Annotated in this window: 100 protein-coding genes, 2 tRNA genes and 1 riboswitch (2 of these 103 only partly in view); of the genes, 27 read left to right on the top strand and 75 right to left on the bottom strand. The window is 73.2% G+C overall.

The genetic code is table 11. From position 1 onward, the window contains the following. Positions 1–96 carry the 3' end of a helix-turn-helix domain-containing protein gene (locus HDG68_RS03990; RefSeq protein ID WP_172149531.1) on the top strand. Its footprint begins 1377 nt before the window's first position, so 96 of the gene's 1473 nt are visible here — the last part of the coding sequence; the start codon falls outside the window, past its left edge; its stop codon occupies positions 94–96. A gap of 61 nt (positions 97–157) precedes the next feature. After that, positions 158–925 carry a PucR family transcriptional regulator gene (locus HDG68_RS17310; RefSeq protein WP_172149529.1) on the top strand — a complete coding sequence of 256 codons (768 nt, stop codon included), beginning with the start codon at positions 158–160 and terminating at the stop codon, positions 923–925. A gap of 21 nt (positions 926–946) precedes the next feature. Here HDG68_RS17310 and HDG68_RS03980 read toward each other — a convergent pair whose 3' ends face one another. The 5 genes from HDG68_RS03980 to HDG68_RS03960 form a co-directional block, all read right to left on the bottom strand. Then, the gene (locus HDG68_RS03980; RefSeq protein ID WP_343037415.1) at positions 947–3379 is read right to left on the bottom strand and encodes a glycoside hydrolase family 3 protein; all 2433 of its coding nucleotides are present in this window, start codon (positions 3377–3379) and stop codon (positions 947–949) included. 78 nt (positions 3380–3457) lie between these two features. Then, the gene (locus HDG68_RS03975) at positions 3458–3886 is read right to left on the bottom strand and encodes an organic hydroperoxide resistance protein (protein WP_172149527.1); all 429 of its coding nucleotides are present in this window, start codon (positions 3884–3886) and stop codon (positions 3458–3460) included. 52 nt (positions 3887–3938) lie between these two features. Beyond that, positions 3939–4385: a MarR family winged helix-turn-helix transcriptional regulator gene (locus HDG68_RS03970; protein WP_172149525.1), complete on the bottom strand. Its 447-nt coding sequence runs from the start codon at positions 4383–4385 to the stop codon at positions 3939–3941. A gap of 79 nt (positions 4386–4464) precedes the next feature. Beyond that, complete coding sequence (locus HDG68_RS03965; protein WP_172149523.1) at positions 4465–5478, bottom strand: CNNM domain-containing protein; 1014 nt, start codon at positions 5476–5478, stop codon at positions 4465–4467. Continuing rightward, the gene (locus HDG68_RS03960) at positions 5475–6863 is read right to left on the bottom strand and encodes a CNNM domain-containing protein (RefSeq protein ID WP_172149521.1); all 1389 of its coding nucleotides are present in this window, start codon (positions 6861–6863) and stop codon (positions 5475–5477) included. Before HDG68_RS03960 ends, HDG68_RS03965 begins: the two co-directional genes overlap by 4 nt. 170 nt (positions 6864–7033) lie before the next feature. On the opposite strand from HDG68_RS03960, the gene HDG68_RS03955 reads away from it, so the two are divergent. Next, positions 7034–7303, top strand: a complete 270-nt coding sequence (locus tag HDG68_RS03955; RefSeq protein WP_172149519.1) for an acylphosphatase — start codon at positions 7034–7036, stop codon at positions 7301–7303. A 2-nt stretch (positions 7304–7305) separates the two neighbouring features. Here the strand turns inward: HDG68_RS03955 and HDG68_RS03950 are convergent, their stop codons facing one another. Then, positions 7306–9096 carry an ATP-binding cassette domain-containing protein gene (locus HDG68_RS03950; protein WP_172149517.1) on the bottom strand — a complete coding sequence of 597 codons (1791 nt, stop codon included), beginning with the start codon at positions 9094–9096 and terminating at the stop codon, positions 7306–7308. 113 nt (positions 9097–9209) lie between these two features. Here HDG68_RS03950 and HDG68_RS03945 point away from each other — a divergent pair, with 113 nt between their 5' ends. Next, positions 9210–9671 carry an SIP domain-containing protein gene (locus tag HDG68_RS03945; protein ID WP_172149515.1) on the top strand — a complete coding sequence of 154 codons (462 nt, stop codon included), beginning with the start codon at positions 9210–9212 and terminating at the stop codon, positions 9669–9671. Here HDG68_RS03945 and HDG68_RS03940 read toward each other — a convergent pair. Beyond that, on the bottom strand, positions 9653–10516 hold the full coding sequence (locus tag HDG68_RS03940) for an MmyB family transcriptional regulator (protein ID WP_172149513.1): 864 nt from the start codon (positions 10514–10516) through the stop codon (positions 9653–9655). The genes HDG68_RS03945 and HDG68_RS03940 overlap by 19 nt on opposite strands. A 101-nt stretch (positions 10517–10617) precedes the next feature. Between HDG68_RS03940 and HDG68_RS03935 the strand changes: the two genes are divergently transcribed. After that, positions 10618–11382 carry an SDR family oxidoreductase gene (locus HDG68_RS03935; protein ID WP_172149512.1) on the top strand — a complete coding sequence of 255 codons (765 nt, stop codon included), beginning with the start codon at positions 10618–10620 and terminating at the stop codon, positions 11380–11382. Between the two features lie 7 nt (positions 11383–11389). On the opposite strand, the gene HDG68_RS03930 is transcribed toward HDG68_RS03935, so the two are convergent. From HDG68_RS03930 to HDG68_RS03920, 3 genes are all read right to left on the bottom strand, one after another. Next, positions 11390–12892 (bottom strand): copper resistance CopC/CopD family protein, encoded by a 1503-nt coding sequence (locus HDG68_RS03930; protein ID WP_172149511.1) that lies wholly within the window; start codon positions 12890–12892, stop codon positions 11390–11392. 85 nt (positions 12893–12977) lie between these two features. Further along, the gene (locus tag HDG68_RS03925; protein WP_172149510.1) at positions 12978–13427 is read right to left on the bottom strand and encodes a hypothetical protein; all 450 of its coding nucleotides are present in this window, start codon (positions 13425–13427) and stop codon (positions 12978–12980) included. Between the two features lie 241 nt (positions 13428–13668). Further along, the gene (locus HDG68_RS03920) at positions 13669–14616 is read right to left on the bottom strand and encodes an aldo/keto reductase (protein WP_172149509.1); all 948 of its coding nucleotides are present in this window, start codon (positions 14614–14616) and stop codon (positions 13669–13671) included. A gap of 67 nt (positions 14617–14683) precedes the next feature. Between HDG68_RS03920 and HDG68_RS03915 the strand changes: the two genes are divergently transcribed. Further along, positions 14684–16033: a carboxylesterase family protein gene (locus tag HDG68_RS03915; protein WP_172149508.1), complete on the top strand. Its 1350-nt coding sequence runs from the start codon at positions 14684–14686 to the stop codon at positions 16031–16033. A gap of 3 nt (positions 16034–16036) precedes the next feature. Here HDG68_RS03915 and HDG68_RS03910 read toward each other — a convergent pair whose 3' ends face one another. The 3 genes from HDG68_RS03910 to HDG68_RS03900 are packed head-to-tail and all read right to left on the bottom strand — an operon-like array spanning position 16037 to position 19084. Next, positions 16037–16855: a carbohydrate ABC transporter permease gene (locus HDG68_RS03910; protein WP_172149507.1), complete on the bottom strand. Its 819-nt coding sequence runs from the start codon at positions 16853–16855 to the stop codon at positions 16037–16039. 8 nt (positions 16856–16863) lie between these two features. Beyond that, positions 16864–17823 carry a carbohydrate ABC transporter permease gene (locus HDG68_RS03905; protein WP_172149506.1) on the bottom strand — a complete coding sequence of 320 codons (960 nt, stop codon included), beginning with the start codon at positions 17821–17823 and terminating at the stop codon, positions 16864–16866. A gap of 52 nt (positions 17824–17875) precedes the next feature. Then, complete coding sequence (locus HDG68_RS03900; protein ID WP_172149504.1) at positions 17876–19084, bottom strand: extracellular solute-binding protein; 1209 nt, start codon at positions 19082–19084, stop codon at positions 17876–17878. Positions 19085–19275: 191 nt separating this feature from the next. Here HDG68_RS03900 and HDG68_RS03895 point away from each other — a divergent pair, with 191 nt between their 5' ends. From HDG68_RS03895 to HDG68_RS03885, 3 genes are read left to right on the top strand one after another with little or no spacing between them, the layout of a single operon-like run. After that, a complete protein-coding gene (locus tag HDG68_RS03895; RefSeq protein WP_246253622.1) occupies positions 19276–20277 on the top strand; it encodes a LacI family DNA-binding transcriptional regulator in 1002 nt (333 codons plus the stop codon). Between the two features lie 43 nt (positions 20278–20320). Then, entirely contained in the window at positions 20321–22639 is a 2319-nt protein-coding gene (gene yicI / locus HDG68_RS03890) for an alpha-xylosidase (RefSeq protein ID WP_172149500.1), read from the top strand. Continuing rightward, positions 22636–23559, top strand: a complete 924-nt coding sequence (locus tag HDG68_RS03885; RefSeq protein WP_172149498.1) for an NAD(P)-dependent oxidoreductase — start codon at positions 22636–22638, stop codon at positions 23557–23559. The genes yicI and HDG68_RS03885 overlap by 4 nt, the downstream gene beginning before the upstream one ends. Positions 23560–23603: 44 nt before the next feature. Here HDG68_RS03885 and HDG68_RS03880 read toward each other — a convergent pair whose 3' ends face one another. Then, on the bottom strand, positions 23604–24209 hold the full coding sequence (locus tag HDG68_RS03880) for a DUF998 domain-containing protein (protein WP_172149496.1): 606 nt from the start codon (positions 24207–24209) through the stop codon (positions 23604–23606). Between the two features lie 105 nt (positions 24210–24314). Here HDG68_RS03880 and HDG68_RS03875 point away from each other — a divergent pair, with 105 nt between their 5' ends. Together HDG68_RS03875 and HDG68_RS03870 are read left to right on the top strand one after the other, a co-directional pair. After that, positions 24315–24731 carry a ScoMcrA-related endonuclease gene (locus HDG68_RS03875; RefSeq protein ID WP_172149494.1) on the top strand — a complete coding sequence of 139 codons (417 nt, stop codon included), beginning with the start codon at positions 24315–24317 and terminating at the stop codon, positions 24729–24731. Between the two features lie 131 nt (positions 24732–24862). After that, on the top strand, positions 24863–26062 hold the full coding sequence (locus tag HDG68_RS03870) for a zinc-dependent alcohol dehydrogenase (RefSeq protein ID WP_172149492.1): 1200 nt from the start codon (positions 24863–24865) through the stop codon (positions 26060–26062). A 16-nt stretch (positions 26063–26078) separates the two neighbouring features. Here the strand turns inward: HDG68_RS03870 and HDG68_RS03865 are convergent, their stop codons facing one another. Further along, complete coding sequence (locus HDG68_RS03865; protein WP_172149490.1) at positions 26079–26444, bottom strand: DUF2200 domain-containing protein; 366 nt, start codon at positions 26442–26444, stop codon at positions 26079–26081. Positions 26445–26562: 118 nt separating this feature from the next. Here HDG68_RS03865 and HDG68_RS03860 point away from each other — a divergent pair, with 118 nt between their 5' ends. After that, the gene (locus HDG68_RS03860; RefSeq protein WP_172149488.1) at positions 26563–27126 is read left to right on the top strand and encodes a dienelactone hydrolase family protein; all 564 of its coding nucleotides are present in this window, start codon (positions 26563–26565) and stop codon (positions 27124–27126) included. Positions 27127–27146: 20 nt separating this feature from the next. Here HDG68_RS03860 and HDG68_RS03855 read toward each other — a convergent pair whose 3' ends face one another. The 16 genes from HDG68_RS03855 to HDG68_RS03780 form a co-directional block, all read right to left on the bottom strand. Continuing rightward, positions 27147–28883 (bottom strand): SpoIVB peptidase S55 domain-containing protein, encoded by a 1737-nt coding sequence (locus HDG68_RS03855; RefSeq protein ID WP_172149486.1) that lies wholly within the window; start codon positions 28881–28883, stop codon positions 27147–27149. A gap of 86 nt (positions 28884–28969) precedes the next feature. Continuing rightward, positions 28970–29644 carry an SDR family NAD(P)-dependent oxidoreductase gene (locus tag HDG68_RS03850; protein WP_172149484.1) on the bottom strand — a complete coding sequence of 225 codons (675 nt, stop codon included), beginning with the start codon at positions 29642–29644 and terminating at the stop codon, positions 28970–28972. A gap of 102 nt (positions 29645–29746) precedes the next feature. Then, positions 29747–30487: a group I intron-associated PD-(D/E)XK endonuclease gene (locus HDG68_RS03845; protein WP_172149482.1), complete on the bottom strand. Its 741-nt coding sequence runs from the start codon at positions 30485–30487 to the stop codon at positions 29747–29749. A 75-nt stretch (positions 30488–30562) separates the two neighbouring features. Further along, positions 30563–30636 (bottom strand) — tRNA-Pro (locus HDG68_RS03840). Positions 30637–30769: 133 nt separating this feature from the next. Further along, the gene (gene ribH / locus HDG68_RS03835) at positions 30770–31267 is read right to left on the bottom strand and encodes a 6,7-dimethyl-8-ribityllumazine synthase (protein ID WP_172149480.1); all 498 of its coding nucleotides are present in this window, start codon (positions 31265–31267) and stop codon (positions 30770–30772) included. Continuing rightward, the gene (locus tag HDG68_RS03830; RefSeq protein WP_172149478.1) at positions 31264–32595 is read right to left on the bottom strand and encodes a bifunctional 3,4-dihydroxy-2-butanone-4-phosphate synthase/GTP cyclohydrolase II; all 1332 of its coding nucleotides are present in this window, start codon (positions 32593–32595) and stop codon (positions 31264–31266) included. The genes ribH and HDG68_RS03830 overlap by 4 nt, the downstream gene beginning before the upstream one ends. Beyond that, complete coding sequence (locus HDG68_RS03825; protein WP_172149476.1) at positions 32592–33230, bottom strand: riboflavin synthase; 639 nt, start codon at positions 33228–33230, stop codon at positions 32592–32594. The genes HDG68_RS03830 and HDG68_RS03825 overlap by 4 nt, the downstream gene beginning before the upstream one ends. Beyond that, positions 33230–34351 carry a bifunctional diaminohydroxyphosphoribosylaminopyrimidine deaminase/5-amino-6-(5-phosphoribosylamino)uracil reductase RibD gene (gene ribD, locus HDG68_RS03820; RefSeq protein ID WP_246253558.1) on the bottom strand — a complete coding sequence of 374 codons (1122 nt, stop codon included), beginning with the start codon at positions 34349–34351 and terminating at the stop codon, positions 33230–33232. The genes HDG68_RS03825 and ribD overlap by 1 nt, the downstream gene beginning before the upstream one ends. A 128-nt stretch (positions 34352–34479) precedes the next feature. Beyond that, positions 34480–34610: riboswitch (FMN riboswitch) on the bottom strand. A 70-nt stretch (positions 34611–34680) separates the two neighbouring features. Beyond that, positions 34681–36195 carry a ribosome biogenesis GTPase Der gene (gene der, locus HDG68_RS03815; RefSeq protein WP_172149474.1) on the bottom strand — a complete coding sequence of 505 codons (1515 nt, stop codon included), beginning with the start codon at positions 36193–36195 and terminating at the stop codon, positions 34681–34683. A gap of 67 nt (positions 36196–36262) precedes the next feature. Then, positions 36263–36973 (bottom strand): (d)CMP kinase, encoded by a 711-nt coding sequence (cmk, locus tag HDG68_RS03810; RefSeq protein WP_172149472.1) that lies wholly within the window; start codon positions 36971–36973, stop codon positions 36263–36265. 44 nt (positions 36974–37017) lie between these two features. Then, positions 37018–37821 (bottom strand): pseudouridine synthase, encoded by an 804-nt coding sequence (locus HDG68_RS03805; RefSeq protein ID WP_172149470.1) that lies wholly within the window; start codon positions 37819–37821, stop codon positions 37018–37020. A 35-nt stretch (positions 37822–37856) separates the two neighbouring features. After that, the gene (scpB, locus tag HDG68_RS03800; protein WP_172149468.1) at positions 37857–38495 is read right to left on the bottom strand and encodes an SMC-Scp complex subunit ScpB; all 639 of its coding nucleotides are present in this window, start codon (positions 38493–38495) and stop codon (positions 37857–37859) included. Next, positions 38492–39373 carry a segregation/condensation protein A gene (locus HDG68_RS03795; protein WP_172149466.1) on the bottom strand — a complete coding sequence of 294 codons (882 nt, stop codon included), beginning with the start codon at positions 39371–39373 and terminating at the stop codon, positions 38492–38494. The genes scpB and HDG68_RS03795 overlap by 4 nt, the downstream gene beginning before the upstream one ends. After that, positions 39357–40268, bottom strand: a complete 912-nt coding sequence (locus HDG68_RS03790; RefSeq protein WP_172149464.1) for a ParA family protein — start codon at positions 40266–40268, stop codon at positions 39357–39359. Before HDG68_RS03790 ends, HDG68_RS03795 begins: the two co-directional genes overlap by 17 nt. Positions 40269–40382: 114 nt before the next feature. Next, the gene (gene xerD, locus HDG68_RS03785) at positions 40383–41348 is read right to left on the bottom strand and encodes a site-specific tyrosine recombinase XerD (RefSeq protein WP_172149462.1); all 966 of its coding nucleotides are present in this window, start codon (positions 41346–41348) and stop codon (positions 40383–40385) included. Between the two features lie 90 nt (positions 41349–41438). Beyond that, positions 41439–42404 (bottom strand): heme o synthase, encoded by a 966-nt coding sequence (locus HDG68_RS03780; protein ID WP_343037414.1) that lies wholly within the window; start codon positions 42402–42404, stop codon positions 41439–41441. A 371-nt stretch (positions 42405–42775) separates the two neighbouring features. Between HDG68_RS03780 and tkt the strand changes: the two genes are divergently transcribed. The 5 genes from tkt to pgl all read left to right on the top strand — a co-directional run bounded on the left by tkt (position 42776) and on the right by pgl (position 49425). Beyond that, the gene (gene tkt, locus HDG68_RS03775; RefSeq protein WP_172149458.1) at positions 42776–44887 is read left to right on the top strand and encodes a transketolase; all 2112 of its coding nucleotides are present in this window, start codon (positions 42776–42778) and stop codon (positions 44885–44887) included. A 98-nt stretch (positions 44888–44985) separates the two neighbouring features. Next, positions 44986–46098 carry a transaldolase gene (tal, locus tag HDG68_RS03770; protein WP_343037413.1) on the top strand — a complete coding sequence of 371 codons (1113 nt, stop codon included), beginning with the start codon at positions 44986–44988 and terminating at the stop codon, positions 46096–46098. Positions 46099–46149: 51 nt separating this feature from the next. Continuing rightward, positions 46150–47691, top strand: a complete 1542-nt coding sequence (gene zwf, locus HDG68_RS03765; protein ID WP_172149454.1) for a glucose-6-phosphate dehydrogenase — start codon at positions 46150–46152, stop codon at positions 47689–47691. Between the two features lie 28 nt (positions 47692–47719). After that, the gene (locus tag HDG68_RS03760; RefSeq protein WP_172149452.1) at positions 47720–48673 is read left to right on the top strand and encodes a glucose-6-phosphate dehydrogenase assembly protein OpcA; all 954 of its coding nucleotides are present in this window, start codon (positions 47720–47722) and stop codon (positions 48671–48673) included. After that, entirely contained in the window at positions 48670–49425 is a 756-nt protein-coding gene (gene pgl, locus HDG68_RS03755) for a 6-phosphogluconolactonase (protein ID WP_172149450.1), read from the top strand. The genes HDG68_RS03760 and pgl overlap by 4 nt, the downstream gene beginning before the upstream one ends. A gap of 51 nt (positions 49426–49476) precedes the next feature. Here the strand turns inward: pgl and HDG68_RS03750 are convergent, their stop codons facing one another. The 11 genes from HDG68_RS03750 to uvrA form a co-directional block, all read right to left on the bottom strand. Continuing rightward, positions 49477–49776, bottom strand: a complete 300-nt coding sequence (locus tag HDG68_RS03750; protein WP_216648036.1) for an RNA polymerase-binding protein RbpA — start codon at positions 49774–49776, stop codon at positions 49477–49479. A gap of 148 nt (positions 49777–49924) precedes the next feature. Next, positions 49925–50170, bottom strand: a complete 246-nt coding sequence (gene secG / locus HDG68_RS03745; RefSeq protein WP_172149446.1) for a preprotein translocase subunit SecG — start codon at positions 50168–50170, stop codon at positions 49925–49927. A 174-nt stretch (positions 50171–50344) separates the two neighbouring features. Further along, positions 50345–51112 (bottom strand): triose-phosphate isomerase, encoded by a 768-nt coding sequence (gene tpiA, locus HDG68_RS03740; protein WP_216648035.1) that lies wholly within the window; start codon positions 51110–51112, stop codon positions 50345–50347. Between the two features lie 78 nt (positions 51113–51190). After that, the gene (locus tag HDG68_RS03735; protein ID WP_172149442.1) at positions 51191–52390 is read right to left on the bottom strand and encodes a phosphoglycerate kinase; all 1200 of its coding nucleotides are present in this window, start codon (positions 52388–52390) and stop codon (positions 51191–51193) included. A 143-nt stretch (positions 52391–52533) separates the two neighbouring features. After that, complete coding sequence (gap, locus tag HDG68_RS03730; RefSeq protein ID WP_172149440.1) at positions 52534–53538, bottom strand: type I glyceraldehyde-3-phosphate dehydrogenase; 1005 nt, start codon at positions 53536–53538, stop codon at positions 52534–52536. 249 nt (positions 53539–53787) lie between these two features. Beyond that, complete coding sequence (gene whiA, locus HDG68_RS03725; protein WP_172149438.1) at positions 53788–54768, bottom strand: DNA-binding protein WhiA; 981 nt, start codon at positions 54766–54768, stop codon at positions 53788–53790. A gap of 4 nt (positions 54769–54772) precedes the next feature. After that, positions 54773–55717 (bottom strand): gluconeogenesis factor YvcK family protein, encoded by a 945-nt coding sequence (locus HDG68_RS03720; RefSeq protein ID WP_343037412.1) that lies wholly within the window; start codon positions 55715–55717, stop codon positions 54773–54775. Between the two features lie 72 nt (positions 55718–55789). Then, entirely contained in the window at positions 55790–56725 is a 936-nt protein-coding gene (gene rapZ / locus HDG68_RS03715; protein WP_172149436.1) for an RNase adapter RapZ, read from the bottom strand. Continuing rightward, the gene (gene uvrC / locus HDG68_RS03710; protein ID WP_172149434.1) at positions 56722–58698 is read right to left on the bottom strand and encodes an excinuclease ABC subunit UvrC; all 1977 of its coding nucleotides are present in this window, start codon (positions 58696–58698) and stop codon (positions 56722–56724) included. The genes rapZ and uvrC overlap by 4 nt, the downstream gene beginning before the upstream one ends. A gap of 64 nt (positions 58699–58762) precedes the next feature. Beyond that, the gene (locus tag HDG68_RS03705) at positions 58763–59263 is read right to left on the bottom strand and encodes an OsmC family protein (protein ID WP_172149432.1); all 501 of its coding nucleotides are present in this window, start codon (positions 59261–59263) and stop codon (positions 58763–58765) included. Positions 59264–59281: 18 nt separating this feature from the next. After that, positions 59282–62224 (bottom strand): excinuclease ABC subunit UvrA, encoded by a 2943-nt coding sequence (gene uvrA, locus HDG68_RS03700; RefSeq protein WP_172149430.1) that lies wholly within the window; start codon positions 62222–62224, stop codon positions 59282–59284. A 78-nt stretch (positions 62225–62302) separates the two neighbouring features. Here uvrA and HDG68_RS03695 point away from each other — a divergent pair, with 78 nt between their 5' ends. Together HDG68_RS03695 and HDG68_RS03690 are read left to right on the top strand one after the other, a co-directional pair. Continuing rightward, complete coding sequence (locus HDG68_RS03695; protein WP_246253555.1) at positions 62303–62971, top strand: MBL fold metallo-hydrolase; 669 nt, start codon at positions 62303–62305, stop codon at positions 62969–62971. A gap of 31 nt (positions 62972–63002) precedes the next feature. Next, a complete protein-coding gene (locus HDG68_RS03690; protein ID WP_246253554.1) occupies positions 63003–63305 on the top strand; it encodes a YciI family protein in 303 nt (100 codons plus the stop codon). A gap of 10 nt (positions 63306–63315) precedes the next feature. Here the strand turns inward: HDG68_RS03690 and HDG68_RS03685 are convergent, their stop codons facing one another. From HDG68_RS03685 to pcp, 5 genes are all read right to left on the bottom strand, one after another. Further along, a complete protein-coding gene (locus tag HDG68_RS03685; RefSeq protein ID WP_172149426.1) occupies positions 63316–64311 on the bottom strand; it encodes a TerC/Alx family metal homeostasis membrane protein in 996 nt (331 codons plus the stop codon). Then, positions 64308–65306, bottom strand: a complete 999-nt coding sequence (locus tag HDG68_RS03680) for a TerC family protein (RefSeq protein ID WP_172149424.1) — start codon at positions 65304–65306, stop codon at positions 64308–64310. The genes HDG68_RS03685 and HDG68_RS03680 overlap by 4 nt, the downstream gene beginning before the upstream one ends. A gap of 203 nt (positions 65307–65509) precedes the next feature. After that, complete coding sequence (locus tag HDG68_RS03675; RefSeq protein ID WP_172149422.1) at positions 65510–65938, bottom strand: VOC family protein; 429 nt, start codon at positions 65936–65938, stop codon at positions 65510–65512. A 21-nt stretch (positions 65939–65959) separates the two neighbouring features. After that, positions 65960–68071, bottom strand: coding sequence for an excinuclease ABC subunit UvrB (gene uvrB / locus HDG68_RS03670; RefSeq protein WP_172149420.1), 2112 nt, complete (start codon positions 68069–68071; stop codon positions 65960–65962). A 44-nt stretch (positions 68072–68115) separates the two neighbouring features. Next, positions 68116–68733: a pyroglutamyl-peptidase I gene (pcp, locus tag HDG68_RS03665; RefSeq protein ID WP_172149418.1), complete on the bottom strand. Its 618-nt coding sequence runs from the start codon at positions 68731–68733 to the stop codon at positions 68116–68118. Positions 68734–68840: 107 nt separating this feature from the next. Here pcp and HDG68_RS03660 point away from each other — a divergent pair, with 107 nt between their 5' ends. The 3 genes from HDG68_RS03660 (at position 68841) to HDG68_RS03650 (ending at position 73439) form a co-directional block, all read left to right on the top strand. Further along, on the top strand, positions 68841–70247 hold the full coding sequence (locus tag HDG68_RS03660; RefSeq protein WP_172149416.1) for a choice-of-anchor A family protein: 1407 nt from the start codon (positions 68841–68843) through the stop codon (positions 70245–70247). Between the two features lie 87 nt (positions 70248–70334). Further along, positions 70335–70709: a hypothetical protein gene (locus HDG68_RS03655; protein WP_172149414.1), complete on the top strand. Its 375-nt coding sequence runs from the start codon at positions 70335–70337 to the stop codon at positions 70707–70709. Between the two features lie 9 nt (positions 70710–70718). Next, positions 70719–73439 carry a DUF5979 domain-containing protein gene (locus tag HDG68_RS03650; protein WP_343037452.1) on the top strand — a complete coding sequence of 907 codons (2721 nt, stop codon included), beginning with the start codon at positions 70719–70721 and terminating at the stop codon, positions 73437–73439. 12 nt (positions 73440–73451) lie between these two features. On the opposite strand, the gene coaE is transcribed toward HDG68_RS03650, so the two are convergent. Then, positions 73452–74087 carry a dephospho-CoA kinase gene (gene coaE, locus HDG68_RS03645; protein WP_172149410.1) on the bottom strand — a complete coding sequence of 212 codons (636 nt, stop codon included), beginning with the start codon at positions 74085–74087 and terminating at the stop codon, positions 73452–73454. A 35-nt stretch (positions 74088–74122) separates the two neighbouring features. On the opposite strand from coaE, the gene HDG68_RS03640 reads away from it, so the two are divergent. After that, positions 74123–76042 (top strand): ABC transporter ATP-binding protein, encoded by a 1920-nt coding sequence (locus tag HDG68_RS03640; protein WP_425483722.1) that lies wholly within the window; start codon positions 74123–74125, stop codon positions 76040–76042. A gap of 133 nt (positions 76043–76175) precedes the next feature. On the opposite strand, the gene rpsA is transcribed toward HDG68_RS03640, so the two are convergent. Together rpsA and HDG68_RS03630 are read right to left on the bottom strand one after the other, a co-directional pair. Continuing rightward, positions 76176–77660, bottom strand: coding sequence for a 30S ribosomal protein S1 (gene rpsA / locus HDG68_RS03635; protein WP_172149408.1), 1485 nt, complete (start codon positions 77658–77660; stop codon positions 76176–76178). A 242-nt stretch (positions 77661–77902) separates the two neighbouring features. Beyond that, positions 77903–78928 (bottom strand): ATP-dependent 6-phosphofructokinase, encoded by a 1026-nt coding sequence (locus tag HDG68_RS03630; protein ID WP_172149406.1) that lies wholly within the window; start codon positions 78926–78928, stop codon positions 77903–77905. 88 nt (positions 78929–79016) lie between these two features. On the opposite strand from HDG68_RS03630, the gene HDG68_RS03625 reads away from it, so the two are divergent. Further along, positions 79017–79808, top strand: a complete 792-nt coding sequence (locus HDG68_RS03625; protein ID WP_246253552.1) for a class I SAM-dependent methyltransferase — start codon at positions 79017–79019, stop codon at positions 79806–79808. Positions 79809–79814: 6 nt separating this feature from the next. Here HDG68_RS03625 and polA read toward each other — a convergent pair whose 3' ends face one another. After that, entirely contained in the window at positions 79815–82541 is a 2727-nt protein-coding gene (gene polA, locus HDG68_RS03620; protein WP_172149402.1) for a DNA polymerase I, read from the bottom strand. On the opposite strand from polA, the gene HDG68_RS03615 reads away from it, so the two are divergent. Next, positions 82540–82965 (top strand): hotdog fold thioesterase, encoded by a 426-nt coding sequence (locus HDG68_RS03615; protein ID WP_172149400.1) that lies wholly within the window; start codon positions 82540–82542, stop codon positions 82963–82965. The two genes, polA and HDG68_RS03615, sit on opposite strands and share 2 nt — an antisense overlap. Positions 82966–82970: 5 nt before the next feature. Here the strand turns inward: HDG68_RS03615 and HDG68_RS03610 are convergent, their stop codons facing one another. Both HDG68_RS03610 and HDG68_RS03605 read right to left on the bottom strand, forming a co-directional pair. Then, positions 82971–83720, bottom strand: coding sequence for a GNAT family N-acetyltransferase (locus HDG68_RS03610; protein ID WP_172149398.1), 750 nt, complete (start codon positions 83718–83720; stop codon positions 82971–82973). Between the two features lie 107 nt (positions 83721–83827). Beyond that, on the bottom strand, positions 83828–84493 hold the full coding sequence (locus tag HDG68_RS03605; RefSeq protein ID WP_172149396.1) for an ANTAR domain-containing response regulator: 666 nt from the start codon (positions 84491–84493) through the stop codon (positions 83828–83830). 128 nt (positions 84494–84621) lie between these two features. Here HDG68_RS03605 and HDG68_RS03600 point away from each other — a divergent pair. Next, positions 84622–84695 (top strand) — tRNA-Leu (locus tag HDG68_RS03600). A 68-nt stretch (positions 84696–84763) separates the two neighbouring features. Here HDG68_RS03600 and pyk read toward each other — a convergent pair. The 20 genes from pyk to dop all read right to left on the bottom strand — a co-directional run bounded on the left by pyk (position 84764) and on the right by dop (position 110069). Then, on the bottom strand, positions 84764–86203 hold the full coding sequence (gene pyk / locus HDG68_RS03595; RefSeq protein ID WP_172149394.1) for a pyruvate kinase: 1440 nt from the start codon (positions 86201–86203) through the stop codon (positions 84764–84766). A gap of 78 nt (positions 86204–86281) precedes the next feature. Continuing rightward, positions 86282–87748, bottom strand: a complete 1467-nt coding sequence (locus tag HDG68_RS03590; protein ID WP_172149392.1) for a glutamate synthase small subunit — start codon at positions 87746–87748, stop codon at positions 86282–86284. Beyond that, positions 87741–92309 carry a glutamate synthase large subunit gene (gltB, locus tag HDG68_RS03585; RefSeq protein WP_172149390.1) on the bottom strand — a complete coding sequence of 1523 codons (4569 nt, stop codon included), beginning with the start codon at positions 92307–92309 and terminating at the stop codon, positions 87741–87743. Before gltB ends, HDG68_RS03590 begins: the two co-directional genes overlap by 8 nt. 118 nt (positions 92310–92427) lie before the next feature. Further along, positions 92428–93435, bottom strand: coding sequence for a prolipoprotein diacylglyceryl transferase (lgt, locus tag HDG68_RS03580; protein ID WP_425483750.1), 1008 nt, complete (start codon positions 93433–93435; stop codon positions 92428–92430). A gap of 5 nt (positions 93436–93440) precedes the next feature. Next, entirely contained in the window at positions 93441–94286 is an 846-nt protein-coding gene (gene trpA / locus HDG68_RS03575; protein WP_172149386.1) for a tryptophan synthase subunit alpha, read from the bottom strand. Beyond that, positions 94283–95578, bottom strand: a complete 1296-nt coding sequence (gene trpB / locus HDG68_RS03570) for a tryptophan synthase subunit beta (RefSeq protein ID WP_172149384.1) — start codon at positions 95576–95578, stop codon at positions 94283–94285. The genes trpA and trpB overlap by 4 nt, the downstream gene beginning before the upstream one ends. 53 nt (positions 95579–95631) lie before the next feature. After that, on the bottom strand, positions 95632–96456 hold the full coding sequence (trpC, locus tag HDG68_RS03565) for an indole-3-glycerol phosphate synthase TrpC (RefSeq protein WP_172149382.1): 825 nt from the start codon (positions 96454–96456) through the stop codon (positions 95632–95634). Between the two features lie 217 nt (positions 96457–96673). Next, a complete protein-coding gene (locus HDG68_RS03560; protein WP_172149380.1) occupies positions 96674–96952 on the bottom strand; it encodes an HGxxPAAW family protein in 279 nt (92 codons plus the stop codon). A gap of 40 nt (positions 96953–96992) precedes the next feature. After that, positions 96993–97571, bottom strand: a complete 579-nt coding sequence (locus HDG68_RS03555; protein WP_172149378.1) for a Trp biosynthesis-associated membrane protein — start codon at positions 97569–97571, stop codon at positions 96993–96995. 2 nt (positions 97572–97573) lie between these two features. Next, the gene (locus tag HDG68_RS03550) at positions 97574–99166 is read right to left on the bottom strand and encodes an anthranilate synthase component I (RefSeq protein ID WP_172149376.1); all 1593 of its coding nucleotides are present in this window, start codon (positions 99164–99166) and stop codon (positions 97574–97576) included. Continuing rightward, entirely contained in the window at positions 99163–99567 is a 405-nt protein-coding gene (gene hisI, locus HDG68_RS03545; RefSeq protein ID WP_172149374.1) for a phosphoribosyl-AMP cyclohydrolase, read from the bottom strand. Before hisI ends, HDG68_RS03550 begins: the two co-directional genes overlap by 4 nt. Before the next feature lie 66 nt (positions 99568–99633). After that, on the bottom strand, positions 99634–101442 hold the full coding sequence (locus tag HDG68_RS03540) for an ABC transporter ATP-binding protein (RefSeq protein ID WP_172149372.1): 1809 nt from the start codon (positions 101440–101442) through the stop codon (positions 99634–99636). Next, positions 101439–103265, bottom strand: coding sequence for an ABC transporter ATP-binding protein (locus tag HDG68_RS03535; protein WP_172150297.1), 1827 nt, complete (start codon positions 103263–103265; stop codon positions 101439–101441). Before HDG68_RS03535 ends, HDG68_RS03540 begins: the two co-directional genes overlap by 4 nt. A 166-nt stretch (positions 103266–103431) precedes the next feature. Continuing rightward, the gene (hisF, locus tag HDG68_RS03530) at positions 103432–104202 is read right to left on the bottom strand and encodes an imidazole glycerol phosphate synthase subunit HisF (RefSeq protein WP_172149370.1); all 771 of its coding nucleotides are present in this window, start codon (positions 104200–104202) and stop codon (positions 103432–103434) included. A gap of 7 nt (positions 104203–104209) precedes the next feature. Beyond that, on the bottom strand, positions 104210–105154 hold the full coding sequence (locus tag HDG68_RS03525; RefSeq protein ID WP_343037411.1) for an FKBP-type peptidyl-prolyl cis-trans isomerase: 945 nt from the start codon (positions 105152–105154) through the stop codon (positions 104210–104212). Positions 105155–105217: 63 nt separating this feature from the next. Beyond that, the gene (gene pafA / locus HDG68_RS03520) at positions 105218–106579 is read right to left on the bottom strand and encodes a Pup--protein ligase (RefSeq protein WP_172149368.1); all 1362 of its coding nucleotides are present in this window, start codon (positions 106577–106579) and stop codon (positions 105218–105220) included. A 9-nt stretch (positions 106580–106588) separates the two neighbouring features. After that, positions 106589–107311: a proteasome subunit alpha gene (gene prcA, locus HDG68_RS03515; protein WP_172149366.1), complete on the bottom strand. Its 723-nt coding sequence runs from the start codon at positions 107309–107311 to the stop codon at positions 106589–106591. Further along, the gene (prcB, locus tag HDG68_RS03510) at positions 107308–108165 is read right to left on the bottom strand and encodes a proteasome subunit beta (RefSeq protein ID WP_172149364.1); all 858 of its coding nucleotides are present in this window, start codon (positions 108163–108165) and stop codon (positions 107308–107310) included. The genes prcA and prcB overlap by 4 nt, the downstream gene beginning before the upstream one ends. Next, positions 108162–108359: a ubiquitin-like protein Pup gene (locus tag HDG68_RS03505; RefSeq protein WP_172149362.1), complete on the bottom strand. Its 198-nt coding sequence runs from the start codon at positions 108357–108359 to the stop codon at positions 108162–108164. The genes prcB and HDG68_RS03505 overlap by 4 nt, the downstream gene beginning before the upstream one ends. A gap of 75 nt (positions 108360–108434) precedes the next feature. Next, positions 108435–110069, bottom strand: a complete 1635-nt coding sequence (gene dop, locus HDG68_RS03500; RefSeq protein ID WP_172149360.1) for a depupylase/deamidase Dop — start codon at positions 110067–110069, stop codon at positions 108435–108437. A gap of 93 nt (positions 110070–110162) precedes the next feature. Between dop and HDG68_RS17525 the strand changes: the two genes are divergently transcribed. Next, positions 110163–111752 (top strand): SpoIIE family protein phosphatase, encoded by a 1590-nt coding sequence (locus tag HDG68_RS17525; protein WP_172149358.1) that lies wholly within the window; start codon positions 110163–110165, stop codon positions 111750–111752. 22 nt (positions 111753–111774) lie between these two features. On the opposite strand, the gene arc is transcribed toward HDG68_RS17525, so the two are convergent. Then, positions 111775–113424, bottom strand: coding sequence for a proteasome ATPase (gene arc / locus HDG68_RS03490; protein ID WP_172149355.1), 1650 nt, complete (start codon positions 113422–113424; stop codon positions 111775–111777). A gap of 197 nt (positions 113425–113621) precedes the next feature. After that, positions 113622–114581, bottom strand: the 3' portion of a protein-coding gene (locus HDG68_RS03485) for a class I SAM-dependent methyltransferase (protein ID WP_172149353.1). Its footprint extends 21 nt past the window's final position; 960 of the gene's 981 nt are visible here — the last part of the coding sequence; the start codon falls outside the window, past its right edge; its stop codon occupies positions 113622–113624.

Here is a 114581-nt window from a genome sequence, read left to right as displayed (position 1 = left end):
GACTTCCACCTGCGCAACGTGTTCGTCGCCCTCGGTGTGCGTTCACGCGTCGAGCTCGCCCGTCGCGTGGCGGAGGCCGACGCACCGCCCCCGTAGAGACCGACCGGGCGGTATGTCATGCTTGCCTCGAGGCCGCCGCCGTCCTCGAGGAGGGATCATGCCCCACGCCGTCGCCGCACCGCCGCGCCCCGCACCCTCCGGACCGGCGCCCGGCCACCGCACCCCCCTGTCGCGCCACCTGCTCGTCGCGTCCCTGCTCGACGGCTCGTGCCGCACCGCCGACGTGCGCGTCGTGGCGGCACGGCTCGGCCTGCCCCTGCGCGCCACCTACCGCGTGGTGGCCCTGGGCGGCGGACGCGACGGGTCGCTCGCCGCGACGCGCGCCGCGATCAGCGGGCGCGTCGAGCGGGTCCACTGGCACATGTCCCGCCCGGTCGCCTACGGCCTGGTGCTCACCCCCGCGTCCGCGGAGCAGCCCCTGCTGCCCGCGGCCGTCCCGGCCGGTGTCCGCCTCGGCGTCGGCCTGCCCGTCGACACGCTCGTCGAGGTCCCCGAGGCGCGCCGCCAGGCGGACCTCGCCCGCCGGTACACGCCCGCGGCCGGCGGGGCCGCCGGCCTGGAGGACCACCTGACCTCGGCGCTCGTCGGCAGCGACGCCGCGCTGGCGACGTGCTTCGCCGACCGCGTGCTCGGCGCGCTGCTGGCGTGCGAGGACTCCGACACGCTGCTGGCCACCCTGGAGGCCTGGGTGGCGGCGGGCGGCTCGACGCCCCGCACCGCCACAGCCCTCGGGTGCCACCGCAACACCGTAACCAACCGGCTGCGACGCCTCGGCCGCCTCACCGGACGGCGCACGGACCGGCCGGCCGAGCTGGTCGACCTCGTCCTGGCAGTCCGGGCCCACCGCCTCGGCGGGCCCGACTGACGCCGGGACCGCCCGTGCCGCTCAGCCGTCCGCCGGGACGCGGGACAGCACCAGCCGCAGCACGTGACGCGCGGTGCGCTGCAGCTCGCCGAGGGTGATCCCCTCGGGCGCCGCCAGCGAGGCCAGCAGCGAGCCGTCCCCGTGCCGGTCCTCGCGCCGCCACGCACCGGGCATGTTCACGTCGACGCCCGCCCGGACCCGGTAGGCGTCGTTCGTCAGCGCCGGGAAGTCGGGGTCGACGGCCTCGCGCAGCCACCAGTCGGTCATCACCGCGCCGGTGAAGCCCCACTCCCCGCGCAGCACCGTCGTGACCAGGTCGTGGTGGTAGTGGCCCCAGACCCCGTTGATCTTGTTGTACGAGGTCATGACGGTGCGCGGGGCCGCCTCCGCCACGCAGATCTCGAACCCGCGCAGGTAGATCTCGCGCAGCGCCCGCTCGGAGACGCGCGAGTCGTTGTACTCGCGGTTCGTCTCCTGGTTGTTGGCCGCGAAGTGCTTCGGGCAGGCGGCCAGCCCGGCGTGCTGGATCCCGCGCACGGTCGCCGCGGCCATCCGCCCCGTCAGCAGCGGGTCCTCCGAGAAGTACTCGAAGTTGCGCCCGCACAGCGGGTCGCGCTGGATGTTCATGCCCGGCGAGAGCAGGACGTCGGATCCCTTGACGGCCATCTCGTCGGCCAGCAGGGCGTTCAGCCGCTCGACCAGCTCCGGGTTCCAGGTCGAGGCCAGCGCCGTCCCGCACGGCAACAGGGCGGTGTGGGTGGCCAGCCGGATCCCGGCGGGGCCGTCCGTCGTGGTCAGGGCGCGCACGCCCTTGTCCCGCAGGCTGCGGCTGGTCCCCCCGAGCGCTCCGGCGTTGCCGGCGGCGCCGAGCGCCGAGTCCATCGTGAAGTCGCCGCGCGTGAGGGCCTCGAGCTCGTCGTCGTCGAGCTGGGCGACGAAGGCGTCGAGCTCGGCCCGCCCGCCGGCGACGTCGCCCAGCGTGATGCCGACGTCGCCGGTGCGCGCGATCGCGGCCGGCAGACCGGCCAGGACGCGCTCGCGCCGCGGGACCGTGGCCGTGGGCACGGCGGCCTTGTCCGCCACGGTGGTGCCGTCGTCGCCCGTACGGGCCACCAGACGGTCGAACGCGTGCTCCGGGCGCACGGCGGCGGCCTCGCTCAGCCGGCGGACGACCTGCAGGCTCTCGATCTCGACGGCGCCGACCACCGAGGCGGCGCGGACGTCGGTGCCGAGCAGGATCTCGTAGCGCCCGGCCTCCAGCACGGAGGCCGACCGGTGACCGGTCGCACCGGCGTCGTCGTAGGCGGCGACGTCCTCGAGGGCGACGCGCAGGACCAGCCGCTGGGACTCGCCGGGTGCCAGCTCGCGGGTCTTGGCGAAGGCGGCCAGCTGGCGGCGGGGCCGTCCGAGCACCCCGTGCGGTGCGCGCACGTAGGCCTGCAGCACCTCGGCGCCGGCGTGCTCGGAGCCCACGTTGGTCACCGTGGCGTGCACGACGGCGGTGGTGGCGTCGGTGACGACGCTGACGTCGTCCACCGCGAACGTCGTGTAGGACAGCCCGAAGCCGAACGGGAACAGCACGTGCTCGGGGGCGAAGGTCTCGAAGTACCGGTAGCCGACGTAGACGTCCTCGACGTACTCGTTGGCGTCCGGGCCGCCGAAGTGCCCGGCGCTCGGGTAGCGCGCGTAGGACTCCGCGATCGTCGCGGTCAGCCGCCCCTGGGCGGGGACGGCGCCGGTCAGGACGTCGACGACGGCGCGCCCGGACTCCATGCCGCCCTGCCAGGCCACGAGGACGGCGTCGAGGTCGTGCTCGCGCGTCCAGGCCAGGTCGATCACGTTGCCGGTGTCGACGACCACGACCGTGCGCTCGAACGCCTCGGAGACGTGCGCCAGCAGCGAGCGCTCGTCCTCGGTGAGGTAGAAGCTGCCCGGTTCCAGCGCCTGCTCGCGGGCCTCGCCCGCGGCGCGCCCGACGACGACGAGCGCGGTCCCGGCACGCTCGGCGGCGGCGGCGATCTCCTCGGCGCCCAGGGGCATCTCGGGGTGGGACCGGGGCCACGTGCCCCACTCCGGCTCGGGGTCCACGGGGTGCTCGGCGCACCACGCGGCGTAGCGCTCGGCGAGCTCGGCGTCGACCTGCAGGCCGTCCCGGTCGCGCAGCGCGTCGATCAGGTTCCACTGGTAGGGGGGCCGCACGTCCCCGCCGGATCCGTACCCGACCGCGAAGTAGTCCTGCTGGACACGGCCGAACACCGCGATGGTAGCGCTCCCATCCAGCGGGAGCGCCGCGTTCTCGTTCTTCAGCAGCACGACGCCCTCCGCCGCCGCGCGACGGCAGGCCTCGCCCATTGCCTCGGGGATCCACGTGTCGCTCGACCGCAGCCGGACGCGCCCCTGGGCGAGCTGGTCCGCGCTGGTGACGTCACCGATCCCTGCACCTCGTTCACTCACGCGGAACACTGTACGTGCTGGGTCGCACGACGGCGCACCCCGGGGCGACAGCGCCCCGGGGTGCGCCACGCGGCGGGCTCAACCCTCGACGACGCTCAGCCGCAGGTCGATGTTGCCGCGCGTCGCGTTCGAGTACGGGCACACCTTCTCCGCCGCCTCGACGAGCTGCTCGGCCTGCTCGCGCGGCAGGTCCGGCACCACGACCTCGAGCTCGACGGCCAGCTCGAAGCCGCCCGCGCCGTTGGCACCGATCGAGACCCGCGAGCCGACGGACGTCTCGCCCGGCGAGACCTTCTGCACCCGGGCGACGTTCTGCAGCGCCGAGTGGAAGCAGGCGGCGTACCCCGCGGCGAAGAGCTGCTCGGGGTTCGACCCCGCCCCGGACCCGCCCATCTGCTGCGGGATCGCCATGTCCAGGTCGACGCGGCCGTCGTCGCTGCGCACGCGGCCGTCGCGGCCGGCGCCGGTGGACAGGGCCTCGGCGGTGTAGGCGACGTTCTCGATCATGGGTGGAGCTCCTCTCCTCGGGACGGTGCCGACAGGTCGTCGGCGCCGCGGTTCAGGGGCGGGCCAGGAAGTCGTTGGCCTCGCGCAGCCGCGCCATGAGGTCGGCGGCGGCAGCCCGGTCGTCGGGGAGCCGCTCGGCGAGGCAGCGCTGGACGTCGGCGAGCTCGGCGTGCAGGTCGCGGCCGTCGTCGGTCAGGGCGACGACGACGACGCGTTCGTCGTCGCGGTCGCGGTCACGCCGGACCAGCCCGCGTCGCTCGAGCCGCTTGACCAGCGGCGAGAGCGTCCCGGAGTCGAGGTCGAGCATGCGGCCCAGCTCACCGAGGGTGAGCGGCACGCCGTGGTTCGCGCCGAGCAGCGTCAGCACGAGGTACTGGGTGTAGCTCAGGCCCCAGGGGGCCAGCAGCTCGGCGTAGACCCGACCGATGCGCCGTTCGAGCGAGTACACCGCGAAGCACAGCAGCGGGTCGAGCGCTCGGGATGCTCCGACGTCTGGCATGGCTCAACGGTTGCACACCATCTGATTGTGCGCAACCGATATGCTCCGGCCGCAGCCGGTGACCGACCGGTGCGACCGGTCAGCTCCGCGGGATCACCCGGCCGAGGGCGTCCTCGAGCGTGACGACACCGACCGGCACGCCGTCGTCCACGACGACGGCCAGCTGCTCGCTGGCGTGCCGCATCCCCGCCAGCGCCTCGTGGACCGGGGTCCGGGGCCTCACCACGAAGGCGGGTCGCGCCAGCTCCCGGGCCGGCCGCTCCCCCGGCTCCAGCAGCGTGTCGCGCACGTGCAGGATGCGCGGGCCGTCCCCGTGCGCGCCGTCGACGTCGACCAGGATCCTCAGGTGGCCGCTGGCACGGGCGGCGGCCCGTACGGCGGCGACGTCCGCGTCGGCGGGCACGGACGTCGGAGGGACGTCCCGGCGCAGGAGCTCCTCGACGCTCTGGCCCGTCATCTCCAGGGCGCTCGCCAACGGCGAGTGGACGGTGTCGTCCAGCACACCCACCCGTGCGGAGTGCTCGACCAGGTGCCGGATGGTCTCGGCGTCCTGGCCGCCCACCGCGGCGCGGTCGACGGGCTCGACGCCGGTGGCGAGGACCAGGCGGTTGGCCACGCTGTTGATCCAGCTCAGCAGCGGGCGGAAGACCGCGATGAAGGCCCGGGCCGGCGGGGAGACCAGGATCGCGGACCGCTCGGGGTTCGCGATCGCCCACGACTTCGGCGCCATCTCGCCCACCACGAGGTGCAGGAACGTGACGAGCAGCAGCGAGAGCACGAAGGACCCGCCGTCGGCGAGCCAGTGCGGCAGCCCCCAGGACGCCAGCAGCGGGCCCAGCCAGGAGTCGACCGCCGGCTTGGTGACGGCGCCGAGCGCGAACGTGCAGGCGGTGATGCCGAGCTGCGCCCCGGCGAGCATCACCGTCAGCTCGTTCACCCCGCGCAGCGCCGCCCGGGCACCGCGGCTCGTCGCGGCGCGCTCCTCGAGCCGGTGCCGGCGCGCGCCGAGCAGCGCGAACTCGATGACCACGAAGAAGGCGCTCAGCGCCAGCAGGCCCACCGTGGCCGCCACGACCACCCACGGGTTCGTCATCGCACCGTCCCCTCGACGTCGTCGTGCTCGCCGTCCGCGGGTTCCTCGTCCAGCAGGTCGACCCGCACCGTGGCGGGCACCCGGCGCGCCACCTCCAGCACCTCGGCGGACAGCCGCCGGCGCACCGGCTCGTGCAGGGCGAGGTCGGCCGGCTCGACGGGCAGCTCGACGACCACGACGGCACCGACCTCGGGCAGCTCGCCGCACTGCGCGATCAGCAGTCCGGACAGCGTCTCGTAGTCCCCGCGCGGCAGGTCGTGGCCGATGACACGCTCGACCTCGTCGAGGTGGACGTCGCCGCCCATGCGCCATGTCGTCGCGCCCTCCGGCTCGACGACCTCGGCCTGCTCGACGTCGTGCTCGTCGGTGATCTCCCCGACGACCTCCTCCGCCAGGTCCTCGACGGTCAGGATCCCGGCGAAGCCCCCGTACTCGTCGATGACGCACGCCAGCTCGTCGCGCTCGGTCGTGAGCTCACCGAACGCGTCCGGCAGCAGCATCAGGGTGGGCAGGACCGTGGCCGGCCGCATGATCTGCGACACCGGTGCGTCGTCCGCGGCGTCGAGGACGTCGAGGAGGTGGACCACGCCGAGCGGCTCGTCGTCGTCCGAGACGACCGGGTAGCGGGTGTGCGCCGCGGCCATGGCGCTGCGCACCTCGCCCACGGTGGTGCGGGAGTGGACCGTGTCGACCCGCGAGCGCGGCACCATCGCGTGCTCGACGTCGCGCTGCGGGAAGTCGAGGATCCGGTCGAGCATCATCGACAGGTCCTCCGGCAGGTCGCCGCTCTCGCGCGAGTCGGCGACGATGTGCTCGAGGTCGCGGGCCGTCGCGCTGGAGTCGACGTCCTCCACGGGCTCGATCCGGCACAGCCGCAGCAACGCGTTCGCCGCGTGGTCGAACACCGTGATCAGCCACCCGAAGGCCGCCAGGTAGATCTGCGTCGAGCGCGCCAGCCACCGGGCCAGCGGCTCCGGGGCGGCGAGCGCCAGGTTCTTCGGGAAGAGCTCGCCGAAGATCATCTGCAGCACCGTCGAGACCAGCAGCGCCCCGACGGTTCCCACGGCGACGCTCACCCCCGCCGGGATCCCGGCCACGCCCAGGATCTCGCCCAGGCTGGTGCCGACGAGGGGTTCGGCCACGTAACCCACGAGGAGACCGGTCACGGTGATGCCGAGCTGGGCCCCCGAGAGCATGAAGGACGTGCGGCGCGTGACCGACAGCGCGCGTGCCGCGGCCTTGTCGCCCGCCTCCGCGCGGGCGCCGAGGCGCGAACGGTCCACCGACATGTAGGCGAACTCCTGGGCCACGAAGTAGCCGTTGAACGCGATGACGACGCCGATCACGACGAACCCGAGCAGCAGGGTCGCCACGGTGGTCAGCACGGGCGACCGCCCTTCGACCGCACGTCCTGGCCCGGACTGTCGTCACCGTCCGTCGAGCTGTCAGGTCTCCCCACGAGCCGTCTCACGCCTTCCCGTCGTCCGTCGGTGCCACATGCTATCCCGGCGCCGTGCACCGCCGAGCGGCTGCCGCGCCGACCTACGATGGGCTCATGACGCGCCGCTTCCACGCCGTCGTGCACGGCCGGGTCCAGGGTGTCGGCTTCCGTGCGACGGCGGCCGCCGCGGCCGAGCGGGCGGGTGCCGCCGGGCACGTGCGCAACCTGCCGGACGGCACCGTCGAGGCCGAGGTCGAGGGTGACGACGACGCCGTCCGGGCGGTGCTGGAGGTGCTGCGGACCGGGCCGAGCGCGGCCCGGGTGACCCGGGTCGACAGCAGTGAGGTACCGGTGCGCGGCGAGCGCGGGTTCACCGTGCGCTGACCTCATGCGCTCAGGCCGCCCTCCTGGGCGGCGTGCAGGGCCGCGTAGCGTCCCCCTCGCGCGAGCAGCTCGGCGTGCGGCCCGACCTCGACGATCCGGCCGTGGTCGAGCACGACGATCCGGTCGGCCTGCCGCACCGTGGACAGCCGGTGCGCGACGACGAGGGTCGTGCGGTCGGCCATGAGACGGTCGAGGGCGTCACGGACGGCGACCTCGGACTCGGGGTCGAGCGCGCTGGTGGCCTCGTCGAGGAACAGGATGTCCGGGTTGCGGACGATGGCCCGGGCGATGGCGAGCCGCTGGCGCTGACCGCCGGAGATGCGGGCCCCGCGCTGACCGACCACGGTGTCCCACCCCTCGGGCAGCACGTCGACGAACCCCAGCGCGTTGGCGTCCCGCAGGGCCGCACGGATCCGCTCGTCGTCGGCCTCGTCGTCCAGGCCGTACGCGACGTTGTCGCGGATGGACCCTTCGAACAGCACCGACTCCTGGGGCACGACGGAGACGTGCCGGCGCACGGTCCGCAGGTCGAGGTCGGCCATGTCCTGGCCGTCGAGCAGGATCCGGCCGCCGGTGGGGCGCACGAACCCGAGCACGAGGTTGAGCAGGGTCGACTTGCCGGAGCCCGAGGGTCCCACGAACGCGACGGTCTCGCCGGGACGGATCTCGAGGTCGATGCCGGCGAGCGCGTCCGACTCGGCCTCGGGGTACCGGTGGTGGACGTGCTCGAGCCGGAGGTGTCCGGTGACCTGCTCGACGGGGCGGCGCCCCTCGTTCTCCTCGAGGTCGGGCTCGGCCAGCACCTCGGCGATGGACCGCATGGACTCGACGCCGCGCGCGGTGACCGGCACCAGGTTGAGCACCTGGGTCAGCCCCTGGGTCAGCAGGCTGAAGTAGGTCGAGAGCAGCACCACCTCGCCGGGGGTGATGGGGATGATCCCGGACAGCGACACCGTGGCCGCGAGCACCAGGCAGAACACCCCGAGGAACTGCATGGACACCCAGGACATGGACTGCATGCGGCCGTTGAGCATGTCCAGGTTGAGTCCCGCGCGGCGCACGTAGTCCGCGCCGGTGGCCACCCGGGTGGCGGCCGTCTGCTCGAGACCGTGGGCGCGGGTGACGGGGATGAGGGAGGCCATCTCCCCCACCCGGGACGCGAACCCCTCCATCTCGCGACGGAACTGCTCGTTGCGGGCCTGGGACCGACGGGCCATCGTGCGGCGGATGAGCAGCGCGGTGGGGATGACCAGCGCGTACACGGGCAGGAACTCCGGGACGCGGATCGCGGTCATCGAGATCGCGCCGACGAGCACCATGATCGCGGACAGCAGCGGGTGGGTGACCTGCTGCAGCATCATCTCGACGTTCTCGACGTCGCGGACCACCTTGGACTGCACGAGGGCTGCGCTGGAGCGCGCGTAGTAGCCGATGGAGAGCGTCTGCAGGCGCTCGACGAGCGCGTTGCGCAGCCGGACGCCGGTGTCACGGACCACCGTCATGAAGTTGCGCGTGTACAGGATGTGGTGGGGGTAGTTCTGCGCCAGCAGCACCGCGGCGACACCGAACCAGATCAGCACCGAGCTCACGTCGCCGTCCTCGGCCACGATGTCGATCACCGCGCCGGTGATGACCGGCAGGAACCACAGCGGGATCTCCTTGAGCGTGAACGCGTACAGGGCCAGCGCGAGGCGGCGCGGCTGGGCGGTCAGCAACCGCAGGATCGACCGGACGGGATGGGCACCGTCGATGCGTTCGACGTCGGACACGTTGGTCAGGGATCTTCGAGACACGACGCCGATCGTATCGATTCAATCGACATCGGGCCTTGCGATGTCGGACGGGATGCGATGAGGTAAGGCTTACCTACAACGTTCGCCTCTCGGCGACCGGAAGGAGAGCGCCCGTGCATCCGGACACCGGCCCCCTGCGCACACCCGACCAGCACGCGCACCCCGACAGTGGCGCGTGCGGCCACCACGTCCTCGTCGCCGGCCTGGCCGACGACACCGCCACGGTCCGGTCGCTCCTCGAGGCGCTGCCGGCGTGCACCGTCGGCCAGGTCCTCCTCGAGGCGGAACCGGACCGGGCGCCCGACGTCGCGGGCTGGGACGTCCCCGGCCGCGTCGCCGTCCACGTGCTGCGGCGGGACACCACCCCGGTGGCACGCCGGCGCCGAGGACGACGCCTCGCGACGGCGCTCGACGCGTGGGTGACCGAGTGGCTCGACCCCGAGGGCTGCGCGTGCGCCGGACCCTTCACCCTCTGGGTCGGTGGCGCCGGCAACGCCGAGGTCGAGGTGCTGTGCCGCCGTCTCGAGCGAGGCCTGGACCCCGCGTCCGCCCACCTTCACCGACCCGGTCGCTGAGCCGAGGCACCCAGGTCCTGGGTGCCGACCACACCCAGCAGCCGGAGCCGTTCGGCGGCATCGCTGCCCGGGGCCGCGGTGAGCACCAGGAGCGCCTGAAGTCGGTCCTCGGTCAGCAGGACCTGGCAGTCCACCTCGATCTCGCCGACCACCGGGTGGATCAGCACCTTGTGGTCGACGAACCGCTGCGCCACCTCCTGGCGATCCCACAGGGCGGAGAACTCCCCGCTCAGGTCCGTCAGCACGTCCACCAGCGCCGCGGCCCGCGAGCGCGGCCCCAGCAGTCCGAGCGCGGCCCGCAGGCTCGCGACGAGCGACCTGCCCTGGCGGTCACGGTCGTCGGCCGGGTAGACGGCGCGCGCCGTGGCGGGGTGGGCGAACCAACGGTAGATCTCGCTGCGCTCCCACCCGCGCAGAGTGTCGGTGTCGCCGTACAAGGCGCGGGCGAGGTCGTTCTGGGCGAGCGTCTCCCCCAGCGGCCCGAGGATCAGCGCCGGGGTGTCGTCGAGCCGGTCCAGCACCCGTTGCAGCGCCGGCGCCACCCGACCGGCGTCGACGGTCCGCGGCGGGGCGGGCTGGCCTGCCGTGCGGAACAGGTAGTCGCGCTCGTCGTCGGTCAGGCGCAGGGCGCGAGCCAGTGCGGCCAGGATGTCGGTGCTGGGCTGCGGGCCCCGCTGCTGCTCCAGGCGTGTGTAGTAGTCGGTTGACATGGTCGCCAGCAGGGCCACCTCCTCGCGCCGCAGCCCGGGAGCGCGCCGCCGCAGTCCCGGCGGCAGACCGACGGCGGCCGGCTGCAGCGCCTCGCGGCGACGTCGGAGGAACTCGGCGAGGGCGCGACGGTCCATGGCTCCCATCCTCGCGGCCGGGCGGGCCCGGTGCCAGGGATCGCTGGTCCCCCGTTCCGTGAGGCCTGTCCCGCATCGGTCGGTGCGTCCAGGCTCGAACCATGGACATCACCCGCAGCACCGTCTTCATCCCCGGCGCCACGAGCGGCATCGGCCTCGCCCTGGCCGTCGCGCTCCACGAGCAGGGCAGCACCGTCGTCGTCGGCGGGCGCCGCACCGACCGGCTCGCGCAGATCGCGGCCGACCACCCCGGGATCGACACCGTTCCGATCGACATCACGGACCCGGCGAGCATCGACGACGCCGCCCGCACCGTCCTGGGACGGCATCCGGACCTCGACGCGATCGTCGCGATGGCCGGGATCATGCAGGTCGAGGACTGGCACCGCCGCGAGAGCTTCCTGGCCAGCGCCGAACGCACCGTCATCACGAACGTGCTCGGACCGATCCGGCTGATCGGCGCGTTCGTCGAGCACCTGCAGCGCCGCCCCGACGCGACGATCGTGACCGTCTCGTCGGGGCTCGCGTTCGTGCCGCTGGCCGCCACGCCGTCCTACGACGCGTCGAAGGCCGCGATCCACCGGCTCAGCGAGGCGCTGCGACTGCAGCTCGCGGACACGGGCGTCGACGTCGTCGAGATCGTGCCGCCGGCGGTCGCCACGGACCTGTTGCCCGGTCAGCGCGACAACCCGATCGCGATGCCGCTCGAGGAGTTCGTCTCCGAGGTCGTCGACCTGCTGCGCTCGCAGCCGGGCGCCCCGGAGGTCCTCGTCGAGCGGGTCGGGTTCCTGCGCCACGCCGAGGCGCACGGAACCTTCGACGAGGTGGTGGCCACGCTGAACGCCTCGGACCACCACGGCCGCTGACGAGCGGCTACCCGTGCACGGAGGCGGCGACCAGCCACGCCGTGAGCAGCACGACCACCACCATGAAGGCGGTCTCGTGACCGGCGCCACGCTGCAGAAGACGGCCCGCCGCGTGCGCACGGCGGGCCCCGTGGCCGGGTGCCTGCAGCAGGGGCACCACCCGGAAGTGCTGATAGGCGCCGATCGTGGCGACCACCGCGACGATCGCGACCTTGGCGAGCAGGAACAGCCCCCAGCTGGTCTCCCACAGCTGCGAGGGCCGGTCGAGGATCGCCACGGTCAGGGCCACCCCGGCGATCCCGACCACCACGACGGACCCGGTCGCCAGCACCGAGAAGCGGCTGCCCAGCAGTCCGGCGTCCAGCGGGCGCGCGTCACGCCTTCGTCGGCGCAGCACGACGCCGACCATGACGACCCCGCCGACCCAGGCGGCGGCGGCCAGCAGGTGCGCGACGTCGGTGATCACGACGAGCCAGTGCGGACCGACGCTGTTGCTGTGGCCGTCGAGCACGATGCCCGCTCCGAGCAGCAGCGTGCCCACGACGGCGAGCCACGAGCCGACCAGCGTCCGCCGGGCACCGAGCAGCATCGCCAGGGCGCCGGCGGCCTGGAGTCCCAGGACCAGCCCGGTGCCCCCGGTCAGGGCGTCGGCGAGCGCGGGCGGGCTGACCGCGGCGGTCACGTCGCCCTGTGCCACGACGACCGACCGGGCGGCCAGGCGCAGCGGCACTCCCACGAGCGCGAGCACGCCGACCCAGCGCACGGCCGTGAGCACGGCGGGCACGTCGTGCCGGTCGCGTCCGCGCAGGACGAGTGCGGCGAACAACAGGCCGCCGCCGCCGACCAACGCGCCCCACAGCACGGCGGCACCGGCCAGCCGGGCCGCCACCGCGGCGAACTCGGCCGCGTCGTCCTCTGCGGCCTCGGCCTCCGGGTCGGTCGCCGCGTCCGCCTCCGCGGTCGCGGTCGGCGCGGCCTCCGCGTCGGGTGCGGCGCCCTCGTCCGCGCTGCCGTCGTCGGTCGACCCGCCGTCCGGCGCGGCGCCGGTGACGGTGAAGGCGACGGTGCCGTCCAGGGGGTGGCCGTCCTCGGCGGCCACGCTCCACTCGAGCGTGTAGTCGCCGTCGGTCAGCGGCTCCTGCGGGGTGGCGAGCAGAACCACGCCGTCGTCCTGCGGGGTGACCGCCACCGGCACGGCCCCGTCCGGGCCGGTGACCTCGACGGCCTCACCCAACGGGGTGACCGGCAGGGTGAACGTCAGGACGACCTCCGCGACCGGCCCGTCGGCGGTGGAGCCGTCGGCGGGCTCGACGGTGTCGAGGTCCGTGTGCGCCTGTGCGGGGACGGCACCGGCGAGCAGGAGCAGCAGGCCGAGCAGCACAGCGCCGGCGAGGGCGGGGATCCGGCTGTGCAGGTTCCCTGGGCGGTGGACGCGGCGGGGTCGGCCGCGCGGGCGGACAGGCAGGGCGGGGGCGGCGGGGAGCGCCGACCCGGTGAGACGGGCGGTCATGGGGTCCTTCGGCGGGATCGTTCGGGGAGCCGGCGTGGCCGGCTGCTCCGGGGACGGGGGCGGGCCGTCGATGACGACCGCCCGCTCACGTGCGCGAGATCCCGAGCGCCAGGAGGTCGGGCGGGGCGACGCTGCGCGTGGTGGCGACCAGTGCTCCGACGAGGCGTCGACCCGCAGCCCGTGCGTCCTGCGCCGGCGAGGTCACGGCACGCGCCCGGAGCGCGACCAGCGCCAGCAGTGCGGCCGCGGCCAGCAGCGTGCAGACCACCAGGGTTCCGTGGTCGTGGTCCTCGGCGGGGCTCTCGTGCGTGTGCGCCGCGACGTCGCCCAGGATGGGCGCGGCGTGCTCGGGAGCCGCGTGGACCACGCCACCGGCCGAGCCGTGGAGGTGCCCCGCGGACACCGACGAGGCCGAGGGCTGGTGGGACACGACGAGCAGCACCAGGGCAGCGACGAGCAGCGCCACGCCCGCGCCCAGCAGCAGCGCACGCAGCAGTGGCCGGGGACCCGCCGGGCCCGGTGCCGAGCTCGTCATCCTGCGATCCTACGCGCCACCGATCATCGCGCCGAGGGCGATCCCCAGCACGAGCCCGACCGCGGCCATCGGCTCCGTCCCTCCCGTCGTCCGGTCGTCCTGCCGTGTGCCCCATCGTGGCGAGGTCCCGCGAGGTCAGCATCCGGAGACTCCGCCCCGGCGGCACGGCGGACGCGCAGACGGGTCGCGGCCGACGTCGTCACCGTCCTCGACGACGTCGGCCGCGACCCGTGAACCCGGCTCAGGCGGAGGCGTCGGTGAGCCGGTCGACCTCGCCCGGCGTGAGCTCGAGCGTCATGGAGGTCAGCAGCGCGTCGAGCTGGTCGGTGCGGCGCGCACTGGCGATCGGCGCCACCACCGTCGGCTGCGCGCGCAGCCAGGCGAGCGCCGCCGAGGCGACGGGCACGTCGTGCGCCGCGGCGACCTCGTCGAGCGCGTCCAGCACCCGGCGGCCCCGCACGTCGAGGTAGCGCGCCGCACCCTGCGCTCGCGGGCTGTCGGGCGTGACGCCCTCGCGGTAGGTGCCGGTCAGGAATCCGGACGCCAGCGCGTAGTAGGGCAGCACCCCCAGGCCGTGCCGCAGCGCGGCGCCCTGCTGCGCCTCCTCGAACCCGCGCTCGACGAGGTTGTAGTGCGGCTGCAGCGCCACGGGGCGGTGCAGCCCCTCGGCGTCGACCGCGGCGAACCACTGGTCGATCCGCTCGGGGCTGTAGTTCGAGATCCCGATCTCGCGCACCAGACCGTCGTCGACGAGCCGGGAGAACGCGGCGGCGGTCTCGGCCACCGGGGTCTCGGCGTCGTCGAAGTGCGCGTAGTACAGGTCGATGTGGTCGGTGCCCAGGCGCTGCAGGGACGCCTCGGCCGCGGCACGGACGTTCGCCGCGGACAGTCCGGGGTACTCGGGGTGCTGGGAGACCTTGGTGGCGACGAGCACGTCATCACGGCGACCGCCGCGTGCGAGCCAGCGACCGATGGTCGCCTCGCTCTCGCCCCCGGAGTTGCCGGGGACCCAGGCCGAGTAGACGTCGGCAGAGTCGACCATCCGACCGCCGGCCGCCACGAAGGCGTCCAGGACGGCGAAGGAAGCGTCGTCGTCGGCCGTCCAGCCGAAGACGTTCCCGCCAAGCGCGAGGGGCGCCGCGGACAGGTCGAGGGAACCGAGCTGTGCTGAGATCGTTGACTGCGTCATACGAGCGACAATCGATGCAGGGCCGGTGGAAATTCCCGGTACTGCGGCAGCGGGAAGGCGAGGACGGATGACCCAGGAGACGACGACGGTGTCCGGAGGTGGTCCGCGCGACGGCGCGACGCACGTCGTGGCGGCGCCGGCCGGCCGGTTCGTGGTCCAGGTCGGCCCCGACGTGCTGCGCGCCGGGGGTATCCGCTACGCCCGGGCCGCACGCTTCGAAGCACCGGTGGACGAGCCACCGGCCGCGGGCACCGTCGACGCGACCGGGTTCTCGCCGTCGTGCCCGCAGCATCCCGACCCGGCCGGGCTGGACGTCTTCGGCCCGGACTCCGCGCGACCGCTGCCGCCGTCCGAGGACTGCCTGCGGCTGACCGTCACCGCACCCGTCGACGCCGCCCCGGGCGAGAACCTGCCCGTCGTGGTGTGGATCCACGGCGGGTCCTACGTGTCCGGCGCCGGCGACGCGATCAGCTACGACCCGACCCTGCTGGTGCGTGAGCAGCGCGTCGTCGTGGTCGCGGTGACGTACCGCCTCGGCGTGCTGGGGTTCCTGGGCGACGCCGAGCACCCGGCGAACCTCGGCCTGCTGGACATGCTGGCGGCGCTGCGATGGGTGTCGCGCAACGTGGCGGCCTTCGGCGGCGATCCCGGCTGCGTGACCGCGATGGGCGAGTCCGCGGGGGCGGACGCGATCGTTCACCTGATGGTCGCCGACGGCGCCACCGGGCTGTTCCGGCGGGCGATCGTGCAGAGCCCGCCGCTGGGGATCTCCCGCCGCCGCGCGGCCATGGCGGCCGCCATGGCCGCCGAGGTGCGCACCGTCCGCGACGACGCGCCCCTGGAGGACCTGCTCGCCGCCCAGCACCGCGCCGCGCGCCGCGTCCTGCCCCGCTTCGGGCTGCGCGCGGCGATGCCGTTCGGCACCCAGTACGGCTTCGCTCCCCTGCCGCCGGAGGAGCACCTGGCCTCCGCCTGGTCGCGGGTCGCCCCGCAGGTCGAGCTCCTGGCGGGGACGAACGCCCGCGAGGCCGCGCTGTTCGTGGACGGCGCGCTGCCCCGGCCGCTCGTCCCGGGGCTGGGCCGCGGGCTGCGCGAGGCGGCGGCACGCGGGCTCACCCGGACGGTGTACGGCCGCGCGGTGGACCGTTTCGTCCAGCGCCACCGCCGCGCCGGCGGCCGCGCCGCCCGGTACACCTACCTCGGCGGCGACGCGCACCACCCGCTCCGGGCGGCGCACGCCACCGAGCTCCCGCTGCTGCTCGGTGACCCCGACGGCTGGCGCGGGGTGCCGGTGGTGGCGGGCCGCTCCGACACCGGGCTCCTCGACACCGGCCGGACGCTGCGTGCCGGCTGGGCCGAGTTCGCCCGCTCCGGTCGCCCACCCACCGACGTCCCCGCGCTGCTGCGTGTCGACTGACGTCTACTTGACGGCGCCGCCCATCGCCCCGGCGGCGATGTACCGCTGGGCGAGCACGAGCAGCACGATCGCCGGGACCGACGACAGCACGGCGGTCGCCATGACGGGACCCCAGCTCTGCACGTTGCCCTGCAGGTAGTCGTAGATGCCGAGCGTGACCGGCTTGATGTCCGCACCCGTGGTGAGCGTCAGGCCGAACATGAAGTCGCTCCAGGCGAACAGGAAGCAGAACAGCCCGGCCGTGATGAGCGAGTTCTTGCTCACCGGCACGATGATCGACCAGAAGGCCCGGAAGTGGCTCGCGCCGTCGACGCGTGCCGCCTCGGTCAGCGCCGGCGGGATGGACCGCATGAAGGCGCTCATGATGAGGATCGCGAACGGGATGCCGTGGGTGGCGTTGGCCAGGATCAGCCCGGGGTAGGAGTTCAGGAGTCCCAGGTCGTTGAACAGCGTGTACAGCGAGTTGGCGATGACGATGCCGGGGATCATCTGCGCCAGCAGCAGCGCGAACAGGAAGATGCCCATCCCGCGCAGCCGGAACCGGGACAGCGCGTACGCCGCCGGGGTGGCGACCGCGAGGGAGACGACGACGGCGCCGAGGGCGACGACGATGCTGGTGAGCAGGTTGCCGGTCTGGTCCTGGATCGCGGTGCGGTAGCCGTCGAGAGTGATGTCGGTCGGGAAGAACGTGCTGCTGGCCGCGGTGCTGCCGCCCTGGAGGGAGACGTTCACCATCCAGTACACGGGGAACAGCATGAAGGCCAGCAACGCGATCCCGAGCGCGGTGCTGAGCAGCGTGCGTGGTGTGGTCGTCGGCGACATGGCGGACCTCACTCCTCCTCGGCGCGTCGGTTCGCGCGCAGGTAGACGACGGCGAACACCAGCGAGACGACGATGAGCACGTTGCTCACGGCGGCACCGGTGCCGAAGGAGAACTCCTGGAATGAGCGGCGGTAGGAGTCCGTGGCGAGCGTCTGGGTCGCGTTGGCCGGTCCGCCGCCGGTCAGCCCCAGGATGATGTCGAGCACCTTGAGCGTGTAGATCACGCCGAGCACCAGCACGACGTTGACCACCGAGCGCAGGTTCGGCCAGGTGATGTACCAGAAGGCCTTCCACCCGGTGGCGCCGTCGAGCGCCCCGGCCTCGTAGAGCTCGTCGGGGATGTTCTGCAGCCCGCTGTACAGCAGGGTCATGTTGAACGGGATGCCGACCCAGACGTTGACGAGGATCACGGCGACCAGGGCGATGTCCGGGCTGGTCAGCCAGCGGATCGGGTCGTCGATGAGCCCGATGCCCTGCAACGTCTCGTTGAGGATGCCGCCGTCCTGGTCGAGGATCCAGCGCCACACGGCGCTCCCGGCGATCATCGGCAGCAGCCACGGCAGCAGCAGCAACGACCGAAGGACGTTGTTGAGCGGGAAGCGCCGCTTGAAGAACAGCGCGAACAGCAGGCCGATCACGAACTGCCCGGCGATCGACCCGAGCGTGAAGAGCGCGGTGTTGACGACCGTCGTCCGGAAGATCCCGCTGCTCACGACCTCGGCGTAGTTCGCGAGTCCGACCCAGGGGGCCTCGCCGGTGACGAAGGTGCGCACCGAGTAGTCCTGGAACCCCATCACGAGGTTCTTCACGATCGGGTAGCCGAAGAAGATCAGCACGTAGGCGATCGCCGGCACCAGGAACAACCACTGGGCGGTCAGCTCGCGGCGTCGGGCACGGCGCCGCGTCGGGGGCGGGGACGACGGCGGCGCTGCGGCGCCCCGTGGTCCTGCGGCGAGGGTGGTGGTCATCGTCGTCCGTCCTCTCGTTCGTTCCGGGCAGGGCCCGTGCCGGCGTACCGCATCAGTCCTGCGCCGCCACGCGCTCGAGCGCCTCGGCCGGGGACTCGGTGTCGGTCAGGGCGAGCTGTTCCGCGGTGTAGATCTGGGTGGCGGCCTGCGGCCAGTCGGGGCCGAGCAGCGCGGTGCGGGCGCGGGCGGTCTGCACCGTGTCGACGAAGGTGGCGATTGTGGGGTTCTGACGGGCGGCCTCCGCGGCGACCGCGCTGTCGGCGGGGACGGCGCCCCGACCCGTGGCCATCGTCAGCTGGTTCTCCCCGGCGGTCACGCAGTCGACGAACGCGCCGGCGGCGGCCATCTTCTCCGGGTTCCCGGTGTCCGGGACGGTGAAGGCCTCCCCGCCCAGCGGGGCCTCGAGGGTGTCGCCCGCGGCCGGGACCGGCAGCGGCACCGAGGCGTACTCGAGGCCCTCGGCGGCCTCCAGGCTGGGCATGTTCCACGGACCGTTCACCATCATCGCCGCGTTGCCGGCGATGAACTGGTCGTTGACGTCGTTCTGCGACCAGTTCACGACGCTCGCCGAGGCCGAGCCGTCCTCGACCAGCGCGTCGACGAGCTCCAGCGCCTCGACGGCCTCGGGCGAGGCCAGGTCGTCCTCCTCGGCGCCGTTGCTCCACAGGAACGGCAGGAACTGCCAGGTGCCCTCGAAGCTGTTGGTCGCGCTGAACGCGATCCCGTACCGGTCCTCGGTGGTCAGCTCCGCGGCCGCGGTCCGCAGCTCGTCCCAGGTGGTCGGAGGCTCGACGCCCGCCTCGGCCAGGGCTCGTGCGTCGTAGAACAGCCCGATCGAGTTCACCACGGGGGTGATCCCGTACAGCGCGCCGTCGTAGGTGCCGGCGTCGAGCACGCCCTGCGGCAGCCCCGCGCCGGAGATGCCGTAGTCGCCCAGCGGGCTCAACGCGCCGGAGGAGGCGATCTGCTGCACGTCCGGGTTGTCGAGCATCAGCACGTCGGGCAGGGTCTGCGACGACGCCTGCTGGAGCACGGTGGCGATGAGCCCCGACCCCGCGACGTGGTTCGCCCGGACGTCCAGGCCAAGGTCCGCCGCGCACGCGTCGTAGATCTCCTCGTAGACGGGCGCGCTCGTGGCCGACATCGTGTCGGTGACGACCAGCGTGCCGTCGTCCGCGCCTGTCTGACCGCTGCACGCGGACAGGCTCAGCGCGACGCCGGCGGCCGTCGCCGCACCGACGGCGGTGGGGGTTCGTCGCACGGTCGAAGCTCCTTCGCTCGGTGGTGTGCTGGCGAGGCGAGGCACGGTCACCCGCTCGCGTCAAAGCGCTTTACCGGTGACACCGTAGCCTGGATCAAAGCGCTTTACCAACCGCCCGTCCATGTGTGATCATCGGACGGCAGTCCGCACCCGCCGACGTACCGACCCCGCAGGAGGCCCCCGTGGTGACCATGCAGGACGTGGCCGACCGGGCCGGCGTCTCCCTGACGACGGTCTCGTTCGTCGTCAACGGCACCAAGCCCGTGGCCGAACGGACGCGGCAGCGCGTGCAGACCGCGATGGCCGACCTCGGCTACCGCCGCAACGTCGTCGCCCGTGCGCTGGCCAGCCGGCACAGCCGCATCGTGGCGCTCGTCTTCCCCGCGCTGGAGCACCGCCTCAGCGCGACGGCGCTGAGCATCGTGACCGCGGCCGCCTCGGCGGCCACCGGACGCGGGTTCAACGTGGTGCTGTGGCCCGTCGCCGGAGCCGACCAGCTCGAGGACTACGTGTCCGGCGGCCTCGTCGACGGCGTGCTGCTCATGGAGGTGACGGCCGACGACCCCCGCATCGCGGTGCTCGAGCGACGTGGTGTCCCGTTCGGCCTCATCGGACGCACCCGGGAGCCCGACGGCCTGTCCTACGTCGACATGGACTTCGACGCGATGGTCACCACCGGGCTGGACCACCTCGTGGACCTGGGCCACCGGAGGATCGGGCTCCTCATCGGTGACCTGGACTCCCCCTCCTGGGCCGGCTACGGCCCGATCACCCGCACCGAGGCCGCCTACCGTGCCGAGGCCGACCGGCGCGACCTGGACGCCGTCGTCGTGCGCGCGGCCCAGGACCCACGATCCGGGCACCGCGCCGCCGACGAGCTCCTCGCCGACCACCCCGACGTCACCGCCGTCCTGGCGCTCAACGAGGCCGCGCTGCCCGGGTTCGTCAACGGCCTCCTCGCCGCGGGCCGTGCCGTCCCGGACGACGTGTCCGTGCTCGGGATCGCTTCCTCCGTCGAGGCGATCGCCACCGCGGACCCACCCGTCAGCGCCGTCGTGGCCCCCGGGCCCGAGCTGGGCCGACGCAGCCTCGAGGCGCTCGTCGACCGGCTGACGGAACCGTCGACACCGCCGCTGCAGCTCCTGCTCGGCGGAGAGCTCCGCCCCGCCGGGTCCACCGCCGCCCCGCGCTGACGCCACCGCACCGCGCTCCGCACCACCACTGGGAAGGTTCCCGATGAAGTTCACCGACGGTTTCTGGCACGCCCGCCGAGGGGTCGCCATCCACTACGCCCGCGAGGTCGACCGGCTCACGGCCGCCGACGGCGCGCTGCACGCGATCGCGCCCACGAAGGTCGTGCGTCACCGCGGTGACACCCTCAACCTCCCGGTCGTCACCACGTCCGTGTCCGCCCCGGCCGAGAACGTCGTCCGGGTGCGCCACACCCACCACAAGGGCGCGGGCGACCACTTCCGGTTCCCCGTGAACACCGGCGACGACGTCGGCGAGGCCGTCGTGGCGGGCGACGAGGGCACGGTCACCTCCGGCGCGCTGAGCGCCCACCTGTCCGTCGGGAAGACCTGGTCGCTCGAGTTCCGCGCGGAAGGACGGACCCTGACCCGGTCCGGCGGCAAGTCCGCCGCCTGGGTCGACGTCTCCCCCGGTGCCGCCGTCGACCACGGGTCCCCCCAGCTCGAGCGCGACGGCCGCACGAGCTACATGTTCGACCAGCTCGACCTCGGCGTCGGCGAGCTCGTCTACGGCCTGGGCGAGCGGTTCGGCCCGGTGGTCAAGAACGGCCAGAGCGTCGACATCTGGAACGAGGACGGCGGGACGTCCAGCGAGCAGGCCTACAAGAACGTGCCCTTCTACCTGACGAACGCCGGCTACGGCGTGTTCGTCGACGACCCCGGGCACGTGTCGTACGAGGTGGGCTCCGAGGCCGTCGAGCGGGTGCAGTTCTCCGTGCCCGGCGAGACGCTGGACTACTACGTGATCTACGGCCCCGACCCGAAGTCGATCCTCGAGCGGTACACGGCCCTCACCGGCCGACCCGCCCGCGTGCCCGCGTGGTCCTACGGCCTGTGGCTGTCGACGTCGTTCACCACCGACTACGACGAGCAGACGGTGAGCTCGTTCATCGACGGCATGGCCGAGCGGGAGATCCCGCTCAGCCTGTTCCACTTCGACTGCTTCTGGATGCGCGAGTTCACCTGGTGCGACTTCGAGTGGGACCCGCGGGTGTTCCCCGACCCGGAGGGCATGCTCGCCCGCCTGCACGACCGCGGCCTGCGCGTCTGCGTGTGGATCAACCCCTACATCGCTCAGCAGTCACCACTGTTCGACGAGGGCATGGCCGCGGGCTACCTGGTGAGGAACCGCGACGGCAGCGTGTGGCAGTGGGACCGCTGGCAAGCCGGCATGGCCCTGGTGGACTTCACCAACCCCGACGCCACGGCCTGGTACCAGGACAAGCTGCGCCGGCTGGTGCGCCAGGGGGTGGACGCCTTCAAGACCGACTTCGGCGAGCGCATCCCGACCGACGTGCAGTACTTCGACGGCTCCGACCCCGAGCGGATGCACAACTACTACACCCACCTGTACAACCAGGCGGTGCACGAGGTCCTCGCCTCCGAGCGCGGCGCCGACGACGCCGTGCTGTTCGCCCGCTCCGCCACCGCCGGCGGCCAGCAGTTCCCAGTCCACTGGGGCGGCGACAACACCGCCTCGTACGTGTCGATGGCCGAGTCGCTGCGGGGCGGGCTCTCCCTGGCCTACAGCGGGTTCGGCTACTGGAGCCACGACATCGGCGGCTTCGAGATGACCCCGGACGCCGGGGTCTTCAAGCGCTGGACGGCGTTCGGCCTGTTCTCGAGCCACTCGCGGATGCACGGCAGCGGGTCCTACCGGGTGCCGTGGATGTTCGGCGAGGACGAGTCCGACCCGACCGGCGCCGTCGCCGTGACCCGGAAGTTCGCGCGGCTGAAGAACCGGCTCGCGCCGTACCTGGTCGCCACGGGCGAGGAGGCGCACCGGCGTGGCACGCCGATGATGCGGCCGATGCTGCTGGAGTTCCCCGAGGACCTCACCGTGGCGCACCTCGACCGCCAGTACATGCTCGGCGGCGACCTCCTCGTCGCCCCGGTCTTCAGCGCCGAGGGTCAGGTGGACCTCTACCTGCCCGCGGGCGAGTGGGCCGGGCTGCTCACCGGCGAGCGCATCACGGGCGGCCGGTGGGTCCGCGAGCAGCACGACTTCGACTCGCTGCCGGTCTACCTGCGTCCCGGCGCCGTCGTGCCGCTCGCCCGCCACGAGGACCGGCCCGACGCGGACCACCTCGACGGGCTCACCCTGCTGGTGCACCCCGACCCGGACCCCGACTGGTCGCGCACCGTTCAGGTCGCCGGTACCGACGGCTCCGCGGTCTCCTTCACGGTCCGGCGTCGCGGCGACGTGGTGGAGGCCGAGTCCGACCAGCAGGACGGGTGGTCCCTGCAGGTCGCCGGCGGCGACGTCGCACCGGCCGCAGAGGGCCGCACGGAGGTGCGCGCATGAGCGCCCGTCCGGCGATCAGCGCCGCCCCGTCCACCCCCGCCTGGGTGCCCGGGGCCGTCGAGGCGTCGGGTGCCCGCCTCGTCCCGCTCGGCGCCGAGACCGAGGGCCTGCTCTGGTTCGGCCCGCTCGGCGTCGACGGGCTGGGGCCCGCACTCGCCTCGGCGCCCCGGGTCCGCTGGGTGCAGCTTCCGTCGGCCGGCGTCGACGCCGCGCTCGACGCCGGGCTGATCGACTCCGACCGCACCTGGACGTCGGCCAAGGGCGCCTTCGCGGAACCCGTCGCGGAGCACGCCCTGGCGCTGACTCTCGCGGCGCTGCGGCAGCTCCCGGCACGGGCCAGGACGCGCACCTGGGGCACCGAGGCCGGCCGGTCCCTGTACGACGCACGCGTGCTGGTCCTCGGGGCCGGCGGCATCGCCCGCTCGTTCCTCGAGCTGCTCGCACCGTTCCGGACCCGCAACGTCGTGGTCCGGCGTCGGACCGCGCCCGTACCCGGAGCGGAGCGGGTCGTCACGGGCGCCGACCTGCACGCCGAGCTCGCCGAGGCGGACGTCGTGGTGCTCGCCGCGGCGCTCACCGAGCAGACCCGCGCCCTGGTCGGCCCGCAGGAGCTGGCGGCGATGCGGCCCGGTGCGACGCTCGTGAACATCGCGCGCGGCGGCCTGGTCGACACCGACGCCCTGGTGGCCGCCCTGCGGTCCGGGCAGGTCGGGGCGGCCGCGCTGGACGTCACCGACCCCGAGCCCCTGCCGGACGGCCACCCGCTGTGGGAGCTGCCGAACGCGCTCGTCACGCCGCACACCGCGGACACCCCCGAGATGGTCGAGCCGTTGCTGCGCCGTCGCGTGGTGGAGAACCTGGGCCGGTTCGTCGCCGGGGACACTCTCGAGGGTGTCGTCGACCCCACGACGGGCTACTGACACGGGCTCGTCGGCGTCACGGGAACCGTGACGCCGACGAGCCGTCACAGCTCGCGCACCCGTCCCGGGCCGTCGGGGCGGGCGAGCCGCACCGCCTCCGTGGCGTACCAGGCGAACCCGATCGCGAACAGGAGCCGCTCGGTCACGCCGGCGCCCCCCGGCATCGTCTCCGCGGCCAGCGCCAGCACCGGCACGCCCGCGAGCGCCACGACGTCGAGCACCGCGATCCGGCCGGGCCGGGTCCCGCGTCGGATGCGGACGCCCAGCACGCCGACGAAGAACGCCAGCACGGCGGTCGTGGCGGCCCAGGTGTGCAGGCCGGCCTCGACCCGGTCGCCGGCGCCGCCGTACCAGGGGCTCGCGGAGAACACGGCGAGGGCGACCATGGCGGTGCCGAAGACGGCGTGGCCGCCGCGACCGACCGGACCCCAGGCGTCCCCGGCACGGGCGGCCTCCAGCAGGACGGCCACGCCGAGCAGCGCGTACCCGGTGCGGGCCACCCAGGCGCCGGGGACGCCCTGGGCTCCGGCCCGTGTCAGGGCGTGGCGCACGACGTCGTAGCTGTCGGGCAGCGCGAGGGGTGCCAGCGCCAGGCAGACGGCGCTCGCGCCGAGCAGTACCAGCACGACGAGAGCGGAGGACCGGTGCATCGCCCCAGCATCGCACCCCGGGTGAGACGAACCTCGCAGGGGTGGCGGGGCGGTGAGCGGCCGACGGGCCCGTCACGGTCAGGTCGGTGGCATAACCTCGGGGCCATGGCCACCTTCTCCTCCGTCACGCGCCCGCACGTGCTGTCCGCGATCGCCGAGCACGACCACCGCGGGCAGGGCGCGTTCCTCAAGCTGTACGGGTTCACGCCGACGCCGGGGGTCACCCTGACGCACGAGGGTCGCACCTACGACGCGACGGCGCTCCTCGCCGTCGCGCACCGTTACGCCACGGGCCGCGCGGCTCTGCCGGAGGAGATGACCGGGGGCAAGGTCGCCGTCGGGGCCCTGCTGGCCAAGCGCGGCTTCGAGGTCTCGGGCGGGCGCGCGTCGACGGCCGGCCGCAGCGCTCCGAAGGCCCCGCGCGCCACCCGCCGGGCTCCGGAGCCGGAGCGCCCGACCCCGGTGTGCCCATCTTGCTTCATGGCGCTGCCCGCCACGGGGGTCTGCGACAGCTGCGGCTGAGCCGTCGGGCGCCCCGAGGGGGGCGGAGGCGGGGTCGGTCCCGACGCCCGAGTGGCGGAGTCCGCGACGGACCGTGACGGTGGAGTGCACGGCGTCACGCGAGGACGACCGCACACCACCCGGAGGACCCCATGCGTGCACTGACCTGGCAGGGCAACGAGAGCGTCGCCGTCGAGGACGTTCCGGATCCCCGCATCGAGCAACCGACCGACGCGGTGATCCGTGTGACGTCGACCGCCGTCTGCGGCTCGGACCTGCACCTGTACAGCGTGCTGGGGATGTTCATCGACCCGGGGGACGTCCTGGGCCACGAGGCGATGGGTGTCGTCGAGGAGGTCGGGACGGAGACCGGAGACCTCGCGGTCGGAGACCGGGTGGTCGTGCCCTTCACCATCTCCTGCGGTCACTGCTGGATGTGCCGTCGAGGTCTGCAGAGCCAGTGCGAGACCACCCAGGTGCGGTCCCAGGGCATGGGAGCCGCACTGTTCGGCTACACGCGGCTGTACGGTCAGGTCCCGGGCGGGCAGGCACAGTACCTCCGCGTGCCGCAGGCGCACTACGGACCGGTGCGGGTACCGGACGACGGCCGGCCGGACGAGAGGTACCTGTATCTGTCCGACATCCTGCCCACGGCATGGCAGGGCGTCCGGTACGCGGACGTTCCGGAAGGCGGGAGCGTCGTGGTCCTCGGCCTGGGGCCGGTGGGACAGCTCGCCGCCCGGATCGCTCGGTACCGGGGTGCCGGGCTCGTCGTGGGTGTCGACCCCGTCGAGGAGCGACGTGCCATGGCCGAACGGCACGGTGTGCGAACCGTCGATCCCACCACGGCGGACCTCACGGGGGTGGTCGCAGATCTCACGTCGGGCCGCGGGCCAGACTCGGTGATCGACGCCGTCGGCATGGAGGCGCACGGTTCGGGGGGCGCCGAGCTGGTCCAGAAGCTGGTCGCGCACCTGCCGGACGCGGTGGCCGCGCCCCTGACGCAGCATGCCGGCACCGACAGGCTCGCCGCCCTGTACACGGCCTTCGATCTGGTGCGTCGAGGTGGGACGGTCTCGCTCTCCGGCGTCTACGGCGGAGCGCTCGACCCGCTGCCCATGATGCAGCTCTTCGACAAGCAGGTGACGCTGCGGATGGGGCAGGCGAACGTCCGGCGGTGGACCGACGAGCTGCTGCCTCTGGTCGAGGACGCTGCCGATCCGTTGGGAGTCCTGGACCTGCGGACGCACCGTCTCCCCCTCGAGCACGCGGCCGAGGCGTACCGCACGTTCCAGCGCAAGGAGGACGGCTGCATCAAGGTCGTGCTCGACCCCTGGCGGGATGCCGGCTGACGTCCGCCGGGAAGGCTCAGGAGGCGGAGGCCGGCGTCCCGCGCAGGATCGACGACATCTTCTTGCCGCGCGCGACCTCGTCGACGAGCTTGTCCAGGTAGCGGATCTGCTGCATGAGGGGGTCCTCGATGTCCTCGACGCGGTGGCCGCAGATCACCCCGGTGATCAGTGCGGCATCGGGGTTCATCCGCGGCGCCCGGTCGAAGAACGTCGCCATGTCGACCTCGTCGTCGAGCACCCGCTGCAGCCCCGCGTCGTCGTAGCCCGTGAGCCAGGTGATGACCTGGTGCAGCTCCGCGACCGTGCGGCCCTTGCGCTCGACCTTGGTCACGTAGTGCGGGTAGATGCTCGCGAAGCTGGTGGTGAAGATGCGGTGCGCCATGGTGTCCTCCCGGTCGGCTGTCCGTACCCATCGTGGCACCCCTGCGGCCGGTCGATCGCCGGCGGGCTCCGGCGCACGACGGCGGGCACCGTCGGAGCGGCGGGCGTAGCGTGGCCGCATGGCCGAGATCGTGCTCTTCCACCACGCCTGCGGGCTCACCGACGGCGTCCGCGAGTTCGCCGGGACGCTGGACGACGCCGGTCACCGCGTGCACGTGCCCGACCTGTACGACGGCGTGACGTTCGCGGACGTCGACGCCGGCGTGGCGCACGCCGTGTCGCTCGGTGAGGGCGAGATCGCGCGGCGCGCCGCCGCAGCCGTCGCGGACCTGCCGACCGACGTCGTCTACGGCGGCATGTCGATGGGCACCGCGCGCGCGGCCGAGGCCGTCCTGCAGCGGCCCGGCGCCCGCGCCGCGTTCTTCCTCTACGGCGCGGTCGCGCCGTCGTGGTGGGACGCGACCTGGCCGGCCGGGGTGCCCTCGCAGGCCCACGTGACCACCGACGACCCGTGGCGCGAGCCGGAGGCGGAGCAGGAGTACGCCGCTGCGGTGCCGGGCGGCGAGCTCTTCGTCTATCCCGGCGCCGGGCACCTGTTCGCCGAGCGGGGGCACCCCGACCACGACACCGACAGCGCCGCGCTGGCCACCCGGCGCGTTCTCGAGCTCCTCGCCGCGCTGTAGCGCGCGGCGAGGAGCCGCGGTCAGCGCGTCACCTTCACCCGCACGTGCTTCTGCCCGCCGACGACCCGCGGCAGCGGGTCGGACCGGCGCACCCGCTCCAGCGAGTCCTTGCCTCCCCCGATGCTGACGGTCAGCTCCACCTCGTCGTTGCGCAGGTTCTTCCGCAGAGCCGTGCGGACGGCGTCGAAGGAGCGCACGGACCAGAAGTCGTCCTGGTAGACATTGCCGCCCACCACCGACACCACGCCGCGCTCGCCCTGCAGCCGCTTCGGGACCCGCACGTCGCGCCGGACCGTGCGCGTGGCGCCGTCGGACCCGCTGAGCACCGCCCGCAGCTTCAGGGTGCCCCCCGCCCGGACCTTGGCGGTGCCGCCGGTGACGTCGACCCACTTCCCGCCGGTGCGCTGGCGGACCTTCGCGACCTTGAAGGTGCGCCGGTCGTCACGGACGGTGATCTCGCTGCGCACCGAGTCCAGACGGGTCCTCGACGACGAGGACAGCGTCGCCACGACCGTCGCCAGGTCGAAGGCGCCCGTCCACCCGATGTCGGAACCGGACCGGTACCGGTCCGCGTACCGCAGGCGGAACGACTCACCGCCGTGGGTCCCCGTGATCGTCCAGGTCTGGGTCTGGGACCCGCCGACGACGCCGTCCACCACCCGGTCGTGGTTGCCGAGCACGCCGAACAGGGCGACGTCGGCGGCCGCGGAACGGTGCAGGATCTCGGTGGTCCCCGTACGGGCCGCTCCCGCGTAGGCCACGCGCGAGGTGAACGTCGTCGGCGCGGGAACCGGGCCGAACGTCCCGGCGATACCGGCCAGCCGGTCGTCGGTGACCGTGCCGCCCAGCTCGCCCAGGTTCGCCACCTTGAACGGCACGCCGAGCGGGTCGGGCTGGACGTACACGGCGTCGGCGGCGGCCAGTCCCAGGCGAGTGCGTCCCGTGAAGCCCATCGGGTGCCCGAACGCCACCACACGGTCGCCGCACACCGAGGTCACGGAACCCACGCCGGCCAGCGTCACGTCCCCGTGCGCCAGCACGGCCGCCACGTTGCCGCCGGCCGTCACCGTGTCGATGCCGGCGGCGCTCGCGCCGCCCGAGCGGCCGATCCTGGTGGAGGAGGCGTCGACCAGGGTGCTGCCGCGGGCGCGGGCCGCCTTCTCGGCACGAGCCAGCCCCACCCCGCCGACGCCGACCGGCATCGGCAGCTGCTCCAGCCCGCGGCCGGCCTGCGCGCGCGTCACGTCGGTCTCGGCGGCGATCCGCGCGGCCATCCGCGGACCCACCTCCACCCGCGGCGCCGCGACGGCGGCCCCGAGGAAGTCGTCCATGTCCTCGAACGGGGTGATCCCGGCCACCGGCGAGCTGCCCCACGCCAGCCCGTACGCGACCGCGCCGATCAGCCGGCCGTCCTCGGCGTACACCGGGGAGCCGGACATGCCCTGCCAGATGCCGCCCGCGGCATCGATCGCCGGCGAGGACAGCTCGGCCACGACCATGTCGAGGCCCGGGGCGATCCCGTTCGACAGCACGCCAAGCACTTCTCCGGTGAAGGGCTGCGGCGTCGTTCCTCTGCTGACCGTCAGGCCGTGCACCGGCGCACCGCCGACCAGGTCGGACACGGGGTGGGCGACGGCGCAGTCCGCCGTCGGCAGGGAGGTGGCCGGCGGCGCCACAGCCACCAGGCCGGTCGCGGCGACCGCGACGGCGCAGCAGGAGGCGAGTGCCCGTCCGGCCGCGCAGGATCTTGTCGTCATGAGCACAGGATGCGCCCGACCTGCGGCTTCCGTACCCGCGCCGCGCGGGTGAAAAGCAGCGGCATCCCCTGCGCCGCGCCGAGGTGCTATTCGCGGCCCTCGTCGAGCGGAATCAGCAGGGTGCGGAAGTCCCCGGGAGTGCTGGCCAGCTCCCAGACGCGTGCGGCGACGTCCTCGACGCCGTTCTCGAGCTGCAGCTTCGGGATGGCACCGGGGATGACGAGCTGAGCGACACGGATCCCCTCGTCCGCGAGCGCCTCGTGCAGCATCTCGCCGTAGGCGCTCTCGGCGGGGAAGGCCACGGAGGTGCCGGCGAACCCGGCGCGGGCCCGGACGGACGTGCCCCCGTTGATGAGCACGATGCGGCCCTCACCCGCGGCACGCATGCCGGGCAGGACCGCCCGCACGGCGGTCACGAGGCCGAGCGCCGAGAAGCGCAGGGCGTCGAGGGCGAGCTCGGGGGTCAGGTCCAGCACCGGCTTCAGGTACTCGCGGGCGGGCAGCGGGCTGTACTGCAGCGCCGTGATCGGGCCGAGGTCGTCGGCCGCGCGCGCGAGCGCCCGCTCGAGGGCGGCGTCGTCGCGGACGTCGGCGGCGTAGCCGCGCGCGCTCACGCCGGTGTCGGCGAGCTCGCCGGCCAGCGCGTCCAGCTTGGCCTGGTCGCGGGAGATCAGCGCGACGGCGTATCCCTCGCGGGCGAACCGTCGCGCGACGGCGGCTCCCAGGTTCGGACCGGCTCCGATGATGGCCAGGGTCGGCATCGCGGCCTCCTCGCAGGACGGGGGATGTTCTCTGCGGACCCTACTGCCGCGGGCCCTGCCGGGCACGGTGGTGCGGACGTCCGCTCCCGCGCCGAACCATCGTCACGTCGCATCAGGCGCCGGGAGCTGCGGGAGCCGATAGTCCTCGTAGGCGCTGAGATGGATCGCGTGCATTCCTCGGACAGCTTCGATCGGCACCAGGTAGTACTGCAGGTCGCCGTCGATGAGGAAGAAGTCGTCGATCTCGTCGGGTGAGTAGACCTTCCGGTCGCTCCCGCCGGACGACAGGAACACCTGCCACGTCGAGCCGGCCCGGGTGACGGTCGTCTTGACCTGGATGCGCCTGGTACGCCCGGCGACGTCGACGACGAGGTCGTAGCGACAGGGCTCCAGGGGCCAGCACACGTCCCTCCCGCACAGGGTGAACCAGGCCGCGGCGAGCTGCGGTCCGGCGCGGTGCAGGTTCGCCAGGTCCGGCGCTGCCGGGGGCGGTGCCGGTACGTGCCTCGGGGACCACGACGAGCCGCCGTCGAGGCCGAGGCGCGCCGCATGGCGCTTGACCACCGCGACGCGGGAGCCTCCCCGCAGTCCCAGCCGACGGGCAGCGTCCTCCCAGTCGGTGGCCCCGACGAGGGCTTCTTCCAGGTCGGCGTCGGACCAGCGGCGAGACCCGGTGAAGTGGCCGTAGTCCAGTCCCAGACGATCGGCGTGCGCGCGGACCGAGCGGATCGCCGACGCCGAGGTCGCGCTGAGGCCGAGGAGGCGCAGCGTCCCGCGCCACGACGTCCCCGCAGAGACGGCGTGCTCGAGCTGCTCGTCCGAGTACCGCCGCTGCGCCGCCATGGGCGGAACGCTAGAAGGTGCCCCCGACATGCGACGAGGGCCCCGAGCACGGTGCTCGAGACCCTCGCGTGAATGTCGGGCTGACAGGATTCGAACCTGCGACCCCACGACCCCCAGTCGTGTGCGCTACCAAACTGCGCCACAGCCCGCCCGGCCCTCGCCGCCGCGACGGTGCGCGGAAGGACGGCCGGTTCGACCCCGCAGGGCCGACCGAAATACTACCCCAGACCGGGCGCGGTGCGTCCACCCGGCAGCGCCGATGTGTCCGGGGTCACCGGCGGGTCAGCGGCCGACGGCCGCGGGTGCGCCCGCGCGGACCGCCCGCACCACGCGCGCCGTGGCGAGGGCTGCGGCCGCGGCCTCGTACCCCTTGTCCTCGTGGGAGCCCTCGAGCCCGGCGCGGTCGAGGGCCTGGGCCTCGTCGTCGCACGTGAGCAGCCCGAACCCCACCGGCACGGTGTGGTCGAGCGCGACGCGGTTGAGCCCGTCGGTGGCGGCGGCGCACACGTAGTCGAAGTGCGGTGTTCCGCCGCGGACGACGACACCGAGGGCGACGACGGCGTCGTAGCCGGCCGCGGCGCAGGCCTGGGCGGCGACGGGCAGCTCGAACGAGCCGGGCACGCGCAGCACCTCGGGCTCGACGGCGTGGTCGGCGCACGCGCGTCGGGCGCCGTCGAGCAGGCCGTCCATCACGGTGTCGTGCCACAAGGCGGCGACGACGGCCACGCGCAGGTCGGAGCAGTCGGTCGCGTGCGTGGCGGGCGCCCCGGCGCCGCTCATCGGGCGCCCTCGCAGGCGGACATCGGGGTCATGGGGTCTCCTTCAGGTTGGGGTCGAAGGTGAAGGTCGAGGTCACCCGAAGGTTCGACCTCAGGGTCAAGGTTCGGCAGGTCGTGTCCCATGCGGTCCCGCTTGGTCCGCAGGTACGCCACGTTGTCGGGGACCGGGTGGATGGCCAGCGGGACCCGTTCGACGACGTCGGCACCTCCGGCACGCAGCCCGTCCACCTTGGCCGGGTTGTTGGTCAGCAGCCGCACCGGCCCGACGCCGAGGTCGCGCAGGACGTGCGCGGCAGCGGTGTACTCCCGCGAGTCCACCGGCAGGCCCTGGGCGAGGTTCGCGTCGATCGTGTCGTGCCCGCCGTCCTGCAGGCTGTACGCGGTCAGCTTGGCCACCAGACCGATCCCCCGGCCCTCGTGGCCGCGCAGGTAGACCACGACGCCGCGGCCGGCCTCCTGCACGGCCCGCAGCGAGGCGTCGAGCTGGGGGCCGCAGTCGCACCGCAGGGAACCGAACGCGTCGCCGGTCAGGCACTCGGAGTGCACGCGGACCAGCACCGACGCACCGTCGTCGAGGTCGGAGGGCGGCCCGGCCACGAGGGCGACGTGCTCGTCGCCGGTGACCCGGTCGCGGTAGCCGACGGCGGTGAGCCCGCCGTGGCGGGTCGGCAGCCGGGTGACCGCGAGCCGGTCGACGGTGGACTCCGTGGCCCGCCGGTAGGCGGCGAGGTCGGCCACGCTGATCAGCTCGAGGCCGTGCTCGGCGGCGAACCTGGCGAGAGCGGGGCGGCGCATCATGGTGCCGTCGTCGTGCGTGACCTCGGCGAGCACCCCCGTGCTGCCCCGCCCGGCCAGGCGCGCCAGGTCGACGGCGGCCTCGGTGTGCCCGGGGCGTTCCAGCACGCCGCCGTCGCGAGCCCGCAGCGGCAGGACGTGACCGGGCCGCGTCAGCGCGGCCGGCGCGGCGTCCGGGTCGGCCAGGACCCGCGCGGTCCGTGCCCGGTCGGCGCCCGAGATCCCGGTGGTGACGCCGTCGGCCGCGTCGACCGTGACGGTGTAGGCGGTGCGGAAGGCGTCGCGGTTCTCGGCGACCATGAGCGGCAGGTCCAGCCGGTCGAGCGTCGCGCCGTCGGCGGCCACGCAGACGAGGCCGGAGGTGTGCCGCACGGTGAAGCCCATCAGCTCGGGCGTGGCGGCCTCGGCCGCGAAGATCAGGTCGCCCTCGTTCTCGCGGCTCTCGTCGTCCACGACGACGACGGGACGTCCGGCGGCCACAGCCGCCAGGGCACGGGTGACGCGCTGGTGCACGCCGCCGTCGACGGGGCTCATCGGGCCACCTCCGCGGTCGCGACCGGCGCTGCGTCGTGTGCCACGAGCCGGTGGTCCAGCAGGCGCTCGACGTGCCGGGCGAGCACGTCGGTCTCGAGGTTGACCCGGTCCCCCACGGCGCGCAGTCCGAGAGTGGTCCGCGCGAGCGTCTCGGGGATCAGGCTCACCGTGAACCGGTCGGTAGCGGCCCCGACGACGGTCAGGGACACCCCGTCGACGGCGATCGACCCCTTGGCCACCACGTACCGGGCGAGGTCGGCGGGCAGGGACATCTCCACGACGTCCCACCGCTCCCCCGGCGTGCGGGACAGCACCGTGCCGACGCCGTCGACGTGCCCCTGCACGACGTGCCCGCCGAGGCGGTCGCCGACCGCGAGCGCCGGCTCCACGTCGACGCGGTCGCCGGCACGCAGTGCGCCGAGGGTGGTCCGCTCGAGGGTCTCGGCCATGAGGTCGGCGGTCCAGGTCTCGCCGTCGTGGTCGGCCACGGTCAGGCAGCACCCGTCGACGGCGATCGAGTCGCCGCGTCGGACGTCGGCGAGCACGCCGGGCGATCGGACGGTCAGGCGGGCGGCGTCGGTGGTGCGCTCGAGGGCGACCACGGTGCCGAGCTCGGACACGATGCCGGTGAACATCAGGACTCCTTCCGCGGCGTCAGCGTGAGCCGCAGGTTCGTGGCGGCCGCCCCGGAGCGGGCTGCTCCGGGTGGGGCGAGGTCGTCGGGGTCGGGCTCCAGAACGGCGACGTCGGTGACGTCGAGCCGGGCGGCGCCGGTGATGGTGGTGATGCCGAGGTCGCCGACGGCGGCGGGCCCGGTACCGAGCAGGACGGGCGCGACGTAGGCGACGACCTCGTCGACGAGCCCGGCCCGCCAGAACGCGGCGGCGAGCGTGGCCCCGCCCTCGAGGAGCACGTGCCGCCGTTCGCGCTCCCACAGGTCGGCGAGCGCCGCGCGGGGGTCGCGGGTGCGCAGGTGCACGGCGGGGGCGCCGTCGGGGCCGGGCGCGGCGAGGCGTGTCGACGGCGGCAGGTCGCGGCGTCCCATGACGGCGCGCAGGGGCTGCGGGCCGTGCGCGCCGTCGGCGTCCCGCACGGTCAGGGCGGGGTCGTCGGCGAGCAGCGTGCCCGTGCCCACCAGGACGGTGTCGACGGCGCCGCGCAGGCGGTGGGTGTCGCGGCGTGCGACGGCGGAGGTGATCCAGCGCGAGGTGCCGTCGGCGGCGGCGGTGCGGCCGTCGAGGGAGGCGGCGACCTTCCAGGTCACGTACGGGCGTCCGAGCTCCATCGCGCGGGTCCACACGGGGTTCAGGGCGCGGGCCTCGTCGGGGCACGCCGGTCCGACGACGTCGGCGCCGGCGGCGCGCAGGCGCGCGGCCCCGCCGGTCGCGGCCGGGTTGGGGTCGGCCTGGGCGTACACGACCCGGGCGATCCCGGCGTCGAGCAGCGCCTCGGCGCACGGGCCGGTGCGTCCGGTGTGGGCGCACGGTTCGAGCGTGACGACGGCGGTGGCGCCGCGCAGGGTGCCGGGTCCGACGGCGGCGCGGGCGGCGGCGAGGGCCGCCACCTCGGCGTGCGGGGTACCGGCGCCCCGGTGGAGCCCCTCGGCGAGGGTGGCGCCGTCGGGCGCCAGCAGCACGCAGCCCACACGCGGGTTGGGACCCGGGGAGATGCCCTCCGTGGCGGCCAGGGCGAGCGCCCGCTGCATGGCGGCGTGCTCGGCCGGCGCGAGGGTGGGTGCCGCGGCGGCGGTCGTCATCTGCTGCCCCTGTCGTCCGGTCGCGGACCCGGGGGCTGCACGGCGTCGTCGCTCGCCGGGGCGCCGGGCCGGGTGACGTCAGGACGCCCCTCCGGGTGCGGTGCACGCCGTCGGCGAGCGAGCGGCCGTCGCGTGCGTCTTCCCATCCGGACTTTGACCGTCGGTCCAGGAGTTCCACCTGGTCAACCGGTCACTGGCTGTGACCGGGTCGCGGACTGTTACCGCCGGTTCGGAGTTTCACCGACCCCAGAGCACGCGAGCTGTTGCTCGTTCACCGGCGAGACTACCGCACCTCACGGCGGCGCGGGTGGGACGCGGGTCACACCCGGTCAGCGCCGGCGGCGCTTCTCGCGCACCCGCACGCTGATCCGGATCGGTGAGCCCTCGAACCCGAACTCCTCACGCAGCCGACGCTCGATGAAGCGGCGGTAGCCGGCCTCGATGAAGCCGGTGGCGAAGACGACGAACCGCGGCGGGCGGGTCGAGGCCTGCGTGGCGAACAGGATGCGCGGCTGCTTGCCCCCGCGCAGGGGGTGCGGGTGGGCGGCCACCAGCTCGCCCAGGAACCCGTTGAGCCGGCCGGTGGGGATGCGGGTGTCCCACGACTCGAGCGACGTCTCGAGCGCACGGACGAGCTTGTCGGTGTGCCAGCCGGTGCGGGCCGAGACGTTGACGCGCGGCGCCCACGTGACCTGGACCAGGTCCTTCTCGATCTCCCGCTCGAGGAACGGTCGGCGGTCCTCGTCCATCAGGTCCCACTTGTTGTAGGCGATGACGAGCGCGCGACCGGCGTCGACGACCTGGGTGATGACGCGCGTGTCCTGCTCGGTCAGCGGGACCGAGGCGTCCACGAGCACGACGGCGACCTCGGCCTTCTCGATGGCGGCCTGGGTGCGCAGCGACGCGTAGAAGTCGGCGCCGGACGTCTGGTGGACCCGGCGGCGGATCCCCGCGGTGTCGACGAACCAGTACGGCATGCCCTTGATCTCGACGAGCTCGTCGACCGGGTCGCGCGTGGTGCCCGCCACCTCGTCGACGACGACGCGCTCGGCGCCGGCGAGCTTGTTCAGCAGCGAGGACTTGCCGACGTTGGGCCGGCCCACGAGCGCCACCCGGCGCGGTCCCTCCGGCAGCAGCTCACCGTGCGCGGAGTGCTCCGGGAGCACGTCGAGCACGGCGTCGAGCATCTCGCCCAGCCCGCGACCGTGCAGGGCCGAGACAGGCATCGGCTCGCCGAGGCCCAGCGACCACAGGTAGGCGGCGTCGGCCTCGCCGGACGGCCCGTCGACCTTGTTGGCGCACAGGATCACCGGCTTGCCCGAGCGGCGCAGCAGCTCGACGACCCGCTCGTCGCTCGCCGTCGCGCCCACCTGGGCGTCGACGACGAACACCACGGCGTCGGCCAGGGAGATCGCGACCTCGGCCTGGGAGGCGACCTTCGACTCGATGCCGGCGACGTCGACCTCCCAGCCACCGGTGTCCACCAGCGTGAAGTCGGTGCCGGACCACTCCGCCGGGTAGCTGACGCGGTCCCGCGTCACCCCGGGGGTGTCCTCGACCACGGCCTCGCGGCGCCCGAGGATCCGGTTCACGAGGGTCGACTTGCCGACGTTGGGCCGGCCGATCACGGCCAGCACGGGCAGCGCGGGCTCGGCGGGCGCGAGCCCGTCGTCGTCCCACTCGCTCTCCAGCAGGGCGCGGTCGGCCTCGTCGAGCTCGAACTCCTCCAGGCCGGCACGCAGCGCGCGCTCGCGCGCGGCGTCGTCGACGTACGTCACGACGGGTCCGTCGTCGGACGGCGTGTCGGCGGGCGTGGTCTCGGGACCGTCGGCGGGGGTGGTCATGCCAGCCATTGTCCCAGGTCCGTGCCCTCGGGCACGACGGCGCGGCGCGGCCGGGACGAGAGACCGGTCACGCCCGGGCGCTCGGCGCCTCCGGGACGACCTGCTCGACGACGGCCAGCACGGCGGCCACCGTCTGGTCGAGGTCCAGCTCGCTGGAGTCGATCGTGACGACCCCGTCCGAGGCCTGCAGGAACTGGCTCACCGTGGAGTCGTCGCGGTCCCGGCGCAGCACCTGGTCGCGGGTCGCCGCCACGGCCGCGGCGTCCGCGGCGCCGTGCACCTCCAGGGAGCGGCGGCGCAGGCGCGCCTCCTCGCTCGCCGTCAGCAGCACGCGGGCGTCCGCGTCCGGGGCCACCACCGTGGTGATGTCGCGCCCCTCGGCGACGATGCCGCGACCGCCCGAGAACCCTCCGGTGGCCTCGTCGTCGATGATGGCTCGCTGGCGTCGCTTCAGCTCGGCGCGCACCTCGAGGTTCGTGGCGACCTTCGACACGGTCGAGGAGACCTCGGTGGTGCGGATCGCCGCGGCGACGTCGGTGCCGTCCAGGGACACCGTCGGCGCCGCCGGGTCGAGCCCCGAGGTCAGCGGCATCGCCCGCACGGCGTCGGCGACCGCGTCGGCGTCGTCCAGCGCGACGTCGGTGCGCACGCACCACAGCGTCGCCGCCCGGTACATCGCGCCGGTGTCGAGGTAGGCCAGGCCCAGGCGGGCGGCGACCGCCCGGGAGACGCTGGACTTGCCGGAACCGGACGGGCCGTCGACGGCGATGGTGACCACGGGTGCTCGCTCTCGTTCGATGGGGGTGGGCGTCGCGGAGGAATCTACAGGTCGACGGACTTCATCAGGGTGCCGAGCTCGGTGCGGCCCAGCACCCGGGTGCGACCGGCCTTGAGGTCGCCGAGCGCGATCGGGCCGATGCGGGTCCGCACCAGCCGCGTCACGGGGAACCCGATGACGTCGAACATCCGGCGCACGATGCGGTTGCGCCCCTCGTGCAGCACCACCTCGACCATGGTGCGACCCTCGACGGCGTCGACGACGCGGACCTTGTCCATGCGGGCGGGGCCGTCGTCGAGCTCGACGCCCTTCGTCAGCTCCTTGCCGTGTCGGGGGAAGAACTCGCCGCCCTCGACCGTGACCAGGTAGGTCTTGGGGACCTCGTGGCTGGGGTGGGACAGCCGGTTGGCGAGCTCGCCGTCGTTCGTCAGCAGCAGCAGCCCCTCGGAGTCGGCGTCCAGTCGCCCCACGTGGAACAGCCGCTCCGTGCGGTCCTTGACCAGCTCGGCGACGGTCGGGCGCCCCTCGGGGTCGCTCATCGCCGAGATCATGCCCATCGGCTTGTTCACCGCCAGGGTGACCTTCGAGGAGTCGAGCTGGACGCGCATGCCGTCCACGTGCACGACGGCGCTCGCCGGGTCGACCCGCACCCCCAGCTCGGTGACGATCTGCCCGTCGACCTCCACACGGGCGTCGGCGATGAGCTGCTCGCAGGTACGGCGCGAGCCCAGACCGGCCTGGGCGAGGACCTTCTGCAGGCGGACGCCGTCGGCGACGTGGACGTCGACCGGTTGCTTCGGGGCGGCGTTCTGGGGGCGGCGGCGTCCGCCACGGCGAGAGGTGGGCATGGCTCCATTGTCGCAGGGCGCGGGGCGTGCGCCGCTCAGTCGTCGACGACGTCCGCCAGGGACCCGAGCCCACCGTCCATCGCGGCGACGGCCTCGACGCCGGGCAGGTGCGGCGACAGGGGGGGCAGCTCGGACAGCGACGTCCAGCCCATGCGGTCCAGGAACTCCCCGGTGGTGCCGAAGAGCACCGCGCCGGACGACGGGTCCTGCCCCATCTCCGCGATCAGCCCTCGGGCCAGCAGCGTGCGCACCACGCCGTCGACGTTGACGCCCCGGACCGCGGAGACCTGCCCGCGGCTGACCGGCTGGCGGTAGGCGATGACGGCCAAGGTCTCCAGCGCGGCCTGGCTCAGCCGGGACGACTGGCCCTCGAGCACGAAGCGGGCCACCACGTCGGCGTGCGCCGGAGCCGAGTAGACCCGCCACCCGTCGGCACCGCGGCGCAGCTCGAACCCGCGGGGACGGCCACCGGCCGCTCCCGTCGTCTCCTCGACCAGGCCGGCCAGGCACTCCTCCACGACCGCCGTCGGACGCTCCACGGCCGCCGCCAGCCGCTCGGCGGGCACCGGCGACTCGGCGACCATGAGGATGGCCTCGAGCGCTGCGGGCAGCCCGCCGGGCAGCTCGTCGACGTCCGCGACGGCGTCCCCGTCGACCTCGACCGGCGCGCTCATCCTGCGTCCTCCCCGACTCCCTCGAACTCCTCGACGTCGACCACCGCGTCCTGCGCACCGCCCGTCCACCGCACGCTGAGCTCGCCCAGCGCCGTGACCTGGTCGAACGCGACCTGACCCGCGCGGAACAGCTCCAGCAGCGCCAGGAACCGTGCCACGACGACGAGCCGCTCCTCCCCCGCCGTCAGCGCCCGGAAGGTCGCGACGCGCTCACGGCGCAGGTGCTGTGCCACGATGCCGGCCTGCTCCCGCACGGACACGGCCGGGGCGTGCAGGTGCGTCAGACCCACCACCGGTGGCGGCTTGGGCTCCAGCGCGCGCGACGCCAGCTCGGCGAGCCGGTCGCCGTCGAGCGTCCACACCAGCTCCGGGAGCATCGCGGCCAGGTGGGACTCCAGTGGCACGGCGCGGGGCACCCGCCGACCCTCGGTGGCCAGCCGTTGCGACAGGACCCCGGAGATCTCCTTGTACGCGCGGTACTGCAGCAGGCGTGCGAACAGCAGGTCGCGCGCCTCCAGGAGCTCGAGGTCCTCGGCGTCCTCCTCCACGAGCCCCGGCAGCAGACGCGCCGCCTTGAGGTCGAGCAGCGTCGCGGCCACCACGAGGAACTCGCTCGCGGTGCCCAGGTCCCAGGAGGCGTGCTCCTCGCCGCGCGCCTCCGCCTCCGACGCCGCGGCCTCCGCCTCGCGCAGGTGCGCCACGAAGTCGTCCGTGACCTCGGCGAGCGCCACCTCCGTGACGTCGAGCTCGCGGGCCGTGATCAGGGACAGCAGCAGGTCGAACGGGCCGTCGAAGTTGTCCAGGTGCACCTGGAACGCGCCGGCGCGCGGGGAGCCCGCACGGGCCGGCGGCGCGACGGTCTCAGCGGGAGCTGCCACGAGCCACGAGCTCCCGGGCCAGGTGCCGGTAGGCGGCCGCACCGGCGTGCGACGGGGCGTAGGCGGTGATCGGCTCGGCCGCCACGGAGGCGTCCGGGAACTTGACCGTCCGCCCGATGACGGTGTGCAGCAGCGTGTCGCCGAAGGCCTCGTGCACGCGCTGGACGACCTCGCGCGAGTGCAGGGTGCGCGAGTCGAACATGGTCGGCAGGATGCCGTCCACGGCGAGGTCGGGGTTGAGCCGGTCGCGCACCTTGTCGATGGTCTCGACGAGCAGGGCGACGCCGCGCAGCGCGAAGAACTCGCACTCGAGCGGGATGAGCACGCCGTTCGCGGCGGTGAGCGCATTGACCGTCAGCAGGCCGAGCGAGGGCTGGCAGTCCACCAGGACGAGGTCGTACTCGTCGAGCGCGGGACGCAGGGCGCGCGACAGCACCGACTCGCGGGCCACCTCTCCGACGAGCTGGACCTCGGCGGCGGACAGGTCGATGTTGGCCGGCACGACGTCGAGGCCGTCGATGCGGGTGGGACGCACGACGTCGGCCAGCTCGACGTCACGCTCCATGATCAGGTTGTAGACGCTCAGGTCGAGGTCGTGCGGGCTCACCCCGACACCGACGGAGGCGGCGCCCTGCGGGTCGAAGTCGACGAGCAGCACCTTGCGCCCGCACTCGGCCAGCGCGGCGCCGAGGTTGATGGTGGTCGTCGTCTTGCCGACGCCGCCCTTCTGGTTGCACATCGCCACCACCCGCGCCGGGCCGTGGTCGGCCAGCGGGGCGGGAGCGGGGTAGTCGGGCAGGGTCCGTCCGACCACGTCGGTCGCGGGTCCGTCGTCGTTCGCCTCGCGGCCCGGGATCCCGGGCAACGTGCTCTCGGCGGTCGCCGGCTGCGTCATCTGTCGCTCCCCCCGGGTGCGTCGTTCACGTCCGTCACGCTACACCGGGGCCGCTGCCGGACCGGGACCCCTCGCACGGCGCGGCGTGGTTCGCCGGCACGATCCGCGCGATCGCTACAGCGCGCGCGGGTGCGCCGCGGCGTAGACCTCCCGCAACGCCTCGGGGGTCACCATCGTGTAGATCTGCGTGGTGGTCACCGAGGCGTGCCCGAGCAGCTCCTGGACCACGCGCACGTCGGCGCCGCCGGCGAGCAGGTGGGTGGCGAAGGAGTGCCGCAGGGTGTGCGGGGACACGTGCTCGGCCAGGCCGGCGCGCTCCGCGGCGGTGCCGAGCACGGCCCATGCGCTCTGCCGGGACAGCCGGTTGCCGCGCGTGTTGAGGAACAGCGCGGGCGTGGAGCGGCCCCGGGCGCTGCCGGCGGAGGCCAGCACGGGCCGGGCCCGCACGAGGTAGGCCTCCACGGCCTCGCGTGCGTACGACCCCACGGGCACCACACGCTCCTTGCCACCCTTGCCGAACAGTCGCACCGCGGCGTCGGCACCCACGTCGTCGACGTCCAGCCCGACGATCTCGCTGATCCGTCCGCCCGTCGAGTACAGCAGCTCCAGCAGGGCACGGTCCCGCAGGGAGGTCGGCCCGTCCCCCGCGGACGCCGCGTCGAGGAGCCGTCCCACCGCGTCGATGCTCAGCGCGTGCGGCAGGCGACGTGTCTGCGAGGGTGCCGCGACCTCGCGCGTCGGGTCCTCGACGGCGATCCCCTCGGCCTGGGCGAAGCGGTGCCAGCCGCGCACCGCGGCCAGCGCCCGGGCGCACGACGACGGCGACAGCGGCCGTCCGCCGTCGTCACCCTGGCGCACGGCGGCGAGATAGGCCTCGACGTCGGCCTCGGAGACCTCGGCGAGCGACCCGCGACCGACCGCGGCGAGGTAGGCGGCGTAGCGCGCCAGGTCGCGGCGGTAGGCGGACACGGTGTTGGTCGACAGCCCGCGCTCGACCCGCAGGTGCGCCAGGTAGTCGCGCAGCGCGACTCCGACGCCGGACTCGTCGACGTCGGTCCGGTCCTCGGCGGTGGTGGTCACCCGCCCATCATGCCCCGGGTCGCGGGTGGGACGGGCGCAGGTGCGGCGCGCGTCGGGCGCACGCCGCCGCGCCCGACCCAGGTCCCGCGCTCAGAACGGCAGGAAGACGTCGACCGCGACGGCGACGAACAGCAGCGTGAGGTAGGTGATCGAGGCGTGGAAGACCTTCATCGCGCCGGGGCCGCCCCGCGTGCTCCCCCGGGCCTTGCGCAGCATCGCGACGGTCAGCCACAGGAACCAGCCGCCCAGGCCGGCGGCGACGAGCGTGTACACCCACGTCATGCCCGCCAGCGGCACCAGCGCCAGGGAGCAGGCGATCATCGCCACCGTGTGCCCGACCATCTCGGTGGCGACCCGGCGGTCCGACGCGACGACCGGGAGCATGGGCACGCCGGCCGTGGCGTAGTCCTTCTTGAACTTGACCGACAGCGGCCAGTAGTGCGGGGGCGTCCAGAAGAAGATGACGCCGAACAGCGCGACGGCCGCCCAGCTGAGGGACTCCGTCACCGCGGCCCAGCCGATGAACACCGGCATGCACCCGGCGATGCCGCCCCACACGATGTTCTGCGACGTGCGCCGCTTGAGGATCATCGTGTAACCGACCACGTAGATCGCGATCGCCGCGAAGGTCAGCCACGCGGCGGCGACGTTGACGAGCCAGGCGAACCACACCAGCGAGACGACGCCGAGGGCCGTGGCGAAGACCAGCGCGTCGCGGGGCCGGATCTCCCCGGTGACCAGGGGACGCCGCTTGGTCCGGTTCATCAGCTCGTCGATGTCCCGGTCCAGGTAACAGTTGAACGCGTTCGCCGACGCCGCGGCCAGCGCACCGCCCACGAGCGTGGTGACGACGAGCCACAGGTCCGGCAGCCCGCGCTCGGCGAGGATCATCGTCGGCACGGTCGTGACCAGCAGCAGCTCGATGATCCGCGGCTTGGTCAGCGCGACGTACGCGCCGACGCGGTCGCGCCAGCCACCGGATCGGGAGGCGGGCCGGTGGACGGCGGCACGGGTCGGCGTCGACGAGGTCGTCGTCGGGTGGCTGGGGGTGCTCACGCGCGTCCTGGTCCTGTTCGACGGTCGGCTGGTGGGGGTCCGGCCCATCGTACGCCGCGCGAAGCGCCCGCACGTCCGCAACACCCGCCCACGTGCTGTGACGAACACCGCGTCGGCTCGACGGCGCAGCCCCGCGAAGCCCGCCACCGCGCCCTGTCGAACGCTCACATCGTGGGACGTTCCGCCGTCGTGAACGCGGACGACGGCCCACCCGGCTAGTGTGGAGACGAACCGCAAGGCACCGGTGCCGTCGCGCGCACCGGTTCCCCGCTGCGCCCGGCGGACGCTCTCCCCGCGTGAGCGCAGCCGTGCCGGCACCGGCCCAGCAGCACACAACCCGGGGCAGCGCCTCGGGCAGGAAAGAGGCATTCGTGAACGCGTTCGACCCCGCCCTGTCGCCGCTCGAGTGGAACGAACTCGACGAGCGCGCGGTCAAGTCCGTCAAGGCGCTCGCCGCCGACGCCGTCGAGAAGTGCGGCAGCGGCCACCCCGGCACGGCGATCTCCCTCGCGCCGGCCGCCTACCTGCTCTTCCAGAAGACGATGCGCCACGACCCGAGCGACCCGCACTGGGTCGGTCGCGACCGGTTCGTGCTCTCCGCCGGGCACTCCTCGCTCACGCTGTACCTGCAGCTGTTCCTCGCCGGGTACGGCATGGAGATGGACGACATCGCCGCGCTGCGCACGTTCAACTCCCAGACCCCGGGGCACCCGGAGTACGGCCACACCCCCGGCGTCGAGATCACCACCGGTCCCCTGGGCCAGGGCATCGCGTCCTCGGTCGGCATGGCCTACGCCGCCCGGCGCGAGCGGGCGCTGCTCGACCCGGACGCCGCCGCGGGCACCTCGCCGTTCGACCACCACGTCTACGTCATCGCCTCCGACGGCGACCTGCAGGAGGGCGTGAGCTCCGAGGCCTCCTCGCTCGCCGGCACCCAGCAGCTCGGCAACCTCGTCGTCATCTGGGACGACAACAAGATCTCCATCGAGGACGACACCGAGATCGCGTTCACCGAGGACGTCCTGGCCCGGTACGAGGCCTACGGCTGGCACGTCCAGCGCGTCGACTGGACGCAGGGCGACACCGGCTACGTCGAGGACTCCGCCGAGCTCGCGGCCGCCCTGGAGGCGGCGCGCGCCGAGACCGGCAAGCCCTCCATCATCGCGTTGCGCACCATCATCGGCTGGCCGGCACCCACCAAGCAGAACACCGGCGGCATCCACGGCTCGGCCATGGGTGCCGACGAGGTCGCGGGCATGAAGAAGATCCTCGACCTCGACCCGGACAAGTCGTTCCACATCGACGACGAGGTGCTGTCGTACACCCGCGCGATCGCCGAGCGGCAGTCCGAGCAGCGGGCCGCCTGGGACACCGCGTTCGAGGCCTGGAAGACGGCCAACGCCGACGGCGCGGCGCTGCTCGAGCGCCTCTCGGCCCGCGAGCTGCCGGAGGGTTGGACCGAGGCGCTGCCCGAGTTCGAGGCCTCGGAGAAGGGCGTCGCCACGCGCGCCGCCTCGGGCAAGGTGCTCTCCGCCCTGGCCGACGTCCTGCCCGAGCTCTGGGGCGGGTCCGCCGACCTCGCCGGCTCGAACAACACCACCATGGACGGCGAGCCCTCGTTCATCCCGATCGAGCACGCCACCAAGAAGTTCCCCGGGCACCCCGGCGGGCGCACGCTGCACTTCGGCATCCGCGAGCACGCCATGGGCGCGATCCTGAACGGCATCGTCCTGCACGGGCTGACCCGCCCCTACGGCGGGACGTTCCTGCAGTTCTCGGACTACATGCGCGCCTCGGTCCGGCTCGCCGCCGTCATGGAGATCCCCACCACGTTCGTGTGGACCCACGACTCCATCGGCCTCGGCGAGGACGGACCCACCCACCAGCCCGTGGAGCACCTGGCCGCGCTGCGCGCCATCCCGGGCCTCGACGTCGTGCGGCCCGCGGACGCCAACGAGACCGCGTGGGCCTGGCGCGGCATCCTGGAGAACACCTCGAACCCGGCCGGCATCGTGCTGACCCGTCAGGGCGTGCCCACGTTCCCCCGCGGGACCGACGGGTTCGCCGGCGCCGAGCACACCCTCAAGGGCGGCTACGTCCTGCAGGACACCGAGGGCACCCCCGACGTGATCCTGGTCGGCACCGGCTCCGAGGTGCAGCTCGCCGTCCAGGCCCGCGAGCTGCTGGCCGCCGACGGCATCTCCGCGCGCGTCGTGTCCATGCCGAGCCGCGAGTGGTTCGACCGCCAGGACGCCGCCTACCGAGCTTCCGTCCTGCCCGCCGAGGTCCGCGCCCGCGTGTCCGTCGAGGCCGGCGTCGCCCAGGGCTGGCGCGAGATCGTGGGCGACCACGGCCGCTCGGTGTCGCTGGAGCACTTCGGCGCGTCGGCGGACTACAAGACGCTGTACCGCGAGTTCGGCATCACGGCCGAGGCCGTCGCCGCGGCCGCCCGGGAGTCGATCAAGGCCGCCCGCACGGCCTGAGGCCCTCACCCACGGCGGTGGCCGGCGCGCGCCGGCCACCGCCGTCGGCCACCATGGCCACACCACCACACGTACCGGCGACGAAGCAGGAGATCCCCGTGACCGAGACGAACAGCCCCACCCACCGGCTCTCGCAGGCCGGGGTGTCCATCTGGCTCGACGACCTGTCGCGCGAGCGGCTCGACACCGGCAACCTGGCCGACCTCGTGCGCACGCACGACGTCGTCGGCGTCACCACCAACCCGACGATCTTCGCCGGCGCCCTGTCCGAGGGCGACGCCTACGACGGCGCGCTGGCCGACCTGGCCGGCACCGACGTCGAGGCCGCCGTCGAGTGGATCACCACCGACGACGTGCGCGCGGCCGCCGACGTGCTGCGCGACGTCTACGACCGCACCGACGGCGTCGACGGCCGCGTCTCCATCGAGGTCGACCCGCGCCTCGCCCGGGACACGGCCGCCACGGTCGCGACGGCGAAGCGGCTGTGGGCGACCGTCGACCGGCCGAACGTCATGATCAAGATCCCGGCCACCCTCGAGGGCCTGCCCGCCATCACCGAGACCCTCGCCGCCGGCATCAGCGTCAACGTCACGCTGATCTTCTCCATCGAGCGCTACCACGCCGTGATGGGGGCGTTCCTGACCGGTCTGGAGCAGGCGCGGGAGAACGGCCACGACCTGGCCCCGATCGGTTCGGTGGCCTCGTTCTTCGTCTCGCGCGTGGACAGCGCCGTCGACTCCGCCCTCGAGGAGATCGGCACCGACGCGGCGCACGCCCTGCGCGGCACGGCCGCCATCGCCAACGCCCGCCTCGCCTACGCCGCCTACGAGCAGGTCTTCTCCGGCGAGCGCTGGGAGACCCTCCGGGCGGCCGGCGCGCATCCGCAGCGCCCCCTGTGGGCCTCGACCGGCGTGAAGAACCCCGACTACCCGGACACCCTCTACGTCACCGAGCTGGTGGCCCCCGGCGTGGTCAACACGATGCCGCAGGCCACCCTCGACGCCGTGGCCGACCACGGCGAGATCCCCGCCGACACCGTCACCGGGACCGCGGACTCCGCCGCGGCCGCGATCGCCGCGATCGAGCAGCAGGGCATCTCGATGGCGGACGTCACCGCGCGGCTCGAGGCCGAGGGCGTGTCCAAGTTCGAGGTGAGCTGGGACGAGCTGCTCACCACCACCAAGACCGGTCTGGACGCCGCCGGCGCCTGAGCGGCTGCTCACCGACACGCACCACGCACCGAACGAGAGAGACGGGGCCCCGTGAGACCGGCCAAGATCACTGCTGAGCACAATCCTCTCCGCGACCCGCTGGACCTGCGGCTGCCCCGGATCGCGGGGCCCTGCGGCCTGGTCATCTTCGGGGTGACCGGCGACCTGTCCCGCAAGAAGCTCATGCCCGCGGTCTACGACCTGGCCAACCGGGGCCTGCTGCCGCCCGGGTTCGCACTGACCGGCTTCGCCCGGCGCGACTGGGAGGACGAGGACTTCGCCCAGGTGGTCCACGACGCCGTCAAGGAGCACGCCCGCACGCCGTTCCGGGAGGCCACCTGGCAGCAGCTCGCCGAGGGCATCCGGTTCGTCCAGGGCAGCTTCGACGACCCCGACGCGTTCGAGGAGCTGCGCCGCACCGTCGAGACGCTCGACGCAGAGCGCGGCACGGGCGGCAACCACGCGTTCTACCTGTCCGTCCCCCCGAGCGCGTTCCCGCTGGTGTGCGAGCAGCTCTCCCGGTCCGGCCTGTCCGAGTCCGCGGAGGACGCCTGGCGCCGCGTCGTGATCGAGAAGCCGTTCGGTCACGACCTCGCCTCCGCCCAGGAGCTCGACGCCGTCGTCTCCGAGGTGTTCGACCAGGACTCGGTGTTCCGGATCGACCACTACCTCGGCAAGGAGACGGTCCAGAACATCCTGGCGCTGCGGTTCGCGAACCAGCTCTTCGAGCCGCTGTGGAACGGCAACCACGTCGACCACGTCCAGATCACGATGGCCGAGGACATCGGCATCGGCGGTCGGGCCGGGTACTACGACGGGGTCGGGGCAGCGCGCGACGTCATCCAGAACCACCTGCTGCAGCTCCTCGCCCTGGTGGCCATGGAGGAGCCCGTCGACTTCGACGCCGACGCCCTGCGGGCGGAGAAGATCAAGCTGCTGTCCTCGGTCCGGCTCCCCCGCGACCTCGACCGGCACACCGCGCGGGGGCAGTACACCGCCGCCTGGCAGGGTGGCGAGAAGGTGGTCGGCTTCCTCGAGGAGGAGGGCTTCAACCCCGAGTCGACCACCGAGACGTACGCCGCGGTGCGGATGGACATCGACAACCGGCGCTGGGCCGGCGTCCCCTTCTACCTGCGCACCGGCAAGCGGCTGGGCCGGCGGGTCACCGAGGTGGCCGTCGTCTTCAAGAAGGCGCCGCACCTGCCGTTCGAGTCGTCGCTCACCTCCGACCTCGGCTCCAACGCCCTGGTCATCCGGGTCCAGCCGGACGAGGGCGTGACGCTGCGCTTCGGGGCCAAGGTCCCCGGCACCGCCATGGAGGTCCGTGACGTCACCATGGACTTCGGCTACGGGCACTCGTTCACCGAGTCCTCGCCCGAGGCCTACGAGCGGCTCATCCTGGACGTGCTCCTCGGCGACCCGCCGCTGTTCCCCACGCGCGAGGAGGTCGAGCTCTCCTGGAAGATCCTCGACCCCGTCATCGCGCACTGGTCGAAGAAGGGCCGTCCCGAGCCGTACCCCTCGGGGACCTGGGGTCCGCCGACCGCCGACGCCATGCTCGCCCGCGACGGGCGCACCTGGCGTCGGCCCTGAACCACCGGCACGACGAAGGAGCACACCGATGATCATCGACATGCCGGACACCACGACCAACGCGGTCAGCAAGCGGCTGGACTCCCTGCGCGACGAGGGCGGTGCCGTCGCGCTCGGACGCGTCCTCACGCTCGTGGTCGTTGCGCTGGAGGCGGACATCGAGTCCGCGGTCTCGGCCGCGAACCAGGCCAGCCACGAGCACCCGTGCCGCGTCGTGGTCGTCGCCCCGGCGCCGGCGGGCGCCAAGGCGGGGCGGCTCGACGCCGAGATCCGGGTCGGCGGCGACGCCGGCGCCTCCGAGGTGATCGTCCTGCGCTGCGCCGAGCCGCTCGAGGAGCACACGGACACCCTCGTGATGCCGCTGCTGCTCTCGGACGCGCCGATCGTGGTGTGGTGGCCCACCGGCGGCCCGCTGGACCCCACGGCCGACGCGCTGGGCGCGATGGCGCAGCGTCGCATCACCGACACCACGACGGCCGAGGATCCCGTGGCCATGCTCGCCGGGCTCGCCACGTCCTTCGCCGAGGGGGACACCGACCTGGCCTGGGCGCGCGTGACCCTGTGGCGGGGGCTCATCGCCGCCGCCCTGGACCAGCCCCCCTACGAGCCCGTCCAGGCCGTCCGCGTCGAGGGCGAGGCCGGGCACACGTCCCTCGACCTGCTCGCCGCGTGGCTCGGCCTGAAGCTGCGCTGCCCGGCGACCGTCGTGCGGACCCCGGGCTCCGACGCCATCACCCGCGTGGTCCTGGAGCGCCGTGGCGGCGACATCGTCATGGACCGGCCGGACGGTCGCGTCGTGACCATCACCGAGCCCGGCAAGCCCGAGCGGCACATGGCGCTGCCCATCCGCTCCCTGTCCGAGGCGCTCATCGAGGAGCTGCGCCGGCTCGACCCCGACGAGATCTACGGGCAGGTGATCGGCAAGGGCCTCGCCCGCGTCTCGACCGTCTCCGCCGGCGCCGAGGCCGAGGGGGCGCGATGAGCACGCGACTCGTCGTCGTCCACCCCGACCCCGAGGTCCTCGCCGAGGCCGCCGCCGCCCGCCTCCTCACCCGCCTGCTCGACGTCCAGTCGGTCCGCCGGCCCGCGCACCTCGTGCTCACCGGCGGCACCGTCGGCATCCGGACCCTGGCCGCCGCGGCGGCCAGCCCGCTGCGCACCGCCGTCGACTGGTCCGGTGTGCACCTGTGGTGGGGGGACGAGAGGTTCCTGGCCGCCGGCGACGCCGAGCGCAACGAGACCCAGGCACGCGAGGCGCTGCTGGACGACCTCGTCGCCACCTCGGGCCTGCCCGCCGAGAACATCCATGCGGTGCCGCCCCGCGACGACGAGGTCGGGACCCCGGAGCAGGCGGCCGCGCTCTACGCGGCCGAGCTCGCCCGGTTCGCCCCCGACGGTGCGAGCACGCCCGCCTTCGACGTGCTCCTGCTGGGCATGGGGCCCGACGGCCACGTCGCGTCGCTGTTCCCGGAGCACCCCGCGCTGGAGGCGCCGGGCTGGACCGTGGGGGTGCACGGCTCGCCGAAACCACCTGCGGAACGCGTCTCGCTGACGTTCGCCGCGATCGGACGTGCCGAGGAGGTCTGGGTCGTGGCGGCAGGCGCTGAGAAGGCGGAGCGCGCCGCGGCGGCGCTGGCCGACGGCCCGGTCACCACAGTGCCGGCCGTGCGCGCCGTGGGCAGGCACCGCACGCTGTGGCTGCTCGACGTGGCGGCCGCGGCCGACCGCGGCTGACATCGGCCTCGGCGGGCCCGGTCCCGGGGCGCTGACGCACCCCGGCGCGGGTCAGGCTCGGCGCCGTGAGCGCAGGGTCTCGAGCGCCTCGTCGAGCAGCGCCGCCCCGTCCTCGGGCGAGCGCCGCTCCTTCACGTACGCCAGGTGGGTCTTGTACGGCTCGTTGCGCAAGGGACCCGGCGGGTTCGCCGGGTCCTGCCCGGCAGGGAAGCCGCACCGCGGGCAGTCCCACGTCTCGGGGGGCTCCACCTCCTCGCCGACGGCGAAGCTGGGCCGCGTCTGGTGCCCGTTGAGGCACCAGTACGAGACCTGGGTGCGCGGGGCGGCCTCACCCCGCTCCTGCTCCCCCATCGGCCCAGCGCCCACGCGCGAGCCACGGATGGCGTGTCCGGCAGATGCCACGTGACGTCCTCACCTTCGAGTTCACGGGCCGTCCGCTGCTTCCGTCGGCCCGACGGTGCTGTTCGCGGACGGTACCGTGCGCCGTCCGGGAACCCGGTCAGCTCACCCTGGTGGCGATCCCCAGGAGCACGACGACGACGCCCCACACCAGCGCGATCCCCACGGTGATGCGGTTCAGGTTGCGCTCGGCGACGCCGGAGCTGCCCGCAGCGCTGGACATGCCCCCGCCGAACATGTCGGACAGACCCCCGCCCTTGCCCTTGTGCATCAGGATGAGCAGGATCAGGAACGCACTGGTCAGCACGAGCAGGACGTTCAGGAAGATGGTCAACGCGGCGAACATGGAGGTCCTCGGCTCTCGGCCGCCTCACGGCGGGCTGTCGGTGCCGGGGTTGCCCGGCGGGGTCAAGACTAGGTGACGAACGCCTCCCGTGGCCAACCCCTGTCTTTGCCGGGGGCAGACCGCCACGGGAGGCGTTCGTCGGGGCGGGACCTGCCCGCCCGGGCGACGGCGTCGTCAGGCCACGTGCGACTGGTACCGCACGATCTTGGCGAACTCCTCGGGGTCGAGGCTCGCCCCGCCCACGAGCGCGCCGTCCACGTCGTGCTGCGCCATGATCTGGGCGACGTTGCCGGACTTCACCGAACCGCCGTAGAGCACCCGCACGCCGTCGGCGAGCTCGGCGTCGTACAGCTCGGCCAGGCGGGCACGGATCGCGCCGCAGACCTCCTGGGCGTCCTCCGGCGTCGCGACCTCGCCGGTGCCGATGGCCCACACCGGCTCGTAGGCGACGACGACGCTCTTCGCCTGCTCGGCAGGCACACCCTCGAGCGCGGCGTCGAGCTGCGCGAGCGTGTAGGAGACCTGGTCGCCGGCCTTGCGGACGTCCAGACCCTCCCCGACGCACAGGACCGGGGTCAGACCGGTGCCGAAGGCCGCCTTGACCTTCGCGTTGACGACACCGTCGTCCTCGGCGTGGTACTCGCGCCGCTCGGAGTGGCCCACGGCGACGTACGTGCAGCCCAGCCGCGCGAGCATCGCGCCCGAGACCTCACCGGTGTAGGCACCGGACTCGTGCGCGGAGAGGTCCTGGGCGCCGTAGCGGACGTCCAGCTTGTCGGCGTCCACCAGCGTCTGCACGGACCGCAGGTCCGTGAAGGGCGCCAGGACCGCCACCTCGACGGCGGAGTAGTCGTGCGACGCGTCCTTGAGCGTCCACGCGAGCTTCTGGACCGCGGCGATCGCCTCGGCGTGGTCCAGGTTCATCTTCCAGTTGCCCGCCATCAGCGGCGTGCGGTTCGTGGCCACGTTCGTGTCCTTCGTTCGGAGGGTGGTTCGGGTCGGAGGGTCGTGCGGCGTCGCTCAGCCGGCCAGGACGTTCAGCCCGGGCAGCTCCTTGCCCTCGAGCAGCTCGAGGCTGGCTCCACCACCGGTCGAGATGTGGCTGAAGCCGTCCTCGTCGAACCCGAGGATGCGCACCGCGGCGGCGGAGTCGCCGCCGCCGACGATCGAGAACGCACCGTTCGCGGTGGCGTCGACGATGCCCTGGGCGACCGCCCGGGTGCCGCCGGCGAACGCGTCGAACTCGAAGACGCCCATGGGCCCGTTCCAGGCGATGGTGCGGGCGTCGGCCAGCTTGGCCGCGAAGAGCTCGCCCGAGTCGGGGCCGATGTCGAGGCCCATCTTGCCGTCGGGGATCGCGTCGGCGGCGACGGTCGTGTGCGGCGCGTCCGCGGCGAAGGAGTCCGCCGCGACGATGTCGGTGGGCAGGACGATCTCGACGCCGTTGCGCTCGGCCTCGGCCAGGTAGCCCTTGACCGTCTCGACCTGGTCCTCCTCCAGCAGTGAGGAGCCGACCGAGTGACCCTGGGCGGCGAGGAACGTGAAGACCATGCCGCCGCCGATGAGCAGGCGGTCCGCCTTGGTCAGGAGGTTGGCGATGACGCCGAGCTTGTCGGAGACCTTGGACCCGCCGAGCACCACGGCGTACGGACGCTCCGGGTCGGTCGTGGCGCGCGAGAGGGACTCGACCTCCTTGAGCACCAGCTCACCGGCGCCTGCCGGGAGCTTCTCGGCGACATCGTAGACCGAGGCCTGCTTGCGGTGGACCACGCCGAAGCCGTCCGAGACGAAGGCGTCGGCGAGCTCGGCCAGCTCGCCGGCCAGCTCCTGACGCTCGGCGTCGACCTTGGAGGTCTCGCGGGCGTCGAAGCGCACGTTCTCCAGCAGGGCGACCCGACCGTCCGCGAGGCCCGCGACCGTCTCGCGGGCGGAGGGCCCGACGAGGTCCTCGGCGAGCGCGACGTCCTGGCCGAGGAGATCGCCCAGCCGCGCCGCGACCGGCGCGAGGGAGTACTTCGCGTCCGGCGTGCCCTTCGGCCGACCCAGGTGGGCGGTGACGACGACGCGGGCACCGGCGTCGGCCAGACGCTTCAGCGTCGGCAGCGCGGCGCGGATACGTCCGTCGTCGGTGATGGTGGTGCCGTCCAGCGGCACGTTGAAGTCGGAGCGGACCAGGACGCGCTTGCCGCGCAGGTCTCCGAGGGAATCGATCGTCTTCATGAGCTCACCTCGTGCGGTTCGGTCGGGAGGGTGGGGGCGCCGTGACACGACGACGTCCGCGGACACGGGCACCGTTCTCGTCGCGGGGACGGGCGGGCCGCGTGTCCGCGGACGTCGTGGTCACGCCGGAGCGTCGGGCGTCGTCAGAGCTTCGCGCCGACGAGCTCGGTGAGGGACACCAGCGAGTTGGAGTAGCCCCACTCGTTGTCGTACCAGGAGACGACCTTGACCTGGTTGCCGATCACCTTGGTGAGCTTGGCGTCGAAGATGCTCTGGTGCGGGTCGGTGACGATGTCGGAGGAGACGATGTCGTCCTCGACGTACGACAGCACACCCTTGAGCGGCCCCTCGGCGGCGGCCTTCACGGCGGCGTTGACCTCCTCGACCGTGACCTCCTTCGTGGTCTCGAAGGTCAGGTCGGTGGCCGAGCCGGTGATGGTCGGCACGCGCAGCGCGTAGCCGTCCAGCTTGCCCTTGAGCTCGGGCAGCACGAGGGCCACGGCCTTGGCGGCACCCGTCGTGGTCGGCACGATGTTCTGCGCGGCCGCGCGGGCACGACGCAGGTCCTTGTGCGGACCGTCCTGCAGGTTCTGGTCGCCGGTGTAGGCGTGGATCGTCGTCATCAGGCCGCGCTCGATGCCGATCGAGTCGTTCAGCGCCTTGGCCAGCGGGGCCAGGCAGTTCGTGGTGCACGAGGCGTTCGAGATGACGTGGTGCGCGGCCGCGTCGTACTGGTCGCTGTTCACGCCCATGACGAACGTCGCGTCCTCGTTCTTCGCCGGGGCGGAGATGATGACCTTCTTGGCGCCGGCGTCGATGTGCGCCTTAGCCTTGGTGGCGTCCGTGAAGAAGCCGGTGGACTCGATGACGATGTCCGCACCGAGCTCGGCCCACGGCAGGTTGGCCGGGTCGCGCTCGGCGAGCGCACGGATCTTGGCGCCGCCGACGATGATGTTCTCGTCGTCGAACTCCACGGTCTTGCCGAACCGGCCGAGCACGGTGTCGTACTTCAGCAGGTGGGCCAGCGTCTTGTTGTCCGTCAGGTCGTTCACGCCGACGACCTCGATGTCCGCACCCGACTCCACGAGAGCCCGGTAGAAGTTACGTCCGATGCGGCCGAAGCCGTTGATACCGACGCGGATGGTCACGATAGCCCTCCTCAGGGCGCGCCGGATCGGGTCCGGCGCACACGGTTGATGCCATTCTCTGGCGCGCACTCGGCGCACCACTGGTTACGGCGTCACCCTGGTGGGAGTCCGCGACGTGCAGTCCGGACGTCAGTCCAGGGTCACACCGTCGTCACCTGACAACCACGAGCCTATACCCATCCGTTGCCCGACGCCGATCTCCGCCTCTGCTGAGACGAGAGGTCCGACCACGCCCCGGCGGCAAGGGACTCACAGGTCGAGCAGGTCCGGTGACAGGCCCGCCTCGGTGTCCGGGATCCCGAGCTCGAGCGCCCGCTTGTCAGCGGTCGACAGCAGGCGGCGGATGCGCCCGGCCACGGCGTCCTTGGACAGCTGCGGGTCGGCGAGCTGGCCGAGCTCCTCCAGGGACGCCTGCTTGTGGGCGAGCCGCAGCTCGCCGGCCTGCCGCAGGTGGTCCGGCACCTCCTCGCCCAGGATCTCGAAAGCGCGCTGCACCCGGGCACCGGCGGCCACGGCGGCACGAGCGGAGCGCCGCAGGTTGGCGTCGTCGAAGTTGGCCAACCGGTTGGCCGTCCCGCGGACTTCACGGCGGGCCCGCCGCTCCTCCCACACCTGCCGGGTGCGTGGCGCGCCGATCCGACCGAGCAGCTCGCTGATGGCGTCGCCGTCGCGGACCACCACGCGGTCGACGCCCCGCACCTCCCGGGACCGGGCCTGCACGCCGAGCCGGCGGGCCGCACCCACCAGGGCGAGCGCCGCCTCCGGTCCCGGGCACGTGACCTCCATCGACATCGAGCGCCCCGGTTCGGTCAGGGAGCCGTGCGCCAGGAACGCGCCGCGCCAGACCGCCTCGGCCTCGTCGACGCCGGCGGAGACCACCTCGGGCGAGAGCCCGCGCACGGGCCGACCCCGCAGGTCCAGCAGGCCGGTCTGGCGGGCCAGGGACTCGCCGTCGCGCACGACCCGCACCACGTACCGGTCCTGCTTGCGCAGCCCCCCGGCCCGCACCACGATCAGCTCGCTGGTGTGCCCGTACAGGTCGGACACCGCCTGGCGCAGCCGCGCGGCGACCACGTCGGAGTCGAGCTCCGCCTCGATCACCACGCGGCTCGAGATGATGTGCAGTCCTCCCGAGAACCGCAGCATCGCCGAGACCTCCGCCTTGCGGCAGGAGGTCCGCGTCACCACGACCCGCGACAGCTCGTCCTTCACCTCACTCGTCAGCGCCATGGCGTCATCCTGCCACGGGCGACCCGCGCCGCCGTCCGGTGCCCTCGAACACGTCGTGGTAGGCCGCCGCGAGCCGGAGCGTGTCGTGGCGGGCCGACCCGTCACCCCGCCGCACCGGCCGCACCACCAGCTCCGCCCCGAGGGCGGCCGCCGCACGTTCCAGCTCGTCGACGTCACCCACCGCGGACGGGTCGACGAGGACCGCGTCGACGGCCAGTTCCGGGGCGTGCCGGCGCAGCGCGTCGAGATGGGCCGTGGCGCTCAACCCGTGCGTCTCGCCCTTCTCCGCGCTCAGGTTCAGCGTCACGCACCGCCGCGCCGTCGTCGTGTGCAGCGCGGTGGCCAGTCCCGGCACGAGGAGGTGGACCAGCACCGACGAGTACCAGGAGCCGGGCCCCATCACGACCCAGTCGGCGTCGTGGACCGCCTGCACCGCCTCCGGGCAGGCGGGCGGGTCGGCGGGCACCAGCCGCAGCTGCTCGATCAGTCCGTCCGTGACGGCCACGCGGCTCTGCCCGACGACGGTGTCGCGCCGCTCGCCGTGCGCCACGTCGGCCTCCACCACCAGCGGCACGGACGCCATCGGGAGCACGCGGCCGCGAGCGCCCAGGAGGCGGCCCACCCAGTCGAGTCCTTCGACCGTGCTGCCGAGCCGCTGCCACAGCGAGACGATGAGCAGGTTGCCCATGGCGTGGCCGTCGAGCTCCCCGTCCGAGGCGAACCGGTGCTGGAGCAGGTCGCTCCAGGTGCGGCCCCACTCGGAGTCGTCGCAGAGCGCGGCCAGGGCCATGCGCAGGTCACCCGGGGGCAGCACGTCCAGCTCGGAGCGCAGGCGGCCCGACGAGCCGCCGTCGTCCGCGACGGTGACCACCGCGGTGAGCCGGTCGGTCAGGAGCCGCATCGCGCCGAGCGCGGCGGAGAGCCCGTGTCCCCCGCCGAGGGCGACCACCGTGGGGCCCGGTCGGTCGGAGCGGTCCGTCGCCCGGGGGCCGTGCGCTCGGGTCGTGTCCGCAGTCAGGTCCTACTCCTTCCCGAGGTCACGTGCCGTGACGGTGACGCGGTGGCCGGCGGTGCGCAGCCGTTCGGCGATCTCGGTGGCCATGGCGACCGAGCGGTGCTTGCCGCCGGTGCAGCCGACGGCGATGGTCGCGTACCGCTTCTCCTCGGCGAGGTAGCCGGCCAGGACCGGTTCGAGCGCCGCCACGTACCGGTCCACGAACTCCAGGGCACCCGGTCGGTCGAGGACGTAGCGGCGCACGGCCTCGTCCTTGCCGGTCAGGTGGCGCAGCTCGCTGATCCAGTAGGGGTTGGCGAGGAACCGCACGTCGGCGACGTGGTCGGCGTCCAGGGGCAGGCCGTACTTGAAGCCGAACGCGACGACGTTGATGCGCAGCGAGTCCACCGCGCCACCGGCGACGGCGTCGCGGACCTCCTTGGCGAGGTCGTGGACGGACTTGTCGGTGGTGTCGACGACGACGTCGGCTCGCTCGGCGATGGAGGCCAGCACCCGGCGCTCGGTGCTGATGCCGTCGAGGATGCGGCCGTCCCCCTGCAGCGGGTGGGGGCGCCGCACGCTCTCGAACCGGCGCACGAGGACCTCGTCCGAGGCGTCCAGGAACAGGATGCGGTAGTTCACCCCCGCCGAGCGGAGGTGGTCCAGCGCCTGGGCCAGCTCGGAGAAGTACTCGCGGCCGCGGACGTCGACGACGACGGCGAGCCGTTCGACCGACGACCCCGCCTTGGTCATCAGGTCGACGAGCGGGACGATCATCATCGGCGGCAGGTTGTCCACGACGAACCAGTCCAGGTCCTCCAGGACGCCGGCGGCGCGGGTGCGCCCGGCACCGGACATGCCGGTGATGATGAGCACCTCGGGCTCGGTGCGGCCGGGGGCCGGTGTCGCGGCCTCGATCTCGGGGATGCCGTGCGGGACGGTGATGGGCGACGGTTCGCTCATGGGTCCAGCATGCCAGCACCGGAGCCGGACAACGCGTCGACCACGGCCTGCGCGGTGCTCGGCCCCACGCCCTTGACCTGGGCGATCTCCTCCGCGGTGGCGGCGCGCATCCGTTTGACCGAGCCGAACCGCGCCAGCAGGGCCTGCTGCCGCGCCGGCCCGAGCCCGGGCACGGAGTCCAGGACGGAGACCGTCATGCCCTTGCTGCGGCGGCGGCGGTGCTGCGCGATCGCGAACCGGTGGGCCTCGTCACGGACGCGCTGCAGCAGGTAGAGGCCCTGGGACGCGCGCTGCAGGATCACCGGGTAGTCGTCGTCGGGCACCCACAGCTCCTCGAGCCGCTTGGCGAGCCCGCACAGGGCGACGTCGGTGATGCCGAGCTCGGCCAGGGCACGGGCAGCGGCCGCCACCTGGGGCGGTCCGCCGTCGACGACGACGAGCTGCGGCGGGTAGGCGAACCGCCGCTTCTCCGCCCCCGCGTCGCCGTCCGCCGGTCCGGAGATGTCCGGGTGGGCGTGCTGGTCGGCCAGGTAGCGGCGGAACCGGCGGGTGATGACCTCGTGCATGGCCGCCGTGTCGTCGGCCGCGCCGTCGCCGTCCGGGCCCCGGACCGAGAAGGAGCGGTACTCCCCCTTGCGCGGCAGACCGTCCTCGAAGACCACCATCGAGGCGGACTGATAGGTGCCCTGGGTGTGGGAGACGTCGTAGCACTCGATCCGCAGCGGCGCCTCGTCGAGGCCGAGCGCCTCCTGCAGCTCGGACAGCGCCTGGCTGCGGGTGGTCAGGTCGCCGGCCCGCCGGGTGCGGTGCAGCACGAGCGCCTGCTCGGCGTTCCGGCGCACCGTCTCGGCGAGCTCACGCTTGTCGCCGCGCTGCGGCACGCGCACCTCGACGCGGGCGCCGCGCAGTCCGGACAGCCAGTCCGTCACCTCCTCGAGATCGGGCGGGAGCACCGGGACCAGCACCTCACGCGGGACGGCGTCGCGGACCGCGGCCCGCGCCTGGTGGTCGGACAGGTCAACGTCCCGCGCGTCCTCCACCGGCCCGTACACCTGCTGCAGCAGGTGCTCCACGAGCTCGCCGTCGCCGATGTCCTCGACCTTCTCCACGATCCAGCCGCGCTGGCCGCGGATGCGGCCGCCGCGGACGTGGAAGACCTGGACGGCGGCCTCGAGGTCGTCGCCGTCCAGGGCGAAGACGTCGGCGTCGGTGGCGTCGGAGAGCACGACCGCGTTCTTCTCGGTGACGCGGCGCAGCGCGCCCAGGTCGTCCCGCAGCCGGGCGGCCTGCTCGTACTCGAGGTGCTCGGCCGCCTCGGCCATCTCCTTCTCGAGCCGCCGCACGAACCGGCCGGTGTCCCCGGCCATGAAGTCGCACAGGTCGCCGGCCAGGGCACGGTGGTCCTCGGGGCTGATCCGACCGACGCACGGGGCGGAGCACTTGTCGATGTAGCCGAGCAGGCACGGACGACCGGACTGCTGGGCGCGGCGGTAGACGCCCGCCGAGCAGGTCCGCACGGGGAACACCCGCAGCAGCAGGTCGAGCGTCTCGCGGATCGCCCACGCGTGACCGTACGGACCGAAGTACCGGGTGCCGCGGCGCTTGCGCCCGCGCATCACCTGGGCGCGCGGGACGTCCTCGCCCATCGTCACCGCGAGGTACGGGTACGACTTGTCGTCGCGGTACTTGACGTTGAACCGCGGGTCGTACTCCTTGATCCAGGAGTACTCCAGCGCCAGCGCCTCGACCTCGGTGCCGACGACCGTCCACTCGACCGAGGCCGCCGTGGTCACCATCTGCTGCGTGCGGTGGTGGAGGTTCGCGACGTCCTGGAAGTAGTTCGACAACCGCTGGCGCAGGTTCTTCGCCTTGCCGACGTACACGACGCGGCCGTGCCGGTCGCGGAAGCGATACACCCCCGGCGACGTCGGGATCTCCCCCGGTCTCGGCCGGTAGGTCGCAGGGTCCGCCATGCGCCCAGGGTAGGTCAGGTCTCCGACATCGCCGACCGTCGCCCCGGGGCCCGGGGCGGGCCGGTCAGGAGCCGCCGGTCAGGTGCAGCGGCGCGGGTTCGACGAGCACGCGGAAGTTCACGCTGCGGGCGATGAAGCACAGGGCGTGCGCACGCTCGTGCAGCCGGGCGACGCGCTCGTCGTCGGCCTCCTCGCCCGGGTCCACGACGATCCGCGGCCGCAGGGTCACGTCGCTGAACTGTCCCTCGCCCCGCGACTCGACCCGCATCGTGCCGGTCGCGTCGTCGGCGTACTCGCGCACCACCAGCCCGCTCTCGGCGGCCAGGTGCAGGAACCACAGCATGTGGCACTGCGCCAGGCTGGCCACGAAGAGGTCCTCGGGGCTGAACCGCTCGGGGTCGCCGCGGAACGCCGGGTCGGCGCTGCCGGGCAGCACGGGACGGCCGGGCAGGGCGACGTCGTGGTCACGGGTGTAGGCGGTGTACGACGTCGTCGCCGCGGCCGCCGGATCCGCTCCGGCCGGCGGCCACGCGACGGCGGCCGTGTACGAGTGCTGGGCTCCCATGGCGCCCACCGTAGGGGGTCAGGCGGCGGAGCGCCCGGCGGTGCGCGAGCGACCGGGCTTCCTGCGCCCCTTCGCCGGCGTCGCCGGTGCGGGGGCGGGCGGGTCGACGGGCACCTCGGCCTCCTCGTCCAGCACCTGGGCGAGGAACCGGCCCGTGTGACTGGCCTCCACGCGGGCGACCTGTTCCGGGGTGCCCTCGGCCACGACGAGGCCACCGCCCGAGCCGCCCTCCGGGCCCATGTCGACGATCCAGTCCGCGGACTTGATCACGTCGAGGTTGTGCTCGATGACGAGCACCGTGTTGCCCTTGTCCACCAGCGAGCGCAGCACGCCCAGGAGCTTGCGGATGTCCTCGAAGTGCAGGCCGGTGGTCGGCTCGTCCAGGACGTACACCGTCCGTCCGGTCGAGCGCTTCTGCAGCTCGCTGGCGAGCTTGACGCGCTGCGCCTCGCCCCCCGACAGGGTGGGCGCGGGCTGGCCCAGCCGCACGTACCCGAGCCCGACGTCGACGAGCGTGCTCAGGTGCCGCGAGATGGCGGGGAACGCCGAGAAGAACTCGGCCGCCTCCTCGATCGGCATGTCGAGCACCTCGGCCACCGTGCGGCCCTTGAAGTGCACCTCGAGCGTCTCCCGGTTGTACCGGGCCCCGTGGCACACCTCGCACGGCACGTACACGTCCGGCAGGAAGTTCATCTCGATGCGCAGGGTGCCGTCGCCGGAGCAGGCCTCGCAGCGCCCGCCCTTGACGTTGAAGGAGAACCGCCCCGGGCCGTAGCCGCGGACCTTCGCCTCCTCCGTCTCCGCGAAGATCTTGCGGATCCGGTCCCACACGCCGGTGTACGTCGCCGGGTTCGACCGCGGCGTGCGCCCGATCGGCCCCTGGTCGACGTGCACGACCTTGTCCAGGTGCTCCGTGCCGGTGACGCGGGTGTGCCGACCCGCGACCTGCCGGGCACCGTTGAGCTCGTTGGCGAGCACCGTGTGCAGGATCGAGTTGACCAGCGTCGACTTGCCGGATCCCGAGACACCCGTGACGGCGGTGAGCACCCCCAGCGGGAAGGACACCGAGATGTCGCGCAGGTTGTTCTCCCGCGCCCCCACCACGGTCACCTGGCGCTCCGGGTCCGTGCCGCGGCGAGCGGCCGGCAGCGCGATGCTGCGCCGGCCGGACAGGTACGCGCCCGTCATCGAGTCCTCGGCGGCGAGCAGGCCCGCGTAGTCGCCGGAGTGCACCACGCGTCCGCCGTGCTCGCCGGCACCCGGGCCGACGTCCACGATCCAGTCGGCGGCACGGATCGTGTCCTCGTCGTGCTCGACGACGATGAGCGTGTTGCCGAGGTCGCGCAAGCGGCTCAGGGTCTCGATGAGCCGGCGGTTGTCCCGCTGGTGCAGACCGATGCTCGGCTCGTCCAGGACGTACAGCACCCCGACCAGGCCCGAGCCGATCTGCGTCGCCAGCCGGATGCGCTGCGCCTCGCCGCCGGACAGCGTCCCGGCGGCCCGCTCGAGCGTGAGGTAGTGCAGGCCGACGTCGAGCAGGAAGCCCAACCGGGCGTGGATCTCCTTGAGGACCTCGCCCGCGATCGCCGTCTCGCGCTCGCCGAGCACCAACGTGTCGAGGTACTCCTTGGCGTCCGAGATCGGCAGCCGGCACACGTCCCAGATCGACTTGGTCCCGACCTTGACGGCCAGCACCTCGGGCTTGAGCCGGGCGCCGCCGCACGTCGGGCACGGCACCTGGCGCATGAACGCCTCGTAGCGCTCCTTGGACCAGTCCGACTCGGTCTCCGAGTGGCGTCGCTCGATGAACGTGATCGCACCCTCGAACCCCGTCGAGTACTGGCGCTCACGCCCCCAGCGGTTGCGGTAGCGCACGTGCACCTTGTGGTTGCGCCCGTGCAGCACGGCCTTGCGGGCCCGCTCCGGCAGGGCGCGCCACGGCGTGTCGAGCGAGAACGACATCTCCTCCGCCAGCGCCGAGAGCACCCGCTCGAAGTACTCCGAGGAGGTCTGGGCCCAGGGCACCACGGCCCCCTCGCGGAGCGTCCGCTCCGGGTCGGGCACCACCAGCTCCGGGTCCACCTCCAGCCGGAAGCCGATCCCGGTGCACTCGGGACAGGCGCCGTAGGGCGCGTTGAAGGAGAAGGTGCGCGGCTCGATCTCGTCGAGGCTCAACGGGTGGTCGTTCGGGCACGCCCGCTTCTCGGAGTACTTGCGCACCCGGTCGAGGTCGTCGATCGACGCGTCCACCAGCTCGACCATGACCAGCCCGCCGGCCAGCCCCAGGGCGGTCTCGACCGAGTCGGTCAGCCGGCGTCGGACCCCGTCGCGGGACACCAGGCGGTCGACCACGACCTCGATGTCGTGCTTGAGCTTCTTCTCCAGCGCCGGCGGGCTCGACAGCTGGATGACCTCGCCGTCCACGCGGGCACGCGAGAACCCCTGGGTCTGCAGCTCGGAGAACAGCTCGGCGTACTCCCCCTTGCGTCCCCGGACCACCGGCGCGAGCACCTGGTAGCGGGTGCCCTCGGGCAGCTCGAGGATCTTGTCGACGATCTGCTGCGGCGTCTGCGCGCGGACCGGCTCTCCGCACACCGGGCAGTGCTGGGTGCCGGTCCGGGCGAAGAGCAGACGCAGGTAGTCGTAGACCTCGGTGATCGTGCCGACCGTGGAGCGCGGGTTGCGGTTGGTCGACTTCTGGTCGATCGACACCGCCGGGCTCAGCCCCTCGATGAAGTCGACGTCCGGCTTGTCCATCTGCCCGAGGAACTGGCGTGCGTACGCGGACAGCGACTCCACGTACCGTCGCTGCCCCTCGGCGAAGATCGTGTCGAAGGCCAGCGACGACTTCCCCGAGCCGCTCAGCCCCGTGAAGACGACGAGGCGGTCGCGCGGCAGGTCGAGGTCGACGTTGCGCAGGTTGTGCTCGCGGGCACCCGAGACGACGAGGCGATTGCTCACCGCAGCATCGTACGGCCCGCCACCGACCTTCGCACAGGTGTTCTACGTCTCACCGAGGCCCGTGGCAGCATGGGGGCCATGGCAGCCGAGCCCCGCACCGCGCCCACCGCCGTCCACGACCTGGAGCACGCCGTCGTGACGACGCTGGCCGTGGGCCCGATGGACAACAACGCCTACCTCCTCACCTGCCGGGCCACCGGCGCACGCGTGCTGATCGACGCCGCGGCCGAGCCCGACCGGCTCCTCGCCCTGCTCGCCACGGGGCCCGGAGCCGGGCCGGACCTCGTCGTGACCACCCATCGCCACCGCGACCACCTCGGCGCCCTGCCCGACGTCGTCGCCGCCACCGGTGCGCCGGTCGCCGCAGGGACCGACGACGCCGACGCGATCGAGCACGAGACGGGCCTCGCGGTCGACCGCCGGCTGGGGCACGGCGACACCGTCGCCGTCGGACGCCTGCACCTCGACGTCGTGCACCTGCGGGGGCACACCCCCGGCTCGGTCGCGCTCGCGCTGACCGGCACCGCCGGGCCGGTGCACCTGTTCACCGGTGACTCGCTCTTCCCCGGCGGCGTCGGGAACACCGGTGGCGACCCGGACCGGTTCACGCTCCTGCTCGGCGACGTCGTCGAGCGGGTCTTCGACCGGTACGACGACGCCACGGTCGTCCACCCGGGCCACGGACGCAGCACCACACTGGGCGCCGAGCGGCCGCACCTCGACGAGTGGCGCGACCGCGGATGGTGAGACGCGCCGCACACGGCCGCAACGTGCTTGGATGGCGGGCATGGCCGTCATCGCCGTCACCTACACCTACGCCGACCAGCCCAGCCGCCTCGACGAGCTCCGGGCCGACCACCGCGCCTTCCTGAGCCGCCTGCACGAGGCGGGCGCCGTCGTCGTCTCCGGCCCGCTGCCGGCCACGCCCGCGTACCCGGCCGGGGCGCTGCTCCTGGTGGACACGGTCGACGCCGACGCCGCCCTGCGGCTGCTCGACGACGACCCGTTCCTGCGGGCCGGGCTCGTGGCGGAACGCTCCGCCCGGGAGTGGGTCCCCGTGATCGGCACGCTCGGCGGCTGACCCCGGTCGGTCACCGGCCCGGGTCGGTGTCGACGTCGGCCGACCGGGCGGTCCGCACCAGGCTCGCGACGGTCGCCACCGCCAGCGACCCCACGATCACCACGAGCGAGACCCAGATCGGCACCTCCGGCGCCCAGGCGATCGGCTCGCCGCCGTTGACGAACGGCACGGTGTTGTCCGCCATGGCCTCCAGGACGAGCTTGACGCCGATGAATCCGAGGATGACCGCGAGCGCCAGCGGCAGGTAGACCAGCCGTTCCAGCAGCCCGCCCAGCAGGAAGTAGAGCTGGCGCAGGCCCATGAGCGCGAACACGTTCGTGGTGAACACGATGAACGGGTCGTGCGTCAGCCCGAAGATCGCCGGGATCGAGTCCAGCGCGAACAGCAGGTCCGTGGACCCGATGGCGAAGAAGACCACCAGCATCGGGGTCCACACCCGCCGGCCGTCCTGCACGGTGCGCAGCCGGGCGCCGTCGTACCGCTCCGTCAGCGGCAGGACGCGCCGCAGCCCGCGGATGGCGACGTTCTCGCGGTACTCCTCGTCGTCGTCGCCCACCACCAGCTTCACCGCGGTGTACACCAGGAACGCGCCGAACAGGTAGAACACCCACACGAACTGCTCGATGATCGCGGCCCCGGCGAGGATGAACCCGGCGCGCAGCACCAGCGCGACGAGGATGCCGACCATGAGCACCCGTTGCTGGTGCTCCCGCGGCACGGCAAAGCGGGACATGATGAGCACGAACACGAACAGGTTGTCCACGCTCAGGGAGTACTCCGTCAGCCATCCGGCGTAGAACTCCCCTGCCGGCGCCGCACCCCCGACCGCCCACACGACGAGCCCGAAGAGCCCCGCCAGGGCGACGTAGAAGCCCACCCACAGCCCGCTCTCGCGCATCGAGGGCACGTGCGGGCGCCGCGCGACGACGGCGAGGTCGGCCAGCAGCAGGCCGACGATCGCTGTCAGCGCCACCGCCTCGAACCACGTGGGCAGCTCATGCGTCACCGGTCGGCGACCTCCGCGGCCAGCCTGCGGTCCCGGCGCGTCCTGGCCAGCGACGCGACCGTCGTGATCGTCAGGACGACGACGATGAAGGACAGCGACACGCTGGTCGGGATCTCCGGGATCACCTCGATGTGCTCACCGCCGTTGATGAACGGCACCTCGTTGGTGTGCAGAGCGTGGATGACGAGCTTGACGCCGATGAAGCCGAGGATCGCCGCCAGGCCGTAGTTGAGGTAGACGAGCCGGTCGAGGAGCCCGTCGACGAGGAAGTAGAGCTGGCGCAGCCCGAGCAGGGAGAACGCGTTGGCGGTGAAGACGAGGTACGTCTCCTGCGTCAGGCCGAAGATCGCCGGGATGGAGTCGACGGCGAACAGCAGGTCCGCGCTGCCGATCGCGATCATCACGATGAGCATGGGCGTGACGTACCGCTTGCCGTCGATCTTCGTGAACATGTGGTGCTCGACGTAGTCGTCGGTCGTCGGCAGGATCCGGCGGGTGAGCCGGAGCACCGCGTTCTCCTTGAACTCCTCGTCGTGGTCGGTGCCCGCCCGGGCCTGGGCGACCGCCGTCCAGATCAGGAAGAAGCCGAAGAGGTAGAAGATCCACGCGAAGTTCGCGATGAGGGCGGCGCCGGCGAGGATGAACACCGTCCGCAGCACCAGCGCGATGGTGATGCCGATGAGCAGCACGCGCTGCTGGTGCTCGCGCGGGACCCGGAAGCTGGTCATGATCAGCACGAACACGAACAGGTTGTCCACGCTGAGGGACTTCTCGGTGATGTAGCCGGCGAAGTACTCCCCGCCGTAGGTGGGGCCCCACCCGGCGAGCACGATGAGTCCGAACACCAGCGCCGCGGCGACGTAGGCGATCGACCACCAGGCCGACTCCTTGAGCGTGGGCGCGTGCGGCGTGCGCACGTGCCCGACGTAGTCGACGGCGAGCATCGCCAGGATGATCCCGACGGTGACGATCCAGACCCAGGGGGCGACGTCCATGCGTGTGTCCTCCGGTACGCAGCACTGTGACCGAAGGTCTCTTCCGCCACGCACCGCCACGCGCACCCGCAGGTGGCGCGGGCTGGTGGTTGCGAGACCGGTGGCGCCGGGCCGACGTCCGCGCCGGCCGTGATGACGACGTCACCGCTCGGGAATACTCCCCTTCAACGAGGTGCCAGCATACGGCACGGCGGCCCGGGCGCTCACTGCAGGCAGAACTCGTTGCCCTCCGGGTCCTGCATGACGATCCAGGTGTCGCCGAGCTCGCTGCGCTCCTCGACCGTCCGCGCCCCGATCGCCTCGAGGCGCGCCGCCTCGGCGCGCAGGACCTCGAGGCGCTCGCCGCCCGTGCGGCCGGCCGAGACGTTCAGGTCGAGGTGCACCCGGTTCTTGACGGTCTTGGGCTCGGGCACCTGCTGGATGAAGATCCGGGGTCCGGAGCCGTCCGGGTCGCTGACGGCGTTCTTGCTGTTCCACAGCTCGCGAGGCACCTCCCAGGCGGTCAGCGCCTCCTCCCACGACGCGAAGCCCTGCGGCGGCGCGTCCCGCACGTAGCCGAGCGCGGCGCACCAGAACTCGCCGAGCGCCAGCGGGTCCGCGGCGTCGAACGTCACCTGGAAGCTCGTGGACATCGTCGTCCTCCTCGGTCGTGGTCAGGCGGTGGCTTCCCGCATCTGCCGCAGCTCCTTCTTCAGGCCGCCGATCTCGTCCCGCAGGCGGGCGGCGACCTCGAACTGCAGCTCGCCGGCGGCGGCGTGCATCTGGTCGCTGAGCTCCTGGATGAGCTCGGCGAGCTCGGCCGCGGCGAGCCCGGCCAGGCGGTTTCCCGACGACGCCGGTTCCTTGGGCGAGCCCGGGACGGCCGCCTGGGACCGCTGCCCGTCCCGCGGCGACTTGCGGTAGCCGCCGGCCAGCAGCTCGGCCGTGTCGATGTCCTCGCGCGCCAGCATGTCGGTGACGTCGGCGATGCGCTTGCGCAACGGCTGCGGGTCGATGCCGCGTTCGGCGTTGTAGGCGATCTGCTTCGCGCGCCGCCGGTCCGTCTCGTCGAGCGCGTACCGCATGGCGGGCGTGACCTTGTCGGCGTACATGTGCACCTGCCCCGTGACGTTGCGTGCCGCGCGGCCGATGGTCTGGATCAGCGAGCGCTCGGAGCGCAGGAACCCCTCCTTGTCGGCGTCCAGGATCGCCACCAGCGACACCTCGGGCAGGTCGAGACCCTCCCGGAGCAGGTTGATGCCGACGAGCACGTCGAACTCGCCCATGCGCAGCTCGCGCAGCAGCTCGACGCGGCGCAGCGTGTCGACCTCCGAGTGCAGGTACTGCACGCGCACGTCCTTGCCGAGCAGGTAGTCGGTGAGGTCCTCGGCCATCTTCTTGGTCAGCGTGGTGACCAGGACGCGCTCGTCACGGTCGACGCGGTCGCGGATCTCGCCCAGCAGGTCGTCGATCTGGCCCGTGGTCGGCTTGACCACGACCTCCGGGTCCACCAGGCCGGTCGGCCGGATGATCTGCTCCACGACGCCGTCGGACATCGACAGCTCGTAGTCGCCGGGGGTCGCCGAGAGGTAGACCGTCTGCCCGATGCGTTCGACGAACTCCTCCCAGCGCAGCGGCCGGTTGTCCGTGGCGCTGGGCAGCCGGAAGCCATGGTCGACGAGGGAGCGCTTGCGGGACATGTCGCCCTCGAACATGGCGCCGATCTGCGGCACGGTCACGTGGGACTCGTCGATCACGAGCAGGAAGTCCTCGGGGAAGTAGTCCAGCAGCGTGTTCGGCGGGGACCCGGCCTCACGGCCGTCGATGTGGCGCGAGTAGTTCTCGATGCCGTTGCACGTCCCGATGGAGCGCATCATCTCGATGTCGTAGGTGGTGCGCATGCGCAGGCGCTGGGCCTCGAGCAGCTTGTTCTGGCGCTCGAGGTCGGCGAGCCGCGCCTCGAGCTCGGCCTCGATCGTGCCGATAGCCCGCTCCATGCGCTCCGGACCGGCGACGTAGTGGGTGGCCGGGAAGAGGTAGACGCTCTGCTCGTCGCGGATGACCTCACCGGTGAGCGGGTGCAGCGTCTGGATCGACTCGATCTCGTCGCCGAACATCTCGATCCGCACGGCGAGCTCCTCGTACACCGGGATGATCTCGACCGTGTCGCCGCGCACCCGGAACGTGCCCCGGGTGAAGGCGGTGTCGTTGCGCGTGTACTGCATCTGCACGAACCGTCGCAGCATGTCGTCGCGGTCGACGACGTCGCCGACGTCGAGGCGGACCATGCGGTCGACATACTCCTGCGGAGTGCCGAGGCCGTAGATGCAGGACACCGAGGCGACGACGACGGTGTCGCGCCGCGTCAGGAGCGACGACGTCGCGGAGTGCCGCAGCCGCTCGACCTCGTCGTTGATGGACGAGTCCTTCTCGATGTAGGTGTCCGTCTGCGCGATGTAGGCCTCGGGCTGGTAGTAGTCGTAGTACGAGACGAAGTACTCGACGGCGTTGTTCGGCAGCAGCTCGCGGAACTCCGTGGCCAGCTGGGCGGCGAGGGTCTTGTTCGGCGCCATGATGAGCGTGGGGCGCTGCAGCTTCTCGATCAGCCAGGCCGTCGTCGCGCTCTTGCCCGTACCGGTGGCACCCAGCAGCACGGTGTCCTTCTCCCCCGCCCGGACGCGCTCGGCGAGCTCGGCGATGGCGGTCGGCTGGTCGCCGCTCGGCTCGTACTCGGAGACCACCTCGAAGGGAGCCACCGTGCGCTGAAGATCGGTCACGGGTCGCATGCGTCAACGGTACGACGCGCCGCCGACACGGCGGGTGTCGAGGGTCAGTGCTCCGTGCCGGCGGCCGTGCGCGGCTCGGCCACCCGGCCGCGCAGCGCGCCGACAGCGGCGTCCACGACGAGGCCGAGCGCCCTGCTCGCGGCGTCCTGGTCGACGACGTCCGCCCGCGGCACGTGCACGAACCCGGACCGCACGTCCGCCCAGGCGGCCAGCTCGTGCTGCACCGCGTAGAACACCGTGTTGCACACGTAGGTGCCGGCGGAGTTGCTCACCACCGCCGGGATCCCGGCGTCGCGCAGCGCCGTGAGGCCCGCCTTCAGCGGCAGCGTCGAGAAGTACGCGGCCGGGCCGCCCGCGACGACGGGTTCGTCGACCGGGGCCACGCCGTCGTTGTCGGCGATCCGGGCGTCGATCACGTTGACCGCGACGCGCTCGAGCCGGATCGCCTCGGTCCCGGCGGCCAGCCCGACGGCGATCACCACGTCGGGCGCGTGCAGCGCGAGCAGCTGCCGGCACGCGTCGACGGCCCCGGCGAACGTCACGGGCAACCGTGCCGTCACGACCTCGACGTCGGGCCGCGGCGGCAGCGCCCGCACGGCGTCCCACGACTCGTTGACCGCATCGCCGCCGAAGGGTTCGAAGCCCGTCATCAGCACCTTCATGGCGACCACCCTAGGGCTCCTTTCACCCGTCACCGTGTTGTCCCGGGACTCCGTGTCTTGCTAGGTTCCGATTCGGCATCTTGCCTTACATATATCTCGGAGCGCTCATGACCCGCCACCTCGCTCGCCGCGTCGCCGCGGCGAGCACTGCCACCGCCCTGGCCCTCGTCGCCCTTGCCGGCAACGCGGCCGCCACCTCCACGCAGACGCCGGTGACGGACCTGCCCACCTGCACGGTCGGCACCACGGGCGGCCTGCAGAACGACGTCACGTCCGCCGACGCCGGCACCGCCGTCGTGGTCGGCGGCGACTACGTCGCGCACGCCGCGGCCGCCGAGTCCGAGGGCCGGCTCGTGGTCGCCGGCTCCACCACGATCGCGGCGGGGCTGCTGAACGTCGGCCGCGCCGGGGTCGGGTCGGGCATCGTGCCGGTCGGCGACGTGGTGGTCTCGGGTAGGGACGTCACCGTGGCCGCCGGGTCCCTCCTCGACGTCAACCACGGCGTCGACGGCGGCGGGGACGTCCGCAGCGGCGGGTCGATTCAAGGGCGGATCGAGCTCAACGGCGGCGCCGCCCACCCGGGCGACAGCACCGCCGCCGACGTCGCGGCCGACCATGTCGCCACGCTGCGTACCGTGTCCGCCGAGCTCGCGGACCTGACCCCGACCGGCCGGCTCGGCACGGACGGCGCCCACCCCGCCCTCGTGGGCGACGGGACGTCCGACCCCCAGGTGTTCGAGCTCACCGCCGACCAGGCCGCCGACCTGGACGCCGTCGTGCTGCAGGACGTCGGCGACGGCGCGGTCGTGGTGAACGTGCGCGGTTCCGACGCCCGACTCGACACGGTGCACACCGCGGCCGGCACGATCGACTCCCGGATCGACACCCCCGCGACGCTCGGCGACTGGGCACCGCGCGTGCTGTGGAACGTCGCCGACGCCACCGCGCTGGAGCTCGCCGGCGGCAGCCAGCTCGTCGGTTCCGTGCTCGCCCCCCACGCCGACGTCGAGCAGACCACGCACACCAACGGTCGGCTCTGGGTCGGCGGGGACCTCCACCTCGGCCGCAGCGGCAGCGGCCTCGAGCACCACAACTACCCGTGGGTCGGCGCCCTCGAGACCACCTGCGACCCCGGGCCGGCCCCGACCCCGTCGCCCACGCCGGAGCCGACGACGACCCCGTCGACCGACCCGAGCGCTCCGGTGACCACGCCCGCCGAACCGACCGAGGGACCGACGGACGGACCGACCGAGCCGGCCGGTCAGGACCCGACCCCCGGGGCGGAGGGCGAGGACCCGAGCACGGAGCCGCAGGCCGACGACTCGCCGACGACGACCGTCGACGACCTGGGCGGCGCCGGAGGCACGGACCCCGTCGTGACGTCGAGCACCGCGCCGGCGTCCGCCGCCGAGCTCCCCCGGACCGGGTCGACCGTCGGGCCGCTGCTCGCCGCCGTCGTGGCCTTCCTCGCACTCGGCCTCGGCCTCGTCGCCTGGCGGCGCCGCCGCTCCTGAACCGGGTGAAGGCGGTGCGCCGTCGGGCGCGGGTCCACCTCGGCCGGTAGCGTGCGGTGAGATCGGTCACACACGGGAGGCCACCGGATGACCAGGCGAGACGACGGGCAGTTCGCGAGCGGCGTCCGGGCCAAGGTACCGCTCGCCGCGTCCGCGGCCGCCGTCGTCGCGCTCGCCGGCGCCCTGGTGCTCCCCGCCGCCACGCCGCCGGTGGCCGAGGCCGCGCCGCCCGACCTGATCCCCCCGGTGTCCGGCATCCTGCCCGGACCGGCACCGAGCGACAGCACCGGGACGCCCGGTTCCTGGGGACCGTGCGTCCCGGACGACGACGCCGACGACAGCTGCTCCGGCTGGCTCGTGCCCCCCGGCGCGGTGCCGCCGTTCGTGGGCACGGACAACGCGCCGAACGTCGTCGTCGGCGGTGACTTCACCGTTCCCGACGTCGCCGACTCCGCCGCATAGACCGAAGGCCTGCTGGTGGTCGGCGGCGACGCCGTCTTCGACAAGGCCTACTCCGTCGGCGTCGTCGGCGCGGGCACGGGGGTCTCGCCGGCGCACCGCGAGGACATGCTGATCGTCGGCGGCGACGCCACCGTCAACGGTGCCACGACGTCGGTCACGGCGTTCGGGTTCGACGGCACCACGTTCCGCACCGGCACGATCCGCGTGGGCGGCGCGCAGAACTTCCAGGACCCCACCGGCGTCGCCAACGGCACGTTCGGCCAGCTCGGCTCCGTCGACTCGGCCAACCAGGACCCGCCCGCCCAAGCGCAGCAGAACCTGCTCTTCGACGACGTCTCCGTCCTCGAGGACGACGGCTACACCGAGCTGTTCGGCACCGAGGGCAAGATGGCCCGCTACTCCCAGCTGTGCTACGCCGAGCTGAGCACCGACACGACAGCCACGCAGATCGTCAACGAGGGCGGGCTGCTCGATCTTGAGCACGGCACCGTCACCAGCGACGCCGACGGCTTCACGCTCACCAGCGACGGTTCCGGCGACGTCGTCGAGTTCCAGCTCCCGGCGACGATCGGCAGCCCCGGCCAGGCGGCCGAGATCCAGATCGTCGGCGTCGCCGACGGCGCGACCGTGCTGATCAACACCCTCGACAGCGGGCAGATCCGCCAGTACATCGGCGACGTCTCCTGGGGTGCCACGCCGGCCGAGGCAACCTCGAACCGAGCGCTCGCCCTCGGCAACGCCATCCTGTGGAACTACCCGTTCTCCACCGACGTCGCGGTCGGCGGGGCCACCCAGTTCCCCGGCTCGATCCTCGTCGGCGAGCCGACCTCGACCTTCCAGACCGGGTTCTCCGGCACCAACGGCCGCGTGTACACCCCGGGCGGCCTGATCCACTCCGGAACCATCGCCCAGACGTCCGGCAACGAGCTGCACGCCTACCCGTTCACCGGTGCGCTCGGCTGCATCCAGGCCCTGCCCGGCACGTTCAGCGTCGCCAAGGACCTCACCGGGGACGGAGCGGACGCGGTGCCCGACGGCACCACGTTCACCGTCGACTGGGAGGTCACCGGCCCCGCCGGCAGCCCGAACCTCGGCGACGCGGGCACTCTCGACGTGCCGGCCGACGGCACGGCGGTCACCGGTCCGCTCGACCTGGCCGAGGGTGACGAGGTGACGATCTCCGAGCCGACGTTCCCCGACGTCGGCGGCATCGACTGGGGGACGCCCCTGATCTCCCCGAACCCGGTCACGATCGGCGCCGAGGGAGAGGTCGTGGCGGTCACCGTCACCAACGAGGCGGTGCTCCAGCGCGGCGGGTTCACGCTGACCAAGGACGTCACCGGCGACGACGGCGCGTCCACCACCGAGTTCGAGGTCGCCTGGACCTGCGACGCGGAGAACCTCGACGGCGACAGCTCGGGAACAGAGACGCTCACCGACGGCGAGCAGCTCACGGTGACCGGCTTCCCCGTCGGGACGGTCTGCTCCTTCACCGAGACCACCCCCACCGACGACAACGGCACCTGGGCCGCACCCGTCGTCACCCCCGACGAGATCACCATCGCCGAGGACGACGGCACCGCCCAGGTGGTCACCGTCACTAACGACTTCGCGGCCGACCGCGGTGGCTTCGCGATCACCAAGACCGTCACCGGCGACGACGGCGCAGCCACCACCGAGTTCACCGGCACCTGGACCTGCGACGCCCCGAACGACGACGGCCTCGACACCGGCACCTGGACCCTCACCGACGGCGACACCCTCACCCTCGACGGCTTCCCCCTCGACACCACCTGCACCGTCGCCGAGGACACCGTCGACGACGCGAACGGCACCTGGGACACCACCATCGACCCCGGCGAGATCACCGTCGCCGCGGGCGACCCCACCGCCACGCTCGTGACCGTCGCCAACGACTTCAGCAGCGAGATCGGAGCGTTCGAGATCACCAAGTCGGTGACCGGCGACGGCGGCTCGAGCGTCACGGAGTTCACCGTCGAGTGGACCTGCACCACGCCCGAGGACGAGGAGATCGCGGGTTCCGTCACGGTCACGGACGGCAGCACGTCCGCTCCGGTCGGTGACCTGCCGGTCGGCACCACCTGCACCGTCTCCGAGCCGGAGATCGACGACCCTGCCGGCACCTGGAGCGCGGACGTCTCTCCGGAGACGCTCACCATCGGCAGCACGGACCCCGCGACGGTGGCCGTGGTCGCCGTGACGAACACGTTCGTCGAGAACCCGACCGGCGGCTTCTCGATCACCAAGGAGGTCACGGGCGACGACGGCGCCGCGACGACCGAGTTCATCGGCACCTGGACCTGCGACGCCCCGAACACCGACGGCGACGACACCGGCACGTGGACCCTCGCCGACGGCGACACCCTCACCCTCGACGGCTTCCCCCTCGGCACCGTCTGCACCGTCACCGAGGCCACCCCCGACGACCCCGACGGCACCTGGGGGGTGTCGATCGCGCCGGGTGAGATCGTCGTCTCCGACGCGGACCCGTCCGCCGCGGTCGTGACGGTCACCAACGAGTTCCGGCTGCCGAGCCCCAGCCCGTCGACGCCGGTGCCGACACCGACCCCCAGCTCGCCCGAGCCGACGCAGGGCCCGCACATCCTGCCACGGACCGGGTCGGAGATCCTCGGCTGGGTGGCGGCGTCCGGGGCGCTGATCCTGGTCGGCGGCCTGGCGGTCCTGGTCGTGCGGCGCCGTCAGCACTGACGGGCCGGCGACTCAGCCCCGCGGGTCGTCCGCCGCCGCCTCCTGCGAGACCTCGTCGCGCACGCGGTCGAACAGGTCGTCCACCTGCGCGCGCAGGGCGTCCTCGCTCCCCGTCCCGTCCAGGACGACGTCGGCGGCGGCGAGACGCTGCTCGTCGTCGGCCTGGGCGGCGACGCGCTGCTCCGCCTCCTCCACGGACAGTCCCCGCACGTCGACGAGCCGCTCCACACGCTGCGGCGCGGGGGCGTGGACCACCACGAGCAGGTGGAACCGTCCGGCCTGACCGGTCTCGACCAGCAGCGGGATGTCGTGGACCACCACGGCCCGCGGGTCGGCGGCCGCCGCCGCGGCCTCGTGCTCCGCGGCGAGGCGGCGGACCTCCGGGTGCACGATCCCCTCCAGACGCTGCCGAGCGCCCTCGTCGCCGAAGACGATCCGCCCCAGCGCCGGGCGGTCGAGTGCGCCCTGCGACGTCAGCACCTGCGGGCCGAAGGCCGCCACGACCTCCTCCAGCCCGACGGACCCGGGGGCCACCGCGTCCCGCGCCAACGTGTCGTGATCGATGAGGACCGCGCCCCGTTCCGCGAGCCGTCGCCCTGCGACCGACTTGCCCGCCGCGATGCCACCAGTGAGTCCGATGCGAAACATGGGCACCATCCTGCCCGGACCGTAGGCTTCCCGCCATGACCCCCAACGGCCCCACCTCCGGCACGAGCCGCCCGACCGGTGGTCCCGGCGGCGGGCCCATGCGCTCGTTCCTGCAGGACCGCTCGGTGACCGGGCGACGCCTGTCACGGGCGACGCTGCGCCGCATCCTCGCGTTCGCCCGCCCCTACCGTCGCCACCTCGTCTCCCTCGTGCTCCTGCTGTCCTGCAGCGCGGCGGCCGGTGCCGTCACTCCCCTGCTGTTCCGCCGCATCATCGACGACGGCATCGCCACGGGCGACCGCGGACTCGTCCTGGTGCTGGCCGGCGTGGCCGTGGGCCTGGCGCTCCTCGCAGCGCTGCTGTCGCTCGCCGAGCGCTGGGTCGCCGCCCTGGTCGGCGAGGGACTGATCGTGGACCTGCGCACCGCCGTCTTCGACCACGTGCAGCGCATGCCGCTCGCGTTCTTCGCCCGCGCCCGCACCGGTGCGCTGGTCCAGCGCCTCAACGGGGACGTCCTCGGCGCACAGCAGGCCTTCACCGCGACGCTGCAGGCCGTCGTGTCCAACGGTCTGACCGTCGTCTTCACGCTGGCGGCGATGCTCGTCATGTCGTGGCGGCTGACCCTCTTGGCGCTGGTGCTGGTCCCGGCGTTCGTGCTGCCGGCCCGCTGGTTCGGCCGGCGTCTCGCCGAGCTGACGCGCACCACCTACGAGCTCAACGCCGAGGTCGGGCAGACCATGAACGAACGGTTCAACGTGGCCGGCGCCCAGCTGGCCAAGGTGTTCGGGGACCCGGACCGCGAGTCGGCCGCGTACTCGGAGCAGGTCCGGGAGCTGCGCGACGTCGGGGTGCGCCGCGCCGTGCACGCGACCTGGTTCCGCGTCGGGCTGACCACGCTCGCGTCGGTCGCGATCGCCCTGGTGTACGGCGTCGGTGGGGTCCAGGCGATCGCCGGTGAGCTCACCGTCGGCACGCTCGTGGCCCTGACCGCCTACCTCGGGCGCCTCTACGCCCCGCTCGCCGCCCTGTCGAACGTCCAGGTGGACGTCATGACCGCGCTGGTCAGCTTCGAACGGGTGCTGGAGGTCCTCGACCTGCAGCCCGCGCTCGTCGAGGCCGACGACCCCGTGGACCTGCGCACCGCCGTGCGTGACCGTGGCGCGCGGATCGAGCTGGACGGGGTGACGTTCCGCTACCCCGGCGCCGACGAGGTCTCCCTCGCCTCCCTGGAGTCGGTGGCCGCGCCGCGCACGGACCCGGAGCAGGACACGCTGCGCGACGTGTCGTTCGCCGTGCCGTCCGGCGCGATGGTGGCGCTGGTGGGGGCCTCCGGCGCCGGCAAGACGACGATCTCCATGCTGGTCAGCCGCCTCTACGACCCGACGTCGGGAAGCGTGCGGATCGCCGGCGTCGACCTGCGGCAGGTTTCCTTCGCCTCCCTGCGGCGCACCGTCGGCGTGGTCTCCCAGGACGCCCACCTCTTCCACGACACGGTGGCCGCCAACCTGCGGCTCGCCCGGGCGGACGCCACCGACCACGACCTCGAGGAGGCGTTGCGCGCCGCGAACCTGTGGCCGCTCGTGGCGGCCATGCCGGACGGCCTCGAGACGGTCGTCGGCGACCGGGGGTACCGGCTGTCCGGGGGCGAGCGCCAGCGCCTCGCCATCGCGCGGGTCCTGCTCAAGGGGCCGGACGTCGTCGTGCTCGACGAGGCCACGGCACACCTCGACTCGGGCTCCGAGGCGGCAGTCCAGGCGGCGCTGGACGTCGCGCTCGAGGGCCGCACCGCGCTGGTGATCGCCCACCGGCTGTCGACCGTGCGGCACGCGGACCGCATCGTGGTGCTCGACGAGGGTTGCGTCGTCGAGCAGGGCACGCACGCCGAGCTGCTCGCCGCCGGCGGGCGCTACGCGGCGCTCCACCAGGCCCAGTTCGCCGCCGATCCGACCGCCTGACGGCGCGCTCTGTCGGCCGGTCGGGGGGCGGGCACCGGACCAGGGCTCGGGAACGGCGAACGGCCCGGCACCCTCACGGGGTGCCGGGCCGTTCGTCAGACGTCGTCGGGTGCGAGACCCGACGTCGGCCGGATCAGTTGCCGGTCAGCTTCTCGCGGAGCGCGGCGAGCGCCTCGTCCGAGGCGAGCGTGCCGCCGTTGTCCTCCTGCGGGGCCGGGGCGGCCGAGGAGTAGGACGACGTCGACGCGGCCGGAGCACCGGAGACGACGTCGCCGGCAGCAGCCTCGGCGTCGGCCGAGAGGGCCGCACGGACCTGCTCGCGGTGCGACTCCCAGCGGGCGTGCGCCTTGGCGTAGTCGGCCTCCCAGGCCTCACGCTGCGTCTCGAAGCCCTCGAGCCACTCGTTGGTCTCCGGGTCGAAGCCCTCGGGGTACTTGTACTCGCCGTTCTCGTCGTACTCGGCGGCCATGCCGTACAGGGCCGGGTCGAAGTCCTCGGACTCCGGGTCCATGCCCTCGTTGGCCTGCTTGAGCGACAGCGAGATGCGACGACGCTCGAGGTCGATGTCGATGACCTTGACGAAGACCTCGGCACCCACCTGCACGACCTGCTCGGGCAGCTCGACGTGGCGGACCGCCAGCTCGGAGATGTGCACCAGACCCTCGATGCCGTCCTCGACGCGGACGAACGCACCGAACGGCACCAGCTTGGTGACCTTGCCCGGCACGACCTGGCCGATGGCGTGGGTGCGGGCGAAGGTCTGCCACGGGTCCTCCTGCGTCGCCTTCAGCGACAGGGAGACGCGCTCGCGGTCGAAGTCGACGTCGAGCACCTCGACCGTGACCTCCTGGCCCACCTCGACGACCTCGGACGGGTGGTCGATGTGCTTCCAGGACAGCTCGGAGACGTGCACGAGGCCGTCGACGCCGCCCAGGTCCACGAAGGCACCGAAGTTGACGATCGAGGAGACGACACCGGGGCGCACCTGGCCCTTCTGCAGCGTCTGCAGGAAGGTGGAGCGGACCTCGGACTGCGTCTGCTCGAGCCAGGCGCGGCGCGACAGGACCACGTTGTTGCGGTTCTTGTCGAGCTCGATGATCTTGGCCTCGATCTCCTTGCCGACGTACGGCGCGAGGTCGCGGACACGGCGCATCTCCACGAGGGAGGCGGGCAGGAAGCCGCGCAGGCCGATGTCGAGGATGAGGCCGCCCTTGACGACCTCGATGACGGTGCCGGTGACGACGCCGTCCTCCTCCTTGATCTTCTCGATCGTGCCCCAGGCGCGCTCGTACTGGGCGCGCTTCTTGGACAGGATGAGGCGGCCTTCCTTGTCCTCCTTCTGGAGGACGAGCGCCTCGACGGCGTCACCGACGGTGACGACCTCGCCCGGGTCCACATCGTGCTTGATGGAGAGCTCCCGGGACGGGATCACACCCTCCGTCTTGTAACCGATGTCGAGGAGGACCTCGTCGCGGTCGACCTTGACGATCGTGCCTTCGACGATGTCACCATCGTTGAAGTACTTGATGGTCTCGTCGACGGCAGCAAGGAAGTCCTCTTCGGTGCCGATGTCGTTGACGGCAACCTGGGGCGCGGACTTCGTGGTGGAGATGGTCATGTAGTGGATGCTCCGATGTGGACAGGGCGTAGTGCGGACAGGGTCGTGGTGCAGGTGGGACGCACGGATCGACGATCAGCCCGCCGCCGCCCGGTCCTCGACCGGGGATCGTTCTCGAACCGAGGACGATCCGACGGGTGGGGCCGATGTGGCGCGCGCACGGCGCACTGCACCGGCGACCATCTTAGCGACGCGCCGGGCACGGGGTCAACGTGGCGCGTCCGACGGGCGCGAGACGCGGGTCACGCGAGCGCGCCGGCGACCTCGAGCAGCCGGATCGGCACCTGCTTGACCTTGCCGGCGATCTCCGCCAGCGGCGCCATCACGATGTCGTCGCCGCGCAGCGCCGTCATCACGCCGGAGGCGCCGTCGGTGACGGCGTCGATGGCCGCGACCCCGAAGCGCGAGCCCAGGATGCGGTCCGCGGGCGTCGGCGTGCCGCCGCGCTGCACGTGCCCGAGCACCGTCACGCGCGTGTCGAACCCGGTGCGCTCGGCGATCTCGGCGCCCAACCGCTCCCCGATGGCGCCGGCGACGATCTCGCCGAAGGGGCCGAGCTGCGTCTGGTAGGTCATCGCCGTGCCCTCGGCCGGGACGGCGCCCTCGGCGACGACGATGATCGAGAAGCTGGCGTGGGCGCGGTGGCGGTGCCGCAGGAACTTCACGACCCGGTCGATGTCGAACGGTTCCTCCGGCGCGAGCACCAGCTCGGCGCCGCCCGCGATCCCCGCCGACGCCGCGATCCAGCCGGCGTGCCGCCCCATGACCTCGACGATCATGACCCGGTTGTGGGACTCGGCCGTGGTGTGGATCCGGTCGACCGCCTCGGTCGCGATCGTCACGGCGGTGTCGAACCCGATGGACCGGTCGGTGCCCCACACGTCGTTGTCGATCGTCTTGGGGATCGCGACGATGCGCACGCCCGCCTCGGCGACCTTGCTGGCCGCGTGCAGGGTCCCGTCGCCGCCCACGCAGATCAGGGCCTCGATCCGCTCCTGCTCCAAGGTGGCCAGCACGGCGTCGAGCCCGCCGTCGTCGGCGTGGGGGTGGTAGCGGGCCGTGCCGAGCAGCGTCCCGCCGGTCGGCAGCACGTTGCGGATGTGCTGCCGCGTCAACGGCATCACGTCCCCGTCGACGAGGCCGCGCCAGCCGTTGCGGAACCCGACGATGGTGTGCCCGTGCTCGCCCTCCCCCCGCTTGACGACGGCACGGATCGCCGCGTTCAGTCCGGGGACGTCCCCGCCCCCGGTCAGCAGTCCAACGCGCACGGTGCTCTCCTCGTCTCGACGGTCCGCGGCCACCCCGAGGCTATCGGCCAGGTGTGTCCTGCGTGTGTCGGGTGACACGATGTGGACCATGACCGCGACCTGGTTCGGATACCGCGACGTGCCCGACGACGGCACCCCGGCCCGCCGGTGGTGGCACGAGAACGCCGACGAGTACCTGGCGGACCACGGGGCGTTCCTGGGTGACGCAGACTTCCGGTGGGGGCCGGAGGGCGTCACGGAGTCCGAGCTGGGGCTGCTCGGGGACGTCGCCGGCGCCCGGGTCCTCGAGCTCGGCGCCGGCGCGGCGCACTGCTCGCGCTGGCTGGCCGCCCGGGGCGCCCGCGTGGTGGCGAGCGACGTCGCCCCCGCCATGCTGGACGCCGCGGCCCGTCTCGACGCGAGCACGGGCGTCGCGGTGCCGAAGGTCGAGTCGGACGCCCGCGCCCTGCCGTTCGCGGACGGCAGCTTCGACGTGGTCTTCACCTCGTTCGGCGCGATCCCGTTCGTCCCCGACGCGGAGCGGATCCACCGGGAGGCCGCCCGGGTGCTGCGCGACGGCGGCCGGTGGGTCTTCGCCGTGACCCACCCGCTGCGCTGGGCCTTCCCCGACGACCCGAGCCGCCGCGGACTCACCGCCCAGCGGTCCTACTTCGACCGCCGGCCCTACGTGGAGACCGGCGACGACGGCGCGCTGCTGTACGCCGAGCACCACCGGACGATCGGCGACCACGTCCGCCAGGTGGCCGCGGCCGGGCTGCGCCTGCGCGACGTCGTCGAGCCCGAGTGGCCCTCCTGGAACTCCCAGGAGTGGGGCGGCTGGGGTCCCGTCCGGGGCGCCTACCTGCCGGGCACGGCCGTGTTCGTGACGACCAAGGACTGACCCGGCTCAGTGGCCGGCGTCGTGCCACGTGGTCCCGGAGCCGACCGACACGTCGAGCGGGACGTCGAGGCGGACCGCGGCGCCCATCTGGTCGCGGAGCAGGGCCTCCACGGCGTCGCGCTCCCCCGGGGCCACCTCGACGACGAGCTCGTCGTGCACCTGCAGCAGCAGGCGCGAGCGCAGCTCCTGCGCGTCGATCGCGTGCTGGACCCCGAGCATGGCGAGCTTGATGATGTCCGCCGCGCTGCCCTGGATGGGCGCGTTGAGCGCCATCCGCTCGGCCATCTGGCGACGCTGGCGGTTGTCGCTGGTCAGGTCGGGCAGGTAGCGCCGCCGACCCAGGATCGTGGCGGTGTACCCGGTGGCGCGCGCCTCCTCGACGACGCCGGTCAGGTAGTCCCGCACGCCGCCGAAGCGGGTGAAGTAGTCGTCCATCAGGGCCTGGGCCTCGCCCGTCGGGATCGTGAGCTGCTGCGAGAGCCCGTAGGCGCTCAGACCGTAGGCCAGGCCGTAGCTCATGGCCTTGACCTTCGCGCGCATCTCGGAGGTCACGGCGGCCGGGTCGACGTCGAAGACCCGGGACCCGACGTACCGGTGCAGGTCCTCCCCCGACCTGAAGGCCTCGATGAGGCCCTCGTCGCCGGACAGGTGGGCCATGATCCGCATCTCGATCTGGCTGTAGTCGGCGGTCAGGAGCACGTCGTACCCCTCGCCGACGCGGAACGCCTGGCGGATCCGACGCCCGGCCTCCGTCCGGATCGGGATGTTCTGCAGGTTCGGGTCCGTCGAGCTGAGCCGCCCGGTGGCCGCGATCGTCTGCTGGAACGTGGTGCGGATCCGACCGTCGGGGTGGACCGCCTTGAGCAGCCCCTCGACCGTGGTGCGCAGCTTGGCGGCGTCGCGGTGGGCGAGGAGGTGCGCCAGGAACGGGTGCTCGGTGCGGGTGAACAGGTCCTGCAGCGAGGCGGCGTCGGTGGTGTACCCCGTCTTGATCTTCTTCGTCCTCGGCATCGCCAGCTGGTCGAACAGCACCTCCTGGAGCTGCTTGGGGCTGCCGAGGTTCACCTCCCGGCCGATGACGTCGTACGCCTCGGCCGCCGACGTGGCGACGGCCTGGGCGAAGGAGGCCTCCAGCCCGCCGAGGAAGTCCGTATCGGTGGCGATGCCCGTGGCCTCCATGCGGGCGAGCACCGCGGACAGGGGCATCTCGACGTCGTCGAGGAGGCTGCGTGCCCCGCGGTCGTCCAGGCCGGGGTCGAGCGCCTCGGCCAGGTCGACGACCGCAACGGCCCGCGCCGCCGCCTCCGACCCGGGTGCCGCGGCGTCCAGCTCGAGGTCGAGCGCGCCCTGCGCGGCGTCGTCGGCGGCCGCGAGGTCCCGGCCCAGATGCCGCAGCACCAGGTCCGCCAGGTCGTAGCCGCGCTGGTCGGGGTAGCACAGGTAGGCGGCGAGCTCGGTGTCGAAGGTGACGCCGTGCAGGTCGAGGTCGCGCGAGGCCAGCATGTGCCACGCCGACTTGGCACCGTGCACGGCCTTCGGCGCCGCGGCATCCGCGAGCCAGGACCGCAGCGACTCCTCCTGCGCCCCGTCCAGGTCCGCCAGGTCGACGACGACGGCGGACGCCTCCCCCGCGTCGCTCCCCGTGGCCAGCGCCACCTGCCAGGCGTCCCCGAGCCCCGGACGTGCGACGCCGGAGACGTCCAGCCCGACGCGCCGACCGGCGTGCGCGGCGAGCCACGACGCCAGGTCGCCGTCGTGCAGCGTCACCCGGACCGCGTCGCCGGGCGCGGCGTCCGCCTCGTGTCCCGCGGGGTCGACGGCGAGCAGCCGGTCGCGCAGGGCACCGAACTGCAGCGCGTCCGAGACCCGGTGGACCGCCTCGCGGTCGAAGCCCGCGACGGCCAGGTCGTCGATGCCCAGCGGCAGCTCGACGTCGGTCAGCAGGGCGTTCAGCTCCCGGTTGAGCCGCACCTGCGCCGCGTGCTCGCGCAGCGCCTCGCCGCGCTTTCCCGTGAGCTCGTCCTGGCGCTCCAGCAGCGAGTCCAGGTCGCCGAACTGGGTGATCCACTTCGCCGCCACGCCCGGGCCGACGCCCGGAACCCCGGGCAGGTTGTCGCTGGTCTCCCCCACCAGCGCGGCCAGGTCCGGGTACCGCTCGGGAGCGACCTTGTACTTCTCCTCGACGGCGGCCGGCGTCATGCGGCTCAGCTCGGAGACGCCCTTCTTCGGGTAGAGGACGGTGACGCGGTCGGTGACGAGCTGCAGCGCGTCGCGGTCGCCCGAGCAGACCAGCACCTCCATCCCGGCCTCCGCGCCCTGCCGTGCGAGCGTGGCCAGGATGTCGTCGGCCTCGATGCCCTCACGCTGCAGCGCGGGCACGCGCAACGCCTCGAGCACCTCGCGGATGAGCGGCACCTGACCGCGGAACACCTCGGGCGTGGCGTCGCGCGTGGCCTTGTACTCGGCGTAGCGCTCGGTGCGGAACGTCACGCGGCCGGCGTCGAAGGCGACGGCGACGTGCGTCGGCTGCTCGTCGCGCAGCAGGTTCGTCAGCATCGACGCGAAGCCGTAGACGGCGTTGGTCACCTGACCGCTCGACGTGGCCAGGGTGTCGGGCAGGGCGTAGAACGCCCGGTAGGCCATGGAGTGGCCGTCGATGAGCAGGAGCCGCGTGCCCTGTGTTCCGGTCCCGGTTCGCGCTGAGGTCGTCACGGGTGCCAACCTACAGTCCATGACCGACACGAGGCCCTCGCACCCCCGCACGCCCGACGAGTGGCAGCAGGCCGCCCGCGGCACCCTCCTCGAGCGGACGGGGATCGAACTGACCCACGTCGGTCCCGAGGGCGCCTCGGGCACGATGCCCGTGGCCGGGAACACCCAGCCGGCGGGGCTCCTGCACGGTGGCGCCACCGCGGCGCTCGCCGAGACCCTCGGGTCCGTGGCCGCCCAGATGCACGCCGGCCCCGGCCGCGCGGCGGTCGGGATCGAGCTGGGCATCACGCATCATCGCGGGGTCCGGCGCGGCACCGTCCACGGGACGGCGACGGCGCTGCACCTGGGCCGCTCGACGGCGTCCTACGAGATCGTCGTGATGGACGACGACGGCCGACGCGTCGCGACCGCACGGCTGACCTGCATGGTGCTCGACGCACCCTGACCTCGTCAGGACGCCGTCGAGCTGCGGCTGTCGACCGCGACGTCCTCGAGCCGGATCTCGTCGGTGTCGGCGGCGTGCTCCGCGGCCTCGGCCTCGGCCTCCGCGGCGGCCTGCTGGGCCTGGAACGCGCGCAGGTCGACCGGTCCGGTCGGCAGCCCGGCCTCCCGCGCGCGCCGACGACGCGCCACGAGATCCTCGATGGCGGCCCGGGTGGCGTCACGACGCCGTCGACGCGCCCCGTCCCGCCGTCGGACCACCGTGGGCCCCGCGGTCGGCTCCTGGGCGAGCCGACGCTCGAGCGCCGGCACGGCCACGACCCGGTGGCCGGCTGCCGGGGCGAACCCCAACCGGGCCAGGAAGCGGTGCATCTCGCGCGCGCCGGGCGCCGGCGCGCAGTAGATGCTGTCGGCCTGTGCGGCACGGGCCGTGCCCAGCGCCGCGGCGAGCAGCGCGCGACCCACGCCCCGGCGACGCCACGCGGGGTCGACGCCGATGGCGTCCACGTAGAGGTTCGGCGTCGTGGCGAACATCCTGGGTCCCAGCACCCGCTGCAGCAGGAAGCCGACCACCCGGTCGTCGTCGCACGCGACGAGCACCTGGCCGCCGGCCGCGACCAGCACGCTGAGGTGCTCCAGCAGCCGGGCGGGGTCGGTCGTGGCCGCGCTGCCGCCGTCGGGTCCGAGGTCCACCGCCAGGGCGGCGACCGCCCGCAGGTCCTCCTCGGTCGCGCTGCGCACCTCGACCGTGGGACGCATCGACAACTCCCCTCGACGACGGGTGACCTCGTCACGTACTGAAGGTCACGAAACGATCACGACTCCCTGGTGACCTTACTGGTCACCAGGGAGTCGCACAACGTGTCTCAGGCGCCCACCTGGTCGATGACCGCGTCGGCCACCTCGCGCATGGTCAGGCGTCGGTCCATCGAGGTCTTCTGGATCCAGCGGAACGACTCGGGCTCGCTCAGCCCCATCTTCGTCATCAGCAGGCCCTTGGCGCGGTCGACGCGCTTGCGCGTCTCGAACCGGTCCTGCAGGTCCGCGACCTCGGACTCCAGGGCGCCGATCTGCTGGTAGCGGGAGATCGCGATCTCGACCGCGGGCAGCAGGTCCGCCGGGGTGAAGGGCTTGACCACGTAGGCCATCGCGCCGGCGTCGCGCGCCCGCTCGACGAGCTCGGTCTGCGAGAAGGCCGTCAGCAGCACGACCGGCGCCGCGTGGGCCTTGCCGATGCGCTCCGCGGCGGAGATGCCGTCGAGCTCGGGCATCTTGACGTCCATGACGACGACGTCCGGCTTGAGCTCGGTCGCCAGGTTCACGGCGGTCTCGCCGTCACCGGCCTCGCCCACGACGTCGAACCCCGCCTCGCGCAGCGTCTCGACGACGTCCATGCGGATGAGGGCCTCGTCCTCCGCCACGACCGCGCGCCGCGCCGGCTTCGAGGGCGGCGCCGCCGGCGTGGACTCGGTGTCCTCGTCGATCAGCGGGGGCAGGTCGAGGTTCAGCTTCTCGTCGGTCACGCCTCTCATCGTAGTCCCCACCGACCCGGGGTGCGCACGTCGACACCGTCACCGTGCTGTGACCGTGCGCACGCCGGCCGTGCACCGGACGGGTTGGGCACCGCACCGTGCGATGTGGTTCGATGAGCAGCGCGCACGCCCCGGTAGCCCAACCGGCAGAGGCAATCGGCTCAAACCCGATCCAGTGCGGGTTCGAATCCCGCCCGGGGCACGACGACCGACACGAAGGCCCGGTCCACCGCCTGGTGGACCGGGCCTTCGTCGGTCAGGACCGCGCCGTCACTCCGCGATCGCGTGCGCGTCCGAGCTGCTGCCGACCTTGTGCACCAGGATCGAGTTCGTCGTGCCCGGGACGCCCACGGGGGCGCCGGAGACGATGACGACCCGGTCGCCGACCTCGGCCAGGCCGTTGGCCTGCAGCGTCTGGTCGACCTGGCTCACCATCGCGTCGACGGAGCCGACCTCGGGCACCTGGTACGTCGTCGTGCCCCACGTCAGGGCCAGCACGTGCCGCACCGACTCCTCCGGGGTGAACGCCAGCAGCGGGATGCCGGAGCGCAGCCGCGACATCCGCTTCGCCGAGTCGCCCGACTGCGTGAACGTCACCAGGTACTTCACGTCGAGCGAGTTGGCGATCTCGGCGGCGGCACGGGTGATGACGCCGCCGCGGGTGTGCGGCGTGGACCCCAGCGGGGCGATCCGCTCGCGTCCCATCTCCTCGGTCGAGGCGATGATCGAGGCCATCGTCTCCACCGTGATGATGGGGTAGTCGCCCACCGACGTCTCGCCGGACAGCATGACCGCGTCGGCACCGTCGAGCACGGCGTTGGCGCAGTCCGAGGCCTCGGCGCGCGTCGGGCGCGGGCTGGTGGTCATCGACTCCAGCACCTGGGTCGCCACGATCACCGGCTTGGCGTTGCGCCGCGCCATCTCGATGATCCGCTTCTGGACCAGCGGCACCTGCTCGAGCGGCATCTCCACGGCCAGGTCGCCACGGGCCACCATGAACCCGTCGAACGCGTCGACGACCTCCTCGAGGTTGTCCACCGCCTGGGGCTTCTCGATCTTCGCGATGACCGGGACGACCCGGCCCTCGTCCTCCATGATGCGGCGCACGTCGTCGTAGTCGGCGGCGCTGCGCACGAAGGACAGCGCGATGAGGTCCGCGCCGAGACGCAGCGCCCAGCGCAGGTCGTCGGTGTCCTTTTCGCTCAGCGCGGGCACGGAGACCGCGACGCCGGGCAGGTTGAGGCCCTTGTTGTTGGACACCGGGCCGGGCACCTCGACGACCGTCTCGACCCGGGGGCCGTCGACCGCGGTGACGCGCACGCGCACCTTGCCGTCGTCGATGAGGATCGGGTCGCCCACCCGTGCGTCCTGCGGGAGGCCCTTGTGGGTGGTCGAGACGAGCTCGCGCGTCCCGACCACGTCCTCGGTCGTGATGGTGAGGGTGTCGCCCTCGTCGAGGAAGTGCTTCTCGTCACCGCCGAAACGTCCCAGGCGGATCTTCGGGCCCTGCAGGTCCACGAGCACCGCGACGTTGCGCCCGGCCTCCTTCGCCGCCGTGCGCACACCGTGGTAGACGGCCTCGTGCTCCGACTGCTCTCCGTGGCTCCGGTTGATCCGGGCCACGTCCATACCCGCGTCGACCAGCTCCCGGAGCTTCTCCGGGGATGCCGTCGCGGGTCCGATGGTGCACACGATCTTCGCTCTGCGCATGTCTCCAGCCTCGTCGTCGTACGGCTCCGGCGCGACCGGAGCCAGGCCCGGGTCCCCGACGGGGACCCGGGGTCGTTCTCATCCTCGCAGCGCGACCGTCCTGGGGCCCACCGGAGCCGGCAGCTCGGTGCTCCCCTGCAGGTAGGCGTCCACCGCGGCGGCGGCCGCCCGGCCCTCCGCGATCGCCCACACGATCAGGGACTGGCCACGGCCGGCGTCGCCGGCCACGAACACGCCGGGCAGCGAGGACGCGTAGTCGTCGCCGCGGCGCACCAGCCCGCGGCCGGTCGTCTCGGCGCCGGTCTGCTGCACCAGCTCGGGGGTCTCCGGACCGGTGAAGCCCATCGCGATCAGCACCAGGTCCGCCGGGATCTGGCGCTCCGTGCCCGGCTTGGGGACCCGGCGGCCGTCCTCGAGGTACTCGGTCTCGGCCACCGTCAGCGACCGCACGTGACCGTCCTCGTCCCCGACGAACTCGACGGTCGAGGCCAGGAAGGAGCGCTCCCCGCCCTCCTCGTGCGAGCTCGAGACCTCGAACAGGATCGGGTCGGTGGGCCAGGGCTGGTGCGCGGGCCGCTCGGTCGGCGGCTTCTTGCCGATCGCCAGCGTGGTGACGCTCGCCGCGCCCTGGCGCAGGGAGGTGCCGACGCAGTCGGACCCGGTGTCGCCACCGCCGATGACGATGACGTGCTTGCCCTCGGCGTGCGGGGCGCCCTCGACGGGCTGTCCCGCCACGGCCTTGTTCGACGGCGTCAGGAAGTCCATCGCGTAGTGCACACCGTCGAGCTCACGGCCCGGCACCGGCAGGTCGCGGGGCACGGTCGCCCCCGTGGCGACGACGACGGCGTCGAACCGGCGTCGCAGCGCGTCCCACGTGATGTCCGTGCCGATGGCGACGCCCGGTCGGAACCGGGTGCCCTCGGCCTCCATCTGCTCGAGACGTCGCTCGATGTGCTCCTTCTCGAGCTTGAAGTCGGGGATGCCGTAGCGCAGCAGGCCGCCGATCGCGTCGTCCCGCTCGTACACCACGACCGTGTGCCCGGCCCGCGTGAGCTGCTGGGCGGCGGCGAGCCCGGCAGGCCCGGAGCCGACGACCGCGACCGTCGAACCCGTCAGGCGCTGCGGCACCTGGGGTGCCACCAGGCCGCGCTCGAACGCCTCGTCGATGATCGAGACCTCGATGTTCTTGATCGTCACCGCCGGCTGGTTGATCCCCAGCACGCAGCTCGTCTCGCACGGCGCGGGACACACGCGGCCCGTGAACTCCGGGAAGTTGTTCGTCGCGTGCAGCCGCTCGATGGCGTCGGCCCACTGGTCGGTCCGCACCAGGTCGTTCCACTCGGGGATGAGGTTCCCCAGCGGGCAGCCCTGGTGGCAGAACGGGATGCCGCAGTCCATGCAGCGGCCGGCCTGCTCCTTGAGGAACGGCTGGCCCTCCTGCCGCTGCGCGTAGGTGTCCTTCCAGTCGCGCAGCCGGACCTCGACCGGTCGGCTCTTGGGGAGCTCCCGCTCCCGCACCTTCAGAAATCCACGGGGATCAGCCACGAGCCACCTCCATGATGCGCTCCCACAGCGTCGGGTCGAAGTCGTCGCCCTCGCCCAGGGGCGTGCCGGCAGCCTCGGCCTCGCCGAGCGCCTCACGCACCTTGGCCCAGGCGGGCGGCACCACGCGGGAGAACTTCTCGCGCGCGGCCGGGTCGTCCAGGAGCTCGGCCGCGACCGGCGAGCCGGTCTCGTCCAGGTGCTGCTGCAGCAGGGTGCGCACCCGCTGCCAGTCCTCGTCCGGCAGGGCGGTCACCTCGAGCTCGCCCTTGGTGACGGCGGCGTGGTTCATCGCCTTGTCCCGCAGGCCGAGCACGTAGGCGACGCCGCCGGACATCCCGGCGCCGAAGTTGCGCCCGGTGGGGCCGAGCACGAGCACCTCGCCACCGGTCATGTACTCGCAGCCGTGGTCGCCCACGCCCTCGACGACGAGCGTCGCACCGGAGTTGCGCACCCCGAAGCGCTCGCCGACGCGGCCGCGCAGGAAGACCTGGCCGGAGGTCGCCCCGTAGCCGATGACGTTGCCGGCGATGACGTTCGCGGCGCCCTCGAGCACCGCCGCCTTGTCCGGCCGCACCACGATCCGGCCGCCGGACAGGCCCTTGCCGACGTAGTCGTTCGCGTCGCCGAAGAGGCGCAGCGTGACACCCCGGGGCAGGAACGCCCCGAAGGACTGGCCGGCGGACCCGGTCAGGGTCACGTCGATGGTGTCGTCGGGCAGGCCCTCACCGCGGTACCGCTTGGTGACCTCGTGCCCCAGCATCGTTCCCACCGTGCGGTTGACGTTGCGCACCGGGACCTCGATGCGCACCGGTCGGGCGTCCTCGAGGGCCGGCCCGGCCTGGGCGATGAGCTGCCGGTCGAGCGCCTTGTCGAGACCGTGGTCCTGGTCCTGTGTGCGGTGCAGCGCGGACCCCTGCTGCGCGGGCACCTGCTCCAGCACGGGACCGAGGTCCAGGCCCTGGGCCTTCCAGTGGTCGACGGCCTTGCGCGTGTCGAGGGTCTGCACCTGCCCGACGGCCTCGTCGATCGACCGGAAGCCGAGGGCCGCGAGGTGCTCGCGGACCTCGGTGGCGATGAACTCGAAGAAGTTCACCACGAACTCGGCCTGGCCGGTGAACCGGCGCCGCAGCTCCGGGTTCTGCGTGGCCACGCCGACGGGACAGGTGTCCAGGTGGCACACGCGCATCATGATGCAGCCGGAGACCACCATGGGGGCGGTGGCGAACCCGAACTCCTCGGCGCCCAGCAGCGCGGCGACGACGACGTCGCGACCGGTCTTCATCTGGCCGTCCACCTGGACGGTGATGCGGTCGCGCAGGTCGTTGAGCACGAGCGTCTGCTGGGTCTCGGCCAGACCGATCTCCCACGGGGTGCCCGCGTGCTTGAGCGAGGTCAGCGGGCTCGCGCCCGTGCCGCCGTCGTGCCCGGAGATGAGCACGACGTCGGCGTGCGCCTTGGACACGCCCGTGGCGACCGTCCCGACGCCGAACTCCGAGACCAGCTTGACGTGGATCCGCGCGGCCGGGTTGGCGTTCTTGGCGTCGTGGATCAGCTGGGCCAGGTCCTCGATCGAGTAGATGTCGTGGTGCGGCGGCGGCGAGATCAGGCCGACGCCGGGCGTGGAGTGCCGGGTCTTGGCGACCCACGGGTAGACCTTCGGCCCGGGCAGCTGGCCACCCTCGCCGGGCTTGGCACCCTGGGCGAGCTTGAGCTGGATGTCGTCGGCCTGGGTGAGGTACTCGCTGGTCACGCCGAACCGCCCCGAGGCGATCTGCTTGACGCGCGACCGCCGCTGCGGGTCGTAGAGCCGCTCGGAGTCCTCGCCGCCCTCGCCCGAGTTGGACCGGCCCTGGAGCTGGTTCATGGCGATGGCGAGCGTCTCGTGCATCTCCTGGCTGATCGCGCCGTAGGACATCGCACCGGTGTTGAACCGCTTGACGATCTCGCTGACGGGCTCGACCTCGTCGATCGGCACCGGGTCGCGGTCCGGCTCGAAGCGCAGCAGGCCGCGCAGCGTCATGAGCCGCTCGGACTGCTCGTCGACGCGCCGCGTGTACTGGCGGAAGATGTCCATCTTGCCCGCACGGGTGGCGTGCTGGAGCCGGAAGACCGTCTCCGGGTCGAACAGGTGCTCCTCGCCGTCGCGGCGCCACTGGTACTCGCCACCGGTGGTGAGCCGCTCGTGCGGGGTGTGGTTGCCGGACGCCGGGTAGGCCTCGGTGTGCCGGGCCGCGGTCTCCGCGGCGATCACGTCCAGGCCGATGCCGCCGAGGCGGCTCGTGGTGCCGGTGAAGTAGTCGTCCACGAGCTCGTGGGACAGACCCACGGCCTCGAAGACCTGGGCGCCGCGGTAGGACATGATCGTGGAGATGCCCATCTTGGACATCACCTTGAGCACACCCTTGCCGAGCGCGGTGATGAGGTTGTCGACCGCGACGTCGGGCGCCACGTCGAGGTAGCCGCGCCGGGCCAGGTCCTCGACCGTCTCCATGGCGAGGTACGGGTTCACCGCGGCCGCGCCGTAGCCGATGAGCAGCGCGACGTGGTGCACCTCGCGCACGTCGCCGGCCTCGACGACCAGGGAGATCCGCGTGCGGGTCTGGCGGCGCAGCAGGTGGTGGTGCACGGCGCTGGTCAGCAGCAGCGACGGGATCGGCGCCCGCTCGGCGTCGGAGTCGCGGTCGGACAGGATGATGTGCGTGACGCCCGCCTCGATCTGGGCGTCGATGTCCGCGAAGATCTCCTCGAGGCGTTCCTGCAGCGCACGGCCGCCGCCGGAGACGTCGTACAGGCCGCGCACGATGGCGGCACGGAACTCGCCCTCGAGGCGCTCGTCCCGCTCGATGCGCATGATCTTGGCGAGCTCGTCGTTGTCGAGCACGGGGAACGGCAGGATCAGCTTGCGGGCGTGCTGCGGGGTGTCCTCGAGCAGGTTCGGCTCGGGTCCGATCGCACCGCCGATGGAGGTGACCAGCTCCTCACGGATCGCGTCCAGTGGCGGGTTGGTCACCTGGGCGAACATCTGGGTGAAGTAGTCGAAGAGCAGCCGCGGGCGGTTCGACAGCACCGCGACCGGCGTGTCGGACCCCATGGCACCCAGCGGCTCCATGGCGTTGTTCGCCATGGGCGTCAGGATGATCTTCAGCTCCTCGGAGGTGTACCCGAAGGCCCGCTGGCGCCGCTGGACGGACGCCGGCGAGTGGGCGACGTGCTCGCGCTCGGGCAGCGAGTCCAACGAGATCGAGTTCTGCTCGATCCACTCGCCGTAGGGACGCTGCGACGCGAGCTGCGACTTGACCTCGTCGTCCTCGACGATCCGGCCCTGGGCGGTGTCCACGAGGAACATGCGGCCCGGCTCCAGGCGGCCCTTGCGCACCACCGTGGCCGGGTCGATGTCGAGCACGCCGGCCTCGGAGCCGAGCACGACCAGGCCGTCCTCGGTCACCCAGAAGCGTCCCGGTCGCAGGCCGTTGCGGTCGAGCACGGCACCGATGAGGGAGCCGTCGGTGAACGTCAGGCAGGCCGGGCCGTCCCAAGGCTCGATGAGGTTGGCGTGGTACTGGTAGAAGGCGCGCCGCGCGGGGTCCATCTCGGCGTGGTTCTCCCACGCCTCCGGGATCATCATCAGCACCGAGTGCGGCAGGGAGCGCCCCGACAGGTGCAGCAGCTCGAGCACCTCGTCGAAGCTCGCCGAGTCGCTGGAGCCCGCCGAGCAGATCGGCAGCAGCGGCGCGAGGTCGCCCAGCTCCTCGCTGGCGAGCGTGCCCTCGCGGGCCGCCATCCAGTTGCGGTTGCCCTTGACGGTGTTGATCTCGCCGTTGTGCGCGATCATGCGGAACGGCTGGGCCAGCGGCCAGGACGGGAACGTGTTGGTGGAGAACCGGGAGTGGACGAGCGCGATCTCCGACGCGTACCGCGGGTCGGACAGGTCCGGGAAGAACGGCTCGAGCTGCGCGGTGGTCAGCATCCCCTTGTAGGTCAGGGTGCGGGCCGACAGCGAGGCGAGGAACAGCTCCAGCTCGTTCTCGGCGCGCTTGCGCAGCCGGTAGGCCCGGCGGTCCAGCGCGAGGCCGGCGAGCTCGCCGGCGGGGTCGGCGACGACCACCTGACGGAAGGTGGGCATCGAGGCGCGCGCGGTCGGGCCGACGAGGTCGGCCGTGACCGGCACGTCGCGCCAGGCCAGCACGTCGAGCTTCTCCTCGACCGCGATGGCCTCGAAGCGCCGTGCGAGGGCGTCCGCCTCCGCGGGGTCCCGGGGCAGGAACGCCATGCCGATGGCGTAGTGGCCGGCCGGCGGCAGGTCCGCGGCGACGACGTCGCGCACGAACGCGTCGGGGATCTGCGTGAGGATGCCGGCGCCGTCCCCGCTGTCCTCCTCGGCGCCGACGGCGCCGCGGTGGTCCAGGTTGAGCAGGGCGGTCAGCCCGGCGTCGACGATGTCGCGCCCCGGCGTGCCGCGCAGCGTCGCCACGAACGCGACACCGCAGGCGTCGTGCTCGGCCGCCGGGTCGTAGAGGCCCTGCGCCGCGGGGGGCGCGGACCAGTGCTGCGGCGTGGTCATCAACACCGTCCTCCTGCGCCCGCGTGCGGGCGCGTTGCTTCAAGGGTGGTCCGGGACGTCCTCGGCCCGTCGAACGTACGAGAAGGAACCTGCCGGGGGTTGCCGGCCGGGTCCCGTCTCAGGTGCGGGACGCCGGGTCCTGGTCGGTCCCGGCGTCCGACGCGTCCGTCTCGGTCGTGTCGGGGGCGTCCTGCCCGGTGCCGGACGAGTCCGTCCCGGAAGGAGCGCCGTCGGTCTCGTGCTGTCCGTCGTCCTGCTGCCGGTCGCGGGGTGGGCGGCCGGGCAGCTCGACGCCGTCCTCGCGCCCGGGGCGCAGCCGTCCGACGACGACGAAGGCCACCAGGGCACCGAGGCCCAGGACGATCGACGTCCAGACGTTCAGCCGCAGCCCGAGCACCATCTCGGCGGTGTCGATGCGGAGCATCTCGATCCACACCCGACCAAGGGTGTAGAGCGCGACGTAGGCCCAGAATACCCTCCCATGACCGAGCCTGTACCGGCGGTCGAGCCAGATCAGCAGCGCGGCGGCGCCGAGGTTCCAGACCATCTCGTACAGGAACGTCGGGTGGAACAGCGTCCCCTCGGCGTACTGCAGCCCCGTGGCGGGGTCGACGGGCAGGTGCGCCGGGTCGATCTCCAGGCCCCACGGGAGGGTGGTCGGCGCGCCGAACAGCTCCTGGTTGAACCAGTTGCCCAGCCGGCCGATCGCCTGGGCGACCAGCAGCCCGGGGGCCAGGGCGTCGGCGAACGCGGGCAGGCGGACGCCGAGGCGCCGGCAGCCGATCCAGGCGCCGACGGCCCCGAGCGCGACGGCGCCCCAGATGCCGAGACCGCCCTGCCAGATGTACAGCGCCGAGACGGGGTCGCCGTTCTCCCCCCAGTACGGGTCGGGGGTGGAGATCACGTGGTACAGCCGGCCACCGACGATGCCGAACGGGACCGCCCAGAACGCGATCTCCAGGACGTCGTCCGGGTCGCCGCCGCGCGCCTGCCAGCGCTTCATGGTGATCCACACGGCCGCGACGATCCCCGCGAGGATCGCCAGGGCGTAGGCACGGATCGGCACCGGGCCGAGGTACCACACGCCCTGCGACGGGCTCGGGATCGCGGTGGCGATCTGGCCGATGACGTTCACGAGGTTCCTTCCGCGGTCCGGGCGCGCGCGACTCCGGTCGCGAGCTCGGCGGTCACCCTACCGAGGTCGTCGAGGCGCTCCGACCACGGTGCGTCGCCGAGCAGGGTCCGCACCAGGGCGGAGCCGACGATCACGCCGTCGGCGTACCGGCCCACCTGGGCGGCCTGGTCGCCCGTGGACACGCCCAGACCGACGCACACGTGCGCCGCACCGGCGGAGCGAGTGTCGGCCACGAGCCGCTCGGCGCGGTCCCCGACCGCGTCCCGGGCGCCGGTCACGCCCATCGTGGAGGCCGCGTAGACGAAGCCCCGCGAGGCCTGCGCCGTGAGCCGCAGCCGCTCCGGGGTGGAGCTCGGGGCCACCAGGTAGACCTTGTCGAGACCGTGCGCGTCGGCGGCGGTGCTCCACTCGTCGGCCTCGTCCGGGATGAGGTCGGGCGTGATCATCCCGGCACCGCCGGCGGCCGACAGGTCGCGGGCGAACGCCTCGACGCCGTAGCGCAGCACGGGGTTGTAGTACGACATCACCAGGGCCGGCACCCGGCCGCCGGAGTGCTGGGCGACGGCCTCGACCACCCGCAGCACGTCGCGCACGCGGGTGCCGCCGTGCAGCGCCGCCTCGGCCGCCTCCTGGATGACGGGCCCGTCCATCACCGGGTCGGTGTACGGCACGCCGATCTCCACGACGTCGACCCCGGCGTCGACCATCGTCGTGACGGCCTGCACGGAGCGGTCGACGTCGGGGTAGCCGACGGGCAGGTAGCCGACGAGGGCCGGCCGTCCCTCGGCGCGCAGGGCGTCCAGCCGGGCGGCCGTCGCCGAGGCGGTCGTCGCGGTGCTCACCGGTCCCCCTCCGTCGTCGTCCCGTCGAGCAGCCCGAACCACGTCGCCGCGGTGGCCACGTCCTTGTCCCCCCGCCCGGAGAGGTTGACCAGGATCACCTGGTCGCGCAGTCCCTCGGCGACGCGGCGCCGTCCGACGCGCAGGGCGCCGGCCAGGGCGTGGGCCGACTCGATGGCCGGGATGATGCCCTCGGTCCGGCACAGCAGCCGGAAGGCCTCCATCGCCTCGTCGTCCGTCACGGGCTCGTACGTGGCGCGGCCGATGTCGTGCAGCCAGGAGTGGGCGGGGCCGACGCTCGGGTAGTCCAGCCCGGCGGAGACCGAGTGGCTGGGCCGGGTCTGGCCGTCGTCGTCCTGCAGCAGGTAGGACCGGGCGCCGTGCAGGACGCCGGGCGCCCCGCCGGAGAACCGGGCGGCGTGGCGCCCGGACTCGATCCCCTCGCCGCCGGCCTCGAACCCGTAGAGCTCGACGCCGTCGTCGTCCAGGAACGCGTTGAACAGGCCCAGGGCGTTGGAACCGCCGCCGACGCACGCGGCCACGACGTCGGGCAGCCGCCCCACCCGCTCGAGCACCTGCTCGCGCGCCTCGGCGCCGATGATGCGGTGGAACTCGCGCACCATCTCGGGGAACGGGTGCGGCCCGGTGACGGTGCCGAGCAGGTAGTGCGTCGACTCGACGTTGGTGACCCAGTCGCGCAGGGCCTCGTTGATCGCGTCCTTCAGCGTGCGGGTCCCGACGGCCACGGGCACGACGGTGGCGCCCAGCAGCTCCATGCGCGCCACGTTCAGCGCCTGCCGGCGGGTGTCCTCCTCGCCCATGTACACGACGCACTCGAGCCCGAGCAGGGCGGCGGCGGTGGCCGTGGCGACGCCGTGCTGCCCGGCGCCCGTCTCGGCGATCACGCGGGACTTGCCCATCCGCTTGACGAGCAGCGCCTGGCCCAGGACGTTGTTGATCTTGTGCGAGCCGGTGTGGTTCAGGTCCTCGCGCTTGAGCAGGATCCGCACCGCACCATCGGGGTCGGCGTGCTCGGCGAACCGCGGAACCTCCGTCAGGGGCGAGGGCCGCCCGGTGTACTCGCGGTGCAGCCGCTCCAGGTCCGCGGCGAACGCGGCGTCGGCCTGCGCCTTGCGGAACTCCGCCTCGAGCTCGTCCAGGGCGGCGATCAGCGCCTCGGGGACGTACCGGCCGCCGAACTGCCCGAAGTAGGGGCCGTGGACGTCGGCGAGGCGGCCGGCGTCGGAGGCGGCGAGCGTCTCGGTCAGCGCGTCGCGCACGGGCTTGGCGGGCACGGTCGCTCCTAACTGCAGGCGGTGGGGGGTTCGGGTGCGGGCGGGACGCCCGCTCAGGGCTGCACGGCCGGGCGGACCGACCACAGCGACGGGTGCTGGCCCGCCGCGACCAGGTCCGCCACCGAGCGCCGCGGCTGACCGTCGGTGACGAGCGCCTCGCCGACCAGCACCGCGTGGGCGCCGGCCCGGGCGTACTCCATGACGTCGTGCGGGCCGCGCACCCCGGACTCGGCCACGCGGGCGACGTCGTCGGGGATCAGCGGGGCGAGCCGGGCGAAGGTCTCCCGGCGCACCTCGAGCGTCTTGAGGTCACGGGCGTTGACGCCGATGACGCGGGCCCCGGCGTCGAGGGCGCGCGAGACCTCCTCGGCCGTGTGCACCTCGACCAGCGCCGTCATCCCCAGGGAGTGCACCCGTTCGACGAGGGACGTCAGCACGGTCTGCTCGAGCGCGGCGACGATGAGCAGGACGACGTCGGCGCCGTGCGCCCGCGCCTCCCACACCTGGTAGGGCGTGACCACGAAGTCCTTGCGCAGCACCGGCACGTCCACCCGGGCGCGCACGGCGTCCAGGTCGTCGAGGCTGCCGCCGAAGCGGCGCTGCTCGGTCAGCACCGAGATGACGCCGGCGCCGCCGGCGGCGTACTCGGCGGCCAGGGCGGCGGGGTCGGTGATGGGCGCCAGCGAACCCTTGGACGGGCTCGAGCGCTTCACCTCGGCGACGACGGCGACCCTGTCCTCCGAGTGCAGCACGCTGGCGCACTCGAGCGCTCCCGGCACCCGTGCCGCGCGCTCCTTGAGCTCGTCGAGCGAGGTACGTGCCTGACGCGCGGCAAGGTCCTCGCGGACCCCCGCGACGATGTCCTCCAGGACTGTCATGCTCTCCCCTCCCCCGGACGTGGTCCTGCCATGGTAGGCCGGAGTGGCCGTGAGGTTGACCACCGCCCGAGGGACGAGACGCCCCGGTCGCGGCAGGACGCGGGTGCCCCCGACCGGACGGACCACATCGTTATCGCTCCGTGACGCGCACGGCCGCGCACGACGACGCCCGGCACCCCACGGGTACCGGGCGTGGTGCGGGCGGACCGGCCGGGCGTCAGTGGCCCGCCGCCTGCCGCCGCGGCGCGACGCCCGCCTTCGGCTGGCCGAGACCCATGTTGCGCATGACCAGGCCCGCCACGCAGGCGGCCACGACCACGACGAGCCCGACCCAGAACAGCGCGAACGGCACGCCGGGCAGGCAGCCGATCGACGAGACGAGCGCCCCGATCATCACGCCGATCATGGCGGTCCAGGCCGCGACGGTGTGGCCGTGGTTGGTGGGCGGGACCGCCTCCGGCAGGTACGTCGGCTCGGCGGTGCGGTTGTCGGTCATCGGCAGGTCTTACCTTTCGTCACGTGGTGCTGGGCTCAGACTACCGGTCGGACGACGGGTCCGTGCCCCGGGACAGGGCGTCCCAGTCGGCCTGCGGGTCGGGTTCGGCGGCGGGCCGCGCCTCCGCGGTGCCGGCCCGCTCGTGACGCCCTCCGGTGGCGGCCCACGAGCCGGCGCCCAGCAGCGCCAGCACCGCCACGACGACGACCAGCGCGCCCGCGAGGGCCGCGAGCCAGGGCAGGAGCGTGACCTGCACCGGCGAGGCCAGCTCCGTCACGCCGGCGGCGTCGGAGGCGCCCAGCACGGCCGGCCCCTCGGCGTCGAGCAGCACGGCCACGGCCGACGCCGTGATCCCCAGTCCCCCGCCCGCGGCGACCACGAGCGCGACCCGACGTGCGAGCGAGCCCCCGAGCGTGGTGGCCAGCGCCCCGGCCACCACCACGAACGCCGCCGCGGCCACCCCGGGTGCCGCCGTCGTCCCCGTGACCACGACGGCCGCCTCCGGCTCGAGCGCGGTCGAGACCGAGGTGCGCAGCCAGGTGGCCGACGCGGCCGCGAGCGCACCCGCCCCGAGGACGAGGAGCGCGACGACCGCGCGGGCACGGGACCGGATCGCCACGCTCACGAGCGCCCCAGGTCCGCGAACCGGGCGGCGAGCTGCACGGCTCGCACCGCGGCGGCCGCCTTGTTGCGCGACTCCTCGTACTCCAGCGCGGGAACGGAGTCCGCGACGACCCCGCCGCCGGCCTGCACCGAGGCACGCCCGTCCCGCAGGAACGCCGTGCGGATGGCGATCGCCATGTCCATGTTCCCGCCGAAGTCGAAGTAGCCGCAGGTGCCGCCGTAGATGCCGCGCGACGCCGGCTCGAGCTCGTCGATCAGCGCGATCGCGCGCGGCTTGGGCGCCCCGGACAGGGTGCCCGCGGGGAACGTCGCCCGGAACGTGTCCAGGGCGGTGGCGCCCGGCCGCAGGCGTCCGACCACGGTCGAGCACAGGTGCATGATGTGGCTGAACCGCCGCACCGTCATGTACTCCACCACCTCCACGGAGGTCGGCTCGCACACCTTGACCATGTCGTTGCGGGACAGGTCCACGAGCATCAGGTGCTCGGCCCGCTCCTTGGGGTCGGCGAGCAGCTCCTCGGCGAGCTCGACGTCGTCCTCGACCTTCTCGCCGCGGGGCCGCGAGCCCGCGATCGGGTACGTGGTGACGTGTCCCTCGTCGACCTTGACCAGCGTCTCCGGGCTCGCGCCGACCACGGCGAAGTCGCGCTCGCGGTGGTCGGTGAGCTGGAAGTAGTACATGTACTGGCTCGGGTTGATGGTGCGCAGCGCCCGGTACACGTCCAGCGGCGGTGCCGGGCAGTCGAGGTCGAGCCGCTGCGAGAGCACGACCTGGAACACCTCGCCGTCGCGCACCCCCTCCTGACCGGCGAGCACGGCCGCCTCGTACTCGGCGCGCGTGGAGCGGAACTCGATCTCGGGCTCGGCGAGGTCGTCGCGCAGCACCGTCCGCTCGGCACGGTGGGACGCGGCGAGGCGGTCGGCCAGGGCGTCCAGCCGCGCCACCGCGTCGGCGTGCGCCTCGTCCACGCGCTCGTCGGTGTCGTCGGCGTTGATCGCGTTGGCGATGAGCCACACGGACCCGGTCAGGTGGTCGACGGCCACCAGGTCGGTGGCCAGGGCGAGCGCCACCTCCGGGGCGTCGAGCTCGTCCGGCGCGTCCGCGGGCAGGCTCGGCTCCCAGTGCCGCACCACGTCCCAGCCCATGGCGCCCACGAACCCGCCGGTCAGCGGCGGCAGCCCCTGGACGGGCTCGGTGCGCAGCGCCTCGAGCGCCGCCTCCAGGACCTCGACGACGTCGCCCTCGCGGGGGATGCCCGCCGGGACGTCGCCGCGCCAGCGCGCCCGGCCGCCGTCGGACAGCAGCGTGGCACGCGCCTCGACGCCCACGAACGACCAGCGCGACCAGGAGCGGCCGGCCTCGGCGGACTCCAGGACGAACGTGCCCGGGCGGCCCTGCGCGAGCGAGCGGTACAGGCCCACGGGCGTGACGTCGTCGGCGAGCACGCGGCGCACCACCGGGATCACGCGGCGGTCCCGGGCCAGCTCGCGGAACACGGGCAGGCCCGGCCACGTCGCGCCCCAGGTGAGGTCCTCGGCCGTCGGCGCGACGGCGGGTGCCTGCGCGGGGCGTGGGGGCGTGGTGGTCACCGGTCCTCCTCGGCGTGGTCGGGGTCGTTCGCGGGCACGGCGCCGACGACGGCACCCAGGTCACCACCGGCCTCGAAGCAGGTGCGCGTGCCGGTGTGGCAGGCGGCACCCACCTGGTCGACCTGGACGAGCAGGGCGTCGCCGTCGCAGTCGAGGGCCACGGACCGCACGTGCTGGCGGTGCCCGGAGGTGTCGCCCTTGCGCCAGTACTCGCCGCGCGACCGGCTCCAGAACGTCACGCGGCCGGTCGTCAGGGTGCGGTGCAGGGCCTCGTCGTCCATCCATCCGAGCATGAGCACCTCGCCGGAGCCGTGCTGCTGCACGATCGCGGCGACGAGCCCGTGCTCGTCACGCTTGAGCCGGTCGGCGACGGCGGGGTCGAGGGCGCTGGGGTTCTGCACGCCAGCATCCTTTCACGCCTGCGCCCCGCCCCGGGGCGGCGTCCGCGGGGCGGGCCGCGGCGGGCCTCAGCGGGTCTGCGCCACCCAGCTCGCGTGCATGCGGGCGTACGTGCCGCCGGCCGCGGCGAGCTCGGCGTGCGGACCCACCTCGACCACGTTCCCGTCGTCGACCACCACGACCACGTCGCTCGCCTCGGCGGTGGACAGCCGGTGGGCGATGGTGATGGTGGACCGTCCGGAGGTCAGCGCGTCCAGGGCGCGGGCGATGCGCACCTCGGTGGCCGGGTCGACGGCGGAGGTCGCCTCGTCCAGGACGAGCAGGTCGGGTGCGGCGAGGTAGGCGCGGGCGACCGCGACGAGCTGACGCTCCCCCGCCGACAGCGCCTCGCCCCGCTGACCGACGTCGGTGTCGAGGCCGGCCGGCATCCCGGCGAGCCAGTCCGTCAGCCCGAGCGCGTCGAACGCCGCCGCCACCCGTGCCCGGACCTCCGGGTCGCCGTCCGGGTCCGGCGGCAGCTCCCGCAGCCCGTGGGCGGCGTTGGTCAGGACCGTGCCGTCGAACAGGAAGCCCTCCTGCGGCACCAGCACCACGCGCTCGCGCAGCCGTGCCAGCGGGATGCGGCGCAGGTCCACGCCGTCCAGCTCCACGCTGCCGGAGGTGGGGTCCATGAGCCGGGCGACGAGCTTGGCGACCGTCGTCTTGCCGGAGCCCGTCTGCCCCACGACGGCGACCTTGCGCCGTGCCGGCAGCTCCAGGTCGACGCCGTGCAGCACCTCGGGGCCGTCGGGGTAGGCGTAGCGCACGCCGCGCAGCGTGACGTGGGCGTCCCCGCGGGGGCTGTCGACGCCGTCGTCGCCGGGGTCGACCACGTCGATCGGCGTCTCGACGACGGCGAGCACGCGCCGCCACCCGGCCAGGGCGTTCTGCATCTCGTTGAGGATCTCGGTGGCCATCTGCACCGGCCCGGTGAAGAGCTGGACCAGGAACAGGAACGCGACGAGCTGACCGGCCGTGAGACCGCCCCCGATGCCGAGGAACGAACCCACCACGACGACCACGGCCAGCACGAGGTTGGCCATGAGCGTGCCCGACGAGAACACGCTGGCCACGAGCACCAGGGCCCGGCCCTGGGTCCGGCGGGCGTCCTCGATCGCGGTGTCGATGCGGCGCCCGGTGCGGGCCTCCACCCCGTAGGCGCGCACGGTCTCGGCGCCGACCACGGACTCCGAGACGGCCGCCAGCATCGTGCCGACCTTCTCGCGCGCCCGGGCGAACGCGCGGCCGACGGCACGCTGGGCGTAGCGCAGCACGAGGAAGAGCGGCACGAAGCAGAGCCACACCACGACCGTCAGCGCCGGCGAGTAGACCGCCATGAGGACGGTGGCCACGGCGATCTGCAGGGTGGAGACCAGCAGCATGATGCCGCCCCACTGCACGAAGTGGGAGATCTGGTCGACGTCGGTGGTCACGCGCGAGACCAGCGCCCCGCGGCGCTCGGTGCCCTGGGACAGCGTCGACAGGTCGTGCACGTGCCGGAACGCGCTGGTGCGCAGCGTGGCCAGCCCGGCCTCGGTGGTGCGGAAGAGGCGGACGTTGACGACCGCCGTGCACAGTCCCGCGAGCACGATGGCGCCGGCGGCGACCGCGGTGAGCAGCGCGACGCGCGAGGCGTCCGGGCCCCCGTCCGCGAGGATGCCGTCGTCGACCGTCCGCTGGACGGCCAGGGGCACGACGACGCGTCCGGCGGCCGCGAGCACGGCGAGGGCCAGGGTGATCCAGAGGCCCTGGACGATCTGGGGCGAGATCCGGATCCCGTGGCGCAGCGTGGCGAGCACGCCCAGCTCGCTGGCCGAGGCGATGCGCGAGTCGCTCATCGGGCCACCTCCTCCTCGTCGGTCTCCCAGGGTTCGGCCACCTCGGTGCCGGCGGCGCGCTCGTCGGCGAGCTCCTGCTCGCGGCGCGCCGTCTCGGCCTCGTAGGCGGTGGCGAGCTCGCGGTACCCCGCGTCCCGGGCCAGCAGCTCGTCGTGCGTGCCGACGTCGACCACGCGACCGCCCTCGAGGTGGACGACACGGTCGGCCATGACGACCGAGGACATCCGGTAGGCGACCATGACGACGGTGGTGGCCCGCCGGCCGTCGGCCGTCCGCGCGGCCAGGCCGGCGAGGATCTGCTGCTCCACGCGGGGGTCGACGGCGCTGGTCGCGTCGTCGAGGACGAGCAGCCGCGGACGGCGCACCAGGGCGCGGGCGATGGCGAGGCGCTGGCGCTGGCCGCCGGACAGGTTGGCTCCGCGCTCGCCCAGGGGGGCGTCGAGCCCGTCCGGCAGGGCACGGACGACGTCGTCGACGTGGGCGAGGCGCAGCGCCTCCCACACGGCGGCGTCGATCTCGTCCGAGACCTCGTCGGCGAGCGTGACGTTGGCGCGCACCGTGTCCTCGAAGACGAAGGTCTGCTGGGCCACGAGCGAGACCTGGGCGGGGATCTCGCCGTCGGCGAGCGTGCGCAGGTCCGTCCCGTCGAGCAGCACGGTGCCCCGGGTCGGGTCGCTGAGCCGGCTGAGCAGCGACACGAGCGTGGTCTTGCCCGCACCGGTCGCGCCGACCACGGCCACGGTGGTGCCGGCGGCGACCTCGAGCGTGACGTCCTGCAGCAGGTTCACGGTGCGCCCGGCGGCACGCACGTCGACGCCGACGTCGTCCATCCGCACGGACAGACCGGCCGCGTCGTGCGGGAGGGCGTCGGGGCCCGGGGTGAGCTCGCCCCGGGCGTCCAGCACGCGGGTGAGCCGTTCGTGGCCGACGAGCGCGCGGGGCAGCTCGCCGAGCACCCAGCCGAACGCGCGCACGGGCACGGCCATCACGGTCAGCAGGTAGGAGGCGGTGACGACGTCGCCGACGTCCACCGCGCCGGCGGCGGCCCGCCAGGCGCCGACGCCGAGCACCAGCAGGGTGCCCAGGTTGGGCAGCAGCTCGATCACGGGGTCGAAGATCGCCCGGACGTAGCCGACCCGGACGTTGGCGGCCCGCAGGTCGTCCGTGGCGGCGGAGAACCGCCGCTCCTCGCGGTCGGCGGTGCCCAGGGACTTGACCAGCAGCCCCGCCTCGAAGGACTCGTGGGCGACGTCGGCCACGCGGGCGCGCAGCTGCTGGGCGCGGGTCGCGGCGGGGGCCATGTGGCGCTGGAACACGAGGTTGGCGACGACGGCCGCGGGGATCACCAGCAGCGCCGCCGTGGCGAGCCACGGGTCGATGGCGAACAGCATGCCCGTGGCGACGCCGATCATCACCACGACGCCGAGCGCGAACGGCAGCGGGTTGAACACGCCGGTGGCGGCCTCGACGTCCGCGCTGGCGTTCGACAGCAGCTGACCGGCGGGGTGCGAACGGTGCCACGACATGGGCAGGCGCAGGTACTGGCGCGTCACGCCGCGACGGTGCTGCGCCTGCAGCCCCACGTTGCCCCACCCGGCCCAGATGCGCCGGCCGGCCACGGACAGCGCCAGGGTGAGCGCCACGAGGGCGAGCACTCCCCCGGCGAGCCAGATGTCCGCCCGGGCGGTGGCGTCACCCGCGAGCGCCGGGACGACGACGGCGTCCGTCGCCCAGCCGACGGCCCGGCTGACGGCGACGGTGGCGGCGCCGAACACCGCCGAGGCGATCACGGCCAGCAGGTACAGGCGCGGCTCGGCGCGCATGCCGCGCCACAGCAGGGCGCAGCTGCGGCGCAGGCGCGAGCCGGTCAGGGTCGCGGGACGGGTACCGGGGGGCACCTCGGGCACAGGGGGACCTCACGATCGTGGCGGGGGATCGAAACGATCCTAGCGCCCGGGCAACGGGCTCCGTCGGTCGGCGGGTCCGGCCTCAGCGCACCTCGACGCCCGCCGCCCGCATCGCGTCCTTGACCTCGCCGACCGTCAGCGTGCCGAAGTGGAAGACGCTCGCGGCCAGCACGGCGTCGGCGCCGGCGCGGGCGGCGGCCACGAAGTGCTCGGGCGTGCCGGCGCCGCCGGAGGCGATCAGGGGTACCGAGACCCGCGAGCGCACCGCACCGAGCATCTCCAGGTCGAACCCCGCGGTGGTCCCGTCGGCGTCCATGGAGTTCAGCAGGATCTCCCCCGCGCCGAGGTCCGCGGCCCGCGCGGCCCACTCCACGGCGTCGATGCCCGTCCCGCGGCGCCCGCCGTGGGTCGTCACCTCGTAGCCGGAGGCGGTGGTGGTGCCGTCGGTCACCCGCCGCGCGTCGACGGAGAGGGTGAGGACCTGCCGGCCGAAGCGCTGGGCGATCTCGGCGATGAGCTCGGGCCGGGCGATCGCCGCGGTGTTGACCCCCACCTTGTCCGCACCGGCGCGCAGGAGCCGGTCGACGTCGTCCGTGGTGCGCACTCCCCCGCCGACGGTCAGCGGGACGAACACCTGCTCGGCCGTGCGCCGCACCACGTCGACCATGGTCTCGCGTCCCCCGGAGGACGCGGAGACGTCGAGGAACGTCACCTCGTCGGCGCCCTCGTCGTCGTACCGGTCCGCGAGCTCGACCGGGTCACCGGCGTCGCGCAACCGGGTGAAGTTGACCCCCTTGACGACGCGTCCGGCGTCGACGTCGAGGCACGGGATGACCCGGACGGCCACGGTCATGGATGGTTCACCCTTCGTCGGTGGTGGAGCCCGGCTCCGGCACCTGGTCCGTCGCCTGGAAGCGGGCGTCGAGGATGTCGACGACGTAGACGATCGTCTCCTCGGCGAGCTCGCTGTTCGTGCCACCGTAGCCCAGGTGCGGGGGCACCACGAGCATCACCTGCGAGCCCACCGACTGCTCCAGCAGACCCTGGTCCCAGCCCTCCACGAGCCGGCCGATGCCGATCATCGTGGACTGCGGCGCCACGCCGTCGCGCCAGCTGGAGTCGACGACCCGACCGTCGCTCCAGCGCACGGCCACGTACCGCGCGGTGACGACCTGTCCGATGTCGACCTGGGGGCCGGAGCCGCGCAGCAGCGGCTGGACTACCAGCTCCTGGGGCGGGTCGCCGTCCGGGACCCGCACCGTGGGGGTGCCGTCCGGGTCGCGCAGGACCTGCGGCAGCCCCTGCGGCGGCTCGACGGGCTCGCCGTCGGCGCGGGTGGGCAGCACGTCGACGACCAGGACCACGGGGACGTCGCCCTCCTGCTCCACCACGAGCACCCGGGCGCCCACGCGCTTGCCGCGCAACGACTCGTAGAGGTTCTGCCCCAGCGCCTCCGGTGAGAACGTGTACCAGGCCGGAGCGTCCTGGTAGGTGGAGGTGACGACGCTGCCGTCGCGGCCGTCCTCGGCGTACATCTGCAGCAGCACCGGCTCGCCGGTCTCGAGGCGGTCGCCCGTGCCGGGGTGCACGGTGCGCGACCCGGCACGGACCACGTCGTAGGGCTGCGGGTACTCCAGCACCGGCGGTTCGCCCCCCGGGCCGGAGACCTGCACCGGGACCTGCGTCGGCACCGCGCTCGGGGTGACCCGCGACAGGAGCTCGTCGGAGCAGCCCGTCAGCGTCAGCGCCGCCACGACCGCCACGACGACGGCGCGGGCGATCGGGCGGGGTCGAGCGGGTGGCACCGGGACAGTCTGCCACGGGCCGACGCAGCCGCCGCCGGCCCGGGGCGGATCGTCACCAGCCGCTCACATCGACTCGATGAGGCGCTCCACCCGGTCGTCGACGTTGCGGAACGGGTCCTTGCACAGCACGGTGCGCTGCGCCTGGTCGTTGAGCTTCAGGTGCACCCAGTCCACCGTGTAGTCGCGCCGGGCGTCCTGCGCGGCACGGACGAAGTCCCCGCGCAGCTTGGCCCGCGTGGTCTGCGGCGGGACCGCCGTCGACTCGAAGACCTCCAGGTCCGTCACGACCCGCTCGACCATGCCCCGCGCGGCGAGCAGGTTGTACAGCCCCTCGGTCCGCGAGATGTCATGGTAGGCCAGGTCCAGGCGCGCGACGCGGGGGTCGGCGAGCTCGAGGCCGTGCTTGGCCCGGTAGCGATCGATCAGCCGCAGCTTGATCACCCAGTCCAGCTCCCGGTCCACCAGGCTCAGGTCGCCGGACTCGAGCGCCCGCAGGCCCCGCTCCCACAGGTCCAGGGTCTGCTTGATCTGCGGCGTCGGGTCCAGGTGGGCGTCCACGTGCTCGCGCACCCGCTGGAAGTACTCGCCCTGGACGTCCACGGCCGTGGCCGTGCGCCCGTTGGCGAACTGGACGGGGTGCAGCCCGGTGGAGTCGTGGCTGATCTCCCGGATCGCCCGGATCGGGTTCTCGAGGGTCAGGTCCCGCACCGGCACGCCCGCCTCGACGAGACGCAGCACGAGGTCGGTGGCACCCACCTTGAGCATCGAGGTGGTCTCCGACATCGAGGAGTCGCCCACGATGACGTGCAGCCGTCGGTACAGCTCGGCGTCGGCGTGCGGCTCGTCGCGGGTGTTGATGATGGGTCGCGAACGCGTCGTGGCGCTGGAGACCGCCTCCCAGATGTGGTCGGCGCGCTGGGACAGGCAGTAGGTGGCACCGCGCGGCGTGGCCAGCACCTTGCCGGCACCGGTCAGCACCTGCCGCGTGATGAGGAACGGCACCAGCACGTCCGACAGCCGGGAGAAGTCCCCCTGCCGACGCACCAGGTAGTTCTCGTGGCAGCCGTAGGAGTTGCCCGCCGAGTCGGTGTTGTTCTTGAACAGGTGGACCTTGCCCGGCAGCCCCTCGTGCTCCAGGCGTTGCTGGGCGTCGGCGACCAGGCCCTCCAGGATGCGCTCGCCGCCGCGGTCGTAGGCCACGAGCTGGCGCACGTCGTCGCACTCGGCCGTCGCGTACTCGGGGTGGGAGCCCACGTCGAGGTAGAGGCGCGAGCCGTTGCGCAGGAACACGTTCGACGACCGTCCCCAGGCCACGACCTTGCGGAAGAGGTAGCGGGCCACCTCGTCCGCGCTCAGGCCCCGGCCGTCGTCGGCCGCGCAGGTCACGCCGTACTCGGTCTCCAGCCCGAAGATCCGCCGTTCCATGTCCCGCTCCTAGTCGTCGCCGCGCGCGAGCAGGTCTGCCAGCGCCTCGCCCTGCCACCGCCGGAACGCCCGGCGGGGTCGGGACCGTTCCAGCACGGCCACCTCCAGGCCGGTCGCGGGGATCTCCCGCTCGGACCCCTCGGCCACGACCGCGCCGTCCGGCCCGACGGCCCCCAGGGTCGTCACGGCGAGCCGGAGCACGGCCGGCAGGTCCATGCCCTCGTGCCACGCGTCGCGCACCCGGGCCGTGAGGCGGTCGGCCTGGCCGCCCATCACCACGTACCCGTGCTCGTCCGCCACGGAGCCGTCGTACGACAGGCGGTAGAGCTGGTCCGCGGCCGCGGTGGCGCCGACCTCCGCGACCACGAGCTCCACCTCGAGGGGCTTGGACTCGGTGGTGAACACCGTGCCGAGCGTCTGCGCGTAGGCGTTCGCCAGCCCGCGGGCCGTCACGTCGGTCCGGTCGTAGGAGTACCCGCGCAGGTCGGCGTAGCGCACGCCCGCGACCCGCAGGTTCTCGAACTCGTTGTACTTGCCCACCGCCGCGAACGCGATGCGGTCGTAGATCTCCGAGATCTTGTGCAGCGCTCGCGACGGGTTCTCCGTGGCGAACAGGATGCCGCCGTCGTAGGCCAGCACCACCACCGAGCGGCCCCGCGAGATGCCCTTGCGCGCGAAGTCCGCCCGGTCCTTCATGAGCTGCTCGGGCGAGACGTAGAACGGCATGCTCACGCGCGACCACCCCCCGCGTGCCCGGCGCTGCGTTCGTCGACGATCCGCGACACGACCTCGGCCAGGTCCGCGTCCGCGACCCGCCGGTACCCGTCGGAGGTGACGGTGGCCACGACGGGCCAGATCCGCCGGACCGTGTCGGGCCCGCCCGTCGCGCTGTCGTCGTCGGCCGCGTCGTACAGGGCCTCGACGGCCACGGCGACGGCGCCGTCGGCGTGGAGGCCGGGCCGCCACAGCTTCTTCAGCGCGCCGCGGGCGAACACCGAGCCCGACCCCACCGAGTGGTGCTCGTGCTCCTCGTACCGGCCGCCGGTGACGTCGTAGCTGAAGATGCGCCCGGTCGCCCGGTCGAGGTCGTAGCCGCCGAACAGCGGCACGACGGCGAGCCCCTGCAGCGCCATCGGCAGGTTCCCGCGGATCATCGTGGCCAGGCGGTTCGCCTTGCCGTCCAGGGACAGCAGCGACCCCTCGATCTTCTCGTAGTGCTCCAGCTCGAGCTGGAACAGGCGCACCAGCTCGACGGCGATGCCGGCCGAGCCCGCGATGCCGACCGCGGAGTAGTCGTCCGCCGCGAAGACCTTCTCGATCTCCCGGCTCGCGATCAGGTTGCCCATCGTAGCGCGCCGGTCGCCCGCGAGCACCACGCCGCGGCCGCCGTCGTCGTCCCCGAACGTCAGCGCCACGATCGTGGTGGCGTGCGGGGCGAGGTCCGACGTCGTCCCCGGCGCGGGCGCGGTCCGCCGGCCCGGCAGCAGGTCGGGGGCGTGCTCGCCGAGGAACTCCACGAAGGAGCTCGACCCGGGGCGCAGGAACGCGTCGGGCAGGCGGCCGCCGCCGTCGGTGGAGGTCGTCACTGTCCCCCCTTCTGCACGAAGCCGCGCACGAACGACTCCGCGTTCGACTCCAGCACCTCGTCGATCTCCTCGAGCAGCGAGTCCACCTCCGCGTCGCGGTCGGCCGACTGCGGAGCGGCGGGGGCCGGCGCGTCCGCGTCGTCGTCGGGCGTGCGGTCGTCCCGCTGCGGGTTGATGCGTTCCTGACCAGCCATGGTCCGCCTCCTTCGTCGGTCCCGGTGAGGGGTGGTGTCAGCCTATGCCGTGCAGGTGACCTCGCGCCGCACGACTCACGACTCGCCGCGCAGCCCGTGCAGCAGCGTCGTCGCGTCCGGGCTGGCGTCCAGCAGCGCCCCGATGTGCGCCTCGGTCCCCCGCGTCGGGTCGAGCATCGGCACCCGCTGCAGCGAGGTGGACCCGGGCACGTCGAAGATCACCGAGTCCCAGCTCGCGGCCGAGATCTCCGCCGGGTAGCGCTCCATCACCTCGCCGCGGAACCAGGCACGGGTGTCGGTCGGCGGGTGGTGCACGGCACGCTCGACCTCCTCGTCGGTGGTCAGACGCTCCACCGCACCCGAGGCGACCAGCCGGTGGTAGATGCCGCGCTCGGGACGCACGTCCGACCACTGCAGGTCCAAGGTGTGCAGGCGCGGGTGGTCCCACGCGAGGCCGTCACGGGCGCGCATCCGCTCGAGCAGGCGCAGCTTGGCGACCCACTCGACCTCCCGGGCGCAGCGGCCCGGGTCCTCGGCCAGCCGCTCGAGGACCGAGTCCCAGCGCTGCAGCACCGCGTCGGAGTCGGCGTCCGAGCCGAGCGCCGCCAGCGCACGTCCCACGACGCGTGCGTACCGCCGCTGGATCTCCAGCGCGGTCGCCGTCGTGCCGTCCGCGAGCTCCAGCGGAGACGCCAGGGTCAGGTCGCGCGAGACGCGACGCACCGCCGCGACCGGCTCGGCCAGGCGCAGCGCGGCCAGCTCGTCGCGCACGTCGGCGCCCGCCGCGGCGAGCTCGTCCAGGTGCTCGGCCACCCACAGCACCAGCGACGTCGTGCCGAGCTTCAGGTACGTGGCCACCTCGAGGTGGTTGGCGTCGCCGATGATCAGGTGCAGCCGGCGCCACCGGGTCCGGTCCGCGTGCGGCTCGTCCCGGGTGTTGACGATCGGCCGGCGCAGCGTGGTCTCCAGTCCCACCTCCGCCTCGATGTAGTCGGCGCGCTGTGAGAGCTGGAAGCCCGGCTCGTCGCCCGTCGCCCCCAGGCCGACGCGCCCGGACCCGGTGAACACCTGGCGGGTCACGAGGAACGGGGTCAGCACGTCCACCAGCGTGCCGAAGGCCAGCGCACGGTCCACCAGGTAGTTCTCGTGCGTGCCGTAGCTGGCGCCCTTGCCGTCCACGTTGTTCTTGTAGAGCACCGCCTCGGCGCCGGGCACCTGCGCCAGGCGTCGCGTGGCCGCCAGCATCACCCGCTCGCCGGCGACGTCCCAGACCACGCCGTCGCGCGGGTTGGTGACCTCGGGCGAGGAGTACTCCGGGTGGGCGTGGTCGACGTACAGGCGCGCGCCGTTGGTCAGGATGCAGTTCGCCGCGCTCGGGTCGTCGTACTCCTCCGCCTCGGGCCGCTCGACGTCCTGCGGCTCGTCGGGCCCCGTGGCCGCCGCGGGCGCCGACGACGACGGCCCGGACGGCGCCGGTGCCTCCGGGTCGTCGGTCAGCAGCGAGGGGTGCGCCGAGGCGCGGTCCAGGTGGAACCCGCGCGCGTCGGCCAGCGGGTCCTCGTCGTCGTAGTCCCAGCGGGCGGGCCGGCGCCCGGGGCGACCGTCCTGGACCGAGGCACGGTAGGTGGTCACCACCTGCGAGCTCATGAGCATGGGGTTGGCCGTGGGCCGCCCCGGTGCCAGCACCCCGTACTCGGTCTCGATTCCCATCACGCGTCGCACCGTCACGTCAGCCACCCTATGCGTCCGGCGACGTGCCCGGACCGGGAGAGCGTGCCGGACCGCGCCGATATCATCGACCCCGTGACCGACTGGTTCGCCTCCGCGGTACGGGGGCAGGAGTGTGCGGAGGTCGCCCGCGAGGTCGACTGGTCCAGCACCGCGCTCGGCCGTCCCAGCACCTGGCCCGGCGCCCTGCGGAACGCGGTCGAGCTCTGCTTCAGCACCCGGTTCGCCGTCCTGCTGACGTGGGGTCCGGAGCTGACCATGATCTACAACGACGGCTACCGCGACATGCTCGGCACGGAGCTGCACCCCCGCGCCATGGGAGCGTCCGCGCCGCAGCTGTGGGGTCACATCTGGGACGACGTCGGCCCCCTGTTCGACGAGGTGCTGCGGACCGGGGTGCCCACGTGGGACGTCGACATGAAGCTCATGATGGACCGCTCCGGCTTCACCGAGGAGACCTACTTCACGTTCTCCTACAGCGCCCTGCGAGACGACGACGGCGCCGTGCGCGGCGTGATGGACATCGCGACGGAGACCACCCGCCAGGTCGTCTACCGGCGTCGCCTGGAGACGCTGGGTCGGCTCTCCACGGCGTTCCAGCAGCGTCTGGGCGGGCCGGACGAGGTGATCCGGGCCGCGGCCTCCGTGCTCGGCGAGGCGACGGACGTCGCGCGGGTCGACCTGTTCCCGCCCGGAGCGCCACCGGTCTCGGTCGGTACCGGCATGGGTCCGGACCGAGGCACCGTGGACGCGGTGCTGTCGTCGGGCGAGCCGGCCTGGACCGACCGCACGCTCGTCGCCCCGCTGGACGCCGGCCGTGGAGCGGCGCCGTCCGCGGTGATCGCCGTGCAGGCAGCGCCCCACCGTCCGCTCGACGACGAGCACCGGTCGTTCCTGGGGCTCCTCGTGCAGACGGTCTCCGACGCCCTGGCGCGCGCCGAGGACCATCAGCGCCGGGTCCGGCGGGTCACCTCGGTGAGCGACACCCTGCAGCTCGCCATGGTGCCCGACACCCCGGCGTCCCCGCGGTGGGTGACCCGCTACCGTCCGGCCGACGACACCATGTCCGTCGGCGGCGACTGGTTCGACGTCGTGGACCTGTCGGACGGATGCTTCGGCCTGGTCGTGGGCGACTGCGTGGGGCACGGCGTCGAGGCGGCCGCGAGCATGGGCCGACTCAGCAGCGCCGGTCGGGCGCTCATGCTGGCCGGGTCCGGTCCCGCGAGGACCCTCGAGATGCTCGACGTGTTCGCCCGCACCACCCCGGGCGCCGAGTTCACCACCGTGTTCTGCGGGGTGGTGGACACCTCGGCGGGCACCCTGACCTACTCCAGCGCGGGCCACCCGCCCGGGCTCCTGGTCCGGGCCGACGGCGGTACCGAGTGGCTGGAGCGGGCACGCGGCGTGCTGCTGACCCTCCCGCACGGCGGGCGGCCCGAACGCACGACGGACCTGGCGGCCGGCGACACCGTGCTGCTGTACACCGACGGCCTGATCGAGCGTCGCGGGGAGAGCCTGCGCACGGGACTGGAGCGGCTCGAGACGCTCGCGGCACGCGCCTGCCGCGAGACACCGGTCGAACGCCTGCCCGACCGCCTGCTGAACGACATGCTGCCGGACGGGTCCCGGGACGACGTCGCCCTCGTGGTGTACCGCGCCGGCTGAGACCGGCGGCGGACCGGCCGCGCTACAGGTACTGGCCCGTGGAGTTCACGGTGTCGATCGTGCGCGGTGCGCCGTTCTCCCCCTTCTTCTGCACGATGGTGCGGATGAAGACGATGCGCTCGCCCTTCTTGCCGCTGATCCGCGCCCAGTCGTCCGGGTTCGTGGTGTTGGGCAGGTCCTCGTTCTCCTGGAACTCGTCCACGCACGCGGTGAGCAGGTGCTCGACCCGGATGCCCTTGTTGCCGGTGGCCAGCAGGTCCTTGATGGCGGACTTCTTGGCGCGGTCCACGACGTTCTCGATCATCGCCCCGGAGTTGAAGTCCTTGAAGTACAGGACCTCCTTGTCGCCGCTGGCGTAGGTCACCTCGAGGAACTGGTTGTCCTCGTCCTCGGCGTACATCCGCTCGACCACCGAGCGGATCATGGCCTGCACGGCCTCGGACCGGTCGCCGCCGTGCTCGGACAGGTCGTCGGCGTTGATCGGCAGATCTGCCGTGAGGTACTTGGCGAAGATCTCCTCGGCACCCTCGGCGTCGGGGCGCTCGATCTTGATCTTCACGTCGAGGCGGCCCGGGCGCAGGATCGCCGGGTCGATCATGTCCTCGCGGTTCGAGGCGCCGATGACGATGACGTTGTCGAGCCGCTCGACGCCGTCGATCTCCGCGAGCAGCTGCGGCACGATCGTGGTCTCCACGTCGGACGACAGCCCCGTGCCGCGCGTGCGGAACAGCGACTCCATCTCGTCGAAGAACACCACGACCGGCATGCCCTGGGTGGCCTTCTCCCGGGCCCTGGCGAAGATCAGCCGGATGTGCCGCTCGGTCTCGCCGACGTACTTGTTCAGCAGCTCGGGACCCTTGACGTTGAGGAAGAAGCTCTTGGCGCTCGGGTCACCGCCGCGCTTCTCGGCGACCATCCGCGCCAGGGACGACGCGACGGCCTTGGCGATGAGGGTCTTGCCGCACCCGGGCGGGCCGTACAGCAGGACGCCCTTGGGCGGGCGCAGGCCGTGCTCGCGGAACAGGTCCGGGTGGGAGAAGGGCAGCTCGACGGCATCGCGGATCGCCTCGATCTGCGGGCCCAGCCCGCCGATGTCCTCGTAGGCGATGTCGGGGACCTCCTCGAGCACGAGCTCCTCGACCTCGGACTTGGGCACGACCTCGAACACGAACCCGCTGCGCACGTCGACGGTCAGGGCGTCCCCGACGCGCAGGTTCCCGCCGGCGACCGACCCGGCCAGCCGCACGACGCGCTCCTCGTCGGCGCGCCCGACGACCAGCACTCGCTCGTCGTCGAGGATCTCCTTGATCGTGACCAGCTCGCCGGTCCGCTCGAACCCGCCGGCGCCGACCACGGTCATCGCCTCGTTGAGCTTGACCTCCTGACCCGGCGAGAGGTGGTCCAGCTCCAGGCCGGGGCTCGCCTGCACGTGCATCTTGCGCCCGGAGGACATCACGTCGACCGAGCCGTCGTCGTGCGCACCGAGGTACGTGGCATAGGTCCCGGGGGGCTTGGCGAGATCGTCGATCTGCTTCTTGAGCTCGACGATCTGGTCGCGCGCCGCGCGCAGCGCCTCGGCGAGCCGCTCGTTCTTGGCGACGAGCAGGGCCATCTGCGCGTCGCGCCCCGACGGCGCGGCGGCGCCTTCCGGGCGGGCAGGGTGGTCGGTCATCGCTTCCCCTCTCGTGCAGCCCGGGCGCATCTCCCCCGGCGAGGGAGACCAACCCCGAGAGACAGCACCCTACGGGTCAACGCCGACATCGTGCCGACCATTTCACGGTCGCGTCGATCGAGTTCACACGATCCGAACCGGACCGTGACCGCACCGAGACCTCCGGCCCCTCCCCGGGCGCCGTCGGCCCGCGCACGTCACTCCTCGGGGGCCTGCCCGACCTCGCGGCGCACCTTGCGGATCTTCTTGTCCGATACGGGACGCTCCCCGAGCTCCTCCTCGGACCAGGTCTCCTCGCCCGCCGGGCGCGACCCCTTGGCCGGGCGGCGCTTGCGCTCGGGCGGCGTGACGCCGTCGGCCAGGCGCCGGGCGCTCACGAGGAAGCCGGTGTGACCGATCATGCGGTGCTGCGGGCGCACGGCGAGCCCCTCGAGGTGCCAGCCGCGCACCATCGACTCCCAGGCGGTCGGCTCGGCGAAGCGGCCGTCGGCGCGCAGGTCCTCGGCGGTGCGGGACAGCTGGGTGGCCGTGGCGACGTAGCACACCACGACACCGCCGGGCGCGAGCGCCCGGGCTATGGCGTCGACGTTCTCCCACGGGGCGAGCATGTCGAGCACGACCCGGTCCACCGTGCCCGGCTCGACGACATCGGCCACGCGGTCGGCGAGGTCCCCGGTGTGCAGGTGCCAGGCCGGGTGCGGACCGTCGAAGAACGTCTCCACGTTGCCCCGGGCGATGGCGGCGAAGTCCTCCCGGCGCTCGATCGAGTGCAGCTCGCCGGCGTCGCCGACGGCGCGCAGCAGCGACATGGTCAGGGCCCCGGACCCGACGCCCGCCTCGACGACGCGCGCCCCGGGGAAGATGTCCGCCATCTGCACGATCTGGCCGGCGTCCTTGGGGTAGACGACGGCGGCGCCCCGCGGCATCGAGAGCACGTAGTCGCTGAGCAGGGGACGCAGCACCAGGTACTCGATCCCCGCGGTGTTGGTGACCACCCAGCCCTCCGGCCGTCCGATGATCTCGGAGTGGCGGAAGTACCCCTTGTGGGTGTGGAACGTCGCGTCCTCGGCGAGCGTGATCGTGTGCATCCGACCCTTGGGGTCGGTGAGCTGGACCTTGTCGCCGACGCGCAACGGCCCACGGCGGGCATCGGCACC

The organism is Isoptericola chiayiensis, from assembly GCF_013149805.1.
Taxonomy (GTDB): domain Bacteria; phylum Actinomycetota; class Actinomycetes; order Actinomycetales; family Cellulomonadaceae; genus Isoptericola; species Isoptericola chiayiensis.
The sequence above is the reverse complement of the archived record's forward strand: the minus strand, read 5'-3'. Positions and strand labels throughout refer to the sequence as shown.

What these genes read in the sequence shown, in the direction of transcription:
- HDG68_RS17310 (WP_172149529.1), top strand. Translation starts at nt 158, where the DNA reads ATGCCCCACGCCGTCGCCGCACCGCCGCGCCCCGCACCCTCCGGACCG.
- HDG68_RS03975 (WP_172149527.1), bottom strand. Translation starts at nt 3,886, where the DNA reads ATGATCGAGAACGTCGCCTACACCGCCGAGGCCCTGTCCACCGGCGCC.
- HDG68_RS03970 (WP_172149525.1), bottom strand. Translation starts at nt 4,385, where the DNA reads ATGCCAGACGTCGGAGCATCCCGAGCGCTCGACCCGCTGCTGTGCTTC.
- HDG68_RS03965 (WP_172149523.1), bottom strand. Translation starts at nt 5,478, where the DNA reads ATGACGAACCCGTGGGTGGTCGTGGCGGCCACGGTGGGCCTGCTGGCG.
- HDG68_RS03955 (WP_172149519.1), top strand. Translation starts at nt 7,034, where the DNA reads ATGACGCGCCGCTTCCACGCCGTCGTGCACGGCCGGGTCCAGGGTGTC.
- HDG68_RS03940 (WP_172149513.1), bottom strand. Translation starts at nt 10,516, where the DNA reads ATGGACCGTCGCGCCCTCGCCGAGTTCCTCCGACGTCGCCGCGAGGCG.
- HDG68_RS03935 (WP_172149512.1), top strand. Translation starts at nt 10,618, where the DNA reads ATGGACATCACCCGCAGCACCGTCTTCATCCCCGGCGCCACGAGCGGC.
- HDG68_RS03930 (WP_172149511.1), bottom strand. Translation starts at nt 12,892, where the DNA reads ATGACCGCCCGTCTCACCGGGTCGGCGCTCCCCGCCGCCCCCGCCCTG.
- HDG68_RS03925 (WP_172149510.1), bottom strand. Translation starts at nt 13,427, where the DNA reads ATGACGAGCTCGGCACCGGGCCCGGCGGGTCCCCGGCCACTGCTGCGT.
- HDG68_RS03920 (WP_172149509.1), bottom strand. Translation starts at nt 14,616, where the DNA reads ATGACGCAGTCAACGATCTCAGCACAGCTCGGTTCCCTCGACCTGTCC.
- HDG68_RS03915 (WP_172149508.1), top strand. Translation starts at nt 14,684, where the DNA reads ATGACCCAGGAGACGACGACGGTGTCCGGAGGTGGTCCGCGCGACGGC.
- HDG68_RS03910 (WP_172149507.1), bottom strand. Translation starts at nt 16,855, where the DNA reads ATGTCGCCGACGACCACACCACGCACGCTGCTCAGCACCGCGCTCGGG.
- HDG68_RS03905 (WP_172149506.1), bottom strand. Translation starts at nt 17,823, where the DNA reads ATGACCACCACCCTCGCCGCAGGACCACGGGGCGCCGCAGCGCCGCCG.
- HDG68_RS03895 (WP_246253622.1), top strand. Translation starts at nt 19,276, where the DNA reads ATGCAGGACGTGGCCGACCGGGCCGGCGTCTCCCTGACGACGGTCTCG.
- yicI (WP_172149500.1), top strand. Translation starts at nt 20,321, where the DNA reads ATGAAGTTCACCGACGGTTTCTGGCACGCCCGCCGAGGGGTCGCCATC.
- HDG68_RS03885 (WP_172149498.1), top strand. Translation starts at nt 22,636, where the DNA reads ATGAGCGCCCGTCCGGCGATCAGCGCCGCCCCGTCCACCCCCGCCTGG.
- HDG68_RS03880 (WP_172149496.1), bottom strand. Translation starts at nt 24,209, where the DNA reads ATGCACCGGTCCTCCGCTCTCGTCGTGCTGGTACTGCTCGGCGCGAGC.
- HDG68_RS03875 (WP_172149494.1), top strand. Translation starts at nt 24,315, where the DNA reads ATGGCCACCTTCTCCTCCGTCACGCGCCCGCACGTGCTGTCCGCGATC.
- HDG68_RS03870 (WP_172149492.1), top strand. Translation starts at nt 24,863, where the DNA reads ATGCGTGCACTGACCTGGCAGGGCAACGAGAGCGTCGCCGTCGAGGAC.
- HDG68_RS03865 (WP_172149490.1), bottom strand. Translation starts at nt 26,444, where the DNA reads ATGGCGCACCGCATCTTCACCACCAGCTTCGCGAGCATCTACCCGCAC.
- HDG68_RS03860 (WP_172149488.1), top strand. Translation starts at nt 26,563, where the DNA reads ATGGCCGAGATCGTGCTCTTCCACCACGCCTGCGGGCTCACCGACGGC.
- HDG68_RS03855 (WP_172149486.1), bottom strand. Translation starts at nt 28,883, where the DNA reads ATGACGACAAGATCCTGCGCGGCCGGACGGGCACTCGCCTCCTGCTGC.
- HDG68_RS03850 (WP_172149484.1), bottom strand. Translation starts at nt 29,644, where the DNA reads ATGCCGACCCTGGCCATCATCGGAGCCGGTCCGAACCTGGGAGCCGCC.
- HDG68_RS03845 (WP_172149482.1), bottom strand. Translation starts at nt 30,487, where the DNA reads ATGGCGGCGCAGCGGCGGTACTCGGACGAGCAGCTCGAGCACGCCGTC.
- ribH (WP_172149480.1), bottom strand. Translation starts at nt 31,267, where the DNA reads ATGAGCGGCGCCGGGGCGCCCGCCACGCACGCGACCGACTGCTCCGAC.
- HDG68_RS03830 (WP_172149478.1), bottom strand. Translation starts at nt 32,595, where the DNA reads ATGAGCCCCGTCGACGGCGGCGTGCACCAGCGCGTCACCCGTGCCCTG.
- HDG68_RS03825 (WP_172149476.1), bottom strand. Translation starts at nt 33,230, where the DNA reads ATGTTCACCGGCATCGTGTCCGAGCTCGGCACCGTGGTCGCCCTCGAG.
- ribD (WP_246253558.1), bottom strand. Translation starts at nt 34,351, where the DNA reads ATGACGACCGCCGCCGCGGCACCCACCCTCGCGCCGGCCGAGCACGCC.
- der (WP_172149474.1), bottom strand. Translation starts at nt 36,195, where the DNA reads ATGACCACCCCCGCCGACGGTCCCGAGACCACGCCCGCCGACACGCCG.
- HDG68_RS03805 (WP_172149470.1), bottom strand. Translation starts at nt 37,821, where the DNA reads ATGCCCACCTCTCGCCGTGGCGGACGCCGCCGCCCCCAGAACGCCGCC.
- scpB (WP_172149468.1), bottom strand. Translation starts at nt 38,495, where the DNA reads ATGAGCGCGCCGGTCGAGGTCGACGGGGACGCCGTCGCGGACGTCGAC.
- HDG68_RS03790 (WP_172149464.1), bottom strand. Translation starts at nt 40,268, where the DNA reads ATGACGCAGCCGGCGACCGCCGAGAGCACGTTGCCCGGGATCCCGGGC.
- HDG68_RS03760 (WP_172149452.1), top strand. Translation starts at nt 47,720, where the DNA reads ATGATCATCGACATGCCGGACACCACGACCAACGCGGTCAGCAAGCGG.
- pgl (WP_172149450.1), top strand. Translation starts at nt 48,670, where the DNA reads ATGAGCACGCGACTCGTCGTCGTCCACCCCGACCCCGAGGTCCTCGCC.
- HDG68_RS03750 (WP_216648036.1), bottom strand. Translation starts at nt 49,776, where the DNA reads ATGGGGGAGCAGGAGCGGGGTGAGGCCGCCCCGCGCACCCAGGTCTCG.
- secG (WP_172149446.1), bottom strand. Translation starts at nt 50,170, where the DNA reads ATGTTCGCCGCGTTGACCATCTTCCTGAACGTCCTGCTCGTGCTGACC.
- tpiA (WP_216648035.1), bottom strand. Translation starts at nt 51,112, where the DNA reads ATGGCGGGCAACTGGAAGATGAACCTGGACCACGCCGAGGCGATCGCC.
- HDG68_RS03735 (WP_172149442.1), bottom strand. Translation starts at nt 52,390, where the DNA reads ATGAAGACGATCGATTCCCTCGGAGACCTGCGCGGCAAGCGCGTCCTG.
- whiA (WP_172149438.1), bottom strand. Translation starts at nt 54,768, where the DNA reads ATGGCGCTGACGAGTGAGGTGAAGGACGAGCTGTCGCGGGTCGTGGTG.
- rapZ (WP_172149436.1), bottom strand. Translation starts at nt 56,725, where the DNA reads ATGAGCGAACCGTCGCCCATCACCGTCCCGCACGGCATCCCCGAGATC.
- uvrC (WP_172149434.1), bottom strand. Translation starts at nt 58,698, where the DNA reads ATGGCGGACCCTGCGACCTACCGGCCGAGACCGGGGGAGATCCCGACG.
- HDG68_RS03705 (WP_172149432.1), bottom strand. Translation starts at nt 59,263, where the DNA reads ATGGGAGCCCAGCACTCGTACACGGCCGCCGTCGCGTGGCCGCCGGCC.
- HDG68_RS03695 (WP_246253555.1), top strand. Translation starts at nt 62,303, where the DNA reads ATGGCAGCCGAGCCCCGCACCGCGCCCACCGCCGTCCACGACCTGGAG.
- HDG68_RS03690 (WP_246253554.1), top strand. Translation starts at nt 63,003, where the DNA reads ATGGCGGGCATGGCCGTCATCGCCGTCACCTACACCTACGCCGACCAG.
- HDG68_RS03680 (WP_172149424.1), bottom strand. Translation starts at nt 65,306, where the DNA reads ATGGACGTCGCCCCCTGGGTCTGGATCGTCACCGTCGGGATCATCCTG.
- HDG68_RS03675 (WP_172149422.1), bottom strand. Translation starts at nt 65,938, where the DNA reads ATGTCCACGAGCTTCCAGGTGACGTTCGACGCCGCGGACCCGCTGGCG.
- uvrB (WP_172149420.1), bottom strand. Translation starts at nt 68,071, where the DNA reads ATGCGACCCGTGACCGATCTTCAGCGCACGGTGGCTCCCTTCGAGGTG.
- pcp (WP_172149418.1), bottom strand. Translation starts at nt 68,733, where the DNA reads ATGAAGGTGCTGATGACGGGCTTCGAACCCTTCGGCGGCGATGCGGTC.
- HDG68_RS03660 (WP_172149416.1), top strand. Translation starts at nt 68,841, where the DNA reads ATGACCCGCCACCTCGCTCGCCGCGTCGCCGCGGCGAGCACTGCCACC.
- HDG68_RS03655 (WP_172149414.1), top strand. Translation starts at nt 70,335, where the DNA reads ATGACCAGGCGAGACGACGGGCAGTTCGCGAGCGGCGTCCGGGCCAAG.
- coaE (WP_172149410.1), bottom strand. Translation starts at nt 74,087, where the DNA reads ATGTTTCGCATCGGACTCACTGGTGGCATCGCGGCGGGCAAGTCGGTC.
- HDG68_RS03640 (WP_425483722.1), top strand. Translation starts at nt 74,123, where the DNA reads ATGACCCCCAACGGCCCCACCTCCGGCACGAGCCGCCCGACCGGTGGT.
- rpsA (WP_172149408.1), bottom strand. Translation starts at nt 77,660, where the DNA reads ATGACCATCTCCACCACGAAGTCCGCGCCCCAGGTTGCCGTCAACGAC.
- HDG68_RS03625 (WP_246253552.1), top strand. Translation starts at nt 79,017, where the DNA reads ATGACCGCGACCTGGTTCGGATACCGCGACGTGCCCGACGACGGCACC.
- HDG68_RS03615 (WP_172149400.1), top strand. Translation starts at nt 82,540, where the DNA reads ATGACCGACACGAGGCCCTCGCACCCCCGCACGCCCGACGAGTGGCAG.
- polA (WP_172149402.1), bottom strand. Translation starts at nt 82,541, where the DNA reads ATGGACTGTAGGTTGGCACCCGTGACGACCTCAGCGCGAACCGGGACC.
- HDG68_RS03610 (WP_172149398.1), bottom strand. Translation starts at nt 83,720, where the DNA reads ATGCGTCCCACGGTCGAGGTGCGCAGCGCGACCGAGGAGGACCTGCGG.
- HDG68_RS03605 (WP_172149396.1), bottom strand. Translation starts at nt 84,493, where the DNA reads ATGAGAGGCGTGACCGACGAGAAGCTGAACCTCGACCTGCCCCCGCTG.
- pyk (WP_172149394.1), bottom strand. Translation starts at nt 86,203, where the DNA reads ATGCGCAGAGCGAAGATCGTGTGCACCATCGGACCCGCGACGGCATCC.
- gltB (WP_172149390.1), bottom strand. Translation starts at nt 92,309, where the DNA reads ATGACCACGCCGCAGCACTGGTCCGCGCCCCCCGCGGCGCAGGGCCTC.
- trpC (WP_172149382.1), bottom strand. Translation starts at nt 96,456, where the DNA reads ATGACAGTCCTGGAGGACATCGTCGCGGGGGTCCGCGAGGACCTTGCC.
- HDG68_RS03560 (WP_172149380.1), bottom strand. Translation starts at nt 96,952, where the DNA reads ATGACCGACAACCGCACCGCCGAGCCGACGTACCTGCCGGAGGCGGTC.
- HDG68_RS03540 (WP_172149372.1), bottom strand. Translation starts at nt 101,442, where the DNA reads ATGAGCGACTCGCGCATCGCCTCGGCCAGCGAGCTGGGCGTGCTCGCC.
- HDG68_RS03535 (WP_172150297.1), bottom strand. Translation starts at nt 103,265, where the DNA reads ATGCGCGCCGAGCCGCGCCTGTACCTGCTGGCCGTGATCGCCTCGGCG.
- hisF (WP_172149370.1), bottom strand. Translation starts at nt 104,202, where the DNA reads ATGACCGTGGCCGTCCGGGTCATCCCGTGCCTCGACGTCGACGCCGGA.
- pafA (WP_172149368.1), bottom strand. Translation starts at nt 106,579, where the DNA reads ATGGAACGGCGGATCTTCGGGCTGGAGACCGAGTACGGCGTGACCTGC.
- HDG68_RS03505 (WP_172149362.1), bottom strand. Translation starts at nt 108,359, where the DNA reads ATGGCTGGTCAGGAACGCATCAACCCGCAGCGGGACGACCGCACGCCC.
- dop (WP_172149360.1), bottom strand. Translation starts at nt 110,069, where the DNA reads ATGGGAATCGAGACCGAGTACGGGGTGCTGGCACCGGGGCGGCCCACG.
- arc (WP_172149355.1), bottom strand. Translation starts at nt 113,424, where the DNA reads ATGACCGACCACCCTGCCCGCCCGGAAGGCGCCGCCGCGCCGTCGGGG.